Genomic DNA, 115343 nt, shown 5'->3' with positions numbered 1-115343 from the left:
ACCGCGGCAAGCAATCGGCGGTGGTCGATCTCGCCACCAAAGAAGGCTGCGCCGAACTGGAGAAGCTGATCGCCAGCGCCGACGTGCTGATCCAGAACCTCAAGCCCGGCTCGATGGACAAGCTCGGCTTCTCGCGCGAGCGGCTCTTGAAGGACTATCCCAAGCTGATCTCGTGCACGATCACCGGTTATGGCGACGAAGGCCCCTATGCGCACCGCAAGGCTTACGATTTGCTGATCCAGGCCGAGAGCGGGCTGGCCTCGATCACCGGCAATCCCGACGGCGCCTCGCGCGTCGGCATGTCGATCGTGGACGTTGCGACCGGCGCCACCGCGCATGCGGCCATCCTGGAAGCGCTGATCGCGCGCGGCCGCACCGGCAAAGGCTGTGACATCCGCATCTCCATGTTCGACGTGATGGCGGACTGGTGTACCGTGCCGCTGCTCAACGCCGAGGCCGGCAATCCGCCCAAGCGCATGGGCCTGCGCCATCCCTCGATCGCGCCCTACGGCGTATTCACCTCGAAGGACGGCAAGGACATCCTGATCTCGATCCAGAGCGAGCGGGAGTGGAAGACGCTGTGCGCAAAGGTGCTGGATCAGCCGGACCTGCCCGCCGATCCCCGTGTCGCCAACATGGTCGAGCGCGTGCGCAACCGCGACTTCACCGACAAGACCGTCGCCGACATCTTCGGCAGGATGACGCGCGACGAGCTCTTGAAGCGGCTGTCGGATGCCGACATCGCCTTTGCCGAGGTCAACACCATGGCCGACCTCACCAACCACCCGCATCTGCGCCGCATCGAGGTCGATACGCCGAACGGCCGCGTCAGCTATCCCGCGCCGGCGCCGATCATCGTCGGCGAGGCGCGCAGCTATGGTGCCGTGCCCGCGATCGGCGAACGTCGCCAATCCAAGAAATAACAGAGCGAAGCGTCATGACCGAGAAGCTCGACATCGATCACTTGCGGCAATGGATCGGCCGCAGCACGGAGGCCACCGACATCGTCACCGCGCAGCTCGTGATGGGCCTGCGCGCGACGCTGTTCCAGGAGGTCGGCGAGCCCAAAAAGGGCGACGCTGCGCCGTTCACGGTACACTGGTGCCTGGCACAGCCGGTGTTTCCGATGTCGATGCTCGGGCCCGACGGCCATCCCGCGCGCGGCGGCTTCCTGCCGCCGGTGCCGCTGCCGCGCCGGATGTGGGCCGGCGGCGAGATCGAATTTTTACAGCCGCTCTGCGTCGGCGATGAATCGACGCGGACCTCGCGCATCGCCGACGTGCAGGTCAAGACCGGCTCGACCGGCACGCTGTGCTTCGTCTCAGTCGAGCACAGCATCTCTTGCCCACGCGGCATCGCCATCCGCGAGCGGCAGGACATCGTCTATCGCGAGATGACGAGCAGTGCACCCGCCGCCGGCAAGACGCCGCCTCCGCCGCCGAAGGCTCAGCACCGCGAGACGCACGTGTCCGATCCCGTGCTGCTGTTCCGCTATTCCGCGCTGACCTTCAACGGCCACCGCATCCACTACGACCGCGACTACGTCACCAAGGTCGAAGGCTATCCGGGCCTGATCTTCCACGGCCCGTTGCAGGCGGCGCTGATCATCGAGATGGCGGCAAAGCTGCACGGCGGCAAGGCGCCGAAGAAGTTCACCTATCGCGGGCTTCAGCCGCTGTTTGAGGGGACGGAGTTCTCCGTCAATGCCAATGAGACCGAGGCGGGCATGGAGCTGTGGACCGCGAATGCGGAAGGGCAGCCGACGATGAAGGGGACGGCGGCGTGGTGAGCCACTGCTGTCTCCCCGTCGTCATTGCGAGCGCAGCGAAGCAATCCAGAATCCCTCCACGGAGACAGTCTGGATTGCTTCGTCGCAAGGGCTCCTCGCAATGACGGGAAGAGGCTGCTACCTTCAATAAACAACAGGGGACGGAAACCATGGCCAAGAACGGCAAGACCGGCAGCAAGTCCGTCACCGTGAAGCAGGCGACGCTCGACCTGCTGCGCGCCTTCGGGATCGACAGGGTGTTCGGCAACCCTGGTTCAACCGAGCTGCCGTTCCTGAGCGACTGGCCTGATGACATCGACTACGTGCTTGCGCTGCAGGAGGCGAGTGCGGTCGGCATGGCCGACGGGTATGCGCAGGCGACGCGCAATGCCGGCTTCGTCAACCTGCATTCGGCGGCCGGCGTCGGCAACGCGCTCGGCAACATCTACACCGCGCATCGCAACCAGACGCCGCTGGTGATCACCGCGGGCCAGCAGGCGCGCTCGATCCTCCCCTTGCAGGCGTTTCTCTATGCCGAGCGCGCCTCCGAGTTTCCGCGGCCTTACGTCAAATACAGCGTCGAGCCGGCGCGGCCCGAGGATGTGCCGGCCGCGATCGCGCGCGCCTATTACACCGCGATGCAGCCGCCGTGCGGGCCGACCTTCGTGTCGATCCCGATCGACGACTGGGCGCACGCATGCGCGCCGGTCGAGGCGCGCAAGGTCAGCCGCGAGATCGGGCCCGAGCTTGACGCGATGAAGGCGCTGGTCGCAGCGCTCGGCTGTGCAAAACACCCTGCCCTCGTCGCCGGCCCCGGCGTCGACCGCGCCGGCGCGGTCGATCTGATGGTGCGCGTGGCCGAGAAGGCCAAGGCCAGCGTCTGGGTCAGCCCGTTCTCGGCACGCTGCTCGTTCCCCGAGCGGCATCCGCAATTTGCGGGCTTCCTGCACGCATCGCCGGCGCAGCTGTCCGATGCGCTGCGCGAGCACGATCTCGTCGTCGTCATCGGCGCGCCGGTGTTCACCTTCCATGTCGAGGGCCATGCCGCGATCTTCGATGGCGGCGCGACGATTTTTCAGATCACCGACGATCCCGATGCGGCGGCGGTGACGCCGGTCGGCACCAGCATTGTCGCGACGATGAAGCCGGCACTGAGCCTGCTGCTGGATCTGTTGCCCGAGAGCAAGCGCGCCACGCCAAAGGGCCGCATGCTGCCGCCGGCGCCGCAGGCCGCCGATCCGCTGCCGGTCGAATTCCTGCTGCACTCGCTGTCGCAGGCGATGCCTGACGGCGCATCGCTGGTCGAGGAAGTGCCCTCACACCGGCCGGCGATGCAAAAGTTCCTGCCGATGCGGGGCCAGGATTCCTTCTACACCATGGCGAGCGGCGGTCTCGGCTATAGTCTGCCCGCCGCCGTCGGCATGGCGCTGGGCAAGCCGAAACAGCGCACCGTCTGCCTGATCGGCGACGGCTCGGCGATGTATTCGATCCAGGCGCTGTGGACCGCCGCGCAGCGCAAGCTGCCGCTGACCGTGGTCGTCATCAACAATTCCGGCTATGGCGCGATGCGCTCGTTCAGCCAGGTGATGCAGGTCAGGAACGTGCCGGGGCTGGAGCTGCCAGGGATCGATTTCGTGAAGATCGCCGAAGGCATGGGCTGCGATGCGGTGCGGGTGAGCAAGGCGACGGAACTCGGCGAGGCGCTGAAACGCGGGATGGCGTTCGAGGGCACGAGCCTCGTCGAGGTGGTCGTGGATTCGGCGGTGCCGGTGCTGTACGGGCAGAAGCATTGAGTTGTCGTCCCGGCGCAGGCCGGGACCCATGCCCACCGGCAGGAGTTTGGCGATGACTCGTGGTGGGCGGCTTCGCGCTACAACTACTCCCTGGGGTTATGGGTCCCGGCCCCCGTGCGCAATTGCGCACTAGGCCGGGACGACATCGAGTTTGCCGCACCACCACCCGCAACTACGACGCCAAAAATCCGCCATCCGCCGCGAGCACGTGGCCGACGACATAGGACGACGCATCCGACGAAAGCCACACCACGGCTTCCGCGACTTCCTCCGGGCTGCCCATCCGGCGCAGCGGCAGGCCGGCGCCGACCGTTGCGACATCGCCGACGCCGGCGCGCAGCATCATGTCGGTGACGACGCGGCCGGGCGCGACGGCGTTGATGCGGATGCCGCGCGGGGCGTTCTCCATCGCCGCCGAGCGCGTCAGCGAGATCGCGGCGGCTTTCGAGGCCGAATAAAGCGAGAAGCCGGGATTGGGGTTGCGCATGCCGCTGACGGAGGCGTTGACGACGATGCTGCCGCGGCCCTGCGCCAGCATCGCCGGCAATTGATGGCGCAGGCAGAGAAACAACGCACGGACATTGGTATCGAACACGCTGTCGTAGATGTCAGTGCCCTGCTCTTCCAGCGGCGCGCGGCGCTCCTGGAAACCCGCATTGTTGAAGGCGACGTCGAGCCGGCCGCAACGCTCGACCGCCGTGCCGATGAGGTGCGCGACCTCGTCCTCGCGCGTGATGTCGGTCTTGAGCGCGATCGCCTCCGTGTCGAGCGCGCGGCACGCCACGGCAGTCGCCTCGATCTCGGCTTCGCGCCGGCCGGCAATGATGACCGCTTCCGCCCCTTCAGAGGCCATCCTCAGGGCCGTGGCGCGGCCGATGCCGCTGCCGCCGCCGGTGACCAGGCAGACCTTGCCTCTCATCCGCTGACCTGCTGGCAAAGTTCCGGTCATGGCCCACTCCAAAATGCTTGCGCGCGGCGCTGCGCGCATATAGTTGTATGGTACAACTATATGCCGGGAGTCAAGATGGCCGAGCTTTCGCTGATCGACGACATCCGCGCCGCCTCGCGGCTGATGGTGCGCGAGCTCGGCTTCATGGATGCGACGGTGGCGGCCTCGGACTATCCGCCCTCGGCGGTGCACACGATCCTGGAGATCGGCATCCGCGGTCCCATGGCATCGGGCGAGCTCGGCGATTTCCTGCGCCTGGAGAAATCCAGCGTCAGCCGCCTGGTGCGCAAGCTGATCGATTGCGGCGAGTTGCGTGAGACACCTGACGAGCTTGATGCACGCAGCAAGCTGCTGTCGCTGACCGCAAAGGGCCGGCGCACGCTGGAGGCGCTGCATGCGTTCGGCCGACAGCAGGTGAGCGGCGCGCTGGCCGCGCTGACGGCGGCCGAGCAGCGCAAGGTGCGCGAGGGAATGATGCTCTACGCGCGGGCGCTGAGGGAGAGCCGGGTGGAGGAAGTGGCGCGGTCGGCGGCGTGACCCGCTGGATTGTTGAAGCTGCTTCTATACTCTCGGTGTCATCGCCCGGCTTGACCGGGCGATCCAGTACTCCGAGACATCAGTGGTTCAATCGATAGGCCGCGGCGTACTGGATTCCCCGCTTTCGCGGGGAATGACAGCGGTGGGCGCGGCACGAGCCTCCCCTATTTCCCGAACTCCTCCCGCATCTTCGCCTGGATCTTGGCCATGCCGCCGATCCAGCGGTCGTAATTCTCGGTCTTCTTGCGCATGTAGCCGAGCACCTGGGGGTGCGGCAGGATCAGGAAGGTTTCCTGCTCGAGGCCGGCGAGCACGTCAATGGCGACCTGCTCGGGCGTCAGGTCGCCGTCGCCGGATTGCGGGCCCTTCGGGATCGAACGCAGCATGTTGGTGTCGACGCCCTGCGGACAGAGGATCGAGACCTTGATGTTGTCAGCCTTGTGCGAGATCGCGAGGTTCTCGGCAAAGCCCACGGCGGCGTGCTTCGTCGTCGAATAAGCGGGGCTGCCGACCTGCGACAAGAGGCCTGCGGCCGAGATCGTGTTGAGGAAATAGCCGCCGCCACGCGCCTTCATGCGGGGGATGAGATGCCGCGCCGCATAAACATGCGCCATGACATGGATCGCCCAGCTGCGCTGCCAGGGCTCGTCGGAGGCGCCGCCGGCATTGACCGACATCGGATCGAAGCCGCCGCCGATGCCGGCATTGGAGCAGAACAATTCGATCGGGCCGAACTGCCGCTCGGTCTCCTCGATGACGTGGGCGATGTCCTTTTCCTGCGCGACATCGCATTTGAACGCCGCGCCATCGACCATGGCGGCGACAGCCCGCGCGTTGGCGGCGTCCATGTCCGCGACGACGACCTTGGCGGCGCCCGCTTTGTGAAAGGCCTCGCACAGCGCCTTGCCGATACCGTTTGCGCCGCCCGTGACGACCACGACCTTGCCGGTCACCTGCATGCGACGTCTCCTCTGTCTTGTATTGTCTTGTACCGCTTTATACCGCGCCGCTTATTCCGCGTCGCGGGGCCTGCTCAGCTCAACACGAGGTCGAGCACCGCGGTATAATGGCACGCCGCACCGGCCAAGACAAAGCCGTGCCAGATCGCATTCTGGAAGCGCAGCCGCCGCCAGGCATGGAAGATCACGCCAAAGCTGTAGAGCAGGCCGCCCGCAAGGATGAAGCCCAGCACCAGCGCGGGCAGCGCCCTGACCACGGCGTCGTACAGCATCACGCCGCTCCAGCCCATCGCCAGATAGATGCCGACCGAAACGCGGTCGAACCGGCCGGGGTAGAAGAGCTTGAGCACGATGCCGAGGATGGCGACGAACCACACGCCGGCGAGCAGCACCAGCGCGAACACGCTGTCCTTCACCTCCAGGATGAACGGCGTGTAGGTCGCCGCGATCAAGAGATAGATCGCCGAATGATCGAACCGCCGCAGCAACCATTTCGCCGGCGACACCGGCCAGAGATTATAAGTCGCCGACAGCACCAGCATCGACAGCAGGCCGGCGACATAGATCGAGACGCCGACGATGTCGGTCGCGCTGGCATAGACCGCCGTCAGCACCACCAGCACGGTCGCGGCGACGATGCCGGCGAGGACGCCGATTGCGTGGATGACACCGTCGGCGATCAGCTCGGCGCGGTCGTAGTTCCAGCCGATCACGTCGGCCGCGGCGTGGACGGAGGAGGATGCAAACTGTTTCAGCTGGAAGACGGTCATGGCAATCCGCAAAGGCTAAGGCAATGCCCTCTTGTATGGGTGTTTCGGACCCGGCGCGTCGTTCAAACGGCTGATTTGCCGACAAAGGCGGTGGAAGTATGAAAGCTTGAATTTCCTCAGGCAGTTGCCACTTTTGTGACTAGTTCAATTTGCGTATCCCCGCCCGAGCCCTCTCACGTTCATATGGCATTCAGTTTCCAGGATATGGTCGAGGAGGCACGGCTGTCAGCCCGGGCGCTGATCGACTATGGCGAGCATTTTTTCAATCCGACGGTGCGGCTTGGTGTCACCGGCCTGTCGCGCGCCGGTAAGACCGTATTCATCACCGCGCTGATTCATGGGCTGACGCGTGGCGGCCGTTTCCCGGTGTTCGAGGCCTATGCCTCGGGCCGGATCGCGCGGGCGCATCTGGCGCCGCAGCCCGACGATGCCGTGCCACGCTTTGCCTATGAGAACCATCTGCGCGCACTGGTCGAGGAACGGCGCTGGCCGAACTCCACCGTCGACATCAGCGAGCTCAGGCTCGTCATCGACTACCAGCGCCCGAACGGCGCCGACCGCACCTTGACGCTCGACATCGTCGACTATCCCGGCGAATGGCTGCTCGACCTGCCGCTGCTGCAGAAGAGCTATGAGCAATGGTCCGCGGAAAGCCTGGCGCTGTCGCGCGAGGCGCCGCGCGCGCATCTTGCGACCGAATGGCATGCGCATCTCGCAACGCTCAAGCCTGAGGCCCGCGAGGACGAGCAGGCGACGCTCACGGCCGCCAAGCTCTTCACCAATTATTTGCGCGCCTGCCGCGACGAGCGCTTTGCCATGAGCCTGCTGCCGCCGGGGCGCTTCCTGATGCCGGGCAGTCTCGCGGATACGCCGGCGCTGACCTTTGCACCGCTCGACGTGCCCGTGGGCGGACAGGCGCCGGAGGGATCGCTGTGGGCAATGATGGTGCGCCGCTTCGAGGCCTACAAGGACGTCGTGGTGCGGCCCTTCTTTCGCGATCATTTCGCGCGGCTCGATCGTCAGATCGTGCTGGCCGATGCGCTCGCCGCGTTCAACTCGGGCCCCGAGGCGCTGCACGATCTCGAAGCCGCGCTCGCCGGCATTCTGGATTGCTTCAACATCGGCCGCAGCACCCTGCTCTCCAGCCTGTTCCGGCCGCGCATCGACCGCATCCTGTTCGCGGCGACCAAGGCGGACCATCTGCATCATTCCAGCCACGACCGGTTAGAGGCCGTGCTGCGCCGCGCCGTCTCGCGTGCTGTCGCGCGTGCGGAAGATACCGGCGCTGCGATCGACGTCGTCGCGCTCGCCGCCGTCCGCGCTACGCGCGAAGCGCAGGTGGCGCATGGCCACGACAAATTGCCGTCGATCCTGGGCACGCCGACCGCGGGCGAAAGCGCCGGCGGCGAGTTCTTCGACGGCAACACGGAGGTTGCGACCTTTCCCGGCGACCTGCCGCTGGATCCCGAGCCGCTCTTCAACGGCGCGGATGCGTTCCGCGGATTGTCCACGCAAGCCGCCGAAAAGAGCGATTTCCGTTTTCTGCGCTTCCGCCCGCCCAAGCTCGAACGCGAGGGTGCTGACGAGCCCGTGCTGCCACATATCCGCCTCGACCGTGCCTTGCAGTTCCTGATCGGAGACAAGCTGTCATGAACGACCGATCGAAGCCACGGCGGCCGGCGACGTTCCGGCTCGACGATCCCGGTGTCGTCGTCACCGAGGCCGACGAGACCAGCCGGCTCAGCCGCGCCACCATCCAGATCACGCCGGAGCCCGATCCAATGGCGCTGCCGGTGCCGGTTCAAGCCGCTATGCCGGCGCGGCGCGGCTTTCCCTGGGGCACGCTGTTCTGGTCGGGCCTCGCGGGATTGACGCTGCTCGGCACAGGGCTCGGCGTGGTCCGTCTGATCGAGGATCTGTTTGCGCGCAGCGAAAGCCTCGGCTTCGTCGGGCTCGGGTTGGCGCTCGTCACCGCGCTGGCGCTCGCGGTGGTGATCGGGCGCGAGGCGTTCGGGCTGGCGCGCCTCGCGACGATCGAGAAGCTGCATGCGCGCGCCGCCGCGGTGCTGGCGAGCGACGACCGCAAGGAAAGCCGCGTCATCGTGCAGGACCTCCTGAAGATCGCGCACCAGAACCCGCAGCTTGCGCGTGCCCGCGCGACGCTGGAGAGCCATGCCGGCGAGATCATCGACGGCGCCGACATGATCCGCCTCGCCGAGCGCGAGCTGATGTCGCCGCTGGATGCCGAGGCGCGCCGGCTGGTGTCGTCAGCGGCGCAAAAGGTCTCGATCGTCACCGCGGTCTCGCCGCGCGCCGCGATCGACGTGCTGTTCGTGTTCGTGGCCGCACTGCGCCTGATCCGCCAGCTCGCCTATCTCTATGGCGGCCGCCCCGGCGCACTCGGCATGATCCGCCTGCTCCGCCACGTCATCGCCCATCTCGCCATCACCGGCGGCATGGCCGCCAGCGACAGCCTGGTGCAGCAGATGCTCGGCCACGGCATCGCGGCAAAACTGTCGCAGCGGCTGGGCGAAGGCGTGCTGAACGGACTGCTGACGGCGCGGCTGGGATTGGCCGCAATCGACGTGACGAGGCCGCTGCCGTTCGCGGCGCTGCCGCAGCCGAAGCTGTCGGATCTAGCGACGGATCTGCTGCGGAAGAAGGATGGAGAAGAGTAGCGGCTCTCGCTTACCCTCCCCTGGAGGGGGAGGGTCGGCTCATATTGAGCGCAGCGAAATATGAGACGGGGTGGGGTGACGGTCTCTCCACCTCGAACACTGCCTGCTTGGAGAGATCACCCCACCCCGCTCGCGCTACGCGCGATCGACCCTCCCCCTCCAGGGGAGGGTAAGAGAAGGCGCGCTAGGCGGGCGATCGCTTTTCGAACTCGCCCGCCAGCACGCGCCACTGGAAGAGCGGCGAGTCTTTTGGCGGCGAGAGCTCCGGCATCCAGCCGGTGAGCTTTTCGATCACATAGGTGTCCGTCACGACGCCGCGCCAGCGGCGTTCGACTTCGCCGAGTTGCTCGCGCTTGGCGGGGATGTTCTGCCACAGTGACGCGCGGTGATCCGGCTCACGTCCGACATAGATGCCCGCGCGGCCTCTGATCTTGTCCATGCCGGGATCGCGGAAATCCTGGAAGCGGCTGCGCTCGTTGATCTCGATGACGGGCACGCGGCCCCGGAACAGCCAGCGCATCATGGCGTAGGTGCGGTAGTCCGTGGTCGCGATCCAGGTCGCGCCTGTTTCGTCGAGGGCGGCCTGCGCGCGCGCCACGACCTGCTCGTAGCCGGCCTCGGCGCCGATCGGATCGATCTTGCCGAGCAGATTCCAGGGCGCAGCGACATAGTAGAGGAACACGATGACGACGAAGGCGATGCCAGAGACGATCGCCGTCTTCACCCAGAACAGGGTCGACCGGATCATCCGCGCTGACCATTTTTCACGCGGCAGCATCACGAGGTTCACGGCCGCAGCCGCAAAGCCCACCGGCCACATGAACATCGGCCAGGTGTCGCCGACCCGCAGCGTCAGCGATTTCACCAGGAAATAGAGAAACGGCACCAGCACCGCGGTCGACAGCAGGATCGCGACCGGCTCGCGCGTGCGATAGCCGCGCCACGCCGTCATCAGCAGCGCCGACATCACCACCGGCAGCATGACGAAGCCGACGAGGCCGAATTGCAAGCCGATGTAGTCGCCGACCGTCCGCAGCGAGATACCGTAACTGGTTGTGGCGCGGACGCCCTGGAAGCGGATCGAGGCCCAATCGTGCTGCACGTTCCAGATCAGCACCGGCGAGAACACCGCGAGCGCGACCAGCACGGCGAGATAAGGGTAAGGGCTGCGCAGCCAGCGCCCGCGCCAGTCCGGCACCAGCAGAAAAGCGGCAACGGCCGGCGCGAACATGATCACGGTGAATTTCGACAGCATCGCGAGCCCAGCGAACAGGCCGGCCACCAGCCACCAGCGGCCGTCGCCGCTTTGCGAAAGCCGCACCAGGGCCCAGACCATCGCAACCGCGAACGGGATCATGGCGACATCAGGCGCAATCTTGGCCATCAGCAGCCCGTAGTAAAGCGCGGCCTCCGGCATCAGCACGGCGACCACGACCGCACGTGCGTCATGCGTGAGGCGGCGGACGATGTCGGCGAGCAGCAGCTGCGTCACCAGCATCGCGACGATGCCGCCGAAGCGCACCCCGAGCGGGGTGTCGCCGAAGATTGCAGTTCCGAAACGGATCAGCCAGGCGATGCCGGGGGGATGATCGAGGAAGCTGAGCGCGGCCTCCTTCGACCAGGTCCAGTAGTAGGCCTCATCCGTGCGCAGCTCGATCGCGGAGGCATAGACGATGCGGAGCACGGTCATCGCCGCGATGATCAGCACGGCAACAAGGATGAGCCGGCGTTCGGCGCCGTCTGGCTTCACAGAAATGTCGGGCGCGATCGTCACGGCCGCGCTTTTCCCCGACTTGGGAGGGGGAGTCAATGTAGGGCAAGCTCTCGCCCCGAGTCGTCCCGGCCTAGCGCGCAATTGCGCGCGGGGGGCCGGGACCCATAACCCCAGGGAGAAGTTTGGCGAAGACTCGGAGTTGCCAGCCTGCCCGCAATTACTCCCTGTGGTTATGGGTCCCGGATCTGCGCGCGCTTTGGGCGCGCTTGTCCGGGACGACAGCGGAGGGTGACCGCGAAATGGTGGGCACGGCGCGCCAGTGCGCGCCTTTGCCCACCCTACGGTTCTGTAACCTTGCCGCGCATGTGATCGGGCAAGCTGTCCGCGGGCGGAATTAAACGCTAGGCTGGCTGTTCTCCTCCATGAACTGATACAATCGAATCATGGCCACCGCTCCCGTCCACATGCCCGAACTTGTCCGCGCCACCAGCGTGCGGCAGGTGCGGCTCATCTGCGGAATCATCCTGTTCTCTTATGTGGTCAGCCATTTCCTGAACCACGCACTCGGCAACATCTCGGTCGATGCCATGGAGGCCGGGGTCTACTATCACATGCTGTTCTGGCAGTTCCTGCCTGTCGCGATCGTGTTCTACACCGCGGCGCTGACCCATATGGGGCTCGGCATCTACGCGCTGTATCAGCGCCGGCAGTTCCGCTGGAAGACGATCGAGCCGCTGCAGCTCGTGCTGGGACTGAGCATCCCCGCCCTCGTCATGGCGCATGTGATCGGCGTGCGGCTCGGCCAGACGCTGTACGGACACCAGAAGCACTATCCGCAGGAGCTCCATCTGTTCTTCATCGGCGCGCCCGGCCGGCTCTGGCAAATGACGATCCTGCTCCTGATCGCCTGGGTGCACGGCTGCATCGGCATCTATTTCTGGCTTCGCCTGAAGCCGTTCTTCGCGCGCGCCGCGCCCTATCTGCTCGCAGCCGCCGTGCTGATCCCGACTCTGTCGCTGCTCGGAATCTACCAGGGCGGCCGCAGCATCGAGCTCGAGGCCGACGACGGGGAATGGCGCACGCACAATCTCACACGCCGCCAGCTCGGCTCGGTCGCCGAAGCCAATACGCTCGACCGCATCACCGGCGGCCTCACCGCCGGATATTTCGGGTTGCTGGGACTGGCGCTGGCGGCGCGCGGCGTACGGGCCTGGCGCGAGCGGCGCGGCGGCATGATTGCGCTGTCCTACGGCAACGGCAAGACGGTGCGCGTGCCGAAGGGCCTCTCCGTGCTCGAGGCAAGCCTGCGCCACAACGTGCCGCATGCCAGCGTCTGCGGCGGCCGCGCCCGTTGCTCGACCTGCCGCATCCGCGTCATCGGCGACCATGGCGCCCTGCCCCAGCCGTCGCAGCGCGAGGCCTTCGTGCTGGCCCGCGTCGGCACCGCCGATCCCTCGATCCGCCTTGCGTGCCAGCTGCGTCCGGACTGCGACCTCTCCTTCTTCCAGCTCTTCACGCCCCACACGCATGCGGCGGACGGGCAGGCCTCGGCGCCGGCGCGCATCGGCCAGGAGCGCTATCTCGTCAGCCTGTTCGTGGACATGCGCGGCTCGACGCAGCTCGCCGAGAAGCGGTTGCCGTTCGATACCGTCTTCATCGTCAACCGCTTCCTCGGCGCGGTTTCGCAGGCCGTGATCGAGAACGGCGGCCAGCCCAACCAGTTCGTCGGCGACGGCATGCTGGCGCTGTTCGGACTGTCGGCGGATCCGCGAGATGCCTGCCGGCAGGCGCTGAAAGCCGCTGGCAGCATCGCCGCCAATATCGACGAGTTGAATCAGCTCCTCAGCCACGACCTGCGCCAGCCGATCCGCTTCGGCATCGGCATTCACGGCGGCGAGGTCATCATCGGCGACATCGGCTATCGCGATCACATCGTGTTCACGGCCCTCGGCGATGCCGTCAACGTCGCCGCCCGCCTGCAGGACATGACCAAGGCGCTCGCCTGCGAGGCGATCGTCTCCGAGGAAGTGCGCCGCACCGCCGACCTTGCCGACGACGCCCTGCCGCAGCAGGAGGTCGCGATCCGCGGCCGCGACGAGCCGATGGCGGTGCGCGTGGTTGCGGATGCGAGGGAGCTGGCGGTGCTGGTTGATCGCGGCGCGCGGGTGGCGGCGTGATCTTTCTTCACCTCTCCCCGCTTGCGGGGAGAGGTCGGATCGCCCCCCGGCGATGCGAAGCATCGTCCGGCGCGATCCGGATGAGGGGGTACAGGTCTCTCGATGGACCTCACGTGTGGAGAGAGGCCCCTCACCCCAACCCTCTCCCCGTAAGAACGGGGCGAGGGAGCACACCGCCACGGCGGTTACAGCTCACCTCCATCTCACTGCAAACGTAACATCGGCTTGCTGCAACGCAGCGGCATGGACCTGCTGCGAAAGCACGAATTGACTTCGTCCTGTTCGTTGCGACAGATGAGCGCGGGTTTCGCGGTGATGACCGCGGCCCAACGAAAAAGCTCCGGGAGGAGACCACATGTTCGATCGACGCGACCTGCTCAAAGGAGCGGGGCTTACCGCCATTGCGGCCACACTGAATTCCACCAAAGCGCTGGCCCTCGACACCGTCACCCTGCCCTTCGTCAATGGCGAACGGCCGCTGGTAAAATATCCGCAGAAGCGACCGATGATCGGGCTGACCAGCCGCCCGCCGCAGCTCGAGACGCCGTTCGCGGTGTTCAACGATGGGCCGCTCACGCCGAACAACGCCTTCTTCGTGCGCTATCACCTCTCCGACCTGCCCTACAATCTCGATCCCGACAAGTTCACGCTGGAGGTCAAGGGCAAGATCGACAAGCCGCTCAAGCTGTCGCTGAAGGACATCAGGAAGATGAAGGCGACGGAGATCGTCGCCGTCAACCAGTGCTCCGGCAACAGCCGCGGCTTCTTCGAGCCACGCGTCGCCGGCGGCCAGCTCGCCAATGGCGCGATGGGCTGCGCACGCTGGCGCGGCGTCCCGCTCAAGGCCGTGCTGGAGATGGCGGGCGTGCAGAGCGGCGCCAAGCAGGTCACGTTCAACGGCATGGACGGCCCGGTCAGCGACAAGACGCCCGACTTCATCAAGGCGCTCGATCTCGATCACGCTACCGACGGCGAGGTGATGCTCGCCTATGGCATGAACGGCGAGGACCTGCCGTTCCTCAACGGCTTTCCGCTGCGCCTGGTCGTGCCCGGCTATTACGGCACCTACTGGGTCAAGCACCTCAACGAGATCACCGTCATCGACAGCGTCTATGACGGCTTCTGGATGAAGTCGGCCTATCGCATTCCCGATACGCCGAACAACGCGATCGAGCCCGGCACCGCGCCGAAGGCGACGATCCCGATCAACCGCTTCACCATCCGCTCCTTCATCACCAGCATCCCCGATGGCGCTAGGCTGAAGGCGGGAGCTGTGACGCTGCGCGGCATCGCCTTCGACGGCGGCAAGGGCATCAAGGACGTCGAGGTCTCCACCGACGGCGGCAAGACCTGGACGAGCGCGAAGCTCGGTAAGGATCTCGGCAAGTACGCGTTCCGCGAATGGAAGCTGCCGGTGAAGCTCGCGGCCGGCGCCGTTGAGCTCAAGGTGCGCGCCACCGGCAATGGCGGGGAGACCCAGCCGGATACGCCGCGCTGGAACCCGGCGGGCTATTTGCGCAACGTCGTCGAAACCGTCCGCGTCAGCGTGGCCTGAGGGAGGATGATCATGCAGCGCACCGTTCTCCTCGCCGTCACCCTCGCCCTCGCCGCCGGCATCAGTGCCGTGACCGCGGCGCCGCTCAACTACAAGACCCCCGATGAGGTCGCCGCGTTCAAGCCCGGGCCCAATCTCGAGGTGGTGCAGGGCAATTGCTCCGCCTGCCACTCATCCGACTACATCGCCACCCAACCGCCGATGAAGGACAAGAAGGACTTCTGGCAAGCTGAAGTGACCAAGATGATCAAGGTCTATGGCGCACCGATCGACGACGCCGATGTCGGCAAGATCGTCGATTATCTGGCCGCGACTTACTGACGGACCGCATCACGCACTTACCCTCCCCTGGAGGGCCCTCCAGGGGAGGGTAAGGAAGAACGGCCACTTGATCCTTTCCTTCCGCAGCAGATCCGTCGCGTTCCTGCCGATTGACCGCGAAACGGGCAAAACCGGCAAAAACGCCGCGAAGTTGAGCGGAATTCGGCGAAAAGCTGATGTGGTTTGAGCTACCAAGCCCGCCACAATCCGCGTATCCTGTTAGGACCGAACCGGCCGGTTGGCGGGGACTGGCGGTTCGAGATCTTGGAGGAAGACCCGCGGAGAAGTCGTGATGGCTAAAGGTACGGTCAAGTGGTTCAACCCGACGAAGGGTTATGGATTTATCCAGCCTGCGTCGGGAGGCAAGGATGTGTTCGTGCATATCTCGGCAGTGCAGAAAGCCGGTCTGTCGACCCTGAACGAGGGACAGACGGTTGAATACGAAGAGATCGCAAACCGGGGCAAGACCTCCGCAGAGAACCTCAAAGTATAAGCCCGCCAGCGTTTCGCTGCCTCCCGGATCACCTCCGGGAGCGAGGCCAAGAAAATTTCAGAAGACGGTCAGTGCATTCGACGACAAGCGTTGCGATTGCGCAAGGATAGCTATTTTTTCCAGCGAAGACCGCTATTCAACGCCACGGCAATGACAATCGCGACGGCACTTCGCTAACCCACCGGCAACGGTGCGTCGCGCTTGATCTCCTCCATCACCGCATAGGTCCGCGTTTCGCGCACACCCGGCATCGACAGCAGGGTCTCGCCGAGGAAGCGTCGATAGGCGGTCATGTCGGCTAGTCGCGCCTTCACCAGATAGTCGAAGCCGCCGGCAACCATGTGACACTCCAGCACTTCAGGCGCGAGTTTCACCGCGCGCGCAAAGCGCTCGAAATTGTCGGGCGTGGTCTTGTCGAGCAGCACCTCGACGAACACGAGCAAGCCGAGGCCGAGCCGGTGCGGATTGAGGCGCGCACCGTAGCCTTCGACAAAGCCCTCGCGCTGCAGGCGCTTCAGCCGCTCGCCGATCGAGGTCGGCGACAGGCCGATGCGCTCGGCGAGCTCGACATTGGCGATTCGCCCGTCTTCCTGCAAAATCGAGAGGATTTTCCGGTCGATTCGATCGAGTTCCATATTTCGTCTGGCAATTCTGGTGTTGACCTTCATTTCCTAAGGCAAAACGGCTAATTTGTCTATCGAACTGCGGTTACACGGGCTTTATCCTGAGTTTCAGCCACAGGACACGCTATGCCGAACATCCCGCCGCCCTTCACCGCCCCCTACGCCCCTGACGATGCCGAGATCGCCGCGCGCCTCCTGCCGGCCTCGCATCTGGCCCCGCCGCAGGAGGCGCGGATCGACCGCACCGCGACGCGGCTGATCGAGGCGATCCGCAAGCGCGACGATCGGCTCGGCGGCGTCGAGGACATGCTGCGGGAGTTCGCGCTCTCGACCAAGGAGGGCCTCGCGCTGATGGTGCTGGCCGAGGCGCTGCTGCGCGTGCCTGATGCGCGCACCGCCGACCAGTTCATCGAGGACAAGCTCGGCGAGGGCGACTTCATCCATCACGAGACCAAGTCCACGGCGTTCCTGGTCAACGCCTCGGCCTGGGCGCTCGGTCTCTCCGCGCGGGTGATCCAGCCCGGCGAGACGCCCGACGGCACCATCGGCCGTCTGGTGAAGCGGCTCGGCGCGCCGGCGGTGCGCACCGCCACGCGCCAGGCGATGCGGCTGATGGGCAATCATTTCGTGCTGGGCGAGACCATCGAGCAGGCGCTGGAGCGGGGTCAGCCGCGCGCCGGCCAGAAGCCGCGCTATTCCTTCGACATGCTCGGCGAAGGCGCACGCACGGCGGCCGACGCGAAGCGCTATTTCGACGCCTATGCCAGCGCGATCGAGACGATCGGCAAGGCTGCGGGCAACCATCCCCTGCCCGACCGGCCCGGCATCTCGGTCAAGCTCTCGGCGCTGCATCCGCGCTTCGAGGCGATCAGCCGCGACCGCGTGATGCGCGAATTGGTGCCGCAACTGCTGGACCTCGCGCAGCGCGCCAAGGCGCACGACCTGAACTTCACCGTCGATGCCGAGGAGGCCGACCGGCTGGAGTTGTCGCTCGACGTGATCGCGGCAACGCTCGCCGATCCCTCGCTGGCCGGCTGGGACGGGTTTGGCCTCGCGATCCAGGCCTATCAGAAGCGCGCGAGCGCGGTGATCGACTATGTCGATGCGCTGGCCCGCGCGCATGACCGCAAGCTGATGGTGCGGCTGGTCAAGGGCGCCTATTGGGACACCGAGATCAAGCGCGCGCAGGAGCGCGGGCTCGACGGCTATCCCGTGTTCACCCGCAAGTCGATGACGGATCTGAATTACGTCGCCTGCTCCGCGAAGCTTCTGGCCTTGCGGCCGCGCATCTTTCCGCAATTCGCCACCCACAACGCGCTGACGGTCGCGACGGTGCTGGAGCTCGCCGCTGATGGCGGCGGCTTTGAATTTCAGCGCCTGCACGGCATGGGCGAAGCGCTCTACGAGCAGCTTGCCAAGGACCACCCTGATATCGCCTACCGCACCTATGCGCCGGTCGGCAGCCATCGCGACCTGCTCGCCTATCTGGTGCGGCGACTTTTGGAGAACGGCGCCAACTCGTCCTTCGTGGCGCAGGCCGCCGACTATCGCGTGCCGGTCCCCGCGCTGCTGCAGCGGCCGGCGGATGCCATCGTCCGGCCGCAAGCGGCCGCGCATCCCAGGATTCCGCTGCCGGGTGAGCTGTTCGCGCCGGAGCGGCGCAATTCCCGCGGCGTCGAGTTCGGCGCGCGTGCCGCGCTCGATCAGCTGCTGACGGACGTCAAGGCTGGGGCGATCGATCTCAAGCCTATCGCTGATGCAACACTGGATCAGGCCAATGCGGCGGTGGCAGCGGCACGCGCCGGCTTTGCCGCCTGGAGCCGGACGCCTGCGGGCACACGCGCGGCGGCGCTGGAGCAGGCCGCGCATCTCCTGGAAAGCCGCGGCGCTCATTTCATCGCGCTGCTGCAAGCCGAAGGCGGCAAGACCCTCGACGACGCGCTGTCGGAGCTGCGCGAGGCCGCCGACTTCTGCCGCTATTATGCCGCACAGGGCCGAAAACTGTTCGGCGTTGACGCCGCCATGCCGGGCCCGACCGGCGAGAGCAATGCGCTTGGCATGCGCGGCCGCGGCGTCTTCGTCGCGATCTCGCCGTGGAATTTTCCGCTGGCGATCTTCCTCGGCCAGGTCACGGCGGCGCTGATGGCCGGCAACAGCGTGGTGGCAAAACCCGCCGAGCAGACGCCGCGCATCGCACGCGAGGCCATCGCCCTGCTGCACGAGGCCGGCATCCCCGGAAGCGCGCTGCATCTCGTCACCGGCGACGGCCGCATCGGCGCTGCGCTGACCGCGCACCAGGATATCGCCGGTGTCGTCTTCACCGGCTCGACCGAGGTTGCCCGCAGCATCAACCGGACGCTGGCCGCCAAGGACGGGCCGATCGTGCCGCTGATCGCGGAGACCGGCGGCATCAACGCCATGATCGCCGATGCGACCGCGCTGCCCGAGCAGGTCGCCGATGATGTCGTGACCTCCGCATTCCGCTCCGCCGGCCAGCGCTGCTCGGCGCTGCGCCTGCTGTTCGTGCAGGAGGACGTCGCCGATCGCATGATCGAGATGATCGCAGGCGCGGCGCGCGAATTGAAGATCGGCGATCCCACAGATGTCGCGACCCATGTCGGTCCGGTGATCGATCGCGAGGCCAAGCAGCGGCTCGATGCGCATATCGCGCGGATGAAGAGCGAGGCGCGGCTGCACTTCGCAGGCTCCGCGCCGGAGGGCTGCTTCGTCGCCCCGCACATTTTTGAGCTCAGGGATGCCGGCCAGCTCACCGAAGAGGTGTTCGGTCCGATCCTGCATGTGGTGCGTTATCGCGCCGAGAACCTCGAACGCGTGCTGCACGCGATCGCGCGCACCGGCTACGGCCTCACACTCGGCGTCCACTCCCGCATCGACGACACCATCGAAGCCATCATCGACCGCGTCCAGGTCGGCAACATCTATGTCAACCGCAACATGATCGGCGCCGTGGTCGGCGTGCAGCCGTTCGGCGGCAACGGCCTGTCCGGAACCGGCCCCAAGGCCGGCGGCCCGCACTACCTCGCACGCTTTGCGACCGAGCAGACGGTGACAATCAACACCGCGGCAGCCGGCGGCAATGCTGCGTTGTTTGCAGGGGAGGAGTGAGGCCGCTTCTGGAGCCGCCCTCATAACACGCGCAATAACAGTTCCGTCATCCAGAGGTGCGAGTGGCGCGATGCCATGCATCGCGCCGGGAGCCTCGAAGGATGAACGGCCAGGCTGCAGCCGGGCCCTCGCCCTTCGAGGCTCGTCCTGCGGTACACCGCAGGACGAGCACCTCAGGGTGACGGGACATGGTTTCGGGTCCGTGGCGGATGCGCATTGAATGGCGCAATGAGCCCTGCGCCCGGCGCCGTTGCATCCCGGCGAAACATCGGTCTAATGCTTCCAGACTTGGCCCGCACCAATTCCAGCGCGCGGGAAACAACAAGAGCGAGGGAGCAACGCCGCGATGGACAAGGGCATTTTTGCGGGGCTGAAGGTTCTGGACTGCGCGAGCTTCATCGCAGCGCCCGCGGCCGCGACCGTGCTGTCGGATTTCGGCGCCGACGTCATCAAGATCGAGCCGCCCGGCGCCGGGGACCCCTACCGCAATCTGCCCAATCTGCCGGGCTACCCGACCGGCGAGCACAATTTTGCCTGGCTGCTGGAGGCCCGCAACAAGAAGAGCATCGCGCTCGACCTCGCCAAGCCCGAGGCGCAGGCCGTGCTCTACAAGCTGGTGGAAGAGGCCGACGTCTTCATCACCAACATGCCGCCGCCGGTGCGCGCCAAGCTCGGCATCACCTATGATCATCTCGCCCATCTCAACGACCGGCTGATCTACGCCTCCTTCACCGGCTACGGCGAGAAGGGCGAGGAAGCCAACAAGCCCGGCTTCGACAGCAACGCCTATTGGGCGCGCTCCGGCCTGATGGACCTCGTCCGCGCCGACATCGACACCACGCCGGCGCGCTCGGTCGCCGGCATGGGCGACCACCCCTGCGCCATGTCGCTGTACAGCGCGATCGTCACGGCGCTGTATCAGCGCGAGAAGACCGGCAAGGGTTCCCATGTCGCCTCCAATTTGATGGCGAACGGGGTATGGGCGGCGAGCGTGCTGGCGCAGGCAAAACTCTGCGGCGCCAAGTTCGGCGAGCGGCGGCCGCGCGAGCGCGCGCTGAACGCGGTCGCCAACCACTACCAGTGCAGGGACGGTCGCTGGCTGATCCTGTCGCTGCTGAACGAGGAGAAGCAGTTTCCGACGCTGGCCAAATGCCTCGGGCGCGAAGACCTGATCAATGATTCCCGCTTCGCCACCAAGGCCGACCGCCACGCCCGCTCGGTCGAGCTGATCAAGATTTTGGACGAGACCTTCGCCACCAGGGATCTCGCCGAATGGCGCAAGATCCTTGACGGCAACGGCCTCGTCTTCGGCGTCGTCGCCATTCTCGACGACATCCCGAACGACAAGCAGATGCTCGACAACGAGGTGCTGGTGCCGTTCGAGAACGACACCATGCTCACCATCAACAGCCCGATCTGGATCGACGGCGCCAAGAAGGTCCAGCCGCGCAAGCCGCCCGCGGTCGGCGAGCACAGTGACGAGATTTTGCGCGGGGCGGGATACGACGAGGCGACGATCAAGGCGCTGCGGGGCTCGGGGGCGGTGGGCTGAGGCGGCGCCTCGCACTCCACTGTCGTCCCGGGGCGCGCATAGCGCGAACCCGGGATCCATAACCACAGGGAGCGGTTATCGCGCGCGACTGGTCACTCCGAGTCTTCGCCAAACGCCTCCCTGTGGTTATGGGGTCCCGGATCTGCGCTCCGCTTCGCTGCGCTTGCCCGGGACGACGATGAGGAGGTAGCTCGCACGCGCGGATGCATTGCTGGATTGCTTCGCTGCGCTCGCAATGACGACGTGGGACGATCAACGATCGGCAAACACTAGCGCCGCGAGGTCCCATGCCCCTCTACCGCCTGCACTACTTCCCCGAATCCGGCAACAGCTACAAGCTGGCGCTGATGCTGACGCTTTGCGGCGAGACGTTCGAGCCGGTGTGGACCAACTTTGGCGGCAGCGTCACGCGCACCGCGGAATGGCGCAAGGCCGTCAACGAGATGGGTGAGATTCCCGTGCTCGAAGAATCTCACGATTGCGCATCTTGTTGGCTTCGCTGGTGTCCGTCATGGGTCATCCAAATCGCTATCATGTGCTAACGCGTCTTGATGAAGCACATGCCGATGTGGCGCGAGGCCGCAGCAGCCTGACAGGTCAAGCCCGTAGCACAGCTCCATGACGTAAAACTCTCATCCCGCGTTCCCGATCCCGCATTTTGCAGGGAACAATGCGCGCCCCAGCCGTCCTGATATTCGGTGCCGGCGAGCTCGCCGCTACCGCGGGTCTGCGGCCGGCTGGCAAATCCGCGCGAGAAATCAGGGTTTTTTCCCGCGGCGAACGCGGCCAGGATGTCGCGTCGGCGCAGCTGGTCGCCGACAAAATGCGGCGAGGCCGGCACAATGGTCGAGTTGGACGGCCTGTCGGCGAGCCAGTCGACGCCGGGGAAATGGAAACCGCCGATGCCGCGGGTCTGGTGGCAGCCGGCGCAGGTGACGTCGTTGAGGCGACGCTGGAAGCCCGCGACCGAGCGGACGTTCTGCAAGTCCCCGCGCGCGGCAGCCCGCTTCAATGCACCGACCACATCGTTGTCGGTGAAGACCGGATTGTCCTTGCCCTCCCCTTTTCCTTCCCCTTGCATCATGCCGAACTCCGGCTGCAGCGCCGACGCATCGAGACCCGCCGGCGTCGGCACCACCGCAGCCCTCGCCAGAAACTTCTCGGGGATCAGCACCGTGCCGCGATCGAACTCGCGAAGATTTTCCGGCGCGAGCAGCCATTCCTTGAAGTCGCGCCGGAGATCATTGTCCGCAAGGATCCGGTCGCGGTCGATCTGGTTCTCCAGCGTCGATTCCTCGAACGTCTTCGTCGTGGCGTTGTACTTGAAGACCTTCAAGAGATAGTCCGAGCGAAAATCGTGCAGCGCCGATTTCGGTGCGATCGAGATCTGGATGTTGGTTTCGATGCGGTCGAGCATCGCATCGTGAGGATAGAAGCCGGTGCCGATCAGCCCCTGCCAGTCGCCATTGTCGAGCCAGCGCCGCGCGACCTCGGCGCAGGTCACAGGCATGCCGTTCGGCGCGATCTGGCGCTCGTCGCGCGCCTTCAGCACGAGATTGAACGTCATCGGCAGGCGCACCGCCGTCTTAGTCCCGTCCGGCCCTGCATCGAAACGCGTCAGCCGATAGATCAAGCGGATCTCGCCGCAAGACTCCTCCGACACATAGGCGCGGTCCATGCGGTTGACGATGCCGGCCAGCACGAAGCGCGTGTTGGGGGATTTCAGCACGGCCCGGTCGAACAGCTGCACGTCAACGCCTTCGCCGACGCCGATGGTCTCGGTCGGCCAGGCCGCTTTCTGCTGCGCGACGTAGCGGTCGAACTCCGCATCGATCGCAGGCGGAATCTCCTTGAGCTGGGGCAGCCAGGAGAACAGCAGATCGGTCGTCAGCAGAAAATTCGCGCTGCGCTCCGGCCAGAGCAACCGCGAGATCGTCAGCACGTCGTGCTCGTCGAGCTTGCGCAGGACACCAGGGTCGGTGATCGCGGTGCCGCGCGCCAGCTGTGCGTTCTCAGCCGCCGAGAGCGACATGACGCCGCCGAGCAACACGACGACAGCAACGAGAATTCGCAAGGCGCGGCTCATACCTAAGGTAACACCGCGCAAGCGCGCCTATTCAAGCAAAAAGGCGCTTCACAGGGTGGTGAAGCGCCTCTTCGAAAGTCGAATATCGAACGCTCAGCGCGCGACGATCAGGCCCTTGCTGGTGACGACCACCCAGCGGCCGTCCTGGCGGCGGATCGCATCGACGCGGCCGACGCCGGGGATGGGATCGCCGGCATAGACCTCGTAGAGGCCGTCGCGGCCCTCGATCAGCGCGCCGCCATTGGCGACGTCGCGCAGCCGCCAGCCTTCGAGCGTCGGCAGGCGGCCGACCTCGGTCTTGGGCGCGGCAGGCACGGGAGCCGGAGCGGCGGCCGCGGTCGCAACCTGGGCCGGCACAATTGAGCCGGTGGTCTCCTTGGACGCCGCAGCCTGCGCGGGAGCGGCAGGCGATGTGGCGCGGAGCTTGTCGACGGTCTCGGACAGTTTTGCCAGCTTCGCCATCGGCTCGGCCTGCGCCTTCTCGAGCTTGTCGAGACGATCATTGGCCCGGTTGAACTGGCTGAGACCGGTCTTGGAGCTGTGCTCGACATTCGCCTTGAGCGCGACGAGGTCGGCGTCGATCCGCGCGACGGACGCATCCAGCGCGCTGGTGTCGGCGACCTGCACCGGCGCGGCGGCCGGGGCGGCGAAATGCATCATGCCGGCCGTTGCCAGCGCGCCGCTGATCGCACCGACGCCGGCCGCGATCACCACCACGGCGGCCATCGCCGAGAGGCGACGCTTGCTGCCGGTCTCGCGCGGCTCGTCCGCCTTCACATGCGGGGCGAATTCATCGCGCTCCCAGGCGCGGTCGGCAGGCGGCATGACGATGAGCTTGCCGAGCTTCGGCTCGGGCTTGGTCTCGGCCTTCTCAACCTTGGCCTCGAATTTCGGCACCTCGATCCGCGGCGGCTCAACCTTCGGGGCGTCTGCCTTCACCGGATCAGGCTTCGGCGGCGCTTCGTGGTCGGGGGCGATCGAGGGGGCGTCGATACCGGCGGCAGCCTCGACGGCCTGCGGCGCTGCGGCGTCGACAGCACCGGAATCCTGGGCAGCCTGCTCAGCCATTGGTTCGCTCACGGCTCAAATACTCCAGTCTGGATTGACCTTTTGGTAACTTTCATTGTTTGCGAAATCCTTACCTTCGGACCCGCTTACCGAAATTTTAGGAACTTATCCGGGGCTGAATTGGGCCGGGAACGTGGAACCGGTGTGGCGGGCGTGAAACAATTTGTAACCGGGGCAAGATGAACGGCCGCGCAACGACGCTAGGCGTCCTTGTCACTTCCGTCATCCTGAGGCGCGAGGCTTGCGATGCGATGCATCGCAAGAGGAGCCTCGAAGGATGAACGGCCGAGCTGCAGCAGCCGGGCCGTCCTTCGAGGCTCGCTGCGCTCGCACCTCAGGATGACGGTCAGAGAGCGGAGTGCGTGGCACCCGCGCCGTTCACATCACCACCGGCGCATCCGGCAGCTCGTTGGCATTCGGGCCTTGCGGCGGGAAGTGCCTTGCCAGCTCGCGCGACACCGCCGCGATGCCGGCGATCACGCCGCGCTCGAACTGGCCGGACCTGAACTCGGACTCCATGGCACGGCAGATGGCCTCCCAGCCCGCCGCGCCGACCTTCGCGTCGATGCCGCGGTCGGCGATGATCTCGACGTCGCGGTCGGCGAGCAGGAGATAGATCAGGACACCGTTGTTGTGCGCGGTGTCCCAGATGCGCAAATGCGAAAACAGGTCGAGCGCGCGCTCGCGTGCCGGCTGGTTGCGGAACAGGGGACGGCCGTCGAGCGCGCCTTCGACGACGAAGCGGACCTGGCCGGAATGGGTGGTCTCGCCCTGCCGGATGGCCCGCTCGATGCGGTCGAGCGCGGCTTGCGGGAAGATCTGCCTTGCCCGCCAATGGTGCTCCACGAGATGTCTGACAATGCGCTTGATGCTCATGACCGCTACCAGCTCCCCGAGGCGCCGCCGCCGCCGAAACTGCCACCCCCGCCGCTGAAACCACCGCTGTCGCCTGACGATGATCCGCTGCTCCAGCCGCCGGACGAGGAACCGCTCGACCAGGAGCCGCCGCGCGAGCGGCCTGTGCCCGGCGTGATCGCCGAAAACAGATCAGCGACAAATCCGATGATGAAGCCGAGAGCACCGAGCGCGAGGGCGAGCGCGAACGACCCGAGGATGAACCAGGTCAGCGCTGCGATGATGCCTCCGGTCACGAACGATCCGAGCAATCGCCCCAGCATGGCGCGGAAGAACCCTCCCACGCCCACAGAGGCGAACAGCGTGACGATGAAGAGCGGCGCGAGGTCGTCCAGGCTGCCGAAGTTCACGGTGGGAGAAGGAACCGGCAATGGCTCGCCGTCGATCACCCGCATCATGCGTTCGACGCCGTCAGCGATGCCGCCGGCAAAATCGCCGCTCCTGAACTTGGGCGTGATGATCTCGTCGATGATGCGCCGCGAGGTGACGTCGGTCAGCGCGCCTTCGAGGCCGTAGCCGACCTCGATGCGCAGATGCCGGTCGTTCTTGGCAACGATGAGGATCGCACCGTCGTCGATCTTCCTGCGGCCGATCTTCCAGGCCTCGGCGACGCGGATCGAGAACTGCTCGATCGTCTCCGGCTGCGTGGTCGGCACGATCAGCACGGCGATCTGGCTGCCCTTGCGCGTTTCAAAGTCGCGCAGCTTTTGCGACAGCGTGGCGATGTCGCCGCTGGAGAGCGTGCCGGTCTGGTCGACCACGCGGCCGGTGAGCTGGGGAACAGCGACGTCGGCGACGGCGGGGAATGCGAGCGACAGCAGTAGCGCTACGAGAATGGCTGCACGCCACCACACACTCAGTGTCATCGCCCGGCTTGCCGTCTTCGCTGACGCTTCGCCGGCCCAATACCGTGGTGCCCGGCGAAGCCCTAGGCGGAGCCGGGACCGGGCGATCCAGTATTCCAGAGACGCCGGCGAGCTGCAGAGGGGCCGCGGCGTACTGGATTCCCCGCTTTCGCGGGGAATGACGGCGGTGGGTGGGACGCGCATCGGGGCCGAACGCAGCTACTTCGACGGCGCCGGGTTGAAATCGACCTTCGGCGCGGTCGATATCTCCTTTTCGTTCTCGACCGAGAAGTTCGGCTTCTCCTTGTAGCCGAACGTCATCGCGGTGAGGTTGGTCGGGAACGAGCGGATGGTGACGTTATACTCCTGCACCGCCTTGATGTAGCGGTTGCGCGCCACCGTGATGCGGTTCTCGGTGCCCTCCAACTGGGACATCAGGTCCTTGAACAGGGCATCCGATTTCAGCTGCGGGTAGTTCTCGGTGACGACCAGGAGGCGCGACAGCGCGCTGGAGAGCTCGCCCTGGGCGGCCTGGAATTTCTGGAAGGCTGCGGGGTCGTTCAGCACCTCGGGCGTCGCCTGGATGCTGCCGACCTTGGCGCGGGCGTTGGTGACCCCGAGCAATACATCCTTCTCCTGCTGCGCAAATCCCTTCACCGAGTTGACAAGATTGGGGACGAGATCGGCGCGGCGCTGATACTGGTTCACGACCTCGGACCAGTTGGCCTTGATCTGCTCGTCCTCGGTCTGGATCGCGTTGTAGCCGCAATTGGACAGGCTCAGCGAGGCCAGCGCCGCCAGCACGGTCAGGATCTTGCGCATTAAATTTCTCCCGGTGGAATCTGGCGCAAACTACCAGATCGAGCGTGCGGGGCGCCAGCTTGTCGATGTCATTCCGGGGCGCGAAGCGAACTATGGTGCGCAATTGCGCACCTGAGAATCTCGAGATTCCGGGTCTGGTCCTTCGGACCATCCCGGAATGACGGCGGTGGATGACCACACACCAGCCGACTGACGCAAGCCCCTTGCCTATCACCGGCCGACATTGTCAACTCGGGCAAACCAAGAACGTCAATGCCAGGGGAACGTCAAGGAGAACGCCATGAGCTCGTTCGAGACCATCCTCGTGGAGAGACCGGAGCCGGCGATAACGCGGGTCGTGATGAACCGGCCCGAGGCACGCAACGCACAGAACCTGCAAATGACCTACGACCTCAACGCCGCGTTCGATGCGGCGGTCCAAGACGACGCGGTCAGGGTGATCATCCTCGCCGGCAGCGGCCCGCATTTCTCCTCCGGCCACGATCTGCGTCCGGGCGGCAAGAACGCCGCAGGCACCGACTTTCCGCCGATCGGAAATTGGGGCGGTTTTGCGGAGCCCAACGCGCATGGCCGCTTCGCCCGCGAGCAGGAAATCTATCTCCAGATCACCCGGCGCTGGCGCAATCTGGCAAAACCGACCATTGCCGAAGTGCACGGCAAGTGCATCGCGGGGGGCTTGATGCTGGCCTGGGCCTGCGATCTCATCGTCGCCAGCGACGATGCGCAGTTCTGCGATCCCGTCGTCACCATGGGCGTCTGCGGCGTCGAATGGTTCGTGCATCCCTGGGAGCTCGGACCGCGCAAGGCCAAGGAGTTCTTGTTCACGGCCGACAGCTGGAGCGCCGAGGAAGCCCATCAGCTCGGCATGGTCAACCAGGTCGTGCCGCGCGCGGAGCTGTCGGCGCGCGTGCTGGAGCTGGCGCGCCGGATCGCAGCAAAACCGTCCTTCGCATTGAAACTGACCAAGGAGGCGGTGAACCGCTCGGTCGACGTGATGGGCCAGCCCGCCGCGATCGACCAGGCTTTTGCGCTGCATCAGCTCTGTCACGCCCACAATCTCCAGGAGTTCGGCATGATCGTCGATCCATCCGGCCTGCATCCCTCCGTGCGCAAGCCGCCGGCGGCCGCGGAGTAGATGCGATGGACCTGAACCTCAGTGACGAACAGCGGCTGCTGCGGGAGAGCGCGGAACGCTTCGTGGCCGAAAGCTACGATGCCGATCACCGCCGCAAGATGGCGAACGATCCGCTCGGCTACAGCCCGGCAGTCTGGAAGCAGTTTGCCGAGCTCGGCTGGCTGGCGCTGCCGGTCGCGGAAGAGTTCGGCGGGCTCGGCGGCGGCGCCGTCGAGATCGGCATCCTGATGGAAGCCTTTGGTCGCGGGCTGGTGTCCGAGCCATACGTTGCGACCGTCGTCCTCGGAGCCGCCCTGATCGACAGATGCGGCAGCCCAGCGCAGAAACAGGCGAGCCTGCCCAAGGTCGCCGACGGATCATTGAAGCTCGCGTTTGCGCATTCCGAACGCGCGGCACGGTTTGATCTCGCCAAGGTCACGACCACCGCCAACAAGACGGGGCAAGGCTGGCGCCTTGCCGGGAACAAGATTGCCGTGCTCGACGGGCACGCCGCCGATGAGATCATCGTCTCCGCGCTGATCCATGATCATCACGGCCCTTCGGGGCGGATCGGCCTGTTCCTGGTGCCCGCGACGGCACCTGGCCTTATCATCAGCGACTATCCCCGCCTTGGCGGCGGGCACGCCTGCAACATCGAACTATCGGACGTGCATGTGCCTGAAGACGCCCTGCTCGGCGATGGACACGGTGCGCTGCCTGCGATCGAATGGGCCGTCGATCGCGCCATGGCCGCGTTGGGTGCGGAAGCCGTCGGTATCATGCAGACGCTGCTGGACACCACGCTGGAATACACCAAGATCCGCAAACAGTTCGGCCGGCCGCTCTCGGCCAACCAGGTGATCCGCCACCGCCTCGCCGACATGGCGATGCAGGTCGACGAAGCGCGTTCAATGGCGCTGCGGGCTGCATTGAAAGCGGATGCTGCGCCGGTCGAACGGGCGCGCGCCGCTTCAGGCGCGAAGGCGAAGATCGGCAAATGCGCGCGCTTCGTCGGCGAGCAGTCGATCCAGCTTCACGGCGGCATGGGCGTCACCGAGGAGCTCGAGGTCGGCGCCTATTTCAAGCGGCTGGTCGCCTTCGACACGCTGTTCGGCGGCAGCGCGCACCACTATAGCCGCCACGCTCGGCTCGGCCGCACGGCCTGACACTGGGAGAGCCTCATGGACCTCACGTTCAATGCCGAGGAGCGCGCCTTCCAGAGCGAGGTGCGCGGCTTCATCGCAAAAAATCTCACCGAGGAAATGAAGCGCGCGACCGCGCTGACGCCGTCGGTGTTCTCCGACCCCGACATCGGCATGGCCTGGCAGCGCGCGCTGCACAGGCAGGGCTGGGGCGCGCCGGGCTGGCCGGTCGAATATGGCGGGCCAGACTGGACGCCGGCACAGCGCTGGATCTTCGAGACCGAGAGCGCGCGCGCCGGTGTGCCCAACGTCAACGTGATGGGCGTGAAGATGGTCGGGCCCGTCATCATCGGCTTCGGCAACCCCGAGCAGAAGAACTTCTACCTGCCGCGCATTCTCTCCGGCGAGGACTATTGGTGCCAGGGCTATTCCGAGCCGGGCTCAGGCTCCGACCTCTCCTCGCTGAAGACGCGCGCGGTGCGCGACGGCGACGATTACATCATCAACGGCACCAAGATCTGGACCACGCATGCCCATCACGCCAACCGCATGTTCGCGCTGGTGCGCACCAGCGACGGCGAGCGGCAGCAGGACGGCATCAGCTTCATCCTGATCGACATGAAGACGCCCGGCATCACGACCCGCCCCATCCTCACCATCGGCGGCGACCATGAGGTCAACCAGGTGTTCTTCGACGACGTCCGCGTGCCCGTCGCCAATCGCGTCGGCGAGGAGGGCAAGGGCTGGACCTACGGCAAATATCTGCTGGAGTTCGAGCGCGGCTCCGGCATCGCCTCGGCGAAACTGCGCGAGGGACTGAAGGCAATCGCGGACCTTGCCGAGTCGGATTTGACCGGCCGCGCCATCGACACCCCTGACATCGCAGCGCGCATCTCGGAGGTCGAGGTCGACATCGACGCGCTGGAGATGACTGAGCTGCGGGTGCTCTCGGCGCTGCAGACCGGGCAGAATCCCGGTGCGGTGTCGTCGATCCTGAAGCTGCGCAACAGCGAGATCCGCCAGGCCGTGACCCGGCTGGGTGCCGACGTGATCGGCCACGACGCCCTCGCGGTCGAGCCGATGCGTCCGCTCTACAAGCTCAACCACGAGCCGGCGATCCCGGAGGACATGCTGACGGTGGTGCCGGAATATCTCAACGGCCGCGCCTACACGATCTTCGGCGGCACCTCGGAGATCCAGCGCGACATCATCGCGAAGATGATGCTGGGGATTTGAGGCTGGCTTCGTAGCCCGGATGGAGCGCAGCGCAATCCGGGCTACGACTCTCTCCGCCGTCATTGCGAGGAGCCCTTGCGACGAAGCAATCCAGAATCCTTCCGCGGAGGTAGTCTGGATTGCTTCGCTGCGCTCGCAATGACGTCGTGGCAATAGTGCGGGCCCGAATTCGCTTCCGCCTACGCTCTTCGAGCTACGGCGGACAAGTCGCTCCATCCGGGCTACGCACCGTCCCTCCTCTAACCCGCCGCCTTCGCGTCCCGGATCGCCTGCCAGATCTTCTGCGGCGTGAGCGGCGTATTCAGCTGGGTGATGCCGAGCTCGGCGAGCGCGTCCATCACGCCGTTGGTGACGCAGGGAGGACCGCCGATGGCGCCGGATTCGCCGCAGCCCTTGGCGCCGAGCGGATTGGTGCGGCAGGGTGCGGTGTCGTCGAGCGTCACCACGATCGGCGGCACGTCGTCGGCGCGCGGGATGCAGTAATCCTGGTAGCTGGCGGTGAGGAGCTGCCCGTCGGCATCGTAGGAGACGCCCTCATAGAGCGCCTGGCCGATTCCTTGCGCGACGCCGCCATGAATCTGGCCGGTGACCAGCATCGGATTGACGGCGACGCCGACGTCGTCGACGGTGGTGTAGCGCACGACCTTGGACACCCCGGTCTCGGGGTCGATCTCGACCTCGCAGATATGCGTGCCGTTCGGCCAGCTCGGACCATCGACCTCGCCTTCGGAATCGACGCTCAGCTTGGCACCGCTCTCCTTCTCGGCGAGATCGAACAGGCTGATGCGGCGGTCGGTGCCGACCACGGTGAGCATGCCACCCTGGTACTCGATGTCCTCGACCGAGGTCTCCAGCACATTCGCCGCCTTCTCGCGCGCCTTCTGGATCAGATCGTTCGAGGAGACCGCGACCGCGGTGCCGCCGACGAACAGCGAGCGCGAGCCGACGCTGCCAAAACCCATGGCCAGATCAGTGTCGCCCTGGACGACGTCGATCTTGTCGAGGGGAATGCCGAGCGAGTCGGAGATCATCTGGGTGTAGGTGGTCTGCAAGCCCTGCCCCATCGCCATGGTGCCGGAGTGCAGCACGACGCGGCCTTGCGAGGTCGCGTGCAGGCTGACCTTCTCGGTGTGAGCGCGGCCGCCGGTCCATTCGATATAGGAGGTGAGCCCGCGGCCGTAGAGCAGGCCCTTCTTCTTCGCCGCCTTCTTGCGCGCGGCAAAGCCGTCCCAGTCGGCGAGCTTGACGGCCCGATCGAGCATGTGGGCGAAGGCGCCGGAGTCGTAAACCTGGCCCGCCGCGTTCGTGTAAGGCAGCTGCGCCGGCTTGATGTAGTTGGCTTTCCGGATCGCGCGCGGGTCCATGCCGATCTTTCGCGCGGCGGCGTCGAACAGGCGCTCGACGATGAAGACCGCCTCGGGACGGCCCGCGCCGCGATAGGCGCCGACGGGCGCGGTGTGGGTCATCACCGACTGCACCTCGAAATGCACCAGCGGCAGGTCGTAGACACCGGTCTGCACGAAGGGTCCGAGCACCAGCGGAATGATGTTGGCAGCGCCTGAGGAGTACGCGCCGGTGCAGCCGATCGACTTGACGCGATAGGCCAGCACCTTGCCCTTCTCGTCCAGCGCGAACGACGCGGTCGAGGTGAGATCGCGGCCGTGGGTGCCGCCGACGAACTCGTCGGTGCGTTCGCCGCGCCAGCGGATCTTCTTGTTCAGCTTGGTCGCGGCGTAGGCGACGATGCCGTCCTCGGGATAGAGGTTGGTCTTCTGGCCAAAGCCGCCGCCGATGTCGCCGACCAGCACGCGCACGCTGTCCTTGGGACGCTTGAGCACGGCTTCGGCCAGCACGTCACGGGTCGAGGCCGGCGTCTGCGACTGCACGTGCAGGAGGAGACGGCCGGTCTTCTTGTCGATCTCGGCAATGGTGGAGCGCGGCTCCATCGCGGAGGGCACAAGGCGCTGGCTGACGAGATCGAGCTCGACGGTGTGCGCGGCCCTGGCAAAGGCCTCGTCAACCTTGGCGGCATCGCCGTAAGCCATCGCGCCGACTATATTGTCGGGCGCCTCCGGCCACACCACAGGCGCACCGCGCTTCACCGCCTCGACGGGATCGACCACCGCGGGCTGCACGTCGTATTCGACCGCGATCGCCTCAGCCGCGCTCTGGGCCTCGGTGCGCGAGGCCGCCACCACGGCGGCCACGGCCTCGCCGCCGTAGCGCACGATCTCATGGGCGAGCAGGCGGCGCGGCGGCACCGTCATCGGCTTGCCGTCGGGGCGCTTGAAGATGCTCAAAGTCGGAATGGCGCCGATGTCGTCCTTGACGAGGTCGGCACCGGTGTACACCGCGGTGACGCCGGACATCGCGGCCGCGGCGCTGGTGTCGATCGAAACGATCTTGGCGTGCGCGTGCGGCGAGCGCAGCACGTGCAACCACAGCGCGCCGTCTTCCGGCTTGTCGTCGATGAATTGCCCCTTCCCGGTCAGCAGCCGCTGGTCTTCCAAACGCTTGACGGGCTGCCCCGCTCCGAAACGCAAATTGCCGGGAAGAATGTTCATTCCGTGGGGTCCTCAAGGTCTTTTCGAAACTGCGGGCAGCCTTTTAGCGGATCGATCAGGGGCATGCCAGCCGCGGTTTTGGGCGGGATATCCACGGATTCGGCATGCCCCCAAGGCCATCGTCATTCCGGGCGATGCGTAGCATCGAACCCGGAATGACGATCAGTTCAGCTCCCGGAGCGCTGCCTCCACCACCCTGCGCGCATCGGCCGTCAGCGCGGCCTGCGGCGGGACGGGATCGCCGACGTCGTAGCCCTGGATCGAAAGGCCGGCCTTGATGCAGGCGGCGAGGTTGAAGCGGGCGAAGGCCTCGTTGATGCGCCACAGCCGGCGCTGGAGCGCCATGGCCTCGTCCCAGCGGCCGGCCTTGCAGAGGTCATAGAGAGCCACGCTCTGGCGCGGGACGATGCAGGCCGGGCCCGCCATCCAGCCGAGGCCGCCGATCAGCATCACCGCGGCCGGGATATGGGCGGAGGCCGAGAACACGCGCAAGCCATCGCCGCAGCGGTTCATGATCGAGAGCAGCCGGCCGGTATTGGTCGAAGCGTCTTTGATGTAGCCGATGCGCGGATGCTCCGCGAGACGCGCGATGACATCCAGCGTGAGATCGGAGCGCTGGAATTGCGGATTGGTGTAGATAACGACGGGAATGTCCACGGCATCCGCGATGGCGCGGAAGTAGGATTCGACCTGGGCGTCGGCCAGCGGGAAATACGCCTCCAGGATCGCCAGGATGCCGTCGGCGCCGAGTGCCTGATAGGCTTTCGCCTGCGCCACCGCATCCGCCGTCGAGGTGGAGGCGACGCCGGCCACGACCGGCACGCGGCCCTTCGCGGCCTCGATCGTGGTCTGCACGACCGCGCTGCGCTGCGCGGCATTGAGATAGGCGAACTCGCCGGTCGAGCCCAGCGGCGTCAGTCCATGCACGCCGGCGCCGACTAGGTCATCGCAGAGCTTCGCGAGCACGTTCGTCCGCACCGTGCCGTCGGCATCAACGGGCGAGACGAGGTAGGGAAAGACGCCGTGGAATTCGGACATGTCGGGGGCTCCGGAAGCTGGCACCCCAGAGGTATTAGCAACACCCGCCCCGGCGATCAAACCTTGAGCAAGCGTAGCCGCGTGCCCCAGGGATCGATCGCCTCCACGCCGTCGGCAAGCGCCGTGACCTTCACACCGCTCTTGCGCAGGCGCTCTTCCTGGGCGGCGAGCAGCTCCTGCTTCGCCATCACCAGCGAGAACCAGGCGAGACCGGTCGTCGAATTGTCGCGCTGGCCGGCGCCCTGGCTCTGCCAGACATTCATGCCGAGGTGATGGTGATAGCGGCCTGACGACAGGAACGCCGCGCCGTTGCGCTTGCGGGTCGGGTCGAGGCCGACCGTGCCGTGATAGAAGCTCTCGGCCTCGGCGAGATCGCCGACACGCAGATGCATGTGGCCGACACGCATCCCGTCCGGCGCCTTGGCATAGTCAGGAACGCGCGTATTGGTCAGCGACAGCAAATCGGGAATGTTGAGCTCGTCCGTCGCCATCTTCACGCTGCCCTCGCTCCACTGCCATTGCGAGGGATCGCGGTCGGCATAGACCTCGATGCCGTTGCCTTCGGGGTCGTCGAGATAGACGGATTCGCTGACGAGGTGATCGGCAAAGCCCGACAGCGGCACGCGGTGCGAAGCGGCAGCTACCAGCCAGCGCGCGAGGTCCTTGCGGGTCGGCATCAGGAAGGCGGTGTGGTAGAGGCCGGCGGCAGTGCGCGGCTCGATCGCTGCATCGGGACGGGCTTCCAGCACCAGCAGCGTGATGCCGGCCGTGCCGAGCTTCGCACCGGTCGCCGAGCGCTCCATCACGGTGAGCCCGATCACGTCGCGGTAGTAGTCGGCAACCTTGTCGAGATTCTTCACCCGGAGCGTGACCATGCCGACCCGCATCGGCGTGCGGCTCGCATAGGTCGGGCCGCCGCCCTGCGGGTTGCCCTCGGCACGCGCCGCGGCTGCGGCCGCCATCGCGAGCGAGGTGGCGCCGGCGAGTTGAAGCAGGGTGCGGCGGGTGAGATCGATGGTCATCAGTCAGGGCTCGCTGAAATCCGTGAGGCCACAGGGCGCAATTGCCGGATTGCTACACGTTCCCGTGAGGCGCTCCCAATCACATGTTCGTCGGCCGTGGTCCTACGGAGGCCTGTCCTGGTCCTGGCCACCCGGCCAGTTTCGCAATCGCCCGCGGCATCCCAGATTGAGGACAACTTACAGGAGCCCGCCATGACTGATCTTAGTCCCCTGTCCTCACTGTCGTCCGCGCTCGCGGAATTGGTGGCGCGCACCGCGCCGTCCGTCGTCTCTGTGCATTCGCATCGCTCCCGCGCCACCGGTTTTGTCTGGAAGAGCGGCCTGATCGTCACCGCCGACGAGGCACTGGCCGACGAGGGCGAGGTCGAGATCGGCCTCGCCGACGGCAGCCGGGTCGCCGCCACGATCGCCGGCCGCGACCACACCACCGACATTGCGCTGCTGCGCACCGAGGCTGCTGTCGCGCCGATCAAGCTCGCCGCCACGGTCCCGCCGCTCGGCGCGTTGTCGATCGTGGTCGCCACCCATCGCGAGACGCCGAGCGCCGCGCTCGGAATGGTATCGGCATCCGGCAAGGGCTGGCGCTCCCTGCGCGGCGGCGACATCGATGCCCGGATCGAGCTCAACGCCCGCCTCAGCGGCGGCCAGCAGGGTGGTCTCGCGCTCGACGCATCGGGCGACGCCTTCGGCATGGCCGTGCTGGGACCACGGCGGGTGCTCGTCATTCCGACCGCCACGATCGAGCGCGTTGCGCCGCAGCTCGAGGCGCGCGGCCGCATCGCCCGCGGATATCTCGGCCTCGGGCTCCAGCCGGTGCGGCTCGACGGCGGCATCGGCGCGATGGTGATGAATGTTGACAAGGCCGGACCTTCGGCCGCGGCCGGCATCCGCCAGGGCGATGTGATCGTGGCGGTCAACGACCAGAAACTGTCAGGCGTGCGCGCGCTGTCGCGGACGCTGGGACCTGCCAGCGTCGGCACCGTGGTCGATATCGCGGTGCGCCGCGGCGGCGAGCCGGTCAGCTTCAAAGTCACCGTTGGCGAGAGGCCGGAAGCGTGAGCGGAGACAACACGGCCGAGATCGTCCTGTCGCTGGACATCGACGACCCTGCGCTGGCCGATCGCCTGACGGCGCTGCTCGGCAATGTCAGCGGGATTCGCCTCGCCGCGCCCGGCGAGCAGGCCGCCGCGACGGTCGTCGCCCGCGATCCGCGCAGCATGCCCGAGGACATCGCGCTGACGCAGCGCGAGCTCGACGTGCTGGCGCTGATGGCCGAAGGCGCGTCCAACAAGATGATCGCGCGTCAGCTCGGCATCTCCGTGCACACCGTGAAATTCCATGTCGGCTCGCTGCTCGACAAGCTGGATGCCACCGGCCGCACCGATGCAGTGGCGCATGCGGCGCGCCGCGGCGTGATCGAGCTCTGAGCGGCGTGGATCAATCGCGGGCGGCAATCTGCGCCAGCTCGCGCATGCGATCGGTGTCGACGACGCGGCCGTGGCTGATGACGATCCGGGGCGGGGTGTGGAAACGCAGCGCCTCGGCGACGTCGCCCTGCTCGAGCACGACCAGATTGGCAGCGCAGCCGAGCCCGAGACCGTAGCGCTCGAGGTTGATCGCCGTGGCGGCGCGCGTGGTGATCATGTCGTAGAGCGTCTCGAACCCGCTCTGCCCGGTCATCCAGAGCAGATGCGAGGCGAGAAACGCCACCTCCAGCATGTTGTTGCGGCCGAGCGGATAGTAAGCGTCGGAGATATCGTCCTGGCCGAGGCAGACATTGATGTCGGTTGCCAGCAGCTCCTTCACGCGCGCATGCAGCGGGCCGGTGTGGGGATTGCTGACGACGCTGACGCGGGCGCTCCCGAGCAGCGCCATCAATTCACGGAAATAGTTGTCAGGATAGAGCGCCATCGCCCGGCAGTGATGGGCAAGCGCCCGCCCCTCGACGCCGCGGGCGATCACCGCGCGCGCCATCATATCCAGCGTACGCATATCGGCATCGCCGACATCGTCCAGCAACATCGAGACCTCGGCCCCGTGCTCGGCCGCAAGGTCGAAGCAGAACGCGACATGGCGGCGCATGTCCTCCTCGTTGGTCTCGATCCAGGGAATACCGCCGACGACGTCGGCGCCGAGCGCCATCGCCTTGCGCATCAGGTCGTCTGCGCCGGGCTCGCGAAGCAGGCCGTCCTGCGGGAAGGCAACGACCTGGATCTCGACGATGCCGCGAAACTCCTCGCGGACGGCGAGCAGTGCCTTGATGCCTTCGAGCCGGGCCTTGGTATCGACATCGGCGAAGGCGCGAATGTGGAGATTGCCGTGGAGCGCGGCGAGCGCGACCGCGCGCCGCGCGTTCGGGACGATCCAGGACGCGTCGTAATTGTTCTTCACCACCGCGGCGAGCTCGACCGCCTTTGCCGCCTCGCTCATGCCGCCGCCCTGATAGGCCTCCAGTGCCGCCTCCGACATCATCGGCAGGGTCCAGACCTTGCAGAGATGCAGGTGCGGATTGACGAAAGCGGGCGTGACCAGACCGCCTTTGGCATCGACGAAGGATTGGGCGCCGGTCTGCAGCCGGCTGCCGATCGCGGTGATCACGCCATCGGTGATGGCGATGTCGACGATCTCACGGCTGCGCGTGCGGGCGTTGGTGATGACGAGATCTGGCAGGCGAGACATTGCAGGACTTCCACTCGATACCAGTGCGGATCATGCAAGTTGGGTGCCGGTATGCGGAAACCGGAGCTGGATGGTCAGGCCCGGCGCATTGTCATGCAGCGCAATCTCGGCGCCATGAAGGCGCGCGACCGCGGCGACGAGGCTGAGACCGAGGCCGTTGCCCGGCGTGTAGCGGCTCTGCTCGAGCCGGTAAAAGCGCTTGAAGACGTGATCGCGCGCCTCGGTGGGAATGCCGGGTCCGTCGTCGGCGATCGCGATCACCGGGCCGCCATCGGCACTGCGGCAGGTCACCGTTACCTGCCCGCCTTTGCGGCCGTGCTTGATCGCGTTATCGACGAGATTGGCGACGGCATCGAACAGGAGGTCGCGGTCGCCGGTGATCGCCACCTCGCGGTCGCCGTTGAGACTGAGGCGGGTCGCGACCTGCTCGGCGGCGGCGTCGTAGAGCTCGACGACCTCGCCGGCGATTTCAGTCAGGTTCAGCGCGCGAAAGGCGCTCCGGCGCGCGCGGGTCTCGATCTCCGAGATCCGCGTGATGGAGGCGAACATGCCGAGTACGGCATCGAGATCGGCGATGGTATCGCCGATCAGCGCCGCGTCGGCCTCGCCGTTGCGCGGGGCATGATAGGCTTTCTCCAGCCGGCCGCGCATGCGCGTCAGCGGCGTGCGCAAATCGTGGGCGACATTGTCGCTGACCTGCTTGACCTCGCCCATCAGCGTCTCGATGCGGTCGAGCATCTGGTTGAGATTTTCGGCGACGCGGTCCCACTCGTCGTGACTGCCGCGCAGCGGAATGCGCCGGTCGAGGCCCGACAGCATGATGGCACGGCTGGTCGCGTTGATCTCCTCGATCCGGCCGACCGTGCGCCGCGTCACCAGCACCGCCGCAAGTCCGGCGAGGACGAGGAGCAGCACGGCGACCGCGATCATCGCGAGCTCGATCATCCCGGTGAAGCCGTCGTGATCGACGGCAGCGCCGAGCCGGCGCTCCACATAGGCGAGCGTTCCGACATAGACGTAGACCATGATCGCGGCGACGATCAGCCCGAATGCCGCGATCGCGATCAGCGCCAGGCGGAAGGTCGAGGAGCGGAGCGTCTTAGCCAGGAGCACGGAGGCAATATCCGATGCCGCGGATGGTATGGATCAGCGGATAGGCCTGGGCATCGTCGACCTTGCGGCGGACGCGCCCGACATAGACGTCGATGATGTTGGTGGAGGGATCGAAATGCAGGTCCCAGACATGCTGGAGCAGCATCGCGCGGGAGACGACGCGGCCCTCGTTGCGGACCAGATATTCAAGCAGCTGGAATTCCCGCGGCAGCAGCGGAATCTTGCGGCCGCGGCGGCTCGCGCTGCGTGCGATCAGGTCGATGGCGAGGTCGCCGACGCGCAGCAGCGTCTCCTTGGCGATGGTGTCGCTGCGCCGGCCGAGGGCCTCCAGCCGCGCCAGAAGCTCGACGAAGGAGAACGGCTTGACCAGATAGTCGTCGCCGCCGGCGCGCAAGCCCCGGACGCGGTCGTCGACCTCGCCGAGCGCGGAGATGATGAGGAAGGGTGCGGCGATGCCGTCGTCGCGCAATTGGCGCATCACGGTGATGCCGTCGATGTCAGGGAGCATGCGATCGATGGTGATCACGGCATAGTCGCGCGCGGCGCCGTGGCTGAGAGCTTCGCGCCCGGTGGCGGCGAGGTCGACGTCATAGCCCGAGGTCGTCAGCTCCTCGACGAGCTGCCCTGCGGTTTCCGGATCGTCCTCGACGACCAGGATGCGGCGGTGACCTCCGGTCATGCAAAACTCCGCGCGACGATCGCCACCAGACTATCCCGTTCCGGGGCTGAGCGGAACTGCCCGATGGCGATCGCGACAATGGTGCGGTACGGCGATGCGACTACCAATAGTCTCCGCACACATTGACCCATTGCCACCCATAGGGCGTCCAGCTCCTGCGCCAGCAGCCGTCGTCGTAGTAGTTGGCATAGATGAACGGCGCGCCGACGAAGGCGAACCGGTGGAAGTGATGACGGTGGAAGAAGGCATGGCGGCCGATGAAGTGCCTGCCGTGCCAGCCCGTGCCGGCAAACCGCGGTCCAAAGGCGGCGCGGGTCGCCAGCGGAGCAGCGGCAAAGCGGGGTCCGATGGCAGCGCGGGCGGCCATCGGCGAACCGGCGAAGCGGGCACCGCCGAAATGGGCGCCGCCCATCCCGCCCACTCGCGCGCCGCCCATGCCGCCGACATGCATACCGCCGCCCATTCCGCCGACGTGCATGCCGCCACCGCCGAAGTGGCCACCGCCGCCGAAGCCGCCGTGACCTCCGCCACCCATGCCGCCACGCGCGAGCACAGGTGAAGCGAGCGCCATCATCGCGGCGACCGTCGCCGCGGTGAGGCCTTTGAGAAGCCTGCTGTTCATCGAAACGTCCTCCTTGCAGTGCGGCGGTCAGCGTGCCGCACGAGGACGATCAGATGAGGAGAACAGGCAGGCGCCTTCAACTTACAAATGCGCCAGATTCTGACGCGGGTGTTAGGGAGGCGGAGCTCCGCTCTCTTCTCGTCATTGCGAGGAGCCCTTGCGACGAAGCAATCCAGACTGTTTCCGCGGCGGCAGTCTGGATTGCTTCGCTGCGCTCGCAATGACGACGTGGAGATAGCTCTCCCTGCGTCGAGCAGCTTACCTCTCCCCGCAGAAGAGCGGGGAGAGGTTAAGAGGTCACGCCCGCTTGCCGTTGTTCTTCTCGGCCGCGCGGCGCATGGCTTCGGCGAGGGCGCCGCCGCCGGAGGACTCCTGCTTGCGCGGCGCGGACGAGGTCATGCGGCTCGCGTTGCGCGAGCCCGTGTCGCGCTGCATGCCGGGGGCGTCCTTCTTGGCGCCGACCTCGTCGTCGAGCCGCAGCGTCAGCGAGATGCGCTTGCGGGCAACCTCGAAGTCCAGCACCTTCACCTTGACGATGTCACCGGGCTTCACCACCTCGCGCGGATCCTTGATGAAATTCTTCGACATCGCCGAGATGTGGACGAGGCCATCCTGGTGCACGCCGATGTCGACGAAGGCGCCGAAAGCGGCGACGTTGGTCACGGTGCCCTCGAGGATCATGCCCTTTTTGAGATCCTTGATCTCCTCGACGCCCTCCTTGAACACGGCGGCCTTGAACGCCGGTCGCGGGTCGCGGCCGGGCTTTTCCAGCTCGCGCAGGATGTCGGTCACGGTCGGCAGACCGAAGGTCTCGTCGACAAAATCCTTCGGCTTCAGCGTGCGGACGATCTCGCTGCTGCCGATCAGCGTCTTGATGTCGCTCTTGGTCGCTTCGAGAATCCGGCGCACCACCGGATAGGCTTCCGGATGCACGCCGGAGGCATCGAGCGGATCCTCGCCGCCGAGGATGCGCAAAAAGCCCGCGCACTGCTCGAACGCCTTCGGCCCGAGTCGCGGCACCTCCTTGAGCGCCTTGCGCGACTTGAACGGGCCGTTGGCGTCGCGATGCGCGACGATGCTCTGGGCAAGGCCCGAGCCGACGCCCGACACGCGCGCCAGCAGCGGTGCCGAAGCGGTGTTGACGTCGACGCCGACGGCGTTCACGCAATCCTCGACCACGGCATCGAGCGATTTGGCGAGCTTGGCCTGGCCGAGGTCGTGCTGATACTGGCCGACGCCGATCGCCTTCGGCTCGATCTTGACGAGCTCGGCGAGCGGATCCTGCAGGCGCCGCGCAATCGAGACCGCGCCGCGCAGGGTGACGTCGAGGCCGGGCAACTCCTCCGACGCAAAGGCCGAGGCCGAATAGACCGACGCGCCGGCTTCCGACACCACGATCTTGTTCATCTTCAGCTCGGCTAGGCCCTTGACGAGATCGCCGGCGAGCTTGTCGGTCTCGCGCGAGGCGGTACCGTTACCGATCGCGATCAGCTCGACGCGATGCTTCATCGCGAGCCGGCCCAGCGTCGCCAGCGACTCGTTCCACTGCCGCTGCGGCTCATGCGGATAGATCACGGCAGTATCGACCACCTTGCCGGTGGCGTCGGTCACCGCGACCTTGACGCCGGTGCGGTAGCCGGGATCGAGCCCCATGGTGGCGCGGGTGCCGGCCGGCGCGGCCAGCAGCAGGTCGCGCAGGTTCGAGGCGAACACGCGCACGGCCTCGGTCTCGGCCGCATTCCACAGCCGCATGCGCAGGTCGATATTGAGATGCACCTGGATCTTGGTGCGCCAGGCCCAGCGCACGGTGTCGATCAGCCAGCGGTCGCCGGCACGCTTGAGATCGGCGATGCCGAAGCGCTTCATGATCTTCAATTCATAGGCGCTCGGCACGCCCGGCGGCGGCGCTTCGGCCTCGGGCTGGATCTGGAGATCGAGGATCTCCTCCTTCTCGCCGCGGAACATCGCGAGGATGCGGTGCGAGGGCAGCCTGGTCAGCGGCTCCGAGAAATCGAAATAGTCGGCGAACTTTTCGCCCTCGGTCTTCTTGCCGTCGCGCACCTTGGAGGCCATGCGCGCGTTGGTCCACATCTCCTCGCGCAGCGCGCCGATCAGGTCGGCATCCTCGTCGAAGCGTTCGACCAGGATGGCGCGGGCGCCGTCGAGCGCGGCAGCAGCATCGGCAACGCCCTTCTCGGCGTTGATGAAGCCTTCCGCCACGACCTTCGGATCGTTGCCGGGCTCGGCGATGAGCTGATTGGCGAGCGGCTCGAGGCCGGCTTCCTTGGCGATCTCGGCCTTGGTGCGGCGCTTGGGCTTGAACGGCAGATAGATGTCTTCGAGGCGCGCCTTGCTGTCGGCGGCCATGATGGTGGCTTCCAGCGCGGCATCGAGCTTGCCCTGCTCGCGGACCGATTCGAGGATGGCCTTGCGGCGGTCTTCGAGCTCGCGCAGGTAGACCAGGCGCTCCTCCAGGGTGCGCAATTGCGCGTCGTCGAGCGCACCGGTCGCTTCCTTGCGGTAGCGGGCGATGAAGGGAACCGTGGCGCCGCCATCGAGCAGCGTCACCGCCGCCTCGACCTGCTCGGCCCGAACGCCAAGCTCCTGCGCAATTTTCTGGTTGATATTTGCCACGCGAGAATTCCTCTATCCAAGCACGCGACGCAGGGGCGAACCACCGGCCGCGGGACGCCGCTTATGGACCAACCAAGGTTGATTCATCAAGGTGCGGCGCGCAACCGTCGACAGAGGATTTTTTTGCTGGATCGATGCGATCTCGCCACAATCGTGGGGATGCAAGGGTCCCTCCTCTTGCTTCGAGCACGATATTCACTCCGTCGTCCCTGCGTAACGGCGAAGCCGTTATCGCTGGAGGCGCGAGGCATGGGACGCAACGCGTCCCATGGGGAGCCTCGAAGGATGAACGGCCCGGATGCGGCCGGGCCGTCGCCCTTCGAGGCTTGCGCTGCGTCGCTATCGCGCCGCAGCGCGCGCACCTCAGGGTGACGGTGATGGATTGGCTCGCGCTGCCTCCACGCCGTCATTGCGAGCGCAGCGAAGCAATCCAGAATCCCTCTCTGGAAAGACTCTGGATTGCTTCGCTGCGCTCGCAATGACGGAGTATGAGGCAATCGCGTCGCTCTTTCAGCTGGCATTCAACGCGCAGACACGCCTTCGCATCCTCGCGGCGGAATAGGCCCGAGCTTTGCGCTGGTCACGACACCCTCCTCTGTCAGAGGGCGCAGGGAAGACCGGGTGCCGGCCGGGCACCCACGGTCCACTGTGCGAAGGGTGGTACAAAGAATGTGCACAGCGGCATACAGGTGAAGCCAAACAACCGGCCTTCCCTGCGCAGTGGTTTTACGGCTTATGCCGAGCTCTCCCCGGGGAGCGATGCACTATTGCCCCCGTCGCCTTGCCGATAACTGACGCGCGCACCCGGTTGGGCCGCCACATCACAGCAAGACTTGACGCACAGACCCCGGGCGTCAGGACGACACGGTTTTATCGTACGCCGATCACACCGGTCGTATGCGCGAGGGTATTTCGCTCACGGTTGCCCGCCCTGCAAAACCCTTCGCGCCGGTGTAACTGGCGTCCACCACGGCTCACCCCACGTTCGTGACGATCGCGATACGCCCCTCTGACCGGGATGAGGTGGCGGGAGAATGCGATAAATCAGAAATTCTGTAAAGACGAATATTTTCACGCATGCGGATTGACCCGCCAATCGGGTGTTTTGCCCGTGGGGAAACGCAAGATCTTGTTGCCCGGGTGAGCGGAGCGATACCCGGGGCTAACATTCGCGCCGCTCCCGGATGTCGCTTCGCTCATCCGGGCTACAGACCACTTGCACCTTGACACGTGGCCTCGTTCCACGGCTGGTGGGCCCGCCGGGCCACCGAACCAAGGACTACTCATGCGCACCACATCGGTCGGCGTCTTCAAGGTCGCCACCACCGGCCCCGGCGACGTCTCCGGCCTCATGGCCATGATCGGCTCCGGCGCGATCGATCCGAGTGAGATCCTGGCGATCCTCGGCAAGACCGAGGGCAACGGCGGCGTCAACGATTTTACCAGGGAGTACGCCGTCGCCGCGCTGTGCACCGCGCTGGCGCCGCAGCTGGGTCTCACCCCGCATGAGGTTGAGCAGCGCATCGCCTTTGTGATGTCGGGCGGCACCGAAGGCGTGCTGAGCCCACATATCACGGTATTCACGCGCCGCGAGGTCGAACGCCCGGCGGGCCTGACCGGTAAGCGCCTGAGCATCGGCATGGCGCACACGCGCGACTTCCTGCCCGAAGAGCTCGGCCGCTCCGCGCAAATCACGGAGACGGCCAAGGCCGTGAAGGCCGCGATGGCGGATGCCGGCATCCTTGAGCCCGCTGACGTGCATTTCGTGCAGATCAAGTGCCCGCTGCTGACCAGTGAGCGTGTCGCGGCGGCCAACGCGCGCGGCAGCAAGACGGCGACGACCAGCGCCTACAGCTCGATGGCCTATTCGCGCGGTGCCTCCGCGCTGGGGGTTGCAGTCGCACTCGGCGAGATCGGCCCCGACGTCCGCGACGAGGACGTGCTGCGGCGCTACGATCTGTTCTCGAACGTCGCATCCACCTCGTCCGGGATCGAGCTGATGCATAATGTCGTCATCGTGCTCGGCAACTCGGAGTCGTCAGCGAGCGAGTTCGAGATCGGACATGCCGTGATGAACGACGCGATCGATTTTGCCGCGGTGATGTCGGCGCTGACGAGCGTCGGACTTGCCGTCGCGCCGCAAACAACCGCGGGCCGCGCGCTCGTCAACATCTTCGCCAAGGCGGAAGCCTCGCCTGACGGCAGCGTGCGCGGCTTTCGCCACACCATGCTCGAGGATACGGACATCAGCTCGACACGCCACGCCCGCGCCGCGGTCGGCGGCCTGATCGCGGGCCTTGCCGGCACCGGCGCGGTCTACGTGTCCGGCGGCGCCGAGCATCAGGGGCCGGCCGGCGGCGGCCCGGTTGCGGCGATCGCGCGACTGTCGGATTGATAGAGCCGGCATCCCGACCTCTCCGCCCGGCGCAACCCTGCCCCTCGCGCCGGCTCAGTTGATTCACGCGGGCCATTGCGAAAAAGGTGGCGCCGCTACCCAAAGGGGATTTTGACTTCATGACTTTGCCGATGAGCTGGAATGAATGGACGCAGCACGATGGCGTGGCGCTGGCGGCCCGCGTCCGCAAGGGCGAGCTGACGGCGAAGGAATTGGCCCGCCAGGCCGCCGCCGGCGTCGCCAAGGTCAATCCGGCACTGTCGGGCGTGGTCGAGCTGTTCGAGGACGTGATCGCCGATCCCGCCAAGGACGGCGCCAATCTCGCAGGTCCGTTCGCCGGCCTGCCCTTCCTGATGAAGGATCTGGGACCGACCATGAAGGGCCGGCTCCAGGAGATGGGCTCGCTGCTGATGCGCGGCAATCGCGCCGCGGCCGACACGTTCCTCACCGGTAAATTCCGCCAGGCGGGGCTCAACCTGATCGGCCGCACCACGACGCCGGAATTCGGCGTGTGCTCTTCGGCCGACAATCCCGCCGTCTACGTCACCCGCAATCCCTGGAATACCGATTACACCACCTGCGGCTCATCAGCAGGCAGCGCCGCGATGGTCGCCGCGGGCGTGGTGCCGATCGCGCATGCGACCGACGGCGGCGGCTCGATCCGCATTCCCGCCGGCGTCAACGGTAATATCGGACTGAAGGTCTCGCGCGGCGTATTCTCGCTGGCGCCGCATATGTCGGACCTCACCGGCCTCGTCTCGATCCAGGGCTGCCAGTCGCGCTCGGTGCGCGATACCGCCGCTTTCGTCGATCATGCGCGCGGGCCCGCGCCCGGCGAGTTCATGCCGTTCTGGACCACGGCGCAGCCGTATTCGGAAATGATCAAGCGCGATCCCGGCAAGCTGCGCATCGCGCTGTCGCACACATGGGGCGATTACATCGCGACGCCCGAGATCGCCACTGAACTGGAGAAGACCGGCCGTTTCCTCGAAGCCCTCGGCCATCACGTCGACTACGCGCTGCCCGAGCTCGACTTCCGCGCCGCGTTCGCAGCGCAGACCACCTGCTACATCTCGAATTTCGCCGTGGTGATCTCCAACATGCTCGCTGCGCGCGGGTTGGAAAAGCCGCCGGAAGATCTGATCGAGCCCATGAACATCCGGATCTGGGAGGCCGGGCGCCACACCAGCTTCGCCGAGCGAGCGAAGATGCAAGCCGTGTTCAACACGACGTCACGCGGCTTCGGCGCGTTCTTCGAACAATGGGACGTGATCCTGACGCCGATCACGGCACTGCCGACGCCGAAGGTCGGCACCAGGGAATATCTCACCATCTCCGACAATCCCGACGTGCTCGACTGGTTCGGCAACCTCTGGCGCTTCTTCGCCTTCACGCCGCTCGCCAATCTCTGCGGCATGCCCGCAATCTCGATGCCGATGGCAACGCAGGATCACGGCCTGCCGCTCGGCATCCAGGCGATCGCCAAGCAGGCCAATGACGGCCTGTTGCTGCAGCTCGCCGCCCAGATCGAGCGTGCGCTCGACGGCAAGTGGAACGGCGGCAAGAAGCCGAAGGTGCATGTGAGCTGAGGCGAAGCTACTCGCCTTCGACAAGCATCCACGTCCGTGCAGCCATCCTTCCAGATGCCCGCCGTTGGCGGGCCCTCAGGATGAGGTCTCGTTTCGTGGCGAGACCTCCAAAATGTCGATCTCAGTTCTTCACCGCCGGAATATCCTCCGCCGGCTGCTGCTGGCCCTGCTTGTACATCGCCAGCGCCTTGTCGAGCGCTTCGCGCAGCGCCAGCGCCGCGGCGACGCTGCAGCGTAAGTGCGCGGTCTGGACCACGTCGACCCTGACGGCGGCACCGACCGGCATCAACAGGTTCGCGGCGAGCTCGATCTGGATCGCGCCGTTGTGATGGCCGAAGCAGGAGGCGCCGTCGAAATAGATGATCGGCGCCCGCTCCGAGCTGGAGCTCGAAATTGTGACGGGCCCCTGATTGGTGGCGGGCGTTTCGGGGTCGGCCATGGGCGCTCCTTGCAGTTCGTCGACGAACGAAGCGCCCACCATCGGCGCTTCGGCGCGCCCTGTCGAGGCCAATCCGCCCCGTGCGGGGCCCATTCGGGGTTTTGCGCGAGGCCCGACACTGGTCTAGAACGTGCCCATGAGCACCACACCGACCACGCTTGCCTTCGAGGAACTCGCCGAGGCGATCAAGGGGCGACGTTCCGACTACGGCCATATCAGCGGGCTCCAGCTCGACCGCTTCGCGCCCGCCGAGGCCTGGTCGAGCCTGCCCTACCGTCCCGTCTTCGTCGGCGACACCGAGACCGGCGTTCTGCATGGCGGCGTCGTCACTGCGATGCTGGACGAGAGCTGCGGCATGGCGGTGCAACTTGCGCTCGACGGCACGCGCGCGATCGCAACCCTCGATCTGCGCATCGACTACCAGAAGCCGGCGACGCCCGGCCTCGATATCAAGGCGCATTCGGTCTGTTATCGCACCACGCGCTCGATCGCCTTCGTGCGCTCCACCGCCTATCAGGAATCCGAGGACGATCCGGTCGCGACCGCGACGGCCTGCTTCATGATCGGCGCCAACCGCACCAACATGCTCGCCGACCGCCGGATGGATGCACGCAGCATTCCGACGCTGGAGGCGCCGGAGGATCTGGATGGTCCATTTGCGCACAGCCCGTTCGCCCGCGCTCTCGGCATCCGCGTCAACGACGACGGCACGCTGACCATGCCGTTCTCGCCAAAGATCATCGGCAATCCGATCCTGCCCGCGATCCATGGCGGCATGACCGGCGCCTTCCTCGAAACCACGGCGATCATCGGGGTCGCGCGCGAGCTCGGCGCCGCCGCGCCGCCCAAGCCGATCGGACTCACTGTCAACTACCTACGCTCCGGCCGCGCGCTCGATACCTTTGCCAACGTCTCGATCGTGAAGCAGGGCCGCCGCATCGTCGCGTTCGAGGCGCGCGCCTGGCAGGACGATGCGGACAAGCCGATCGCCACCGCCTTCGGCCATTTCATGCTGCGGCCGACGCCGGGAAGTGATGAGGAATAGGCGCATTTTGCTTGACGACCGGGGCCCCCGGCCACAACGATAGCGCGTTTCCCGCGAGAGGTATTGGGTTGCGGCATCCGATCGACATCGTCGCCATGTTCGCTGCGATCTGGCTGCTCGCCGCGATGGTGCTCGACGCGGTGACGCCGAAAGAGCTGACGGCGATCATGATCGCCATCGCCATCGGGCCAGCCATCGTCATCACCGCCGTGTTTTACTATCTGCGCTGCCCGCGCACGGATTTCGCGGTGATCTTCGCGGCACTCTGGCTAATCTCGGACATTGCCATCGCCTTCATCTCGCCAAAGGAGCTGCCGCATTTCCTGATCGCGATCGGCTTCGTCCCGGCCCTGCTCATCGGCATCGTGCTGCAATGGCAGCGCTTCCAGCGACGTCATGAACGGCTGCCGGTGCCGTCGGCGAAGCGGGGCTAGCGCGACAGGAGATTCGTCTTCGCGAGATCGAGCACCTCGTCGCCGCGGCCGTTCATCACGGCGCGCAGCACCCAGAGGCTAAAACCCTTGATCTGCTCGGGCGTGATGGTCGGCGGCATCGACAGCTCCTGCTTGGCGGTGACGACGTCGAGCAGTGCCGGCCCGTTGTGTGCCAGCATCTCCTTCATCGCGCCCGGCAGCTCGCCGGGATCCTCGACGCGCTTCGCAAAGATGCCCATCGCGCGGGCCATCGCCGCGAAATCAGGATTCTCCAGATCGACATTGGTGTCGACGAAGCCGGCCGCCTTCATCTCGAGCGCGACGAAGCCGAGCACGCCATTGTTGAAGACCACGACTTTCACCGGCAGCTTCATCTGCGTCAGCGTGATCAGATCGCCCATCAGCATGGTGAAGCCGCCGTCGCCCGACAGCGAGATCACCTGGCGGCCCGGCTGGGCGGCCTGCGCGCCGATCGCCTGCGGCATGGCATTGGCCATCGAGCCGTGCACGAAGGAGCCGATCAGCCGGCGCCGGCCGTTCATGTCGAGATAGCGCGCGGCCCACACCGTCGGCGTGCCGACATCGGCGGTGAACACGGCATCGTCGGAAGCGTGGTCGCTGATGACCTTCGCCAGATATTGCGGATGGATCGGCTTGCTGCCCGGCGTACCCTTGGCGAGGGAGTCGAGGCCTTCGCGCGCCTTCTTGTAGTGGGCGATGGCATCGTCGAGATGCCGGCGCTGCGTCTTCGCTTTCAGCAGCGGCAGCAGCGCCTCGATCGTCAGCTTGACGTCGCCGACTAGGCCGAGGTCGATCTTGCAGCGCCGCCCGAGATTTTCCGGCCGGATGTCGATCTGTGCGATCTGCGCATCGGTCGGGAAGAATTGCTTGTAGGGAAAATCGGTGCCGAGCATCACCAGCGCGTCGCAGGCATGCATGGCGGCGTAGCCCGAGGAGAAACCGATGAAGCCGGTCATGCCGACGTCGTAAGGATTGTCGTATTCGACGTGCTCCTTGCCGCCGAGCGCGTGCACGATCGGACTCTTCAGCGCTTCGGCCAGCTGCATCAGCGGCGCGTGCGCGCCGGCGCAGCCGCGACCGCAGAACAGCGTGATGCGCTCGGCGCCGTTCAGGAGATCGGCCAGCGCCTTCAGCTCATCTGCCGGTGGCACGACTTTCGGTGCCGCCAGCGCAAGCCCGCGCGCCGTCGAGAGCGCACGCTTCGGCGGACTGCGGAATGCGACATCGCCGGGCATGGCGACTACCGCGACGCCGCGCAGGCCCACCGCGGCGCGGATGGCATTCTCAAGCACGTAGGGAAGCTGGCTCGCGTCCGAGACCAGCTCGCAATAATGGCTGCATTCGAGGAACAGGTTCTGCGGGTGGGTTTCCTGGAAATAGCCGCCGCCGATCTCGGCGGTCGGAATTTGTGCCGCGATCGCCAGCACGGGAACGCGGCTGCGATGCGCGTCGAACAGGCCGTTGATCAGATGTAGATTGCCGGGACCACAGGATCCCGCGCACACCGCAAGGCTTCCGGTCATCTCGGCTTCACCGGCGGCCGCGAAAGCTGCGACCTCCTCGTGACGAACATGGATCCATTCGATGCTGCCGCGGCGACGCAGCGCCTCGGTCAGAGCGTTCAGGCTGTCGCCGACGATGCCATAGATGCGCTTGACGCCGGCCTGTTCGAGCGTTGCCACGAACAGATCGGCCACGTTGTTGATCGCCATGTCGGTCTCCTGCTGCGCCGGTCGCATGTCTACGATGCCAAAGCATCAGCATCGCGACACAATGCGGCACAATAAGCGACGGCAGGATCACGGCTAGTTCATTGCGGCATCAGTCTTTCGCAATCGCCCGATCGTAGGCGGTGATCGTCGCCTTTGCGCGCGCTGCGACATCGGCTGCACTCATGCCGGGCTTGTAGAGGCTGGAGCCGAGCCCGAACGCCGTTACACCACCCTTGATGTACTCGGCAAAGTTCTGGTCGGACACGCCGCCGACGGCGGCGATCATCACGCCGGCCGGCAGCACGGCGCGGATCGCGGCGATGCCGGAGGCGCCGAGCACACTCGCCGGAAAGAATTTCAGGCCTGATGCGCCGGAGCGCGCCGCGAGCAGCGCCTCGGTCGGCGAGAACACGCCCGGCAACGTCACCATGCCGTGCTGGTGCGCGCGTGCCAGCACCTCGGTGTCGACATTCGGCGAGACCATCAGCTTGCCGCCGACATCGTTGAGACGATCCACGTCTGCGGCGGTCAGCACCGTCCCGGCGCCGATCAGCACGCCCGCGGGCGCGAGCTTCACGGCAAGCCCGATCGAGCGGAACGGATCGGGTGAATTCAGGGGGATCTCGATCGCGGTCATGCCGGCCTCGATCAGCACGCCGACGATCGCCTCAGTCTCCTCGGGCTTGACGCCGCGGAGGATCGCGACCAGCGGACGCTGCATCGGCGGAAAGGCAACGCTCATCTCAAAAGTCCTTCTATTTCGTCCAGATCGCGGCGGCCGCCATCGACAGGCCACAGCGGGCCGCTTCATCCGCATCGATCGGCTGCACGGTGACCGACAGCGCATCGAAGGCGTGCCGGTACAGCGTTGCGAGCCGGCCCGACGCAATCAGTGTGACACCCGCTGCCGGCAACGCGCCGGAGAGACCAGCCGCGAGCTCGGTGCCGATCAACGTCCCCGATAGCGTCTCGCGCGCAGCGGCCGGCGTGCCGCCGAACAGCAGCTGCCGCGCGCGCACACCGAAGAGGAGATTGGCGGCGAAGGCCGGTGCTTCATACGCGGCTTTCACAGCCGTCTTGAAGCTCACGACGTCCTCAGCGTCGTCGGCATTGGCAATCGCGAGCGACAAGATCGTCTCGCGCGAGACCACGCTGAAGAGCTCGCCGGTCATGAAGGTGGAGAAGCGCTCGACCGTGCCGTCCTTCACGCGCACCCATTTCGAATGCGTTCCGGGCATGCAGACCAGCGCTTCGCCGGCCGCATCGAGGCCGAGCGCGCCGAGCAACTGCGTTTCCTCGCCGCGCATCACGTCCGGCGCGTTTGCGTCGCGCTGGGCGATGCCAGGCAGGATGCGGATGTCCCGCGCTTCGCCCGGCACGCGCGCGGCCTGCTTGAGGATGGCGGCGAGCGGGGCGGGGGTGTCGACATAGCCGGCTTCGATCCAGCCGGTCTTGGCGCCGGCCATGCCGCAGACGAGAACCGGCAGATGCGCGGGCGCCTCGACGGCGGCAAGATGCGCTTGCAGCACGGCGGCAAAGCCGGTCTTCGCCGCGGCCAGCATGCCCTCGCCGCTGCGGCGCTCCGCCAGCACCTGGCCGGCACGATCGACCAGCCAGAGCCGGAAGCTGCTGGTGCCCCAGTCCACCGCGACATAGGCGGGTTCGATCATCGTATCCTCGTCTCACCGGCAAGACGCCGTCTCGCGACAATGAGACGATGTCCAGCAAATCTGCCCCGGGATATCGGCTATTGCCGCGCCAAACCAGCCTTTTCTCGCAGGTCTGAGGTGCGATGCGCGCTGGCACACCGCTTGCTGAAGCATCTCCACTCACATCCGTGAACCGCGCAGCAAGACGCGTCAACCTCAGGAGAGGAAACCCATGGAGATCGGCTATTTCACGATGCCTTCGCATCCGCCGGAGTGCGGCCTGAAGGAAGGGAACGACTGGGACCTGCAGGTCATGCGCTGGCTCGACGAGCTCGGCTATCAGGAGGCCTGGGTCGGCGAGCACCACACCGCCCCCTGGGAACCCAATCCCACCCCGGACCTCCTGATCGCGCAGGCGTTGATGCAGACCAAGAAGCTTCGCATCGGGCCGGGCGGCTTCCTCTTGCCCTATCATCACCCGGCCGAGCTCGCCAACCGCGTCGCGATGCTCGACCATCTCTCCGAAGGCCGGCTCAATTTCGGTGTCGCGGCTAGCGGCTTGCCGAGCGACTGGGCGATGTTCAACGTCGATGGCATGAGCGGACAGAACCGCGACATGACGCGCGAGGCGCTGGAGATCATCCTGAAGCTGTGGTCCGATCCCGCGCCCTTCACCTACAAGGGCAAGTTCTGGACGGTGACCAAGCCGGACACGATGTTCGACTTCCTCAAGCCCCACATCAAGCCGCTGCAGGCGCCGCATCCGCCGATCGGCGTTGCGGGGCTGTCGAAGAACTCGGACACCTTGAAGCTTGCCGGCGAGCGCGGCTTCATCCCGATGAGCCTCAACCTCAACCCGGCCTATGTCTCCAGCCATTGGGATTCTGTCGAGATCGGTGCGGCCAAGACCGGGCGCAAGCCGAACCGGCAGGACTGGCGGCTGGTGCGCGAGGTGTTCGTCGCCGACACTGATGAGGAGGCCTGGAAGCTCTCGACCGGCGACATGATGGGCCGCATGATGCATGAGTACTTCCTGCCGCTGCTCGGTCATTTCGGTTTCAAGGATTATCTGAAGCACGCCCCTGATGTGCCCGACAGCGACGTCACGGTCGAATATTGCGCCAGGCGGAACTGGATCGTCGGCTCGCCCGCGACCGTCGCCGAGAAGATCGAGAAGATCTACGACGAGGTCGGCGGCTTCGGCGTGCTGCTGGTGTTCGGCTTCGACTACAAGCACAAGGCCGAGGCCTGGCATCACTCGCTCTCGCTGCTCAAGAACGAGGTGATGCCGCGCCTGACGCATCTCGGCTCCGCGCGCAAGGCGGCTTGACCCGAGCTTGATCCGGAAAAGTGCGCAGCGGTTTTCCGAGGAGATCATGCTATACTCCTAGCGCCGGGTGCGGCGCGATCGTGCCGCACCCGCATTCATTTGGGAGATTTTCCGCGTGTCGGTGGACGCAAAGGATTTCAAGCAGGCGATGCGCCAATGCGCCGGCGCTGTGGCGCTGGTCACGGTCGGCGCCGAGCACGGCAAGCGCACAGGGCTCACTGTCACGTCGGCCTGCTCGCTATCGGACTCACCGCCCTCGCTGATCGTCTGCGTCAACCGCAATGCCAGCGCCCATGCGCGCATCCGCGAGGAAGGCGCGTTCGCAATCAACTTCCTGCACGAGGACCACGCGATGCTGGCGCTCACCTTCAGCGGCCAGAAGGGCGTCAATGGCGATGATCGGTTTGCGTTCGGGCAATGGACGCGCGGCGTGACCGGCTCGCCGGTGCTGACGGATGCGGTGGCGGCATTCGACTGCGTGCTGGCGCAGGAGTTCGAGACCAAGACGCATTCGATCTTCGTCGGCGAGGTCCGTGGCGTCTCGCATGCGGATGCGGCCAAGCCGCTGGTCTATCTGCGCGGCAATTTTCACACGCCTCACGAGATTCGCGAGACGGTTGCGCTCGGCGACCTTGATGCGCGGCATCTGAGCTGGACGGATTTTTCCTGATCTAGAATAGATCATATCCTGGCGTGAGGATGCCGGCCGGATCGTGACGGCGCCTGGCTTCGCGCAGCAGTGGCCATCGCGGGCCGAAATGATCCGCCCAATCCTGTGACGACATGCCAAGCGCGCTTACCGGGTACAGCATGCCGCCGGCGCTGCGAATGTGATCGTAAACACAGCGATTGCGCGCGACCTGCCGGTCAGCGTTCTCCTTGTCCGCAGAGGATGGGATGCGGATGAGATTGAACGGAAACACGATGCGTTCGTCGGGTAGCCGAAGCAGGGGCGTGCGGCAGCTGTCCGTGAACATCGGATAGTAAGTGATCCGCCCGAACGGACCGAGATCATCGCTGTTCAACCCGGCAATGACCTCGCTCGCGATCTCGAGCGCGTTGCTGCCGCGCAAATAGCTCAGCAGCCAGGGATGCGGATTGAACCACTGGCCGTTCGATCGCAACAGCTTCTCGAGCTTGGCGAATGCGTTGGCGTCGTCACCGAAGGCAAGGTCCGAGACGGTCTCGTGCTTGTCAGCCAGACCTGCAAGCAGGGTCTTGTCGTCAGGGGCACTGCTGCTGTCGTAGAAGACACCAGCCTCCAGCTGGTAGCGCCAGCCGCCGGCGCCGTCGGGCACGACAGCGCCCTGCAACTGGTCGAAGCGCGCCTCGTCGAGCGCGCGCCGCTGATCCGCGGTCAGTGACGCAAGATCGGGATAGGACAGCAGATAACGCCGGACACGTTCGGGCGCGCGCATCAATCGCAGCGTTGCCCGGGTGATGATCGCACATTGCGCCAGCCCGGCGCGAACGGCGTCGAACAGTTCGGCATGCGCGCTTCGCGAGCAGGTCAGCTCCACGCCTTCGCCGGTGACGATATCGAGTTCCAGAACCTGGTCGGTCTGGAGCCCGTGCCGGGACGACGACCCGCCAATTCCGCCGACGGCAAGCGTGCCGCCAACGGACAGGCCGAGGTAGTTGGTCAGCACCGGTGGCGCGAGCCCTTTGGCCAGCGTTGCCTCCAGCAGCGCGTGCCAGATCGCGCCGGCATCGACCACAACACGGTCGGGCTCGATCCGATGGATCACCGTGAGTGCGCTGAGGTCCATCACGATGCCGTCTCCGGCCATGGCCCGGCCGTAGGTGGCATGCCCCTGCCCGCGCGCGGCAACCTTGAGCCCCTGTTCGCGCGCCCAGCGCAGGATGTCGGCGATCTCGGCACTCGAGCTGGGTTTGCAGACGGCCCGCGGCGGCCTCTGAATGATGTGGCCAAAATCCTGCGCGGCCGCAGCGCAAGACTCCGCGTCATCCGCGAGCAATAGCTTCGGCGGCCGTGGATCACGCGCGCCCGACTGTCCGGCAAGGGAGGCGGATGCCAGCGTCGCGGTCACGCTGACGCCTGCGTGCAAGAGTGTCCGTCGATTGGGTGTCATGGTGCAGTCCTCTGCGCCCTCGCCGGGCGGATGGGCCCCTGCGCTTCAAGCTGCGATCGACTGCTCGCCGGGACAACCGGCGCATCGCGGGATAGACATTTCCGCCAATCGAGAGAATGCGTTCCCGCGTGTCGGCTCAAAGCCGTTCGTGCTTCAATCTCTCTGCCAGCAGGTCAACGAAGAGGTGCGTCTTGGCCGGCGGTATCGCGCTCGGCGGAAACACAGCGCGCACGGGCGTTCGCGGTGCCTCGAACGCCTCCAACACAATTTCGAGCGCGCCCTGATCGACGAGATCGCGTATCTGCCAGAACGGGCCATATCCGACACCGAGGCCATGACGAGCGGCGGCATGCGCAGCCGTCATATTGTCGGTGTGAAAGCGGCCGTTCACCTGCATGGTCACCGCGCTGCCGTCGATCTGAAAGCGCCATGTGTCCACTTCGCCGCGACCGGTCCTGCGCAGGATGCATTGATGCCTGGCGAGATCGTTCGGATGATGCGGGTGGCCATGACGCGCGAAATAGTCGGGCGCGCCGTAGACAACCGTGCGCAGCTCGCCGAGCCGCCGGGTCTTCAGCGACGAGTCCGGCAATTCCCTGATCCGCACGGCGAGATCAAAGCCATCGCCGACGACATCGACCGGCCGGTCGGACATGTTGACGTCGACTTCGATCTGCGGGAAGCGCGCCATGAACTCGGCGATCGCGGGCACCACATGGGTCGATCCGAACAGGACCGGTGCTGCGACCTTGAGCAGTCCCGACGGCTCGACGCGCCGGTTTGCAGCCTCGAGCCGCGCTTCGGTGATTTCCGCAAAGGCCGGCTTGACGCGGCGATAGAACGCCAGTCCCGCTTCGGTCGCCACCGATTGCCGCGTGGTCCGCCGCACCAGTTCCACGCCGACGCTCTGTTCCAGCGCGGCCAGCGCGCGGTTCACCGATTGCAGCGACCGGCCCAATTGCCGCGCGGCGGCGGTCTGGCTGCCGGCCTCGACGACAGCCAGGAAGACTTCGATCTCCTCCATCGCGTGTGCTCCTCTTGCTCCGCCGGAAATGTATGTTCGCGATGGCGCAGTTGCCGCCCTGGCATCGATCCGCGAGAGTCGATCAAGAGTCGGGCAGCGTCCGGGTTCCAGCAGAGACCCGCGAGCTCGCTAGAGCGAGATCTTCAATTGCTTGATCTTGCGATAGAGCGTGGCGCGACTGAGTTTCAGCGCGCGCGCTGCCTCGGTGACGCGGCCACTGTGCTTGCGCAGGGCCTCGACAATGGCCGCGCGCTCGGCCGCTTCGATATCTGGCTCCGCGGCCCGCCCACCAAACGGTGGCAGATCGAGATCGGCATCGGTGATCACGCCGCTCTCCGCCGTGCACCCCGCGAGCCTCAGCACATGGCGGAGCTGGCGCATGTTGCCGGGATAGGGATAGGCCGCGAGCTGCGACCAGGCTTGGTCCGAGAGCCGGCAGTTCGGCGCCTCCTCGCGCGCGATCTGGCGGATGATGTCGTCGCGGTCGGCACGCTCGCGCAACGCAGGCAGGTGCACCTCCATGCCGCGCAGGCGGAAATAGAGGTCGGCGCGGAAGGCGCCCTCTTCCGCCATGCGGCCGAGATCGCGGTGGGTGGCGCTGATCAGGCGAATGTCGACGGCGACAGGCTTGAGCGCGCCGAGCGGCCAGACCTCGCGGTTTTCCAGAACGCGCAGCAGGCGCGTCTGCAGCGCGATCGGCATGTCGCCGATCTCGTCGAGGAACAGCGTGCCGCCGTCGGCCTGCACGATCAGGCCCCTGGAGCCGTCGCGCCGCGCGCCGGTGAAGGCGCCGGCCTCGTAGCCGAACAGCTCGGCATCGATCAGGCTTTCCGGCATCGCTGCGCAGTTCAGCGCGACATAATTGTTGCGCGCGCGGCTGCTGGCGGCGTGGATGGCCCGCGCGAACACGTCCTTGCCGACACCGGTCTCGCCGTGCAGCAGCACCGGCAGATTGTGATCGCCGATGCTTCGGAGCCGCTTTACGCTTCTGATCAGGCCGGGATCGCGGCCGGCGAGCCGATGCAGCGCATCGAAACGGTCGGCGGGTACATCGCGGCGCGGCGCATGCGACTTTACGCGCAGCGGCGGCGCGACATGGCCCTGGCCCAGCGGACTGCCGTCGGCGCGGCGCAGCTCGACCATCTCATCCGCACCGCGCGCGGCATGATGATCGAACTTGATGTAGCGCGACAGATCGATGCCGGAGGCGATCAGGCCATCGGTGAGGCCGAGCAGCGCACGCGCCGAGCGGCAGGCGCCGACGATGCGGCGATCGTCGTCATAGGCGATGAGGCCGCGGCCGCCGTCACCGGGCACGGTCGCAATCCAGGCATTACGGAAATGGCCGCGGAAGATCGCGCCCTCCATCCGTCGCGTCGCCTCCATCGTCACCGCCAGCGCAAGCTGATGCGCGGTGCGCTCGATATCCTCGCGGCAGGAGGTGATGTTGACGGCACCGGCGAGCCGCCCGGCCTGGTCGAACAACGGCGCTACCGCACAGGAGAACATGTGCCACTGCGCACGGAAATGCTCGTCGCGATGCACCAGGATCGGCTTCTCCTCGGCAAGGGCAGTGCCGAGCCCATTGGTGCCCTCAAAGGTCTCGGCGAAGTTCGAGCCGGTGTAGATCTTCCAGTCCAGAAACATCTTCGCGTCGGCTTCGCCCGGCAGGCGGCTGAACAGCATGGTCGCGTTCGCATCCGCGAGATTGACGCAATAGCCGGCGTCGCGCAGCACGCGAGCGAGATCGTCGAGCTCGGGCGTGGCGAGCCTGATCGTCTCCTCCATGGGCTCGGCGACGTGGCGGATCTCGACCTCGGTCAGCGTCTGCGGCGGGCCCTGGCGGGCGGGATCGAGCTTGTGGCTGATCAGGCAGCGCCGCCAGGAATTGGCAATCCGCGAAGAGGCGTCGACGTCGGCCAAGCGGTCAGTAACCTGATTGGCGACGGACAAGACACGGGCGACATGGTTCGAGGCCGAAAGGCTGGCCATCGCGGACGTCTCCACCCTGTATTATTGTGCAAAGTCTGGCACCACAGGCGGGGATGTCAATCGGGAACCGGAACGCAGCTATTGCTGCACCGCCCTCACCACGTGTCGATACAGGGCCGCTTCTTCGCCGTCCGCGCAGGCGGCTTCGGCACGGACCGCAGGCCCGCCATGATCCAGCGCCGCGTCTCGGCGGGATCGATGACGTTATCGATCTCGAACACCGAGGCGATCGAGACCGCCTTGCCGTTGGCATAGAGCTCGGCGACCTTGTTGCGATAATAGGTCTCGCGCTCCTCGGGGTCGGCAATCGCCTCCATCTCCTTGCGGAAGCCGAGCCGGACATAGCCCTCCAGGCCCATGCCGCCGAACTCGCCGGTCGGCCAGGCCGCGGTGAAGAACGAGGCGTGGAAACCGCCGCCGATCATCGACTGCGCGCCCAGGCCATAGCCCTTGCGCAGCACGATGCCGAACAGCGGCACGGTGAGGCTCGCGCCGGTCACGAACATCCGCGAGACGTGGCGCACGATCGCGGTCTTCTCGGCCTCCGGACCGACCATGAAGCCGGGCGTGTCGCAGAGCGAGACGACGGGTAAGTCGAAAGCATCGCAGAGCTGGAGGAAGCGCGCGGCCTTGTCGCCGGCATCGGCATCGATGGCGCCGCCGAGATGGCGCGGGTTGTTGGCAATCAGGCCGAACGGTTTTCCTTCGATGCGGATCAGCGCCGTGATCATGCCGACGCCGTAGTCGCGGCGCAGCTCCAGCACGCTGTCCTTGTCTGCGACGAGATCGATCACGCTGCGGATGTCGTAGACGCGCAGGCGATTCTCGGGAATGGCGCGACGGAGCAGGCGCTGGTCGGCGGCTTCCCACTCCGTGACCGCGCCCTGGAAGTAGGACAGGTACTTCTGCGCGACGCGCGTCGCTTCCTCCTCGTCCTCGACCAGGATGTCGATGACGCCGTTCGGCGACTGGAACGAGACAGGGCCGACCTCGGCCGGGTGATAGACACCGAGCCCGCCGCCCTCGATCATGGCGGGGCCGCCCATGCCGATCGAGGCATTCTTGGTGGCGATGATGACGTCACAACAACCGAGCATCGCCGCGTTGCCAGCAAAGCAATAGCCGGAGACGACACCGATCACAGGCACGAGGCCGGAGAGCCTTGCGAATTGCACGAAGGACGGGCCGTCGAGGCCGGTCATGCCGAGCCGGTCGGTATCGCCGGGCCGGCCGCCGCCGCCCTCGGCGTAAAACACCAGCGGCACGCGCCAGTCTTCCGCCAGCGTCAGCATGCGGTCGATCTTCTTGTGGTTCATGTGGCCCTGCGTGCCCGCGAGCACGGTGTAGTCATAGGCCACGACAATGCAGCGCGCGCCTTCGGGTCCGAATTTCTCGGCATTGACGGTGGCGACGCCCATGACGAGGCCGTCGGCCGGCGTATTCTTGATGAGATCGTCGAGCTTGCGCCGGCGCCGCTGCGCCGCGATCGCGAGGCTGCCGTATTCCATGAACGAGCCGTCGTCGACGAGCTGGGCGACATTCTCGCGGGCGGTGCGCTGGTTGGTGTTGCGGCGGCGTTCGACCGAGGCAGGGCGATTTTCGTCGAGCGTGTTGGCCTGGCGCGCGATCAGCTCGGCAAGATCGGGACGGATGTGGTCGAGATCGACATCGGCCTCCGCCGCCGTGCTGTCGGCCGCGACGTCGAGCGGCTCCAGATACATGATCGGCTCGCCATGCATCAGCGTGACGCCGTCGCCGGCAACGAGCTTCATGACGCGGCCGCCCTGCTCGGCCATCACCAGATGCTCCATCTTCATGGATTCGATCACGGCGAGCTGCTGGCCGGGGCGGACGATCTCGCCTTGCTTCACCTGGATCGTGACGATCGTCCCCTGCAGGGGCGCCGCCACCATCACCGCACCTTCGGGCACGATCTGCGCGACATGCGCTTCCACGCCGTGACCGGAGTGCTCGGTCGCCGCAAAGTTGAGCGGCCTGGCCGCGCCGTCGGCGGCCTCGACGAGCTTTGCGATATTGCGATCGATGAAGTCGGTCGCAATACGGTTCGTCCTGAAATCGGGATGCGCCAGCACGGCCTGCAGGAATGCGACGTTGGTGACGACGCCGTCGATGCGGAACTCGCGCAGGGCGCGCGAGGCTTTGGCGACAACATCGTGCCAGGCCTCACCCGGTGTATGGACGATGACCTTTGCGAGCAGCGAGTCGAAGGCGGCGCTGGTCTTGTAGCCGGCATAGCCAAAGCTATCGACGCGCACGCCCGGCCCCGACGGCGGCTCGAACACGGCGAGCACGCCGCCGGTCGGATGGGTCGCGCCCGTCTCGTCCAGCGTTTCCATGTTGACCCGGAGCTGCATGGCATAGCCGCGCGGCCTCGGGATCGATGCTTGCGCGAGGTCGAGGGAAGCCAGCGACGCTCCTGCGGCGACCGCGAGCTGGGCGCGGACGAGGTCGAGGCCGAGCACCTCTTCCGTGACGGTGTGCTCGACCTGGAGCCGCGGGTTGGCCTCGATGAAGGCAAAGCTGTCCTCGGCCGTGCCGTCGACCAGGAATTCGAATGTGCCGAGATTGTCGTAAGACGCGGCCGTCGCCAGTTGCTTCGCCGCCTCGATGATGCGGCCGCGCAGGGGATCACTCAGCGACGGGCTGGGCGCGACCTCGACCAGCTTCTGGTGCCGGCGCTGGATGGTGCATTCGCGTTCCCAGAGATGGGAGATCGCGCCATGGCGGTCGCCGATGATCTGAACCTCGATGTGGCGCGCCTGCCGGATCAGCCGCTCGGCATAGACGCCGTCGAAGCCGAACGCGGCCTTGGCCTCGGACTGGCAGCGCGCATAGGCTTCCGCGAGATCGGACGCGTTCTCCACGACGCGCATGCCGCGGCCACCGCCGCCGGCCATGGCCTTGATCACGATCGCCGCATTGCTGCCGAGCGAAGCGAAGAACGCCGTGATCTCCTCGAGGCTCGACGGCCCGCTGGTGCCGGCGATGATCGGCACGCCGCAACGCTTTGCCAGTTGCCGGGCCGCGACCTTGTCGCCGAACAGTTCGAGCGCCGTCGCCTTCGGCCCGACGAAGACAATGCCGGTGTCAGCGCAGGCCTTTGCGAATGCCGCATTCTCGCTCAGGAACCCATAGCCGGGATGCACGGCATCGCAGCCGGCCGCCCTCGCCGCCTTCACCACGGCTTCGATGTCGAGATAGGCCCGCGCGCCGCGGCCGGGAATTTCGACCGCCTCGTCGGCAACACGGACATGCAACGACAGCGCGTCGTCGGCCGAGTGGATCGCGACCGTCGCGATGCCGGCGTCAGCCGCTGCGCGCGCGATGCGGATGGCGATCTCGCCGCGGTTGGCGATCAGAAGCTTTTTTAACGACATCGTCTCTCTCATTCAGACAGCAGCAGGAAGATTTGGATTGAGGTCCTGCTTCTTCACCTTGCCCGTCGCCGTCAGCGGCAGGGCTTCGATAATACGCACTTCCGGGACCTTGTAGACGGCCATGCGCTCGGCGCACCAGGCGCGCAGATCTTCCGCGGAGATGGTGCCGACCGCCTCCGGCTTGAGCTGGATATAGGCGACCGGCACCTGGCCCTTGTCCGGATCGTCGCGTCCGACCACGCCCGAGCCCAGCACCTTCGGATGCTGGCCGAGCAGCGCCTCGATCTCCGGCGGGAATACGCTCATGCCCTTGACCTTGAGCATTTCCTTGCGGCGGCCGAGGAAGTGCAGAAAACCATCCCTGTCGATGGTGCCGATGTCGCCGGTGCGCAGCCAGCCGTCGATCAGCGACTCCGCGGTCGCCTCGGGCTTGTTCCAGTAGCTCTTGAGCAGCGACGGTGTCCGCACGCGGATCTCGCCTTCGGCGCCGAGCGGCAACAGCGCGCCGGTTTCGAAATCGGTGATCTTGAACTCGGCGCCGGGGACCGGCAGGCCGACGAAGATCGGCTGGTTGTTGAGATCGAAATCGTCGTCCTGGAATCCTGATGTGAAGGTGTTGGAGGTGTGGGTCTCGGTCATGCCCCAGGCCGCCTCCATCAGGATCGTGCCGGTGAGGTCCTTCCAGCGCCTGCGGTAGTCGGCGTTGAGCTTCTTGACGAAGGAGACGACGCGCACCTGCTTCAGGGACGACAGGTCGAACTCGCTCCAGCGCGGGTGGTCCATCAACTCGACTGCGCCGTCCACCGGCATCGCCGTGATCGAGACCTTGTACTTGTCGATCGCGGCCATGGCGCCGACGGCATCCCAGCGCGCGAGCAGGACCAGTGTCCCGCCGGAGAACAGCGGGAAGATCAGGCCAAAGTTCTCGCCTGCAATCCAGAATTCGGGGAAGAACGACAGGAACACGCTGTTCTCGTCCGACTGCACCGAGATGCCGTAATTGGCGGCGGCCGTATAGACCATGTCGCGATGGGTATGAACGCAGCCCTTGGGCATGCCGGTGGTGCCGCCGGTGTAGTTGAGCGCGGCGATATCATCGAGGCCGGGAGGCGGTAGCGGCGTGGGCGCCGACATCGCGGCGAGCGCGGGCAATAGATCGGTCGCGCCCGCGATCGCGATACGCGGCGCGCGGATCGAATCCGGCGTTGGGAACGCGGGCGCAGCCGGCACCACATCGGCAAAGCTGGTGACGATGATCTCGCGCAGCCGCACCTCGCCCTTCACCTGCTCGACCACGGGGATGAGCTGGTCCAGCGCCACGATCACTTCGGCCTGAGTATCGTTGAGTTCGTAGGACAATTCGAACGCGCGCGACAGCGGGCTGACGGGGACGTGGACCGCGCCGAGCTTCAGGATGCCGAAGAACACGATGTGGAATTGCGGGCAGTTCGGCAGAAAGACGGCGACGCGATCGCCCTTGCGCACGCCCTTCGCCTGCAACAGCGCCGCAAAGCGATCGCTCTGCCGATCGAGATCGGCATAGGTCGTGACGTGCCCGTAGAAGATGACTGCGGGGCGATCGGGACTGCGCTTCGCCCAGGCGCGCAGATATTCCGTCAGGGGGACTTCGCCGTGCAGATAGTTCGGCGAGCGCGGCATGCCCTTCGGCCAGGCCTTGTCCCACAGGCCCCGCAAGGTGGCGAGGTAGTCCTTCTCGTCGAGGCCTGCACTCATGGCGTCTTTCCCGTGCTGCTTTTCTTTTCGCGACGGCATGCAACGTGCCGTCGCTCGACCTCGTTACAGGTCGAGCACGACAGAGTTCATGTCAAGGAAAACAGTTTTCCGTGGCACGGCCGATGCCGCGACGCGGAAAAATCACGCTACGCCGTGACGAGACGAATGATCCGCCGCACGGCAGCCGGGATCGGCGCGACGACGGGCACGGTGAACATCGGCTGAAGCGCCCGCGCCGCTTCACCGAGCGGCCCGCCGCCGATGACGACCGCCTCCGCTCCATCCTGGGCAATGCAGGCCTCGACCGCGGCGGCAAGAGCCGCGCGCAACAGCAATGGATCACGCATGAGATCCTGAGGATCGCCGTCAGCAAAGCGCGTGCCGGTGTAGAGCGATCGCAACCCCAGCGTATCAGGCAATGCATCGATCTTCGCTTTCAGCAGCGGCGTCGTGGTCGCCACACCGAACCTGCGACCGTTCTCTCCAGCTTCCAGCATCGCGGATTCGCCGATGCCCACGGCAAGCGGCTTCATCGCGGCCTTGATCCCGGCGAGACCGGGATCGCCGAATGCTGCGACGATAATGCCGTCGCACTCACAGCTGTTGGCCCGCGCGATCTCCTCGACCTCCGGCGCAGCCGCCGCCAGCGCATCCGCCGAGACGATCATCGTCGGCGCACGCGTTGCCGTGGCGCCGACAATGTCGAAACCGTCGCCGGCAGCGGACCTGGCAATCGCCACCATCATCGCGGTGGTTGCCTCATTGCTGTTCGGATTGATCAGGAGGATGCGCCGGCCGGCCATGCTATCCGCCCGCCCGCACTCGCGCGCCGATCTCCTGGAAGATCGCGGTGAGCTCGTCGACCTCGTCCTCGCCTTCCTTCGGCCGGATCCGCTGCTCCATCTCCTCGATGTGATGGCGCATGGCGTGAATCGCGCCGGCCCTGTCGCGGGCGAGGATCAACGCGCCGATGTCGGGATGGGCATCGGGCGAGCAATCAGGCTCGCCCGGTTGCTCGAAGGTCGCGATCGCCAGCGACGTCCGCAGCATCAGCTCGCGCGACATCTCCAGCAGCACACGGTTGCCCGCGAGCTTGGCGACCAGAATGTGGAATTCCGCCGTCAGCGACAGCGAGGCCCAGCGGTCGTTGCGATCGTGGCGCGCCTCGCGCTCCATATGCGCCTTCAGCTCGGCCTTGCCGGCTTTGTCCAGCCGGTCGATCGCGGCGCTCACAGTCGCGGTCTCGATGATGCGGCGCGCCGCAAAGATATCCTGCGCCTCCTCCCAGCTCGGCCGGTACACGAAGGCGCCGCGGTTGGGGATCTGCATCACCACCTTGCGCGAGGCGAGATGGGACAGCGCCTGGCGGATGTGAATCCGCGTGGTGCCGAACGCCGAGGCGAGCTTGTCCTCGCCGAGCTTGGCGCCCGGCTTGAGCCGCTTCTGGCTGATCGCGGTCAGGATACCCTGGACCACTGGATCGTCGTCGATGCTGCGCGGATCGACGGCCTCCGGCTCCCTGTGTTTCGGCTCGGAGCGCTTCGGCCTGCGCTTGAGGGGACGGGTTCGCTTCATGCGTCGTGTTTACAGGATTCTGAACGGCTGCCGCAGCCCATTTTTTCTACAAACCATCCCCTCTAATGTTCACAATATAGGCGATAAATTGGCGCCAATCTTTGGCGCCAAAAGATTGTCGCAACGCTCCCAAGGCATTAGCAGGCGAACCGCGCTGGCACGACGATTGCTAACTCCCCTCACGCAGAACAACGTGAAGGATGGAGCTGGCGTTGAGTGACGTGCGCGGACATTCGCTCGATCTGAAGGGCATCGGCCACACCTTCGGCGCGACCGTTGCGCTGGACGAGATCGATCTCACTGTTGCAGCCGGTGAGTTAATCGCCCTCCTCGGTCCGTCCGGCTGCGGCAAGACCACGATGCTCCAGATCATCGCGGGCTTCCTGCGTCCGTCCCGGGGCGAGGTGCGCTTCGACGGCGCGCGGGTCGAGCACATCCCCGCCAATCGCCGCCGCATCGGCATGGTGTTCCAGAACTATGCGCTATTTCCGCATCTGACCGTATTCGAGAACGTCGCCTACGGACTGCGCGCACGCAAGAGGCCGAACGCGGAGGTCGCGGCCAAGGTCGAGCAGATGCTCAGCCTCGCCCAGATGGCGGCGTTTGCGCGGAGGCTTCCGGGAGAGCTCTCGGGCGGACAACAGCAGCGCGTCGCGCTGGCGCGTGCCCTGGCGATCGATCCGGGCCTCGTCCTGCTCGACGAGCCGTTCTCGGCGCTCGACAAGAATCTGCGCCTCGACATGCAGATCGAGATCAAGACCCTTCTGAAGACGTTTGGCGTCACCTCCATCATCGTCACGCACGATCAGGAAGAGGCGCTGTCGATGGCCGACCGCATCGTCGTCCTCAACAAGGGGCGCATCGAGCAGATCGACAGCCCGGATGCGCTGTACGACCGTCCGGCGAGCCTCTTCATCTCGAGCTTCATCGGCCACACCAATCTGCTGCGCGGCACCGTTACCGAGACCGATCGCGTGCTGCTAGACGCCGGACCGGAGATCGACCTCGGGCGCTCGGCGCTGCGCCGGCGCGGCACGCCGGTGACGATCTCGGTCCGGCCTGAAAACATCGCGTTCGGCGCCGAACGGCCCGGCGCCATTCCCGTCACGATCCGCGCCACCGTGCCTCTCGGCGCGGTCAGCGTCACCGAGGGCGTCACCGCGAGCGGCGAGCCCGTGAAGATCAGCCAGGCGCGTGCCGCGGGTATCGCGAAGGCACAAGCCGGAGAAACGGCGTGGCTCGCGATCTCCGATGTCTCGCGCGTCAGCATTTTCAGCACGCCGATCGACGACGTCTCAAAACATCAGCAAAGGAGTGTTTGACATGAGCCTATCCAGGAGATCGCTGCTCGCCTCGGGTTCGGCCGCGCTTGCGGCGGCTAGCCTCGGATGGCCGACATCATCGCGCGCTGCCACCTCGATCGTGGCGACGACCTATCCCGGCAGCTTCGACGAAGCCTTCCGCTCGGTGGTCGGGCCGGCCTTCAAGAAGTCCAGCGACGGCGGTGTCACCTTCACGCCGCTGCTCGGCGTCGACCAGATCGGCAAGATCCAGGCTTCGCGCAACGCCCCGCCGTTCGACGTGGTGCTGTTCGACGAGGGACCGCTGATCCCGGCGATAGCGAGTGGCGTGCTGGAGAGATTTCCGGTCGAGCAATCGAAGTCGTTTGCCGACATTCCAAGCGCATTCCGCCATCCTGACGGTTACGCGCCTGTCATCACCTGTCAGTTGATCGGCATTGCCTACAATCCGAAGAAGATCACGACGCCGCCGACCTCGTGGGAGGATCTCTGGAAGCCGGAATACAAGGGCCGCGTCGGCATCACCGGGCTCGGCTCCAGCCTCGGCACCGCCTTCATGGTCGAGATCGCAAAGCTGAACGGCGGCTCCGAGACCAATATCGAGCCGGCCTTCGAGGCCATGAAGAAGCTGCTGCCCAACGTCGGCGCGATCGCGGCCTCGCCGGGCGCGCTGGCGGCACTGTTCCAGCAGGGCGAGATCGATATCGCCTTCAACTTCTGGAATAACGTCGCGCTGCTCGCCGCCAAGGGCGTCGACATCGCCTTCGCCAAGCCGAAATCCGGCGCGGTCGTGATCCGCACCAGTGCGCAGATCGTGAAGAACAACCAGGATCCGAAGGCGGTGCTCGACTATCTCGATACGGTGATGTCGGTCGAGACGCAGAAGGGCCTGGAGGCGGCGCCCTGGATGATGATGCCGACCAACGGCAAGGTGGCGCTGACCGGCGCCAACCTTACCGTCGCCAAGAGCGTCGACGACCTCGTCGCCAACAACGTGCTGCTCGACTGGACCAAGTTCCAGCCGCTGCGCGGCGAATGGATCACGCGCTTCAGCAAGGAAGTGAAGATCTGAATGACGCCGGCAAGCACGAGCGCATCGAGACAGTTGCTGCCAGTGGTCCCACTGGCGGCGCTGTTCTTCGCAGCCTTCGTGCTGCCGCTGGTCGCGCTCGTCGCGATCAGCCTGTTTCGCACACCCCAATTCGCAGAATTGTCGCTGGCGCAATATCTGCGTTTCCTTTCCGATCCCTTCAGCATCAAGGTGCTGACGGATACGCTTTGGCTGGGGGCGGAGGTTGCACTGGCGACGCTGATCCTCGCCTACCCGCTCGCGCTGGTTTACGTCGCGAGCGGTCCGTTCATGCGAACCCTGATCACCTTCCTGATCATGCTGCCGCTCTTGACCAGTACGGTGGTGCGAACCTTTGCCTGGATCGTCATCCTCGGCCGCGACGGCATCGTCAATTCGGCGATGCTGTCGCTGGGGCTCTGGCAGGCCCCGGCTCGGCTGCTCTACACCTGGGAGGGCATGGTACTGGCCCTGACGCAGATCCAGCTCCCCCTGATGGCGCTGCCTGTCATCAACAGCCTGCTGCGGCTCGACGGCAACCTGACGCGCGCGGCGGAAGGGCTCGGCGCGAGCCGCGCCCGCATCTTCATCACCGTCATCCTGCCGCTGACGCTGCCGGGCGCCATCGCCGGCTGGCTGCTCGTCTTCGCCGCCGCTGCGACCGCTTTCATCACCCAGACCCTGGTCGGCGGCGGCCGCATCATCCTGATGCCGTCCTACATCTACCAGCAGGCGGTCGGTGTGCAAGACTGGCCGTTCTCGGCAGCGCTGTCGCTGATCTTCACGCTCGCCGTGACCGGCATCGTCTTTGCCATCGGCGCACTCTCCCGCCGCTACGTGCGAGGCGTCGATGCAGCGTAGTCTCGTCGACCGGATCTACTCCACCGTCGTCGGCGCAATCACCGGCTTCGGCATGCTGTTGCTGCTGGCGCCGACGCTGGTGGTTCTGGTCATTTCCTTCACCGGCGGCATCACGCTAAAGTTTCCGCCACCGAACTGGTCGCTGCGCTGGTATGTCGAGCTACTGCAATCGCAGGAGATCATCGAGCCTGCATTGACGAGCCTGAAAGTCGCAGCGGCGGCGACGATCCTTTCCGCGGTGCTGGGCGGCGCGGCGGCGCTCGGGCTGGCGCGCAGCCGGTTGAAGATCGCGCGCGTGCTGGATGCGCTGTTCATGTCGCCGATGGTGCTGCCCGCGATGGCCTTCGGCCTGTCGCTGCTGCTGGTCTTCAACCTGCTCGGCATCCGCCTGTCGGCGGCGACGCTGGTGCTCGGTCACACCATCATTTGCGTGCCGTTCGTGATCCGGATGGTCGGTGCGTCGGTGCAGCAGCTCAATCCGGTGCTGATCACCTGCTCGCTCAGCCTTGGCGCCAGCCGCTGGTACACTTTCCGGCGCGTCACGCTGCCGCTGATCCGCCGCGGCATTGTCGCGAGCTGTTTTGTCGCGTTCCTGACCTCATTCGACAATGTTCCGGTGTCGCTGTTTCTCGCCGATGCGCGTACCGAGGTGCTGCCGATCAAGCTCTGGGCGATCCTCGAAGGCAGCCTCGACGTGCGCGTCGCTGCCGTCTCCGGCGTCATCGTGCTGCTGACGCTGGCCGGTCTCGTCTGCGCCGAAATCTTCGGCGGCGTCAGCCGCCAGATCGGGAGCCGCTGACCATGCCGATCGAACGCGATCTTCGCGGATATGGAAGGGCCCGACCCGACATCGTCTGGCCCAACGGCGCCCGCGTTGCGGTGTCGCTGGTGGTAAATTTCGAGGAGGGTGCCGAGCTCGCGGTCGAGCAGGGCGATGCCGAGACCGAGCGCTATGGCGAGGTCGCCTCGACATCGCCGCCGGGCGTGCGCGATCTCGTGCAGGAGCAGGTGTTCGACTATGGCATGCGCGCCGGCCTGTGGCGCTTCCTCGATGCCTTCACTGACGCCAAAGTCCGTTCCACCTTCATGATGTGCGGCCGCGCGGTCGAGCGCGTGCCGGACCTTGCCCGCGCCGTGGTCGAGGTCGGGCACGAGCCGGCGGTGCATGGCTGGCGCTGGCTGCCGCACACGCTCTATGGCGATGCCGAGACCGAACGTCGCGACATCGAGAGGACGCGCGACGTCATCGTCCGCGCGACCGGCGTCACGCCGGTCGGCTTCATGTCACGCGGCAGCCAGAGCGCCTGGACGCGCGATCTCCTGACCGAGCTCGGCTTCGCCTACGATTCCAACGCACTCGACGACGATCTGCCCTATTGCAGCCGGTCGCCGCGGGGATCGATGCTGGTCCTGCCCTACGGCTTCGACACCAACGACATGAAGTTCTTCCATCCGAACGGTTTCGTACAGCCGGAGGATTTTTCGAACTATGTCAGCACTGCGCTCGCGACGCTGGTCGAGGAGGCCGAGCGCGGCCGTTCGGCGATGCTGTCGATCGGCTTTCACCTGCGCATTTGCGGCCGACCCGCGCGCTTCCGCGCGGTGAAAAGCATTCTCGCGGAGCTGGCGCGGCTGGATGGCCGGGTCTGGGTCGCAGCGCGCGCCGACATCGCGGCGCACTTTCGCGATGTCGCAGAAGGACAGTCGCGCTAGGCCGCGCGCACGCCCGCAACGAAGGCGCTGACCTCGTCCTGGAGCGATTGCAGCTTCTGGGTCAGGCGGCCGCTCGATTGCAGCACGAAGCCGGCGGCCTGGCCGGTCTCCGCGGTCGCGCCGGTGACGCCGGAGATATTCTGCCCCGAAATTCCGCGGGAGAGCTGCCAACATGCTCTTCCGAGATACGAATTCTTCCAATCTAGAACGCCTCGACATCGCCTCTCCGAGCATTGACTTGGAGAGGTCTCTGGCAGAACGATCGGCGCAGATCATCCGCGCCAGCTCTGGCGTGAGCGCAGCCAAAGGCCAGAGGCTCCATGCATCAATCGACATACGCCAAGCCCCTCGAGCTGCCCGCACTGACCGCAGCGGAGCGGCTCTTCGTCTGGGGATTTCGTGCCAAGGCGCGCAGCGGCAGCGCCGTTCCGACGGCGGCCGACATCCAGCAGGTGTACGACCACTTTCGCGTCGGCGACGCCGTGCCGTCGCTGGAATCCATCATCGAGATCTTCGCCTGCACCGCGCATACGGCGATCGAGGTGCACTGCCCCACATGTCCGCGCATGTCGGAGAGCGAGTGCGGGATCTTGCGGGCGATCGCCGCCGCGCAGAAGGAGCGCGACGATGTCGCACGCGAGCAGTTCGAGTGCTGGCTGCCGCCAGTCGGCGCGGATTGGGCGCTGGCGCCGGTGCGGGGACTGGCGACGATCTTCCGCATGGCCGGCCTCATCCTGCCTGACCGGCACGTCTCGTCACGCGCCCATGACCGGATGATGGCGATGAAGAGCTGGTTCGTGGGCAGCCCCACATTGCATTGACGAGATCGTTCATGATGCAGGCCATTTGCGATTCTGCACCGGATCCGGACGCCGGCCAGCCGCGGCTCTGTCCGCCCCAGGCCGCGCTTGCGGCGCGTCCCTGCGTCGAAAGCTACGATGATTTCTGCCGCGTCGCGCTGTCGCTGCTCCGCTTCATTGGAGCGGCCTATGCGACCGGCGCATCGGATTGCTGGGAAGCGGCCTATCGCTATGCCGACGAGGCACCTGGCATTGCCGACAGTCCGCTGCTGGTGGCGCGCGCGGCCGCGCTGGTCAGGATCGTGCGCAGCGGCCGGCCATGCGAACTCTGCTTCATGCCGCCGTCCTGCCGGCGCCTGTCGAAGGACGAGACGGAGTTGATGCGATTGCTGGCGATCGCGCGCAGCAAGCAGCCTGAACTCGGATCGGTCGTCTGCCAGTTCGTCGGCAACGAGAACGAGATTGCGACGACGCGGGCGGTCAACGCGCTAGCCTGCTGCTGACACCTAACCTCTCTTGTCGAGCACGAGATCGATGGTGTGGCTTGCGATCTTGCGCAGCTGGGCTTCGTCGCCGTAGGCGCGCTCGAGCACGGCAAGGCCGCGCGTCACCGTGATAATGTGCAACGCTGCGACTGTGGGATTGCCGTTGAACTCGCCACGCCTGGCGCCCGCCGACAACGTGTCCTGAACCAGCGCGGTGATGCGGGAGACGAGACCAGCAAAGGCCTGGCGCGCCTGTTCATCCAGCCCTTCGCCTTCCGCCGCGCCGAGCTCCATCAGGCCGCGCGTGGTCGGACATCCCCGCGGCGGCGAGCCGGAACGGAAATTGGTGATGGTGAGGTCGAAGAACGCGGTGAGGCGCTTGCGCAAAGACCCCGTGCCGAGCGCCTTTTGCAGGGCGAGCAGATAGTCGCCCGCGTAGCGCTCATAGGCCTGCAGGAACAACGCTTCCTTGCTGCCGAAGGCGTTGTAGAGGCTGCCGCGCTGCACGCCGGCGTCGCGCGCGATGTCCGACAGCGAGGTGCCGCGCACACCCTTGCGCCAGAACTGGTCGAACGCGATGCGCAGGACATCGTCATGGTCGAACTCGCGCGGCCTCAAATGTTGCTCCTCCAAAGGTATTTGACACAACGTCAAGAACATGCTTTCTGGACACCGCGTCAAAAACAAATTGGGATTGATATCCCGTTTCGTCAATAAGCCGACGGCCGGCGCGGATGATGCGCCCGACCGATCAGGCCCGCATGCAGAGGGACGTACGATGCCTCTCCTCCACATCTCGATGCGCGCCGGAAAGCCGGAAGCCTACCGCCAGGCCATCCTCGACAGTCTCTACCGCGCCATGCGCGAGGCGCTGAACGTGCCAGAGGGCGACGAGTTCATGACCATCAGCGAGCTTTCGCCCGCAAACTTCCGCTGCGGCAATGCCTACGGCGTCACGCGCAGCGAGGACGCCGTGCTGATCCAGATCACCGTGTTCGCCTCGCGCACCCCCGAGCAGAAGAAGGCGCTGTACCGGCGGATCGCCGAGCTGCTCGGCGAGAGCCCGGGCATCCGGCCCGAGGACGTGTTCGTCAACGTGCTCGACGCCCCCAGGGAAAACTGGTCGGTGGGGCACGGCATCGCGCAATTCGCCTGAAGCGGCCGGGCGCGGAATCGCCGGCGCCCTCTTGAGAATTGCCGGCCGGAAGGGTCTGATAGGCTGGGGAGCAAGCCTCCGCCGAGCCGAACCCGGGACCTGAACGGCATGACCATGTCGGTCGAGCAATTGTGGAGCCTGCCGGAAACCGCGCTGATCGGCGCCTATGCCGAGGCGCGGCGCCGCTATGCCGAGAAGAAGTTCGAGCGCGACACCCAGCGGGCGCGGCTGGAATGGATGCGGGCCAAGCTGTTCGTCAACACGCAGGGCAACGTGACCGAGCGCAAGATGGCGGTCGACGTCTCCGAGGAGCTGGCGCGCAAGGGCCAGGAGGTGCGCGAGATGACGCGCGATCTCGACATGCTGAAGATCGACGTGGACGTGATCGACACCATGATCCGGCTGCGCGGCGCGCACGGCGGGCCTCCGGTTCACACCGAGGAGGCGGCCGAGAAACCGGCCGAGCCGGAGGGAGAGTGAAATGGCCACCTTCCGCGGAAGCTGCCTGTGCGGCGAGGTCGCGTTCGAGGTGGAGGGACCGTTCGATCGTTTCCTCAACTGCCATTGCTCGCGCTGCCGGAAGGCGACCGGGACCGCGCATGCCTGCGAGGTGATCGTGAAAGCAGAGGCGCTGCGCTGGCTGCGCGGGGAAACGTCCGTCACGCGTTTCGATCTGCCCAACGCGCGGAGCTTTGCGACCGCGTTCTGCAGGATGTGCGGCAGCCCGATGCCGCATTTGACCCGCAGCGGGCGCGAGGCGATTGTCCATGCCGGCGCGTTCGACGAGCCGCTTGAGACGACACCCGACCGGCATGTGCAGTGGGCCTCACGCGCAGCGTGGTATGTGCACGGCGACGGATTGCCGGTGGAGGACTGAGATTCAGCTTCCCGCATGCGCCCCGTGGTGACGGTGATAGGCACTCGGCGAGGGCCAGATCCAGCCCTTCAGTGCCGTTCGATCCGGCTCGAAGATTTCGATCTTGAGCGGATGGCACGCCGCGGCATCGCTGGAATGGGTTGCGCTGCAGTCTCCACCAGGACAGGCTGACAATGCGCCGAGCAGATCGATCTCCGCGAAAAACTCGATAAAGTCGCCGGGGCGGACCGGGCTTGCCTTCATGAAATATTGATGGGTGTCCTTGGTGAAGCCGGTGCACATGAAGACGTTGAGCACGTCGTGGACATGATGCTCCACCGCATGCGGCTCCATCTTCAGTTCGGTCGCCAGCGCCCGCGACAGGGTTGGAGTGGCAACAGAAATCGTAAACCGTGCCGTTCAACAGGAGATTTGTATAGGGATCGCAGCGCGTACCGATCACATCGTGAATGCCGGCGCCGTCCGCGTCGAAGCCGTACCAGCCGAGGGTATCGTGACTGATGGTCGCCATCGGCCGAAGATAGGGCATATTGCTCCAGAGCCGGTCACCGATGCCGACATGCGTGCCATGGAGCGCCCGCGTCTTGCCGCTGAAGAAGCGCTCGGAGAGATCGTCCGCGTTCCAGAGATTGAGGTCGCCGACCTGAGGGCCTTCGACGCTAATGATGCGGAAGAACTGGCCGCGCGCCACGCGAAAGGCACGGGCATCGCGTGGCGGCACGATGAGCTCGTGCGTCTTGACCGCCGCACGGCGGGCTGCTTCGAGCGTGGCCATATCCGGCCCGGGCATCGTCCCGGCCGGATAGACGATGGCCGGCTTGGCGGCGCGGCGCGAGGCGGCATCAGCGGGGGCGGGTGGGATAGTTGGGGGCATTGTTCAGTCTCGGATCGACGCAGCAAGAGAAGGGGCGGTGACTGACGGCGGAAGCGGTTGACCCTATCGCCTCGCCTCAGCCGACGGCAACACACCCCTCCAAGATCCCGTCGAGCTCGGCCTGCGAGAGCACGCCGAGCTCGGCGATGAAGACGATCCGTGTCCGCGGCACGCCTGGCGGCGGCGCCTCGCCCGGCGCCAGCGTGGCGCGGCCGCCGGCGAACTGGAACACCATCTGGCGTCCGGGCTGCTCGGCGGTCTCGAACAGGCCTTTTGCGCGGGCGAGCCTTGGCGCGAGGCGGCTGATGGCCTGCTGCAAGCGCGGCAGCGAGATCGGGTGATCGGAGGTCCAGCTCAGCGTCTCGAAGCGTTCCTCTGCCGGCCGCTTCGGTCCCGGCTCGCGTGGCGCGGGCGCGCGGTCGGCGGCTGCGGGGAATAGCAGCGCGGACGGAATCTCGCCGTGGTTCGCCTCGACCACGACCGCAGGGACGCGCAGCGCGCGGATGGCTTCGCGCATCCGCGCAGCCGCGCCCTCATCCGCCAGATCCAGCTTGCTCAGCGCCACGATATCGGCGACGCGCAACTGCGACCGCAGCAGCGCGTCATCCAGGGCCGATGGCGGTGTCCCCGCGTCGATCACGCAGAGCACCGTTTCCAGCGGCGCCTCGCGCAGGATCACCGGGTCCATCAGATTGCGTACGATGTCGGCGGGATCGGCGACGCCGCTGGTCTCGATGACGATGTACTCAGGCTTGGGATCACGCCGCAACAGCGTCGAGAGCGTGCGCAGGAGATCGCCTTCGAGCGAGCAGCAGATGCAGCCATTGGCAAGGCTGACCACGCCGTCGCTCGCGCCCGCGATCAGCTCCGCATCGATGTTGATGGCGCCGAAATCGTTGACCACGGCGGCGATGCGTCGCCCGCCCGCATGGGCCAGCAGATGATTGACGACCGTGGTCTTGCCGGCCCCGAGGAAACCCGTCACCAGGAGAACCGGGACCGGCATGGCTCAGCTCGCCACGACGGGGCGCCGCACGGGCTTTCCGGGCCGCGCAGTCACATCGAGAATGCCGTCGCTGATCAGCGGCTGACCGCTGACAATCAGATGCCGCACGCCTTCCGACGGACGGTTCATCGCGGTGAAGGTCGCACGGTCCGAGAGCTTCTCGTAGTCGAACACGACGATGTCGGCATCGGCATCCTCAGTGAGCCTGCCCTTGGCGCGCATCGCGGGCGTGCTCTGCGACAGGATTTCCGCGGGAATCAGCGCGCATTTGCGCACGCCTTCGAGCAGCGACACGGCTTTGCGCTCGCGCACCCATTCGCGGATGAATTTCGTGAAGCAGCCGGCCGAGCGCGGATGCGAGGTCGCATCATCAGGCAGCGGCCAGGCATCGCCGGTGTAGGTAGTGCCGTCGGACAGCGTCCAGGGCATCGCGTCGGAGGCAATCGCGCCGCCGGGATAGAGCACCGACATGTCGAGCAGATCGCGGTGATGCGCATTGTTCTCGGTGTCGAGGATGTGCCAGAGCACCAGCGAGGACGGCTCCTCGGCCTGCGCCTTGAGCAGCTCCTCGCGGTCGTGGAAGCGGTAGCCGTCGGTCACGCGCTGCACGGAATCGTAGCCGGTGCCGTTGCGCTCGACGAATTGGGGATCGCTGAAGAACGCGGCGGCCAGCACGGTCGAGCCGGTGCCGTAAGGATAGGCCTCGACCGTGATCGGCAGGCCCTGTCCTTGCGCCTTCTCGACCAGCACGCGGCAGCGCTCGATGTCGGTCTTGCTCGACGAATTGAAATGGCAGATGTGCATGTGCGCGCCGGTGGCGCCGGCGTAGCCGATCAGGCGGATATAGGCTTCCACCGCGCTTTCGGGGTCGATGCGCGACATGAAGGCGACATGCGTGAAGGTCGGCACGTCCTGCTTCGCGGCAAGCTGGCAGACTGCGGTCAGCTCCTGCACGCCGGCGCCCGGCGCATAGGCGTTGAGGATGCCGATGCCGATGCCGCCTTCGTTCAGGCCGCGGGTGAGGCGCTCGAGGATGCCTGATACCTCCGCATCGGTTGCGACGTTGTCCATCCAGCGGCGATCGCGCATGGCATTGCCGAACGCCTCCAGCGAGCTCTCCGCATTGGAGCCCGTCATCGCGCCGATGCGCGCGAAGGCCCAGTTGGTGGCAGCGCCGTAATTCAGCACGCGGCCCTTCCGGGCCTGGCGCTCATACCAGGACCCGACCGGCAGCACGCCGGCCTCCAGATCGAGCGTCGTCGTCACGCCGTCGAAGGCCTGCATGCGGTCAGCCGGGAGCGACTGGCCATGCGCGTGCAGATCGATGAAGCCGGGCGCGACCACCAGGCCAGTGGCGTCGATCACCCGCTCAGCGCCGCCGAGTCCCGTGCCGACAGCGGCGATCTTGCCGTCCACCACCGCCACATCACCGATGGCATCCATCCTGCTCGCGGGATCCACCACCCGGCCGCCGCTGATCACCAAACCGCCCATCTCGTCACTCCGAAAAGCTATTGCAAAAACCTCCAAAGGCCCGGCAGCAGCTCCGGAGGCACGTCGGCGCGCATAGTGCAGATTCTGGGGAGAACGACCACCACCACTGATGCCGATGCTGCATGCTTGCACGTGAGGCCGATGAACGCAGGACGTGTATCGGGACCGGAGCGCAACGACGCCGCGGCGTCAAATTCGCCGGTCCAATCGGCATGGGCGCGCGTTCTCGCGGCTTGATTTGCCCGAGCTATGCTTCGCTTCACACCCTCACAGAAGAAAGGGCGCAGGGAAGACCGGGCGCCAGCTGGCACCCATAAGACCCCTGCGCCGAACGAATGCACACGCAATGCACAGGGGAGACACAGGGCAGCCGAAACCAGGCCTTCCCTGCGCGATGGTCTGACGGCCTATGCCGCGCTCTCCCGGGAGCCGAGTTCCTTCTGGCCTCCCTCGCCTCTGCGAAAGTCACGGCAGCGCGCCGGTTGACGCGATGACGCCTTCGCCAAGGCTTGACCGTAGCAACGACGGCCAGGACCACACGGTTTCGCCGTACGCGGACACTCCCGCTTCGCCAAGCGGCTTCGCAGGACGCGCCTGCTTCGCCCGAGGCATCACGGGACTTGAGCGCCGTCCGTCTTCGCGGTCCGCACCATGCTCACGAGGTTCATCTCGCCCTGCACGCGCAATACCCGCCTTTAACGCCGCCCGCGACCACCGCACCCCAGCCCGCGCTCGAAACGACGTACGACCGCCCCTTTGGTGGGCTGGGATGCGCGACACATACGACAAATCCGAATTTCGGTAAAATGGAATATTTTTGAAGGGGGGTTGACAGCGGGTTGGGTTGTTTTGCCCGACGGCTCGATTATCTCCAGATCAAACTGTATTGCAAAATGCACTACAAGCCTATTGGTTGCTGTGGAGGTTCACCATGGCGCGAAGCGTTGAACGCAAGGAGCATCCGCTCTCGATGCGGCTGCCGGAAACCGACATTGCCATCATCGACCGGGCGGCGGCGCTGCGCGGGCGCTCACGCACGGACTTCGTGCGTGACGCGGCAGTGCGTGCGGCTGAGGACGTGCTGATGGAGACGGCGCCCATTCGCATGAGCCCGTCCGGCTTCAAGGCGTTCATGGCAACTAGGACCGGCTGCCCCGGTGCCGGAAATAGTCGAACTCTTCCAGCGCGCGGCGCCATGGGCGAGCAAGGCGTCTTCAAGCGAAGTGGACGCCGGCTCGCGTAAACAAGACGTATCAAATCGAGAAAGCCGCCCGCGCAAGAGGCGCTGAGACTTGGCAATCTCCACCCCTGAACCGCTGACGTCAGAGCACCATCTCGACGAGTTCTCTTGCGGCAAGCCATCGCTCGACCGATGGCTGAAGACGCGAGCGCTGTCCAACCAGGAGAAGGGCTTTACCGCCGTCATGGTGGTTCACGAGATGAACCGGGTGGTCGGCTATTATGGTCTCGCGCCAACGCCAATCATCCCCTCGTCTCTGCCGCGGTCCATACGGACCGGGCAGCCGCCCGACCCTGTGCCCTGTCTGCTGCTGGGACAGCTCGCGACCGATGAGAACTGGATCGGCCAGGGAATCGGCACCGGCCTGGTCAAGCATGCGCTCCAGCGCTGCGTCACGGCCGCAGGCCTGATCGGAGGACGCGCGCTGATCGTGAATGCGGTCGATGCCGGAGCAGCTGCGTTCTGGAAGCGGCGAGGATTCCTTGCCTCAAAGGACGATCCGCTCGTTCTCTTCAGGTCGATCGCCGACATTGCGGCATCGCTTCATTAGAAACTTTTCTCAGGCCATCCCCTGTGTGGGTTATAGTGCACCGCAATCACGAAACCGACATCGATAGCCGAAGAGTAAGCGCATTGTCAGCGTAACCCGCCGAGCTATGATAGTCGTCTACTGTCTTAGACTTCAATGGAAAGTCGTGTTGCCCCCCAATGCCCGTGAAGTTCGACGACGTTTGCACAGCCTTCGAGTTCGCCAACACCAACGGCGGCGTGTCGGAGTTTCGTGCCTTCGTGTGCAGACAGACCGGAAAGATCTACTACCAGACTGGCGACCTCGACTCGGAAGATTCCGAAGACGAGCTGCCGGATGACATAGAGGATGGAACCAAATACATCCCGCTCCCGGACAAGCGCGACCTCGATCTCGGCAAGCCCCTGGTGCTCGCTTTCGCCCGCGAGTTCCTGCCGGACGATTACGACGACGTCCGTTATTTCTTCAGCAAAAGGGGCGCTTATCCGAAATTCAGAGCGCTGCTCGCCAGACGAGGCGCGATCGATCGCTGGCATGCCTACGAGAATGAGGCGACAGAGTGCGCGTTGCGCGAGTGGTGCGCGCTGCATGAGATCGACATCGTCGACTGATCTGGCGCTCTTTCGGACGCCACGACTTTGAACCACCGCGAAGCGGCTCTGCCGTCTTCTCGCCCCCATTGTCATTCAGTGAACTAGGCGGGGCGGCGTTACGGTGGCCAAGTTCCCTGGGGTTCCGTGTGATCGTCCGACGTCTTCTGCAGCGCGACTGCCGTCATTCTGTTTCGCGCCGCGCTCTCCTCGGCGGGCTTGTGTCGGCAGGCAGTGCCCTCGCGCTCGGCGGATGCGCAGGCCTCGGTGCGACCGGCGCGCGCTTCGACGCGTCGTCCCTCTCCGTTGACCCCACGTTGCTGGTCACCACCACGCGCAAGCCTGTCAACGGCGGCCGCACCAAACCCTGGTTTGGGCCGGAGCGCGCGACGAGCATGACGGTCGCGCGGGCCAGGCTGGTGGCCCCGGACGAGAGCCGTCTTTCTCTCGCCTCGGTTGGGCTCGGCGATTGGCGTCTTGATCGGATCGAACCGGTGTCGGCCGACGCCGGCGATCTCGCCGCGCAGGCCGGCGGAGGCGACGTGCTGATCTATGTGCACGGCTTCAAGCAGACATTCGAGACGGCGGTACTGGATGCCGCCCATCTCTCCGACGGGATCAAGTTCCGCGGCCGCACCATGGCATTCTCCTGGCCCTCCAAGGCAGGATTCTTCGACTATGCCTATGACCGCGACAGCGCGATGTGGTCTCGCGACGATTTCGAGCGCGTGCTCTCTGCGCTCGTGTCGGCGCCGGGCGGCGGCCGCGTGCACATCGTTGCGCACAGCATGGGAACCATGCTGACCCTCGAAAGCCTGCGTCAGCTCTATGCGCGATACGGCGACACGGTTACGAGCAGGATCGGCGCGGTGGTGTTTGCCGCGCCCGATATCGACATGGACGTGTTCTCATCGGCGATCCAGCGTATCGGTCCGCTGGCCGGCAAGATCACCGTGATCGCCGCGACGAATGATCGTGCACTAGCGCTGTCGGGCCAGATCGCAGGTGGCATGACCAGGGTCGGCGCCGCAGAGAAGGCCGCCATCGCGCGGCTCGGCGTGCGTGTGGTCGATGCTTCCCAGGAAGGCTGGGGCATCATCAACCACGATCTGTTTCTGTCGAATGCGGAAGTGCAGCGGGTGATCCGCCGCTCGATCGACGGCACGACGGCGTAAGAGAGCGCCCGCGGGGTTGTTGTTTGAGCATGATCTTTTCGGAAAACCGCTGCACACTTTTCCGGATCATGCTCTACGCGATCAAACGCTGCACCAGTGCCGACTCGCTCGAGTACGTCAGGAGCGCCTCGTGAGTCGCCCGGGTAATCCCAACATAGGTCAGCCGGACACATTCCTCGACGGTCTCGCCGTGGCGGCCTAGCAAGCCCAAGCCGGCAATAGCGACGCAGGGAAACTCCAGCCCTTTCGCGGTGTGCATGCTCAAAAACCGCACGGCCACCCGCTTGATCGAAACTCTGTTGCGATTGTCCCTGGCCATATCGATCGGCACATCATGCCTGGCGAGTATCTGCGCGACCCGCCCGCCGATCCAGTGCTCGGGGTAGAGACACGCCATCTGCGACCACTCGTATCCGGCCTTTTTCCGGTCGAGAAACCACTCGGCGACGCAGTGAGCTTCCGCGTCGATGCTCACGCACCGCCGCACGGCCGGCTCCACGCCCTGCCGGCCCGCATCTTCGGGCAACAGGACGGCGTGCTCATCGTCTGCCGTGATGCCCGGAGCGCCAATGACGTCTGCAGCGAAGCGCCGCGCGAAGGCAACGATTTGCGCAGTGTTGCGGTAGTTGACTTTCAAGACGGTCGTTCTGCCCTTGGCCTCAATTCCGAGCTGGCTCCATACCGGGCGTTCACGCCCCTTGTAGATGGCCTGGATGTCGTCGTAGACGACCATGAGCGCCTTCGTGCGCGGGTTCACCATCTTGGCCGCGAGCGCGAGCCATTGCGGCTCGAAGTCGTGTGCCTCGTCGATCAGGACAGCGTCGTACTGCTCCGTTGGGATATGGCCTTGATCCACCGCCTTCATGACTTCTGAAACGCTCGCAGCCAGTCGCTGTGCGTAGTCCGGATAGTCTCGCTCGGATGGGGCGGAGATCCCATAAGTCCGCAGCATCCGGTAACACCAGGAATGAAAGGTGAGGACCTGAACGCGGTCCTCCACGCCCCTGCTCTGCATGGCATCCTCAAGTCGCCCGGCGATGCCATTGGCGTAACACAGGATGAGCACCGGCTTTGCCGCCGCTCGTGCCAGATACTCGGCTCGAAAGGCAAGGATCAGGGTCTTGCCCGATCCGGCGACGCCGCGAATGATTCGATGCCCCTCTCCCAGACTGCGCGCGAACTGCTCCTGATGCAGGTCCATGACCGCAAGTGTCCGGTCCGAAGGATCGGCCCCGGGCGCGTCGTCCAGAGGCAGGGCGATCTGTCGTATGCGGATTTCCGGAAAGAGCAGCGCCCGCAGGCGGTCGAACTGCGGCATGGACAGCGGCTCTCCGGGACGCGGATGAACCATGTGCCACAATCTGGTCCGGAATTCTTCGGGATCCGCGCCCTCCGTCATTTCATCCTTGAAAAGACATAGGTGCTCGGCCAGCACCTCCTTGAGATTGGTCTGATCGAACTGCTTGCGCGTGATGTTCGTGAATACGGCCCCGAAGCCGAAGGGAACGATGGGCCGGCCCACGAGGCGATGACCAGGCGGAAACAACAGCTGCCCATCGCGCTCCAGCGTGCGCACGACCTCGAACGTATACCTGCGAGCCTGCTCGAGGGGATTGCTCTCCCGTACGACACCGCGACTTGTCAGCAACTCGACCTTTGTCTTGTCCGCCGAAACAATCGTCTCCAGGCGCCAGTCTTTCACCTCGAGCACCAGCAGGCCGTTCGCGGGGTGAACGATAATGAAATCCGGATGCCGGTTGAGAGGGCCAACAGGGAGATTGTGCCAAACGACGGCGTTCTCTTCGAGGAAGTCCTTGAGTCGTTCCGCGAGTCGCAACTCCCCACGAGTGTCGAAGCGCGCGAAGCCCAGGCTGGGGACCAGGATTGCCATGTTACGACCGCGAGCGCCGTTGCGGACCACCTGTGAGGCTACGTGCGTAGCAGAGCGGTCTCTCCAGGCTCACATGGTTGCCTAGAGCGCGCAGGTTTTCAATGGCTTAGGATTTGTCTGGCGCACCACTCGGAACAAGATCGCGAGCCCTATGTTATTGAGATTGCTATATAACTTCGACGAGGCCTGATGTGCCCGAACGGAGCGCAGCCAGAGCCGGGTCAAAGAGGAGGCGCATGGCGGCATCCGCATACTCTCCACCGCCGGACAGTACGATGACTCGACGATCTCGCCACAAGTTGGTCAACGACGATGAATTGCAGCTTGCGGATGGAAGCCCTATGTTGAGTCTATAGTCAGGCAGCCGCCCATCGTATGGCGAGAGTCTGCAGGGTCGACCTCACGATGGATGGTTTCCGTTCAGCATCGGAGGTGATGCCATGACCATTGCTCCCACGCTCCAGAAATACCTAGCCGCTGAGAACATCCAGTACGAGGTGATCCCGCACGAACTCAGCATGACGTCCGCTCGAACCGCCGAGGCATGCCATATCTCGGGCGACCGCCTCGCCAAGGGCATCGTGTTGCGGCGCGACGGCGGATACATGCTGGCCATCTTGCCCGCATCGCATCACCTCCGCCTGTCGGACCTGAGGACAAGCCTCGGCGACAATGTCCACATGGCCGATGAAACCGAGATCAATCGGCTGTTCAGCGACTGTGCACACGGTGCAGTTCCTGCCGTCGGCAAATGCTACGGACTGGATATCATCGTCGACGACAGCATCGAGGCACAGCCGGACATCTATATGGAAGCCGGCGATCATGAGACGCTGCTTCATATGGGTCGCGCGCAGTTCGCACGCCTGACGGCCAGTGCACCGCACGGGCGCTTCAGCGCGCATGACTGATGATTTTGGACACCGCCCATTGTCCTTGCGATCCTGGGCGGGAACTCTGGCCACGAGGTCGCCGTCATACTGTTCAGCAAGGTGGCGGCGAGAGTGTCTTCGCTTGTCTGGTCGGAGTTCGGAAGATGGAGGTGCCGCTGCATTGCATCAACGCACTTGAAACCCACGAACGGAGGCTCGCCATGAAAGTCAAAGACGTGATGCACAAGGGTGTCGACTGGGTCAGCCCCGACACCCCAATTACCGAGCTTGCCAAACTGATGCGGGCGCATGATATCGGCTGCATTCCGATTGGCGAGGATGACAAGCTGGTCGGAATGGTGACCGACCGCGATATCGTCTGCAAAGGGCTCGCGAGCCGCAGCTTCGATGCCGGCCGCGCGACGGCGCGCGACGTGATGACCGAGGGCATCCATTGCTGCCGCGAGGACGATGACCTCGCCAAGGCGATGCATCATATGGAGAAGCTGCAGGTCCGCAGGCTGCCGGTGATCAACAAGAGCAAGCGGATGGTCGGCATCATCAGCCTGGGTGACGTCGGCCATTCCACGTCGGGTGATATGCTCACCGAGACCGTCAGGAGCGTTTCGGCGCATCACTGAGATACGGCCAGGGCATATGGCCAGGGCTCCTCTCGCGATGGCCGCTCGAGCAGCGTTGAGGGGAGCCCGAGCCACGCGCTCGTCATGCAACCATCGCGCGGCGCAGAAGCGACGGCGCGAGATGGTGTATTTTGCGCCGGAGTGAATGCAAGGCGGGTTCACTCAATCACTTCATCAGCGGCGCCGCTGCGACGCGCGGCCGGACGGGGACGCCGTCGTATGGTGTCGAAGATCGAGGAATATCGCGGATTTGGCGCGCCACCCAGAACAAAACTGCGAACTCTTATGTTGTTGAGATCGCTTTGTAATGTAAATCCGCGGTGTCAAAAGACAGCTTGCGCAGATAGTCTGGTGGCGGCAGCTTGTCTCAGACACACGCGTCCATAGGCCTTACGCAGTGCCGCGAGGGAGTTTGTGCATGTCAGCAGAGATGCCGAACGTACGGCATGTGCAAGCTTATTGCAGTCTGTGCATAGCCCGCTGCGGTACCGTCGCGACGGTAACGAATGGCAGATTCACGCGTCTGGACCCCGATCCGAGCCACCCCACCGGCGCGGCAATTTGTGCCAAGGGCCGAGCGGCTCCCGAACTGGTCTATCACAAGGACAGGCTGAAGCGACCGCTGCGTCGAACACGGCCGAAAGGCGACGCCGATCCGGGCTGGCAGGAAATATCATGGGATGCGGCGCTCGATCAGATCGCCGCGGCCATGCGGCGCATCGCCGAGCAGCATGGACCTGAAGCGGTAGCCTTCAGTCAATCATCGCCTTCGACAACCGCAATCGCGGATTCCGCTGCTTTCGTCGTCAGGCTGATGAATGCGTTCGGCACGCCGAACCAGGTGTCGGCGCTGGAGCTGTGCGGCTGGGGACGCAGCTATGCGACACGCTACGTCTTCGGCGTCGGCAGTGTTGCGACCGGAAGTGCTGGCGGCGCGATGGCCGACATTGCCGAATCCGGCTGCCTTATCCTGTGGGGCTACAATCCATCGTTTACGCGCATTACACATGCGACCGCGACGGTCGCCGGCCTGAAACGCGGAATGAGGTTGATCGTGATCGATCCGCGCAACGCCGGGCTTGCCAACAAAGCCGATGTCTGGCTGCGGGTGCGCCCGGGATCCGACGGCGCGCTCGCGCTGGGTCTGGCCAACATCATGATCGAGCGCGGATGGTACGACGAGGCATTCGTCCGCACGTGGAGCAACGGCCCCCTTCTGGTGCGCTCCGATACCGACAGGTTGCTCAGAACGGAAGACCTCCTTTCCGGCAGCGGCTCGGGACAATTTGTCGCCTGGGATTCCGAATCCAGCCGCGCCGTCAGCTATGATCCGGCGACCGGCTGCTACGAGGCATCCGCTGACCATCTTGCCTTGCGCGGCGAATACACTGTCGCAACCGGAGACGGTCCGATCTCCTGCCGGCCCGTCTTCGACCGCTACGCAGCGCTATGCAGCAAGTATTCGCCCGAAATGATTGAAGCGACATGCTGGATTCCTCCTGGCCAGTTGGAGGAAGCTGCCCGCATCATCTGGCACTCCCGGCCCGTCTCATATTATGCCTGGAGCGGGCACGAGCATCATGCCAACAGCACGGACACGGCGCGGGCGATGGCCATGCTCTATGCTCTGACCGGCAGTTTCGATGTGGCCGGGGGCAATGTGCTGCTCCCCTCAGTGCCGGCCGGGTCGATCAGTGGAGAGAACTTGCCGGCGGCAAAGCGGCTTGCTCCCGCAATCGGGGTCGCCGAGCGACCGCTCGGACCTGCGCGCTGGAACTATGTCTCCCCGCGGGACTTTTACCGAGCCGTTCTGGAAGACACGCCATATCCAGTCCGCGGACTCATCGGGTTCGGCGCAAATCTGCTGCTCGCTCACGGCGATCCCGCTAGTGGACGCGCTGCGCTGGCCGCGCTCGATTTCTATGCCCATGCCGATCTGTTCATGACGCCGACGGCAGCGCTTGCGGATGTCGTGCTGCCTGTCGCGTCCTGCTTCGAACGCGAAGCTCTCAAGATCGGCTTCGAAATCAGCGCGGAGGCGCAATCGCACGTTCAGCTCAGACAGGCCATCGTCGCGCCGCCCGGCGAGGCACGGTCCGATACCGATATCGTCCTCGGCCTTGCCGCGCGTCTCGGTCTTGGCGAGCATTTCTGGAACGGCGATGTCGACGCCGCTTACCGTCAGCAGCTTGGTCCGAGCGGCATCCCCCTGGAGCAGCTTCGAGCGCAGCCTGCCGGATTACGGAAACCGCTGACGACGCAGCACACCAAGTACGCCGCGCGCGATGACAAGGGAAACCCGCGCGGATTCCCGACGCCGTCGCGGAAGGTCGAATTCTGGTCGGAAACCTTCCTTGATCACGGCTATCCGGCCATGCCGGATTTTGTCGAACCACCCATGAGCCCGGTCGCCCGCCCCGACCTGGCTACGTCCTTCCCTTTGATCCTGACATGCGCGAAACCCAGTCTTTTTTGCCAGACGCAGCATCGTGCGCTGCCGGGCCTGCGCAAGCGCGCATTGGATCCGGAGATCGAGCTGAATCCCGCGACGGCCTCGGCACGCGGCATCAGGAATGGAGATTGGGTTGATGTGCGCACTCCCGCCGGCAGAATGCGCGCCCGCGCGCGCTTCAGTGAAAAGCTCGATCCGCGCGTCGTCGTGGGCGAGCATGGCTGGTGGCAAGGTTGCGAGGAACTGGGAGTTGGCGATTGCGATCCGTTCGGTCCGAACGGCACAAACTTCAACCTGACCGTCGACGCCAGCGTTCGCGACCCCGTCAGCGGCACGCCATCCCATCGATCCAACCTTTGCGAAGTCCGGCCGGTGCGGGAATCTCGTGCAGAAGAGCGTTAGGCCGACGCGAGCGATCAGTCATCGCGCGACGCTGAAGCCCGGGTCACGTGGGCTATGTCGCAGAATAGCGAGGAATATCGCGGATTTGGCGCGCCACTCGGAACAAAACTGCGAACTCTTATGTGATTGACGTTCCAGTGGTATTCGACAAGACGCATCGATCGAGATTCGATCACCGCGCGTCCGCAAGGGCCCGCGGCTCGACGAGCAGGCCCTGTCGTTCGTAACGGCAGCGAGTTCTGCTGAAGCGTACGACCACGGCATATCGGGTACTGTTCGCCTTCACGCGCCGCGTGAGCAGGGCATCGCCTGCCGGCAGAAATTCGAGATCATCGAGGCCAACGCAATGCAGACACGCCGGGCCGGGAGGCTCCATCATCAGGAGATTACCGGTGCCGCCGCAGCGATGGCATGTCCACTCCATGTTCAGCGGCTGGATGACCACCAGTTCCGGGCCGCGGCTTGCCTTCTCCACCAAGCGTTCGCGCTTCGCCTCGGAGAGTTGCGGCGACACCCAATGTGTCCGATATGACGCCTCGATCCCAGGATCTCCGCTTCGACTGAAGCGCAGCTCCCGGCGTTGCGGCGTACGATCAACATAGGCTGTGGGGCTTGCGATCAGTCCTGTCGCGGTCGCCCAGGACTGGAATAGCTGCATGGCTTCCGGGATACGCGGCGGATCGATTTGGACAACTTCCTCCAGGCAGGCGACCTGCCCGCGCTGCCAGCGCTCGACCGCTCCGGGATCAAGCCACCCGATCCCGATGAGGATGTCGGTGGCGCTCACAAATTGCCGGGCGGCCAGCGCCCTTTCGGCTGCTATGGCGACGCGATCGCCAAGTGGAACCCGCTTCTTCCGGCTCATTGTAACTCTCGGTACACCTTCCAATCGACGCCGGACCGACCCGCTAGTCTCGAGGGGGCGGATCAGTTTCGCAAGATTTCAACCCTTTCCGGTCCAGATGCGGCCCGTCAGTTGAACAAATTCCTCGGATCGCAGCCGGCACTGTCGATAATGGACACTGCTGTTTCGCGAATCAATGCGCATCGCTAACGGTGGCGAAAGCTGGCGACCCAACTCGGGAGAGTTTCATGGCACTTCCCCTCGCCCAACAGCAGTCGATCTTTGCCTTGGGCGCCGACATGCCTTCGACGCGCGAGGACATCCTTGCCCGCTACCTACACCTTCGGGAAATCTCCAAGAAGGTGCACGAGGAAGTCCTCAAGTGTATATCCACCGATGCCTTACTGAATCACGCACGCAGGCTCGGATTGGCACAAGGAAAGACGTTGCTCCTCGAAGACATGGACGAGATGTACTACGTCTACGATCTTGCTGTTTATACCGCACCGGCGGATCGTTCGCGGGCGATCGATCGCTACGCGAAGTCAGCCAGGTTCGAGGCGCAGTCCGACGAAGGGGTGATGCTGGACGCAATGCGTCGGTCGCAGTTCGCGATACTCTTGATCGAGCAGCGTCACGACGAGGTGGGCCTGATCGCCACCGACGTTATTCGCAACTCGAAAGTATGGCTGGTCGACGTCGGGCTCGAAAGTTCGATGGACGATGGAGAACTGATCGCCACGAGGCTCCTTACTCCTGGGACGTTCTCGATGACTGCCGGCGTCATGGTCCCGTTTGAAATTGAAATGCTCGATCCGGTTTGCAGGCTGCTGCCGCAGCACCTGGGCAACAGCAAGCTGAGCCGGATAGCCGACGACAGGCGCTTGGCCGAAGCCGTCTACAAGGTGGCGCTCGCGGGTAGCGTCATGGATCGCATGGCCTATCTTGATATCCCCGATCGGCTCTGACCTCGGATCGGCGGATCCGCGAACCGGTGAGCACCCAACGCCAAAGGGCGAGCGATCAAGTATTGCGCTGAGGAGGATGCCTTCTCAGCGCAGCGAATGGACGACTGAAAGGGAGCGGCCCGCGCCTTAGTGCAGATCGTACAAGACCGCGGAACATCGCAGCATGGCGCTCCGCTCAGAATAAAATCGCGAACTCTTATGTCATTGAAATCGCGATATGATCTTGAGCAGAGCCCAATCGTGGCGCCGCGTTCGTGATGGGGTGGGCACTATTGGCCGACGGGACGTCGGTTCATTTCCTCCAAGAGCTCGCGCATTGCGTCGAACTGCGTGCCAAAGCCTTTCCAATCGCCGGAGCGCAATCGTTCAACGGCCTGATTGTAGCGATCGAGCGCCTCCCTTGCCTGACTTGTCGACGGGCCTGTAACAGGCATTTCCCCATTTGTGCTCGAGACCGGCCGCGCCCCGCCAGGCTCGATGAACAACGCGGACAAGGCCTCGCCGAGCGTCTCCTTCATCACCACATGTTCACCATAGGCTGCGATCACACGCTTTAGTTCTGGCAGGTGTCCGTGCTCCGCTCGCAAATAGAGCGGCGATACATATAGGATCGAGTTCTCGATCGGGATCACAAGCAAGTTCGCGCCGCGTATCACCCGCGAACCCATCTGATTCCACAGCGTGATTTGCTGCGATATCTCGGTACTCTGGTTGATCCGCGCCTCGATCTGGAACGGCCCGTAGACGAGCTTCTCCTTGGGAAATTCGTAGACGATCAGCTTGCCGTAGTCGGGCGCGTCACAGCGCGCCGCGAGCCACGCGATCATATTGTCGCGGCGGCTGGGCACCATGGGAAGCATGAGGAAGAACTCCGCCTGCGGCTCTCCGGGCAGCCGCATGACGATGTAGTACGGGGCCATCGTTGCAATGCCGCCGCCGCCTGGCTGGCGCGGGAATTGCCACAGATCCTCGCGGTTATAGAAAACGTCGGCGGCCTCCATATGGTAGGTCTGATAGAGCCGCGCCTGGATCAGGAACAGGTCCTCCGGATATCGAATGTGCTTCTGCAAGTCCGGAGGCATCGCCTCGAACGACTTGAACAAGCTCGGAAAGATACGCTGATAAGTCGCCGCGACCGGGTCGCCGGTGTCAATGAGGTAAAAATCGACGGTCCCATTATAGGCATCGATGATGACCTTCACTGAATTGCGAATGTAGTTGAGATCGAAATCCTGCGCTGGCTGCGAAGAGGGGAAATAGGAACTCACCGTGTAGGCGTCCTGCATCCAGAACATCCGCCCATTGCTGATGACCAGATAAGGATCGTGATCGAGCCTGAGGAACGGAGCGATCGTTTGTACCCTTTCCCCGATATTGCGGCGGATCATGATCCGACTGTCGGCGGTGATGTAGCTTGACAGCAGCAGGTTCGGGTCATTGAAATAGTAGGCAAACAGGCCTCTCCACACCGCCGCTCCTATCGGAATGCCACCCGTGCCGTCATAAGCCGCGTAGACATTGTCTTTTCCCTTCGGATAGTCGAACTCAGCTGTGCTCCCCTTGACGATGACGTAGTTGTTGCTCTGTTCGCTGTAGTAGATGCGCGGCTCGTGGATTTTGGGGCCTCCATCCGCAACGGGCGGGATATCCCGCAAATAGAGGAGCGGCAGTCCTTCAGTGCTCTTGCGCGTGACCGGGCTCATCACCGCACCATTGCCATGAGTAAACAGCACGTGGCGGTTGACCCATGTCTGGGCGTTCGGCGGCAGCAGGGAGGGCCGCAGTTCGCGTGCCGAGAGCATCACACTTTGGTAGGAGCCGTCGAGCCAGTAGCGATCTACGTCAAGATCATGGAATTTGTAGTAAGTGCGGATCTCTTGCAGCTGCGCGTAGGTGTCCGACAGAGGCAGCCAGTCCCACAGCCTGATATTATCGATTGTCGCCTTGTTGGCGTCGAGCGTCTTGGAGGTAAGCTTCTGTTCGGCCGCAAAGGGCCTGGCTGCGATCTTGTCCAGATTGTAGGCCTGCCGGGTGAGCGCAATGTTGCGCTCGATGTAGGGCTTCTCCAGATCCAACTCGCTTGGTTTGACGAAGAATTGCCAGACCAGAATGGGGACTACGCCGGACAGCACGAAAGTGCCGATGGCGACGAGCAGGAACGCGGCGACAGGAAGCCGGTAGCTGCGCGTCCGCAAGTTCGCCCACGTGGCGAGAGCCGCGACGATCGAAAGTCCGATCATCAGCCACAGGGCCGGCAGCCCCACATGGACATCGGTGTAGCTTGCGCCGACGACCACGCCGTTGTCGCCGTAGAGCAGCAGATAGCGATCGAGACTATAGGACCAGGCCTTCACCGCGAAGAAAAGACCGAGCAGCGCCGAGCCGTGGCCAATCGCTGTCGGCGACATTGAACGGTGTCGAGAGTCGTATTCGATATCGCCGTGAGCCCAGTAGATCGTTCCGGCGACAAGCACACTCAGAGCGAGCGTGAGCATCATCCAGTTCTTGATCAGGATATAGGCGGGCAACGAGAACAGATAGAAGCCGATATCCTTGCTGTAGAGCGGCTCGTCAGCGCCATATGGCACCTGATAGAGAAACTGCAGGAAGGTGCCCCAGTTGCCCACTTCGGCCGCTGCGACGAGAAGGGCGAGCAGAACAGCCCCGCCTGCGATAATCGAGCGCCACGGCAAGCGATCGCGCCACTGTGCAAGCGGATCCGGCGGCGCGCTGCCCGCGGCCTGCCACACCGCAGCCGCCGCAAGCTGTGTCGACCGCTTGCCGGCGACACGCAGCGCGAGCCACCCGTTCACCCAAAGTACGAGAGCAGTTGCTGTCCAGATCGCGACAAAGACGGCGGCTTTGGCGCCGATCGTCATCCAGAAGACCTGCAGATAGCCGACCGACGAAAACCATAGCCAGTCGACCAGGAAATCGCTCGCGAGCCCGAGCAGGATCAGGCAAATCGTAGTGACGACAGCCGCAACGGTCAGCCCGACCACGCCACTTAGCCGTGGTGCCTTGCGTTGGGGTCCGGCAATCCGGATCGTCATGCGCCTGATCATAGCGGAAATGACGGGCGTCCGCCGCTTGATTCGGGCCGGCATTGCACCCACGGCGAGGGACGCACATGGGCGAAGCCCCGGCGCGCGCGGAACAGTGCATAGCGGAAAGCTCGGCGATGCTGCCGACTCAATCAGTCAGCCATCGCCCGAGATAGTGCTGCGGCTGCGGAGCCGTATCGTACAATGTGGTGGTAGAGCGCAGATTTGGCGCTCCCTAGGGGAATCGAACCCCTGTTTCAGCCTTGAGAGGGCCGCGTCCTAACCGCTAGACGAAGGGAGCGTGAGGGACAGGACATAGCCGCGAATTTTGCCGACGGCAAGGTGGGATTCACGGGTTTCAGATGGCCTTTTCAACCGCCGTCCTGGCCTGGTGCGCAATTGCGCACGGGAGCCAGGACCCATTGCCCCGAATGGTGATGGTTAAGGCACTTCGGAGTCACGATCTCGTTCACGCAACCGGATTCGGTGGCTATGGGTCCTGGCCTTCGCCAGGACGACGCCGGGGTTTTAGCGAATATCCGGGCCCCCCTCACGGCTCGTTGGCGAATTTCAACTTCCCGGCCGGCTTCAACGTGTGGACATCAAAAGTGCGAATCTCGATGACCCCGCCCACATCGAGCGTGACCACGAGGCGGTCGCCGGCGACCCCGGTCGAGACGATTTTGGCCCCCTTGGGCAGGGTGGCGATGACGTCGCCGGCCGCTTCGACCGCCCTTCCCTCCGACTTGAAAAGGCGGTAGCCCACCGCGATCAGAACGGCGCAGATCGCCAGCGCCGTGGTCAACCCCGCGATCAGCATCATCCGCCGCACCCGCGCGAACAGCGCGGCCTGCTCGGGGGTCGGTTCGGGAACAGCGGTATCAGACGTCGTCATGGAAAACTCTGGGTCAGCGCAAAGGTTGGAGGTTGTCGTCGCCGGCGACGAGGGCTCGCCCCGGCTCGACCGCGTGCTGGCGGCGCACCTCACCGACCTGTCGCGATCGCGGCTGAAAGCCCTGATTTTGGCGGGCGCGGTGAGCCTGAAGGCCGCCGCGGTCCGCGACCCCGCTTATCACGTCGCATCCGGCGATACGATCACAATCGACGTGCCGGAGGCCGCGCCGGCCGAGCCGAAGGGCGAGGAGATCGCCCTCGATATCGTGTTCGAGGACGACGACATCATCGTCATCAACAAGCCCAAGGGCCTGGTCGTCCACCCCGCGGCCGGCCACGAAACCGGCACGCTCGTGAACGCGCTGATCGCTCATTGCGGCGCTTCGCTGTCCGGCATCGGCGGGGTGCGCCGGCCCGGCATCGTGCACCGGCTGGACAAGGACACCACAGGGCTGATGGTGGTCGCCAAGAACGACCTCGCCCATGCCTCGCTGTCCGCGCAGTTCGCCGATCACGGCCGCACCGGCGAGATGCGGCGCGGCTACATGGCCTTTGCCTGGGGGGTGCCGAACCGGCATCGCGGCACCGTCGATGCGCCGATCGATCGCCACCCGCATGCGCGCGAGAAGATGGCGGTGCGCCAGGGCGGCCGCGATGCAGTGACGCATTGGGAGATCCTGGAGAGCTTTGCGGGGCGCGACGGCAAGCCGGTCGCCGCCCTGCTCGCCTGCGAGCTCGAGACCGGGCGCACCCACCAGATCCGCGTCCACCTCGCCCATATCGGCCATCCCCTGATGGGCGATGCTGTCTATGGCCCGCATTTCAAGACCAAGGCGAACCAGCTCGGGCCGAAATCGCAGGCCGCCTTGACCGCGCTCGGACGGCAGGCCCTGCATGCCTATTTGCTGGTATTAGAGCATCCGAGGACCGGAGAATTACTCCACTGGGAGGCGCCCCTGCCGGAGGATTTGCTTCTCCTTCAGGGTGTCCTGAAAGCGGCGCTATGACGCAGGCCTTTTTGGAAAAGTGTTACATTACAAAAAGTTATAGCTGCCACACGGGGACGTGACGTCAGCAATCCTTCCCTTTTTGACCCCCTATGGGGTATATTGCGCTTGCGTTGGAAATGACCAACGGAACATCGCAGCTACGGCCGGCTTTAACACAGCGGTCGTCTGCCTGGCCCGCCGCTATCGGGGGCCTGAACCTTTGGAGGGCTTCCCTATGGCCCGTACCGCTGCTCTGCCGGTCCTCAATGGAGAATCCGGCTTATCCCGTTACCTCGCCGAGATCCGCAAGTTCCCGATGCTGGAACCCCAGCAGGAATACATGCTCGCCAAGCGTTGGCGGGAGCATGATGATCGCGACGCGGCACATCAACTCGTCACCAGCCATCTCCGCCTCGTGGCCAAGATCGCCATGGGCTATCGCGGCTACGGCCTGCCGATCTCCGAGGTCGTCTCGGAAGGCAATGTCGGCCTGATGCAGGCGGTGAAGCGTTTCGAACCCGAGAAGGGGTTCCGTCTCGCCACCTATGCCATGTGGTGGATCAAGGCGTCGATTCAAGAGTACATCCTGCGTTCCTGGTCGCTCGTGAAGATGGGCACCACCGCGAACCAGAAGAAGCTGTTCTTCAACCTGCGCAAGGCGAAGAGCAAGATCAACGCGCTGGACGAGGGCGATCTCCGCCCCGACCAGGTGAAGATCATTGCCAAGCGCCTCGGCGTCACCGATCAGGACGTGATCGACATGAACCGCCGCCTCGGTGGCGACGCGTCGCTCAACGCGCCGATCCGTGACGACGGCGAAGCCGGCGAATGGCAGGACTGGCTGGTCGACAACACGCCCAACCAGGAAGCCATGATGGCGGAGCACGAGGAGTATGATCACCGCCGTGACGCGCTGAACGGCGCCATGGGTGTGCTCAACCCGCGCGAACGCCGCATCTTCGAGGCTCGCCGCCTCGCCGATGAGCCGATGACGCTGGAAGACCTTGCCGCCGAGTTCGGCGTGTCGCGCGAGCGCGTCCGCCAGATCGAGGTCCGCGCCTTCGAGAAGGTGCAGTCCGCGGTCAAGGGCACGATCGCAAGGCAGGAACAGGCCGCGCTGGAAGCCGCGCACTAAGCGCGAGGCTTGCGCGGCAAGAGATTGGCGGATCGAAAGACAGAAAGCCGGCGGCAACGCCGGCTTTTTTGTTTGGGTGTTTGAAAGCGGCAACACCCTCGGTGTCATGCCCCGGCTTGACCGGGGCATCCAGTACACCGCGGCGTCAATTGTGAGAGCAAGCTCTCCAACGCAAGACTCTGGAATACTGGATCGCCCGGTCAAGCCGGGCGATGACAGCAGTGAATACCGCCGGCGTCTCGTCGCGCAGCAGTCGTTGCACCCTTGAACCGCGCCTGCGGGTCGACCGACCAAAAAACATCGAACCGCAACCACCGAGCGAACGGACACACCCCGTGTCGATCATCCTGCAATCCACCGTCGGCGGCTTCGAAGCCCAGTTCATGCGCAAGCTGCCGCAGGTCGAGCAGGCGATGCGCGAGCACGGGCTCGAGCCGTCCGAGTTCGTGATCTCCAAGGATTATGCGTCGACCGCGACAGTACCGTTCGTCGGGCCGTTCTTCTACGATTACAGCGTGTTCTTCGGCGACGACAAATTCACCGTCACCGAGCCGAACGACATGGTGTTCCTGGACTACTTCTTCAAACGCGTGCTGGCCGTGGACGAACCGCCGGAGCTGCCACGGCGGCCGGGTCTGATCCGGCGGCTGTTCGGTTGGATGGCGCAGCCGGTGTGATCTCCCGGTGTCATTCCGGGGCGCGCGAAGCACGAGCCCGGAATCCATTCATCGACCAACTCTGACGCAGGATGGATTCCGGGCTCGCGACTACGTCGCGCCCCGGAATGACGACTGGGGCCTACTCCCCCCAAATCCTCGCCAGCGTCGCGAGCCAGCAGCCTTCGCAATAGCGCGCGTCCTTGTAGTCGATCCAGTTGTGCGCATAGACGCGCTCGAGCGGGATGTCGTAGCGCGCACGCAGCACCTTCACGAGGATCCTCCACGCCGCGACCTGCGCCTCTGTTGGTCCGGTCGCGACATCCGGATAGTTGCCGGCGAACTCAACGCCGATCGAATTGTCGCGAACGACCTGGCGATAGGTCGGCCTGTTGTCGATGTACTTGTTGTCGTTGCGGTTGGCGCCGTCGCCGTGGGTCGGCACCAGGTTCTCGGCGACGGCCCAGTAGACCGTGCCGTCGGTCTCCACCCATACCGTGACGCCGCGGCGCGTCGGATTCCTCGATTGCTCCGCGGCGCCGCCGCGCGCCGAACCCGCCGGCCCCTCGGTCTGGTGCACGATGATGTTGCGCCACGGATGGGCGCTGCGGACTTCGCCCCACGGCGCGAGCCAGACCAGCTTCAGGCCGGGAATGTCGGGCGTGCCGGAGAGGCGCGCGATCCTCGCGAGCTCGGCATCGGTTGCGGCGGCTGGCGTGATCAGAAGTGCGGCGAGAATGGCCGCGAGCAGGCGAGACATCATCATGCGGATCCAACAACGGACCCAAATCCTAGTGCATGATCCGGAAAAGTGCGAAGCGGTTTTCCGAAAAGATCATGCGCAAACAACAACCTAAAGCGCGATGACGATTCATCCAAATCTCCTCGCGCTTTAGCAGGCTTTACGCGAATGTGCGCTTGGTCTCGGCGGGCGCGATCGCCTCCGGCGAGAGCGGCGGGGCCGGATCGTAGACCGCAAAATCGTTCTTGCCGTTCTTCTTGGCGGCATAGAGGGCGTGGTCGGCGTGCGCGATGAGGCGGTCCGGGAATTGGCCGATGCCGCGATCCCACTCGGCGACGCCGATCGAGATCGCGATCGGGATCGCGATCGGGATCTCCTTGGCCGTGCAGGCTGCGGCATCCTGGCGGCAGACCTCGAGCACACGGCGGGCGATCGCGGCCGCCTCGCGCAGGGACGATGACGGCAGCACGATGCAGAACTCGTCGCCGCCGGTGCGGGCGAGCATGTCGCCGGGCCGCAACCGTGTCTGCGCCATCAAGGTGAAGTGCCGCAGGCAATCGTCGCCCGCGGCGTGGCCGTAGGTGTCGTTGATGGTCTTGAAGCCGTCGAGGTCGATCACCAGCAGCGAGAACGGCTCGCCGCTGCGTTCCGAACGGGCGCATTCCTCGGACAGACGCTGCAGCAGATGGCGCCGGTTGGCGACGCCGGTGAGATCGTCGAGCAGCGCGAGGTCGGCGACCTCGCCCCGCAGCCGGTCCATCGCCATCAGCAGGAAGCCGAAATTGAGCGTCATCGACAGGAACAGCAGCCCCAGCACCATGACGGCATGGTTCTGACCGGCCGCGACGGCCGAGAAATCATAGCCGAGCAGGTTGCCGACCGTACGCACCAGGAAGATCGCGATAATGATCACGATGACGATACCTGACAGCTTGGCGCCCGGGCTGACACGCCCCACGGGCGGCGACAACAGCAGATGCAGCGCCAATACCAGCGGCAGAGCCTGGCCGATCGTGTAGCTGAGCATGCGCAGCTGCATGTGGTCGAAACCGACCTTGAAGAGCACGACGCCGGCGAGGCTCAGGGCGCCTGTCCCGCCCATGAGGCGCCATGACACCGGCCGATCATAGAAGCGCTGAATACCCATGGCGGCAAAGCAGCTCGCCGCAATGATGCCGGCCGCGCCAAGCAGAAGCGGCACGGGAGAAGATACAAACAGACGCGCCAGCGCCGTCATTGCGCCAGCCGCGCCGACAAAGGCTGATGCCATCCAGAACCGCGCAGCCGCGAATTTCGGATAGGAGCGCGTCACATAGGCCCAGATCAGGCCGAGCGCGAGGAAGTTGACGACGAAGACCGTCCAGAGTGTCGGTACGTTCAGCATGGCGCGTGCGGCACGCGCAGCGCCCCGTCCCCCATTCCTGGCAGCCGTCCGTCCATGACCCATCCCCGTCTTCTTGCGGGGAATGATGCGTGGGCTGCGCTTAACGGAGTCTCACTGCGATCCTTCAAAGCGCGCCTTTGGTTTTGGATTCATGAACGGCGCGGCCGCGTTGTCGGATCGTTAGGCATGTCGCCGCCGTCCCGCGCGGCCTTGTCGCGACGCGCTCGATGCGGATTCGCGGGCAAAAATCACCCGAAAATGCATCTGAGCTGTGGATAACGCGATGACACGGATGTGACAGCACAGGGCAGAGCCCTGCGAATCTGCTGAGTTTATGGTCGAGGATATTGCGAGGCTGGCCCTCCGCCGAGCATCCCTCGTGTCGCGTTCCACCATTAAACCCTAAGAGGATACTATGGCTAAGAAAGCGAAGAAGGCGGCGAAGAAGAAGGCGAAAAAGGCCAAGAAGGCGAAGAAGAAGTAACGCGGCTTCTTTTTCTTTGCCCGGGTGGAGCCTCGCTCCGCCCGGGCATCGGGTGGAAGAGTTTGAAGGTGGCGGGCGCAAGGCCCGCTTTTTTATTGCCTTGCTCCGCACTCAGCTAGCGCGTCTCCCTCTCCCCGTTCTTACGGGGCCGCGACGAGCTTCGCTCGCGCTGAGAGGGCGGGGTGAGGGGCCTCTCTCCATACGCGCGATTGTCGATGGATCTGTACCCCCTCACCCGGATCGCAAGAGCGATCCGACCTCTCCCCGCAAGCGGGGAGAGGTGAAGGAAGGAAGCGGGGAGAGGTGAAGGAGAAGCCTACCGCTCCGCGAACGCCAGCTTGGCGCCGAGGGCGGCGAAGCCCGCCGCGAAGCTGCGGCGCAGCCAGGCCATCACGGCGGGGCGGGAGATGACGCGCTCGCGCACCGAGGCCGCACACAGGCCATAGACGGCGAACACCACAAAGGTCATCGCCATGAAGGCACCGCTCAACTCGAGCATCCGCGCCAGCACATGAGCCTCGTCCGCCGCGACGAACTGCGGCAGGAAGGCGAGGAAGAAGATCGACAGTTTTGGATTGAGGATGTTGATCAGGAAGCCGGTGACGACGACCCGGCCGCTCGACCGCTCGCGGATCTCGCCGTCGACCGCGAGCGCGCCGGTTTCGCGCAGCGCCTGCCAGGACATGTAGAGCAGATAGAGCACGCCGCCCCATTTCAGCGCGGCAAAGGCGAGCGCGCTGGTGTGGAGCACGGCGGCAAGCCCGAGCATCGCAGCACACATGTGCGGCACGATCCCGAGCGTGCAGCCGAAGGCGGCAGCGAGGCTGGCACGCGAGCCGCGCGTCAGTGCCGCCGCCAGCGTGTAAAGCACGCCGGTACCGGGCGAGGCGACCACGATCAGCGAGGTGAGCAGGAAGGACCAGGACATGGACCAACGCTATCACCCCGCCTCGCGGCAGGAAAGTCAGGCGGCGCGATCGGCCGTCAGGACATTTGCGCGATCTCGGCCTCGCGCAGCACATCGAGCGGCGCCCACGGCTTGGCCCAGAATTTCGCGCCTTCGGGCAAGGGCTGCTTCAAGGGGCGACCGGAGGTGACGACGACGTCGAGCTTCGGATTGCGCTCCTTGGCGACGTAAGCAAGCTCGACGCCGTTCATCCGGCCCGCAAGCTGCACATCGGTCAGCATCAGGCATAGCGCGCCGGCGCTCTTCTCCAGCACGCGTTCGGCCGCCTCGGCGCTTTCGCACTGAATGACCTGATAGCCGCTCTCTTCCAGCAGAAGGCACAACATCTCCCGCTGCATGACGTCGTCTTCAACGATCAGCGCCGTTGCGCGGAATGGCTGTGCCTGTCCCATCGGCCGCTCCCAGTGATCGATTGCCTAACCTATGTTAAAAACCAAGTGCGGGTACGGTTCGGTTTCATTTCAAAAAAATGTAAACCGCGGTTCCATGACCGGAGACTTGACGCGGCCACCACCCCCTCAGTCGTCGTCATGGCGAAAGCCAGGACCCATAACCACCGAATTCAGTTTGGCGAAGACCGGCAGTTTGCTCAGCCAATGCAGGTGACTGAGAGCCGTCGTAGCAATTACTCCCTGGGGTAATGCGGTCCTGGCTTTCGCCAGGGCGATGGTGGAGGGAAATCGCGCGGCACCCCTCCGCTGTCATTCCCCGCCACCGGGTCTCGCCTCCGGCGAGCCCGATGACAGGCTCCGGCGGGGAATCCAGTACGCAGCAGCCTCTCGGCTCAATCACTGCCGTCTCTGGAATACTGGATCGCCCGGTCGAGCCGGGCGATGACACCACGTGTGGTGCGCGAGCACTCCGCTTCTCTACAGCGGATCCCCCCTCACTGCCCCGCCAGCCGATCGGCGAAATACCCGATGGTCTTGCGGTAGACCACCGCCCTGTTCCACTCGCGCATCGCCTCGAAATTGGCGGTGCCTTCGCCGTAGGGCTGGCCCATCTTGAAGCCGTTGGTGTGCAGGAGGTTCGCGGTCGAGGCGAGCACGTCGGGCACGCTGTGGCGGAGGTCGACATGGCCGTCGCCGTCGAAATCGACGCCGTACTTGATGTAGGACGACGGCAGAAACTGGGTCTGGCCGATCTCGCCGGCATAGGCGCCGATCAGGTCGCGCAGCGGCAGGTCGCCGCGCTGCACGATCTTGAGCGCTGCGAGAAGTTCGCCCTGGAACAGGTCGGTGCGGCGGCAGTCATGCGCGAGGGTTGCCAGCGTGCGGATCACCGGCAGCTTGCCGATGTCGCCCTTGCCGAAATCGCTCTCCAGCCCCCAGATCGCGACCAGGATATAGCGCGGCACGCCGAACTGCTGCTCGATGCGCGAGAGCAGCGCGGCGTGGCGCTGCAGCAGCGCCCTGCCGCCATTGATGCGGCCCGGGCCGACGCGGGTGGAGACATACTGCTCAAAACTCTTGTTGAAGGTGTAGCGCTGGCGCCGGTCGAAGGCGAGCACGGCGCCGTCCTGGGTGATGCCGCTGAACGCCGCACTGGTCACGTTTCCCGAGACACCGGCTGACTGCGCTTCCGAGGCCATGGTGGCGATGAAGCTGTTGAAGTCGCCGCCGCAGCGCGCGGCCTGCGCCGAGCCGCCAGCCAGACCAATGAAGCAGGCAACGGCCAGAGCGTATCTCAACATGTCGAGCGATCCCCCAGAAATTCCTAAAGCATGATCCGGAAAAGTGCGAAGCGGTTTTCCGGAAAGATCATGCGTAAACAACGACCTAAAGCGCGATGACGATTCATCCAAATCTCATCGCGCTTTAGTGCGAAGCAGCGCGATCATGCCCGGGAAAGCCGCCATCGTCAAAGCGGCCCGCTTGATCCGTATCAACGTGTCTGATGCCCTGCTTTCTAGACTGGCAAGGAGAGCCGCCCGAGAGAAGTGCCCAGGAGAAATGCCAATGACCGGAATTACCTTGACCGCCGAGCAGATCCGCAATGCACCCTCCCCGGTGCGGCAATGGATCGAGCAGGAGGTGATCAGTTCGCTCGGCCTTGCGCCGCGGACGCAAGCGGCCGCGCCGCCGCAGGCCGCCCATCTTGTCGCCTGCAGCGTGGAGGACATGGCCGGCGTGCTCGAGCACATCCGCGGCGTGTTTCCCGCCGTGAACGTGCTGTTCGAGCTCGGGCGTCCCGGCATCAGTTTCGGCCAGCCCGCGGTGATGACGTTCCGACTGATGGACATCCTGCATCACGCCCGCCTGCAGGACATCGGCCAGGTCATGACGTGCCTGGAGATGCTCAACCAGGCGCTGACCGAAGTGAGGAAAGACCCCTCGGTGCGGTTCTGCGGCTTCGACAATGAGGGCCACTGCCTGATCGCGCCGCAGACGCAGGTGAGCATCGCCACGCTGTGGCAGACCATGATGGAGCGCCAGCAGGCGGCGCAGGCACGCGAGACCGGCAGCCGGGTGGCACCGGCGGCGTGAGAGGGACAACATCGTGGTGCAAGAGACATGATGCGCATCATGGCTCGCAACTTCGTCGCACTCCGGAATGACGGATGAGAGAACTGCCTTTATGATGCGGGCGCTGGTGTAGGAGGCAATAAGCCATGCCTGACAATCATCAACCTCAAGCAACCCGCCTTCTTCGCATCCCGCTGTTCCGCCTGCTCGCCATCAACCTCGCGATCGGCGCCTGCGCAGCAGTGCTGCTCGTCGGCGGGCTGCTCTGGCTCAACCCCGGCCATCTGCGCGAGCTGATCTTCGCCGACCGCACACCCGGCATCGCGCTCGTTCTGCTGCTCGCCTCCTTCCTCATCACCTTCGGTTCCGCGGCGATGGGCAGCGCGATCATGGCGCAGGGACGTAAAGAGGATGACGGCAAGCGCGGCGGCGGAAATGGATCGCGGCTCGCCGTTCAGGAAGTGACGCAACGTCCGCGCACGCGTTGAGATACCCACCGCAGCGATGGAACTCGTCTTTGCGCAGGGGAACTGTTCTGCACGCCAACGGGAAGACGTTGCAGCCGGACGCATTTCTCTACAACGTGCGCAACGCTCGCTGCATTGCGAGAGCAGCAATATGAACAAAGTGCTTCGATGATCCAAACATTTGCTTCGATGTGCATGGGAATTCGACGTCACGATCACCGCATATCTGCTGCGCTCGCTGCGACACCGACGCTCTCACGATTTGCCTTGCCACGGCATGACGCAATCTATAATCTTCTATTCTAGGTTGTTGCCCTGCCAGCCCCGGGCGACGCTGAAGACTAAAAATAGACGGCGGGCTTTGCGGCCCGCCGTTTATTGAGGGTTCGCACCGGACCTTCGAAAAGCGCATGGCGCTTTCCTCCTGCAAACAGCTTCCCTCCTGCAAAAAGATGGCGCCGATCGATGGCGCGGAGCCCTCCGCAAGACCACGGCTGCATGCTGATAACAGCGAAAGCCATTTGACTGCGGCGTCCTGATCGACGACAAGCCGCCATGGCCAAGAAACCCGGAACCAATCCCAAAGGCGAGTTCGCCTTCTTCAACGTCGTCTACGAGGACGGCTCCCAGCGCTCCAACCGCCGCGTGCCCGCCGAGCTGCTCGGCGGCCTCGACGGCGACGAACCCGCGCGCAGCTTCATCATGGAGCAGGACCGCGAGATCGCGGAGAAGTCGGGCCGGCCGGCGCTGGAGATCAAGCAGATCGAGCGGGTGGGGGCGAAGAAGAAGTAGACCTCCAGCTTCTCCACGTCATTGCGAGCGCAGCGAAGCAATCCAGAAATCCCTCCGCGGAAAGACTCTGGATTGCTTCGCTGCGCTCGCAATGACGAGCAAAACAAAAAACGGCGGGCCAACGCCCGCCGTTTTGCTTTGGATCGCGGTCTACGATCAATTATCCAGGAACGACCGCAGCTTCCTCGACCGGCTCGGATGCTTCAGCTTGCGCAGCGCCTTGGCTTCGATCTGGCGGATGCGCTCGCGCGTCACCGAGAACTGCTGGCCGACTTCTTCCAGCGTGTGGTCGGTGTTCATGCCGATGCCGAAGCGCATGCGCAGGACGCGCTCTTCGCGCGGCGTCAGTGACGCCAGCACGCGCGTAGTGGTCTCGCGCAGGTTCGACTGGATCGCGGCGTCGATCGGCAGGATCGCGTTCTTGTCCTCGATGAAATCGCCGAGGTGTGAATCCTCTTCGTCACCGACGGGCGTCTCGAGCGAGAGCGGCTCCTTGGCGATCTTGAGGACTTTTCGCACCTTCTCCAGCGGCATGCCGAGCTTCTCGGCGAGCTCTTCCGGGGTCGGCTCTCGGCCGATCTCGTTGAGCATCTGGCGGGAGGTGCGCACGATCTTGTTGATCGTCTCAATCATGTGCACGGGGATGCGGATGGTGCGCGCCTGGTCGGCGATCGAGCGGGTGATCGCCTGCCGGATCCACCACGTGGCGTAGGTCGAGAACTTGTAGCCGCGGCGGTACTCGAACTTGTCGACCGCCTTCATCAGGCCGATGTTGCCTTCCTGGATCAGGTCGAGGAACTGCAGGCCGCGGTTGGTGTACTTTTTCGCAATCGAGATCACGAGACGGAGGTTGGCTTCCACCATCTCCTTCTTGGCCTGGCGTGCCTCGCGCTCGCCCTTCTGCACGGAGTGCACGATCTTGCGGAACTCGACGATCTCGAGGCCGGTGAGGGCAGCCAGCTGATGCACCTCGTGGCGAAGGTCCTTGATACGGTCCTTCTCGTGATGGACGAAGTTCTTCCAGCCCTTGGCCGACAGCTTCGAAACACGATTGAGCCAGCGCGGGTCCAATTCAGAACCGGTGTAGTTGCGCAAAAAGTCTTCGCGCGCGACGCCATGGCTGTCGGCAAGGCGCATCAGGCGGCCCTCGTGCGAGACGAGGCGCTTGTTGATGTCGTAGAGCTGCTCGACGAGTGAATCGATACGCGCCTGGTTGAGGCGCAGCGACTTCACCTCGACGATGATCTCGTCCTTGAGCTTGCGGTACTTGCGCTCCTGGTGCGGCGACAGCGAGGGCCCGTGCGAGGTGCTCTCGAGCTGGTTCTGGATGTCCTGCTCCTGGAGCTTGCGCAGCTTCTTGTAGCTCTCGGCGATCTTGTCGAAGATCTCGACGACCTTGGGCTTGAGCTCGGCCTCGATCGCCGCGAGCGACATCTGGTTCTCGAACTCGTCGTCCTCGTCCATGTCGGCTTCGGCGGCGGCCTCGCCCGGATCCTTCTCGGCTTCGCCATTGCCGGCGGCGGGCGCGGCGCGGAACGGGGTCGGCGACGGGGGAGCTGCGGGCGGGGCGACATGCGCGGGTGCAGCGCCGGTCGCGGCTGCGGCCTCGCCGCCCTCGGCCGAGGCTTCGCCGTTCTCGCCGGCGGGGCCGCCGATCATCGCGGTGTTCATGCCGCCCTTGGCCTCGGGACCGGCATAGGTCGCTTCGAGATCGATGATGTCGCGGAGGAAGATCTTGCCTTCGTTGAGCTCGTCGCGCCAGATGATGATGGCCTGGAAGGTCAGCGGGCTTTCGCAGAGGCCTGCGATCATCGCCTCGCGGCCGGCCTCGATACGCTTGGCAATCGCGATTTCGCCTTCGCGGGAGAGCAGCTCGACCGTGCCCATCTCGCGCAGATACATGCGCACGGGATCGTCGGTGCGCTCGCCCGGCTCGCTCTTCTTGACCTCGGTGACGGCCTTCTGGGTGACCTCGACGAGCTCGTTGTCGGTCTCGTCCTCGCCGCCCTCGTCCTTGTCCTCCTCGCCTTCGCTGTCGTCGGCCTCGGTGACGTTGATGCCCATGTCCGAGAGCATCGACATGATGTCCTCGATCTGTTCGGGCGAGGTCTGGTCGGACGGCAAGACTTCGTTGAGCTGATCGAAGGTCACGAAGCCGCGCTTCTTGGCCTGCTTGATCATCTTCTTCACTGCCGCATCGGACAGGTCGAGCAAGGGAGAGGGCGCGTCCTGGGAATCTTTCTCGGGAGCATCCGCTGCCTTGTCGTCTTTTTCCTTGTCCTTCGCCTGCAGCGTCTTTGCCTTGGTGGCCATCCATTGCTCCTAAACGCGCTTCATGCGAGACGATCGCCGCGCCCGCGTGAATTCACTTGAACCTGTTTGCTCGACGCTCTCGCTTCGGCAGCTCTCGACACGGAAAGGGCGGCGCGCATGTCTCTCGCCACCCCCAACTCTCTCTCGCCGGATTTGCCTAACGCTTCGTGAGCCTCTTTGTCGCGGCGGATGCAGGTGCAGTGCCAACAGCTAATGCGCGGATTCATTCCTGACGCGTCTGTTCTGCCTGCGGCCGCCTCTGGGCCAAAGTGCTACAAGACCGTTAAGCCTCGATTAACCCTGTTTTTGCCGCCAAACCTTGGATTTGGCGAGTCTTTTAGCGGTTGCGGCCCCGGCCGTCCGCATGATTCTTTCATCACACGCTCTTCTGGAACCGACCCGACAGCTCGCCAAAACCCTCGATCAGGGCCTCGGTACCGTCGACTTCTCCTATCCGAGCCTTGACGTCACGCAGCCATGCCAAATTGGCCTCGCTGGGGTCCTCCCCCAAGGCCAGCTCGGCGTCTTTCAGCTCTCTAAGTAGTGAATGCCATTGCCGATGCAAGGCAACCAGCTGATGCCAGGTGGCAAGAACGTCGTCCCGCGCCGCCCCCTCGCGGGCGCCCCACACCGCTGCGGTGGTGATCGCCCGCTCAACCCTTTGAAGTAACGGGGTAAATCCGCTTTTCTCGAGGTCGGAGCGCATCTTCTCGGCCTGCTCCTCGGGGTCCGGAGAATGATGATGATCGTTGGCGAAGGCGGCGATAACGCCGGCCCGGAGCTTGTGGGCCTCGGAATGCGCCAGCTCCAGGGCCGCGACCTCCTCGAGGTGGTCGTGCAGCAGCCAGGGGTGGTTGATCAGGATTTGCAGGATCAGGGCCTCCCGGCGGGAAATGGCGCTGCGCTGGCCCTTCATGATCGGGCTGGCCGCGAGCTGGGGACTCGCCGCCTGGTAGGGGCCGGAGGGCAGCAGGGTCGGTCCCGGCGGGCCGCGGCGGCCGCCGCCAAATCCTCCACCGAATCCTTGGGCCCCGAATCGATTCGCCTGCCCCCCGCGGGGCTGGAACGGCCGGCCGCCGCCGGGGCGAAAATTGCCGCGGCCGCCAAAGCCGCCGCGCCCGCCTTCGGGAGCGAAGGTGCGCTGCAGCCGCTCGACGAATTCGTCGCGGTAATAGCGCCGCACCACCTCGTCGCGGATGCCGTTCGTGAGCTCCTTGATGCGCGCCTCCAGCGCGGCGCGGCGCTCGGGCGTGGCGAAGTTGCCGCCTTCGAGCTCGCGCGACCAGATCATGTCGGCGAGCGGACGCGCCGCCGCGATCACCTCCTCGATCGCGCCGCGGCCACCGGAGCGCACGAGATCGTCGGGGTCCTGCCCTTCCGGCAGCAGCGCAAAACGAAGACTCTTTCCGGGCGCGAGGAAAGGCAGCGCGAGATCGGCGGCGCGATACGCCGCCTTCTGTCCGGCGCGGTCGCCGTCGAAGCAGAGGATCGGTTCGTCCGCCATCTTCCAGAGCAGCGCGAGCTGGCTTTCGGTCAGCGCCGTGCCGAGCGGCGCGACGCTGCCGGCAAAGCCCGCGGTGACCATGGCGATGACGTCGACATAGCCTTCGACCACGATCAGCGATGCGCCGTCATGGGTGGCTTTACGCGCGGTCTGGTGGTTGTAGAGATTGTCGCCCTTGTGGAAGAGCGGCGTCTCCGGCGAGTTCAGATATTTTGCCGGAACGTCCTTCTCCAGCGCGCGCCCGCCGAAGGCGATGACGCGGCCGCGCAAGTCCGTGATCGGAAACATCACGCGGTCGCGGAAGCGGTCGTAAGGAACGGGAATGTCGTTGCCGGCGACGAGCAGCCCGGTCTCGACCATGTCGTCGACGGAGATTCCGAGCTTGCCGAGATGCTCCTTCAGCGCGAAGCGATCGGGCGGGGCGTAGCCGAGGCGGAACTGCAATTGCGTCGCCGGCGAGATGGCGCGGTCGGCGAGATAGCCGCGCGCTTTCGCGCCCAGGCGCGAGGCCAGCGTCTCCGCGAAAAACTTGGCGGCGAGATCCATGACGTCATGCAGCGAGCGCCGCCGCTGCTCCTGCCGCGCCGCATCCGGCGTCACCGCCGGCAGCGGCAGGCCCGCCATGCCCGCCAATCGCTCGACGGCCTCTGCGAACGGCAGGCCGTCGGTCTCCATCACGAAGGTGATGATGTCGCCGTGCTTGCCGGAGGAGAAGTCGTGGTAAAAACCCTTCTGGTCGTTGACGTAGAAGGACGGCGTCTTCTCCTGCTGGAACGGCGACAGCCCCTTCCACTCCCGCCCCGCCTTCTTCAGCTTGACGCGCTTGCCCACGACCTCGGAGACCGAAAGCCGGGCACGAAGCTCGTCGAGGAATTGGGGCGTGAAGCGCATGGGATCTGTGTAGCGCGAACCGGGGTGAGTCGGGCGAAGGATCAGGGATATAGGTGCGGGGTCGCCAAAGGCCAGGTTTGTCGGGCTTATCCGGGTTATTCGACCTATGCACAGGGCCTCTCACCGTAACCCTGAGGTGGCCGCTTCTTCAGCGGCCCTCGAAGAGCGACGGCCCGGCTGCATCCGGGCCGATTCATCCTTCGAGGCTCCCATGCGGCGCGGCGCGCCGTATGGGAGCGCCTCAGGATGACGGCACCAACATCCCGAAATGACAGCGGAAAGGCTTGAACCGCGCCCGGTTCCACGCTTCCATACCCCCATGTTCAGGACCTTTCGAGGCGGCCACAGCGGGGGCTGGCGCGTCACCTCGATTTCAGCGGTGACGGGCGAGCCCCTGCCGTTCATGCCGGCGCTGTCGGTGACTGACAGCGACGCGGTCTCGTTGCCGCTGGTGCCCTCGCGCAATGCCTGGCGGCTGGTCGGCGTTGCCAGCAGCTTGCGCTACACCGAGCGGCCCGAGAAGGAGCAGCTCGGCGCGGTGCAGGCCGTACTCGGCCGGGTGGAGGCCACCAGCGCCGCGCTGATCCCGATCCGCAAGTCGCAGGCCTGGTGGGACCTGGCGCAGGAAGAGCGTCGCAAGATCTTCGAGGACCGGTCGCACCACATCGCCAGCAGTCTTCGTTTCCTGCCGGCGATCGCGCGCCAGCTCTATCACTGCCGCGACCTCGGCGAGCCCTTCGACTTCCTGACCTGGTTCGAATTCGCCCCCGCCGATGCCTCGCTATTCGAGGAGCTGGTGGCAATGCTCAGGCAGACCGAGGAATGGAGCTATGTCGAGCGCGAGGTCGACGTGCGCGTGGTGAAGGAAGTGCTGTCGGCTTAGTGGGACGAATCGCGGGCCACAATGACGGTCCGCTCCCTCGCCCCGTTCTTACGGGGAGAGGGTGGGGTGAGGGGCTTCTCTCCATGCGCGAGATCATCGAGAGACCTGTACCCCCTCACCCGGATTGCATCTGCGATGCAATCCGACCTCTCCCCGCAAGCGGGAAGAGGTGAAGCATCCGCGATCAGTGGTCGAGGAAGCGCCCCGACTCGATGCGGGGCAGATCGGTGACGGGCCAGTTGTAGACATAGGTCCAGGCCTTTCCGGATGTGCCGTCCGGCAGCGTCACGTCGATCAGCTCGCGCAGATATTCGGTCGGCTCGGGAAAGCCTTCGCCGCAGGCTTCATACATGTCGAGCTCGCGCAGCAGCTCGTCGGCGACGCGCAGCTGGAAGAGCTCGCCATGGACGAGGTCGGACGCAGCGTCCGACAGCAGCAATCCCGGATAATGCTTGATGAGGAACAGCCGGCCGCGGCAGGTCGCTTCACCGACGAAGTCCGCGTGCTGCGAAAGCAGCCGCGCCATCGGATGATCGAAGCCGCGCATCAGGGTGCCGTAGACGAAGAGACGGTTGGAGGTCATGGGGGGTCTATAGCTGCGATTGATACGGAGCGACAGCGCTACAAGCACGCCGTCGTCCTGGCGAAAGCCAGGACCCATAACCACCGAATGCGGGAATGGGCAACCTGATGGCGACAGCGTCGCGCCACACTAACAGTCGGGGTAATGGGTCCTGGCTTTCGCCAGGACGACGATGAGGAGGTATTGCGCCCAACTTCATCACAAACGCGTTGCGCCGCCTGACCCCGCCTTCACCACAGCCGCGCCGACCACCTCCTCGCTCACCACCTCGAACTTCTTCAGCTCCATCCGGCCAAAGCTCGTCGACAGCGCGACGTCGGCAGCGTCGCGCCCCGTTGCCATCAGGATGCGGCCGATGCGCGGGGTGTTGTGGCGGGCGTCGAAGGTGAACCATCGGCCCGAGAGCCAGACCTGAAACCAGCCGGAGAAATCCATCGGGAACGGCTCGGGCGGGATGCCGATGTCGCCCATGTAGCCGGTGCAGTAGCGCGCGGGGATGCCCATGCAGCGGCAGAGCGCGACGGCCAGATGCGCGAAGTCGCGGCAGACGCCGGTCTTCTGCTCGTAGACGTCGTGCGCCGACTTCATGTGATGGGCGTGCTCATAGCCGAAGGTGACATGCTGATGCACGAACGCGGTGATGGCAGAGACGCGCTGCCAGCCCGGCTCGGTCTTGCCGAACAGCGACCAGGCGATGTCGGTGAGCTTGTCGGTCTCGCAATAGCGGCTCGGCATCAGATAGAGCAGCAGCTCGTTCGGCAATTGCTCGATCGGGATCTGCTGCGCGGCCGGCATCACCTCGTCGGGCAGGCCGCTGTCGCGCACCAGCGCGCTGCCCTTCAGCGTCACGCCACCGGCCGGTGCCATGAGGCGGCCGCACACATTGCCGAAGACGTCGTGATAGAAGCGGATCGGAACGTCGGGCTCGGCGACCACCGTCTCCCGGCCGATGATGTCGGCCTGTCGCGACAGGTGGATGTTCAGCATGATCACCATCGGTGTCGGCTGCACCGCCGCGTAGGTGATCTCGAAGCCGACCCTGATCTCCATCTACGAAACCTCTGTCTCCATCTCTGCGTCGCTGTCCTGGTCGTCCGAGACCACCTTGATGTTCACTTCCATGACATCGAAGGCCTCTTCGGAGCCGATATAGACGCCGTGCAGCGGGATCGCCTGGCGCGGGTCGCGGGCGACCGCGACGCGGATGAGATCGCGAGTCCCGACAATGCCGTTGGTCGGATCGAACTCGATCCATCCGGCGCTCGGCAGATAGACCTGCACCCAGGCATGGGTCGAGCCGCCGCCGACGTGGCGCTGCGCGATGTCCTCGGGGACGAAGATATAGCCGGAGACGAAGCGCGCGGCGATGCCGAGCTGGCGCAGCGCCTCGATCATGAACAGCGCATAGTCCCGGCAGGTTCCGGTACCCGACTGCAAGGTGTCGAGCGGATGCTGGGTGCCGGGCTCGTGACGCTTGCGATAGTTGAACTGCTTGCGGATCGCATGCGTGATGCCGCTCAGGATCTTGAAGGTCGGCGTCGGCGCCTCCTCGTCGAGGAAGCCGCGCGCCCATTCCGCGATCTCGCCGTCGGGATCGGCATATTGCGGCGTGATGTACTGGACGAGATCGGCGAACTCTTCGTCGTCATAGACGAACGGATAGAAATAGGCGGCATCGTCCGCGGTCAGCGCGAACTCGTCGACCGGATTGTGCTCGACCGTGACATGCCAGTCGAAGGTCAGATGGTCCGCGCGCTCGTCGAAACTCGCGATCGCGACCGAGTTGCCGAACACATCGTGGATCCAGCGCAGCGACATCGGCTCGGGCGAGATCTCGAGCCTGGAATCGAGCACGCGCAGATCATGCCCGTCGCGCGGACGCAGCATGATGCGGTGTTCGCCGAACGCCACGGGGCGGTTGTAGCGATATTCGGTCTTGTGATGAATCGTGAGCAGCGGCATCGTCCGGCAATCATGGTGATTTTGGGCGGACCAATCTATACCGATTCCTGCCCAATTTTCGGGGTGACTGCTTTTTCCATAGGCAATCTGGATGGCTTTAGACACAGCCGGCGCGGCCGATCAACTGCTCAGCGAGGGTGACATTCCGCCAGTGCATGAGGTGAATGCAGAAGGCACATCGCCCTTCCTGCTCACCTCGGATCACCACGGACGCGTATTGCCGCGCGCGCTCGGCGATCTCGGCATCCCCGAGAGCGAGCTTGTCAGGCACATCGGCTGGGACATCGGCATTGCCGGCGTCGCCGAGCGCCTCGCCGAGATGCTCGATGCGCACCTGATCGCGCAGCGCTATTCGCGGCTCGTGATCGACTGCAACCGTCCTCCCGGCGCGGCAAGCTCGATCCCCGTGATATCAGAGGCGACCACGATCCCACGCAACGAGGCAATCTCCGACGCCGAGCGCGCCGCGCGCCGGCGCGAGATCTTCGAGCCCTATCATCATCGTATCGACGCCACGATCGGCCGGCGCCTGCACGACAAGCGGCCGACGGTGCTGGTGTCGCTGCACAGCTTCACGCCGGTTTATGCCGGCGTCGCGCGGCCCTGGCACATCGGCGCGCTGTACAATCGCGACACCGTGCTGCCGCAGCTCTTGGTGAAACATCTTCGCAGCCAGGGGGATCTCGTCGTCGGCAACAACGAGCCCTATGCCGTGAGCGACCTCACCGACTACACCATCCCCGTCCACGGCGAAGCCCGTGGCCTCGTCAACACCGGCATCGAGATCCGCCAGGACCTGATCGCGGACCAGTCCGGCCAGCAGCAATGGGCCGAGCGGCTGGCAAGGGTCTTTGCGGAGATCGAGGTGGAGCTGCGGGCGGCGCTGTTGGTGTAGCCAGCCAGGCCGACGGTGCGCTCCCTCGCCCCGCTTGCGGGGCCGCGACGAGCCTCGCTCGCGCTGAGAGGGTTGGGGTGAGGGGGAGTCTCCGCGGAGACGGTGACAGTTGGATTCGTGGAGAGTCCCCCTCACCCGAATTCGAGCTACGCTCGAATTCGACCTCTCCCCGCAAGCGGGGCGAGGTGAAGGTCAACCGCCGCGCGTTGCGACGAACAGCGCCAGCGCGGCGAAGATCGCGGCGATGCCCCACAGCACGTAGGCCATGCGGCCATCGCCGCGGGCATCTAACGTGGCTTCGGCCGGGTTGTCGGGATTGACGCGGACCTCGACGGTCGCGCCGTCCTGGTAGCGCGAAATCAGCTTCTTCAGCATCTCGTCGGAGGCAGCAGGCGTTTCCGCCGCGACGCGCGCGCATTCATTGGTGTAGCTGATGTTCTGATAGCGATAGGTGTAGGTCACGCGCTTGCCGAACATCTCGAGGCCACGCGCCTCGCCGGGCTCGCTGGCCTCGTGATACTCCTCGATGCCCGACAGCTTGATCGAGCCCGGCACGACCGGCCAGCGCGTCGCCATCGACGCCTGCCGCTGCACGGCCCACGCCATCAGCGCAATGACGAGGCCGAACGCACCGAAGGCGACGACGAGGCCCGCAAGATCGGGCCGGCCAATGTGATGGGCGAGATATTGGTAGCTCTGGTTGAGGCCGAACACCGAGCCGAAGATGATGGCGATCACGATCGCCGAGCCGATGCCGAGGCAGCCCCATAGCCCCTTGGGCAGATCGCGCTCCAGCACGGCCTGATCCGGATGGCGCGGATTGTAGTAGACAGTGACGATGCTGCCGGCCGGATATTTCGCCAGCTTCTCGGCGACCTGGAAATTGCCGAGGTCCTCGCCGATCGAGATGCGGTTACCGCGCAGCTTGCGACCGCCGACCGAATATTCGTAGGTGACGTTGGCGAAGTTGCGGCTCTCGGTGCGATAGCCATCCTCGCGCTCGTCATCGGACACCTTGACGTCGCGCACCTCGGCGACCGAGGTGACGACCTTGCCCGCGGCTTGCGGCCAGCTCCGCGCCTCGCGCGCCTGCCAGGTCTTGACGATGGCGGCAATCAGGATGAGCGCGAGCGGCGCAATCAGCATCGCGTAAACGAGCGGAGGCAAATTCGGCACGGTCAAAATCCCTGGTCAGCGGCAATGCTTCCTTGGACGCACCGCCACCGCCAGAGGTTCAACCGGTGTCAGCTCATTTGGCCCTTGTCAGCGCCAGCCAGATACCGCCGCCGATCATGAAGCCGCCGGAGATGCGCGACATCAGCCGCGTGCGGCGGGCCGAGAAGAATTTTCGGGCGCGGCCCGCTGCGATGGCGTAGAGCGCATCCGTCATCACGGCGGTGACCATGAAGGTGGCGCCCAGCAGCGCGACTTGCGGAAAGTGCGGCTGGCTCATGTCCATGAACTGCGGGATGAAGGCGCCGAAGAACACCAGCACTTTCGGATTCGACAGCAGCACCAGGAAGCCTTGCAGGAAAAACCCGCCGCGCGGCGGCGGAGGCGGTGCATCGAGATCGACGCCCTCGACCGGCGCCCAGATCAGCCTGATGCCGAGCCAGACCAGATAGGCCGCGCCGGCAAAGCGCACCCAGTCGAACCAGTAGCCCATGGTCGCCATCAGCGAGGTCAGGCCGATCGCGACGATGCCGATGACGATGGCGAGGCCCGCTTGCGCGCCGGCAACGTTGGTCAGCGCCGCACGCGTGCCATGGCGCAGGCCATTGGCGATGACCAGGGTGACGATCGGACCCGGCAGCAACGCCAGCGCAATGCAGGCGGCGACGAAGGCGAGATAGGCTTGCATGGACATCATGAGGAAGACTCGGCTGAGGACGGATTGGGGGTATTAATGCATGACGGAGGCGGGAACGGAAGTAAGATGAACGCGGGGCGCGCGCCAACCAGCGCTGTCATACCCCGCGAGCGTCTCTGGAATACTGGATCCCCCGCCTTCGCGGGGGATGGCGGCGGAGAATGCGGAAGCGGGCGCACCAACATCACCTTCCATCGAGCGCAGCCGCCATCCATTGCTTCATCTCCTCCGTTTCCAGGAACGCCAGTGCCGCGCTCTGCACGGCGTTCGCCTCGCCCGGGCCTTGCGCCACTGCGACGAGCAAATCGCAGCGGCGCGACAGCGCGAGGCCGGTGGCGGCGTGGCGGGCGCCGTCGGGCATGTCGAGGCCGTAGTGCCTGATACGGCCCTGCATGGCGGCGACGCCGATGAGGTGACCCGGCGCTGCGGGGACAAAGCGCGGACTGATCAGGTCGAGGTCGGTGACGCGGTCGACCTCGTCGTCGTCGGCGACACCGGTGTCGCAATTGCAGAAGCCGCGCTTGGCGCGGATGTAGAGCTCGGCACCATCGCATCCATCAGCGATACAGCGGAACGCGCGGCCTGCGGGCCAGCCATCGCGGGGAAACGGCCAGGCGATCTCCTGCCAACGTCCTGCGCGCTCCGTCTCATCCGCTCGCGCTCCGGACAGCGCGCCAAGCGCGATCACGGCCGCGACAACCATCGCGCGCCGCATCGTCAGTTCCTCGGCAGCCCGGCCACAGCGCGCGCGGGACCCGTCAGTTCGAGAATGTGCAGGCCGGTATTGGCGCGGTCGACGATGTAGATGTAGCCGCGATCATCCGTCTCGACATTGTTGGTCTGGATCGCGACCTTGCAGCGCTCGCCGCCTTCGACCGGAATGCAGCGCTTGTCAGTCGCGCTCGTGATCGCCGGAACGAAATAGCCGACTTCCTTCGGATGGTAGGGATCGCGGATATCGAGCGCGCGTACGCCGGCATTGAAGAAGGCGATGAAGGCCATCTTCTTGTAATAGACCGGCGCCATGCTCTCGTTCGACGAATGCGAGCCGAACCGGCCGCCGCGCTGGCAGAACTGCCCGCTCGCCTCCGGCACGGTGTAGCTCGAGATCATCATCGGCCGCGTCTCGGTGGTGACATCGGCGAACCACACCATCTGCCGCGCCTCGCCGCATTCGTTGAGGATCGCCTCGTCCACGATCATGACGATGTCGCGCGTCTTGCCGTCCTTGTCCTCGGCGAATTCCGCAACAGGCATGTCGAGCATCGGGAACGTCGTATGCGCGCCGTTGAAGGCGGACATCGGCATGCGCGCAATCTCGGGAAAGCGGAGATTGTCCGGCGTCGGCTCCATCGGCCCGGTCAGGAGCTTCTCGCGATCGACGATCTGCAAAATGCCGCCCTTGTTGGTGCCGTAGCCGAAATAGACGCGGTTGCCGTTAGGTCCGGTCGAGATCGGTCCATGCAGCTCGGTCGGAACCGCGCCGGTCGAACCCGGCTCCTGGCCCGGCAGGCCGAAGTCGCGGATCTTCTGCGGATGCGCGGGATCGGAGAGGTCATAGACCTGCGTCATGCGGCGCGTGCGCCAGTCCGGCGCACCCGAGACCAGAAAGGCGATGCCGGTGTCGCATTCCCACCAGCTCTTGTGCGTGTCCTTCAGGCCGGCGATGCGCGCGATAAGCACGGGGCTGGCAGGGTCGGTGACGTTCCAGATCTCATGCGCCTCGCTGCCGAAGGTGCGCAGCATGTAGACCGCGTTCGGATCGCCCTTCGGCAAGGTCTTGCCGTCACAGATCCGCACCATCTGCGCGCCGCCGGATTCGTACTTGCCCTCCTGCCCCGGCAGGTGCCGCAGATACTTTGGACGCGCGGGATCGGTGACGTCGACGATCGAGGTTCCGTTGGGCTCCGCCTGCCCCGTCATCGGATTGACCGGCGCGGGCGCATCGTCGGTGCCGCCGTGATGGCCGATATAGGCGATCCAGCGATCGCCCTGATGATGGATGGTCGGCTGATAGGCGCTGCGCGCCTGGAGGTCGTTGGTGCCGACCAGCTTCATGTTGGAAGCTTCGGGCGGCGCGCCGATGGTCTGCTTCTGGGCGTAGGCGGCGGTGCTGCAGGCGAAAAGGACGAGGCCTGCGGCAGTCAAGACGCGACGGA

At 65.2% G+C, this 115343-nt stretch carries 98 protein-coding genes, 1 tRNA gene and 3 pseudogenes (2 of these 102 cut by a window edge); 50 read left to right on the top strand and 52 right to left on the bottom strand.

Features of this window, described 5'->3' with window-relative positions; translation table 11 throughout:
• From GGD63_RS27895 to mdlC, 3 genes are all read left to right on the top strand, one after another.
• Positions 1-923, top strand: the 3' portion of a protein-coding gene (locus GGD63_RS27895) for a CaiB/BaiF CoA-transferase family protein (protein WP_183246602.1). 181 nt of this gene lie to the left of the window's left edge; 923 of the gene's 1104 nt are visible here — the last part of the coding sequence; its start codon lies off the left edge, out of view; the stop codon is at positions 921-923.
• A 14-nt stretch (positions 924-937) separates the two neighbouring features.
• The gene (locus GGD63_RS27890; RefSeq protein ID WP_183246601.1) at positions 938-1789 is read left to right on the top strand and encodes a MaoC family dehydratase N-terminal domain-containing protein; all 852 of its coding nucleotides are present in this window, start codon (positions 938-940) and stop codon (positions 1787-1789) included.
• 149 nt (positions 1790-1938) lie between these two features.
• The gene (gene mdlC / locus GGD63_RS27885) at positions 1939-3561 is read left to right on the top strand and encodes a benzoylformate decarboxylase (RefSeq protein ID WP_183246599.1); all 1623 of its coding nucleotides are present in this window, start codon (positions 1939-1941) and stop codon (positions 3559-3561) included.
• A gap of 172 nt (positions 3562-3733) precedes the next feature.
• Here the strand turns inward: mdlC and GGD63_RS27880 are convergent, their stop codons facing one another.
• Entirely contained in the window at positions 3734-4510 is a 777-nt protein-coding gene (locus GGD63_RS27880; RefSeq protein ID WP_183246597.1) for an SDR family NAD(P)-dependent oxidoreductase, read from the bottom strand.
• Between the two features lie 75 nt (positions 4511-4585).
• Here GGD63_RS27880 and GGD63_RS27875 point away from each other — a divergent pair, with 75 nt between their 5' ends.
• A complete protein-coding gene (locus GGD63_RS27875) occupies positions 4586-5047 on the top strand; it encodes a MarR family winged helix-turn-helix transcriptional regulator (protein ID WP_183246595.1) in 462 nt (153 codons plus the stop codon).
• Positions 5048-5211: 164 nt separating this feature from the next.
• Here GGD63_RS27875 and GGD63_RS27870 read toward each other — a convergent pair whose 3' ends face one another.
• Complete coding sequence (locus tag GGD63_RS27870) at positions 5212-6006, bottom strand: SDR family oxidoreductase (RefSeq protein ID WP_183246593.1); 795 nt, start codon at positions 6004-6006, stop codon at positions 5212-5214.
• 74 nt (positions 6007-6080) lie between these two features.
• The gene (gene trhA / locus GGD63_RS27865) at positions 6081-6776 is read right to left on the bottom strand and encodes a PAQR family membrane homeostasis protein TrhA (RefSeq protein WP_183246591.1); all 696 of its coding nucleotides are present in this window, start codon (positions 6774-6776) and stop codon (positions 6081-6083) included.
• 183 nt (positions 6777-6959) lie between these two features.
• Between trhA and GGD63_RS27860 the strand changes: the two genes are divergently transcribed.
• Both GGD63_RS27860 and GGD63_RS27855 read left to right on the top strand, forming a co-directional pair.
• Complete coding sequence (locus GGD63_RS27860) at positions 6960-8429, top strand: YcjX family protein (protein ID WP_183246589.1); 1470 nt, start codon at positions 6960-6962, stop codon at positions 8427-8429.
• Positions 8426-9454, top strand: coding sequence for a YcjF family protein (locus GGD63_RS27855; protein ID WP_183246587.1), 1029 nt, complete (start codon positions 8426-8428; stop codon positions 9452-9454). Before GGD63_RS27860 ends, GGD63_RS27855 begins: the two co-directional genes overlap by 4 nt.
• A gap of 184 nt (positions 9455-9638) precedes the next feature.
• Here the strand turns inward: GGD63_RS27855 and GGD63_RS27850 are convergent, their stop codons facing one another.
• Positions 9639-11144, bottom strand: a complete 1506-nt coding sequence (locus GGD63_RS27850) for a glycosyltransferase family 39 protein (RefSeq protein WP_210315999.1) — start codon at positions 11142-11144, stop codon at positions 9639-9641.
• Between the two features lie 467 nt (positions 11145-11611).
• Here GGD63_RS27850 and GGD63_RS27845 point away from each other — a divergent pair, with 467 nt between their 5' ends.
• From GGD63_RS27845 to GGD63_RS27830, 4 genes are all read left to right on the top strand, one after another.
• The gene (locus tag GGD63_RS27845; RefSeq protein WP_183246585.1) at positions 11612-13345 is read left to right on the top strand and encodes an adenylate/guanylate cyclase domain-containing protein; all 1734 of its coding nucleotides are present in this window, start codon (positions 11612-11614) and stop codon (positions 13343-13345) included.
• 355 nt (positions 13346-13700) lie between these two features.
• Positions 13701-14900 (top strand): molybdopterin-dependent oxidoreductase, encoded by a 1200-nt coding sequence (locus tag GGD63_RS27840; RefSeq protein ID WP_183246583.1) that lies wholly within the window; start codon positions 13701-13703, stop codon positions 14898-14900.
• Between the two features lie 12 nt (positions 14901-14912).
• Complete coding sequence (locus tag GGD63_RS27835; protein WP_183246581.1) at positions 14913-15221, top strand: cytochrome c; 309 nt, start codon at positions 14913-14915, stop codon at positions 15219-15221.
• 292 nt (positions 15222-15513) lie between these two features.
• The gene (locus GGD63_RS27830; RefSeq protein WP_008563500.1) at positions 15514-15714 is read left to right on the top strand and encodes a cold-shock protein; all 201 of its coding nucleotides are present in this window, start codon (positions 15514-15516) and stop codon (positions 15712-15714) included.
• Between the two features lie 173 nt (positions 15715-15887).
• Here GGD63_RS27830 and GGD63_RS27825 read toward each other — a convergent pair whose 3' ends face one another.
• Positions 15888-16349 (bottom strand): Lrp/AsnC ligand binding domain-containing protein, encoded by a 462-nt coding sequence (locus GGD63_RS27825; RefSeq protein ID WP_018643717.1) that lies wholly within the window; start codon positions 16347-16349, stop codon positions 15888-15890.
• A gap of 114 nt (positions 16350-16463) precedes the next feature.
• On the opposite strand from GGD63_RS27825, the gene putA reads away from it, so the two are divergent.
• The 3 genes and pseudogenes from putA to GGD63_RS27810 form a co-directional block, all read left to right on the top strand.
• Entirely contained in the window at positions 16464-19463 is a 3000-nt protein-coding gene (gene putA / locus GGD63_RS27820) for a bifunctional proline dehydrogenase/L-glutamate gamma-semialdehyde dehydrogenase PutA (RefSeq protein WP_183246579.1), read from the top strand.
• Between the two features lie 346 nt (positions 19464-19809).
• A complete protein-coding gene (locus GGD63_RS27815) occupies positions 19810-21015 on the top strand; it encodes a CaiB/BaiF CoA-transferase family protein (protein WP_183246577.1) in 1206 nt (401 codons plus the stop codon).
• Positions 21016-21302: 287 nt separating this feature from the next.
• Positions 21303-21482, top strand: a pseudogene (locus GGD63_RS27810) (glutathione S-transferase); the annotation flags it as partial.
• 71 nt (positions 21483-21553) lie between these two features.
• Here the strand turns inward: GGD63_RS27810 and GGD63_RS27805 are convergent.
• The 5 genes from GGD63_RS27805 to GGD63_RS27785 form a co-directional block, all read right to left on the bottom strand.
• The gene (locus tag GGD63_RS27805; RefSeq protein ID WP_183246575.1) at positions 21554-23101 is read right to left on the bottom strand and encodes a hypothetical protein; all 1548 of its coding nucleotides are present in this window, start codon (positions 23099-23101) and stop codon (positions 21554-21556) included.
• 93 nt (positions 23102-23194) lie between these two features.
• A complete protein-coding gene (locus GGD63_RS27800; protein WP_183246572.1) occupies positions 23195-24169 on the bottom strand; it encodes a hypothetical protein in 975 nt (324 codons plus the stop codon).
• A 378-nt stretch (positions 24170-24547) separates the two neighbouring features.
• Positions 24548-25045 carry a TPM domain-containing protein gene (locus tag GGD63_RS27795; protein ID WP_183246570.1) on the bottom strand — a complete coding sequence of 166 codons (498 nt, stop codon included), beginning with the start codon at positions 25043-25045 and terminating at the stop codon, positions 24548-24550.
• Positions 25046-25050: 5 nt separating this feature from the next.
• Complete coding sequence (locus tag GGD63_RS27790; protein WP_183246568.1) at positions 25051-25950, bottom strand: YgcG family protein; 900 nt, start codon at positions 25948-25950, stop codon at positions 25051-25053.
• Positions 25951-26148: 198 nt separating this feature from the next.
• Positions 26149-26751, bottom strand: coding sequence for a LemA family protein (locus tag GGD63_RS27785; protein WP_183246566.1), 603 nt, complete (start codon positions 26749-26751; stop codon positions 26149-26151).
• A 280-nt stretch (positions 26752-27031) separates the two neighbouring features.
• Between GGD63_RS27785 and GGD63_RS27780 the strand changes: the two genes are divergently transcribed.
• From GGD63_RS27780 to GGD63_RS27770, 3 genes are read left to right on the top strand one after another with little or no spacing between them, the layout of a single operon-like run.
• Positions 27032-27886 carry an enoyl-CoA hydratase gene (locus GGD63_RS27780; protein ID WP_183246562.1) on the top strand — a complete coding sequence of 285 codons (855 nt, stop codon included), beginning with the start codon at positions 27032-27034 and terminating at the stop codon, positions 27884-27886.
• Positions 27887-27891: 5 nt separating this feature from the next.
• The gene (locus GGD63_RS27775; protein WP_183246560.1) at positions 27892-29031 is read left to right on the top strand and encodes an acyl-CoA dehydrogenase family protein; all 1140 of its coding nucleotides are present in this window, start codon (positions 27892-27894) and stop codon (positions 29029-29031) included.
• A gap of 15 nt (positions 29032-29046) precedes the next feature.
• Positions 29047-30243 (top strand): acyl-CoA dehydrogenase family protein, encoded by a 1197-nt coding sequence (locus GGD63_RS27770; protein WP_183246558.1) that lies wholly within the window; start codon positions 29047-29049, stop codon positions 30241-30243.
• Between the two features lie 239 nt (positions 30244-30482).
• On the opposite strand, the gene GGD63_RS27765 is transcribed toward GGD63_RS27770, so the two are convergent.
• The 3 genes from GGD63_RS27765 to GGD63_RS27755 all read right to left on the bottom strand — a co-directional run bounded on the left by GGD63_RS27765 (position 30483) and on the right by GGD63_RS27755 (position 34867).
• A complete protein-coding gene (locus GGD63_RS27765; protein WP_183246556.1) occupies positions 30483-32807 on the bottom strand; it encodes a xanthine dehydrogenase family protein molybdopterin-binding subunit in 2325 nt (774 codons plus the stop codon).
• Positions 32808-32969: 162 nt separating this feature from the next.
• The gene (locus tag GGD63_RS27760; protein ID WP_183246554.1) at positions 32970-33845 is read right to left on the bottom strand and encodes a dihydrodipicolinate synthase family protein; all 876 of its coding nucleotides are present in this window, start codon (positions 33843-33845) and stop codon (positions 32970-32972) included.
• 56 nt (positions 33846-33901) lie between these two features.
• Complete coding sequence (locus GGD63_RS27755; RefSeq protein WP_183246553.1) at positions 33902-34867, bottom strand: VOC family protein; 966 nt, start codon at positions 34865-34867, stop codon at positions 33902-33904.
• 192 nt (positions 34868-35059) lie between these two features.
• Between GGD63_RS27755 and GGD63_RS27750 the strand changes: the two genes are divergently transcribed.
• Together GGD63_RS27750 and GGD63_RS27745 are read left to right on the top strand one after the other, a co-directional pair.
• The gene (locus GGD63_RS27750) at positions 35060-35926 is read left to right on the top strand and encodes a S1C family serine protease (protein WP_183246551.1); all 867 of its coding nucleotides are present in this window, start codon (positions 35060-35062) and stop codon (positions 35924-35926) included.
• Positions 35923-36294, top strand: coding sequence for a response regulator transcription factor (locus tag GGD63_RS27745; protein ID WP_183246549.1), 372 nt, complete (start codon positions 35923-35925; stop codon positions 36292-36294). The genes GGD63_RS27750 and GGD63_RS27745 overlap by 4 nt, the downstream gene beginning before the upstream one ends.
• A gap of 10 nt (positions 36295-36304) precedes the next feature.
• On the opposite strand, the gene GGD63_RS27740 is transcribed toward GGD63_RS27745, so the two are convergent.
• The 5 genes from GGD63_RS27740 to GGD63_RS27720 all read right to left on the bottom strand — a co-directional run bounded on the left by GGD63_RS27740 (position 36305) and on the right by GGD63_RS27720 (position 42594).
• Positions 36305-37546 carry an amidohydrolase family protein gene (locus GGD63_RS27740; RefSeq protein ID WP_183246547.1) on the bottom strand — a complete coding sequence of 414 codons (1242 nt, stop codon included), beginning with the start codon at positions 37544-37546 and terminating at the stop codon, positions 36305-36307.
• A 30-nt stretch (positions 37547-37576) separates the two neighbouring features.
• Positions 37577-38659, bottom strand: coding sequence for a HAMP domain-containing sensor histidine kinase (locus GGD63_RS27735; RefSeq protein WP_183246545.1), 1083 nt, complete (start codon positions 38657-38659; stop codon positions 37577-37579).
• A complete protein-coding gene (locus GGD63_RS27730) occupies positions 38646-39338 on the bottom strand; it encodes a response regulator transcription factor (RefSeq protein WP_183246543.1) in 693 nt (230 codons plus the stop codon). Before GGD63_RS27730 ends, GGD63_RS27735 begins: the two co-directional genes overlap by 14 nt.
• Before the next feature lie 100 nt (positions 39339-39438).
• Positions 39439-39960, bottom strand: coding sequence for a hypothetical protein (locus GGD63_RS27725; protein ID WP_183246541.1), 522 nt, complete (start codon positions 39958-39960; stop codon positions 39439-39441).
• A 297-nt stretch (positions 39961-40257) separates the two neighbouring features.
• Positions 40258-42594 carry a Tex family protein gene (locus tag GGD63_RS27720; RefSeq protein WP_183246539.1) on the bottom strand — a complete coding sequence of 779 codons (2337 nt, stop codon included), beginning with the start codon at positions 42592-42594 and terminating at the stop codon, positions 40258-40260.
• Between the two features lie 1285 nt (positions 42595-43879).
• Here GGD63_RS27720 and GGD63_RS27715 point away from each other — a divergent pair.
• Positions 43880-44989: a ring-opening amidohydrolase gene (locus GGD63_RS27715; protein ID WP_183246537.1), complete on the top strand. Its 1110-nt coding sequence runs from the start codon at positions 43880-43882 to the stop codon at positions 44987-44989.
• A gap of 119 nt (positions 44990-45108) precedes the next feature.
• On the top strand, positions 45109-46578 hold the full coding sequence (locus GGD63_RS27710) for an amidase (protein WP_183246535.1): 1470 nt from the start codon (positions 45109-45111) through the stop codon (positions 46576-46578).
• Between the two features lie 121 nt (positions 46579-46699).
• Here GGD63_RS27710 and GGD63_RS27705 read toward each other — a convergent pair whose 3' ends face one another.
• Positions 46700-47017: a hypothetical protein gene (locus tag GGD63_RS27705; RefSeq protein WP_183246533.1), complete on the bottom strand. Its 318-nt coding sequence runs from the start codon at positions 47015-47017 to the stop codon at positions 46700-46702.
• A 136-nt stretch (positions 47018-47153) separates the two neighbouring features.
• Here GGD63_RS27705 and GGD63_RS27700 point away from each other — a divergent pair, with 136 nt between their 5' ends.
• Both GGD63_RS27700 and GGD63_RS27695 read left to right on the top strand, forming a co-directional pair.
• Positions 47154-48062 carry a PaaI family thioesterase gene (locus GGD63_RS27700; RefSeq protein WP_183246531.1) on the top strand — a complete coding sequence of 303 codons (909 nt, stop codon included), beginning with the start codon at positions 47154-47156 and terminating at the stop codon, positions 48060-48062.
• Between the two features lie 68 nt (positions 48063-48130).
• Positions 48131-48496: a hypothetical protein gene (locus GGD63_RS27695; protein WP_183246528.1), complete on the top strand. Its 366-nt coding sequence runs from the start codon at positions 48131-48133 to the stop codon at positions 48494-48496.
• On the opposite strand, the gene poxB is transcribed toward GGD63_RS27695, so the two are convergent.
• From poxB to GGD63_RS27680, 3 genes are all read right to left on the bottom strand, one after another.
• The gene (poxB, locus tag GGD63_RS27690) at positions 48493-50229 is read right to left on the bottom strand and encodes a ubiquinone-dependent pyruvate dehydrogenase (protein WP_183246525.1); all 1737 of its coding nucleotides are present in this window, start codon (positions 50227-50229) and stop codon (positions 48493-48495) included. The two genes, GGD63_RS27695 and poxB, sit on opposite strands and share 4 nt — an antisense overlap.
• Positions 50230-50338: 109 nt before the next feature.
• Complete coding sequence (locus GGD63_RS27685) at positions 50339-50971, bottom strand: 2-dehydro-3-deoxy-6-phosphogalactonate aldolase (RefSeq protein WP_183246524.1); 633 nt, start codon at positions 50969-50971, stop codon at positions 50339-50341.
• A 13-nt stretch (positions 50972-50984) separates the two neighbouring features.
• Complete coding sequence (locus tag GGD63_RS27680) at positions 50985-51899, bottom strand: 2-dehydro-3-deoxygalactonokinase (protein ID WP_183246522.1); 915 nt, start codon at positions 51897-51899, stop codon at positions 50985-50987.
• Positions 51900-52110: 211 nt separating this feature from the next.
• On the opposite strand from GGD63_RS27680, the gene GGD63_RS27675 reads away from it, so the two are divergent.
• A complete protein-coding gene (locus tag GGD63_RS27675; protein ID WP_183246520.1) occupies positions 52111-53208 on the top strand; it encodes an LLM class flavin-dependent oxidoreductase in 1098 nt (365 codons plus the stop codon).
• A 115-nt stretch (positions 53209-53323) separates the two neighbouring features.
• Positions 53324-53878, top strand: coding sequence for a flavin reductase family protein (locus GGD63_RS27670; protein WP_183246518.1), 555 nt, complete (start codon positions 53324-53326; stop codon positions 53876-53878).
• A 1-nt stretch (position 53879) separates the two neighbouring features.
• On the opposite strand, the gene GGD63_RS27665 is transcribed toward GGD63_RS27670, so the two are convergent.
• From GGD63_RS27665 to GGD63_RS27635, 7 genes are all read right to left on the bottom strand, one after another.
• On the bottom strand, positions 53880-55301 hold the full coding sequence (locus tag GGD63_RS27665) for an FAD-binding protein (protein WP_183246516.1): 1422 nt from the start codon (positions 55299-55301) through the stop codon (positions 53880-53882).
• Positions 55302-55437: 136 nt separating this feature from the next.
• Entirely contained in the window at positions 55438-56325 is an 888-nt protein-coding gene (locus tag GGD63_RS27660) for a LysR family transcriptional regulator (protein ID WP_183246514.1), read from the bottom strand.
• A gap of 129 nt (positions 56326-56454) precedes the next feature.
• Complete coding sequence (locus GGD63_RS27655) at positions 56455-58317, bottom strand: sigma-54-dependent Fis family transcriptional regulator (RefSeq protein WP_183246512.1); 1863 nt, start codon at positions 58315-58317, stop codon at positions 56455-56457.
• Positions 58318-58412: 95 nt separating this feature from the next.
• Positions 58413-61715, bottom strand: coding sequence for a carboxyl transferase domain-containing protein (locus GGD63_RS27650; RefSeq protein WP_183246510.1), 3303 nt, complete (start codon positions 61713-61715; stop codon positions 58413-58415).
• A 12-nt stretch (positions 61716-61727) separates the two neighbouring features.
• Entirely contained in the window at positions 61728-63449 is a 1722-nt protein-coding gene (locus GGD63_RS27645; protein WP_183246508.1) for an AMP-binding protein, read from the bottom strand.
• Between the two features lie 146 nt (positions 63450-63595).
• Complete coding sequence (locus tag GGD63_RS27640; protein WP_183246506.1) at positions 63596-64252, bottom strand: aspartate/glutamate racemase family protein; 657 nt, start codon at positions 64250-64252, stop codon at positions 63596-63598.
• 1 nt (position 64253) lies between these two features.
• On the bottom strand, positions 64254-65024 hold the full coding sequence (locus GGD63_RS27635) for a GntR family transcriptional regulator (RefSeq protein WP_183246504.1): 771 nt from the start codon (positions 65022-65024) through the stop codon (positions 64254-64256).
• Positions 65025-65224: 200 nt separating this feature from the next.
• On the opposite strand from GGD63_RS27635, the gene GGD63_RS27630 reads away from it, so the two are divergent.
• The 7 genes from GGD63_RS27630 to GGD63_RS27600 all read left to right on the top strand — a co-directional run bounded on the left by GGD63_RS27630 (position 65225) and on the right by GGD63_RS27600 (position 71271).
• On the top strand, positions 65225-66346 hold the full coding sequence (locus tag GGD63_RS27630) for an ABC transporter ATP-binding protein (protein ID WP_183246502.1): 1122 nt from the start codon (positions 65225-65227) through the stop codon (positions 66344-66346).
• 1 nt (position 66347) lies between these two features.
• Positions 66348-67397: an extracellular solute-binding protein gene (locus tag GGD63_RS27625; RefSeq protein WP_183246501.1), complete on the top strand. Its 1050-nt coding sequence runs from the start codon at positions 66348-66350 to the stop codon at positions 67395-67397.
• The gene (locus tag GGD63_RS27620; protein ID WP_183246499.1) at positions 67398-68255 is read left to right on the top strand and encodes an ABC transporter permease; all 858 of its coding nucleotides are present in this window, start codon (positions 67398-67400) and stop codon (positions 68253-68255) included.
• Positions 68245-69054, top strand: a complete 810-nt coding sequence (locus GGD63_RS27615; protein ID WP_183246497.1) for an ABC transporter permease — start codon at positions 68245-68247, stop codon at positions 69052-69054. Before GGD63_RS27620 ends, GGD63_RS27615 begins: the two co-directional genes overlap by 11 nt.
• Positions 69055-69056: 2 nt before the next feature.
• Positions 69057-69968, top strand: a complete 912-nt coding sequence (locus GGD63_RS27610) for a polysaccharide deacetylase family protein (RefSeq protein ID WP_183246495.1) — start codon at positions 69057-69059, stop codon at positions 69966-69968.
• Positions 69969-70288: 320 nt separating this feature from the next.
• Positions 70289-70789 carry a hypothetical protein gene (locus tag GGD63_RS27605; protein ID WP_183246493.1) on the top strand — a complete coding sequence of 167 codons (501 nt, stop codon included), beginning with the start codon at positions 70289-70291 and terminating at the stop codon, positions 70787-70789.
• An 11-nt stretch (positions 70790-70800) separates the two neighbouring features.
• On the top strand, positions 70801-71271 hold the full coding sequence (locus tag GGD63_RS27600; protein ID WP_183246491.1) for a hypothetical protein: 471 nt from the start codon (positions 70801-70803) through the stop codon (positions 71269-71271).
• A 3-nt stretch (positions 71272-71274) separates the two neighbouring features.
• Here GGD63_RS27600 and GGD63_RS27595 read toward each other — a convergent pair whose 3' ends face one another.
• Positions 71275-71871 (bottom strand): TetR/AcrR family transcriptional regulator, encoded by a 597-nt coding sequence (locus tag GGD63_RS27595; protein WP_183246489.1) that lies wholly within the window; start codon positions 71869-71871, stop codon positions 71275-71277.
• A 160-nt stretch (positions 71872-72031) separates the two neighbouring features.
• Here GGD63_RS27595 and GGD63_RS27590 point away from each other — a divergent pair, with 160 nt between their 5' ends.
• The 3 genes from GGD63_RS27590 to GGD63_RS27580 all read left to right on the top strand — a co-directional run bounded on the left by GGD63_RS27590 (position 72032) and on the right by GGD63_RS27580 (position 73286).
• Entirely contained in the window at positions 72032-72409 is a 378-nt protein-coding gene (locus GGD63_RS27590) for a tautomerase family protein (RefSeq protein WP_183246487.1), read from the top strand.
• Positions 72410-72517: 108 nt separating this feature from the next.
• The gene (locus tag GGD63_RS27585; protein WP_183246485.1) at positions 72518-72889 is read left to right on the top strand and encodes a hypothetical protein; all 372 of its coding nucleotides are present in this window, start codon (positions 72518-72520) and stop codon (positions 72887-72889) included.
• Between the two features lies 1 nt (position 72890).
• A complete protein-coding gene (locus GGD63_RS27580) occupies positions 72891-73286 on the top strand; it encodes a GFA family protein (RefSeq protein ID WP_183246483.1) in 396 nt (131 codons plus the stop codon).
• Positions 73287-73289: 3 nt separating this feature from the next.
• Here GGD63_RS27580 and GGD63_RS27575 read toward each other — a convergent pair.
• The 3 genes and pseudogenes from GGD63_RS27575 to GGD63_RS27565 all read right to left on the bottom strand — a co-directional run bounded on the left by GGD63_RS27575 (position 73290) and on the right by GGD63_RS27565 (position 76660).
• Positions 73290-74160: pseudogene (locus GGD63_RS27575) on the bottom strand (urea carboxylase-associated family protein).
• A 76-nt stretch (positions 74161-74236) separates the two neighbouring features.
• On the bottom strand, positions 74237-75166 hold the full coding sequence (locus GGD63_RS27570) for a GTP-binding protein (RefSeq protein ID WP_183246481.1): 930 nt from the start codon (positions 75164-75166) through the stop codon (positions 74237-74239).
• A 3-nt stretch (positions 75167-75169) separates the two neighbouring features.
• Positions 75170-76660, bottom strand: coding sequence for an amidohydrolase family protein (locus tag GGD63_RS27565; protein WP_210315990.1), 1491 nt, complete (start codon positions 76658-76660; stop codon positions 75170-75172).
• A gap of 931 nt (positions 76661-77591) precedes the next feature.
• Between GGD63_RS27565 and GGD63_RS27560 the strand changes: the two are divergent.
• The 4 genes and pseudogenes from GGD63_RS27560 to GGD63_RS27545 all read left to right on the top strand — a co-directional run bounded on the left by GGD63_RS27560 (position 77592) and on the right by GGD63_RS27545 (position 80194).
• Positions 77592-77949: pseudogene (locus GGD63_RS27560) on the top strand (DUF1778 domain-containing protein).
• Between the two features lie 3 nt (positions 77950-77952).
• Positions 77953-78450: a GNAT family N-acetyltransferase gene (locus GGD63_RS27555; protein WP_183246479.1), complete on the top strand. Its 498-nt coding sequence runs from the start codon at positions 77953-77955 to the stop codon at positions 78448-78450.
• 158 nt (positions 78451-78608) lie between these two features.
• On the top strand, positions 78609-79040 hold the full coding sequence (locus tag GGD63_RS27550) for a hypothetical protein (RefSeq protein ID WP_183246477.1): 432 nt from the start codon (positions 78609-78611) through the stop codon (positions 79038-79040).
• Positions 79041-79168: 128 nt separating this feature from the next.
• A complete protein-coding gene (locus GGD63_RS27545) occupies positions 79169-80194 on the top strand; it encodes an alpha/beta hydrolase (RefSeq protein WP_183246475.1) in 1026 nt (341 codons plus the stop codon).
• A gap of 73 nt (positions 80195-80267) precedes the next feature.
• Here the strand turns inward: GGD63_RS27545 and GGD63_RS27540 are convergent, their stop codons facing one another.
• Entirely contained in the window at positions 80268-82085 is a 1818-nt protein-coding gene (locus GGD63_RS27540; RefSeq protein WP_183246472.1) for a DEAD/DEAH box helicase, read from the bottom strand.
• A 440-nt stretch (positions 82086-82525) separates the two neighbouring features.
• On the opposite strand from GGD63_RS27540, the gene GGD63_RS27535 reads away from it, so the two are divergent.
• The 3 genes from GGD63_RS27535 (at position 82526) to GGD63_RS27525 (ending at position 86452) form a co-directional block, all read left to right on the top strand.
• Positions 82526-82996: an aminoacyl-tRNA deacylase gene (locus GGD63_RS27535; protein WP_183246470.1), complete on the top strand. Its 471-nt coding sequence runs from the start codon at positions 82526-82528 to the stop codon at positions 82994-82996.
• A gap of 182 nt (positions 82997-83178) precedes the next feature.
• The gene (locus GGD63_RS27530; protein ID WP_183246468.1) at positions 83179-83598 is read left to right on the top strand and encodes a CBS domain-containing protein; all 420 of its coding nucleotides are present in this window, start codon (positions 83179-83181) and stop codon (positions 83596-83598) included.
• Positions 83599-84016: 418 nt separating this feature from the next.
• Positions 84017-86452 (top strand): molybdopterin-dependent oxidoreductase, encoded by a 2436-nt coding sequence (locus GGD63_RS27525; RefSeq protein ID WP_183246466.1) that lies wholly within the window; start codon positions 84017-84019, stop codon positions 86450-86452.
• Between the two features lie 172 nt (positions 86453-86624).
• On the opposite strand, the gene GGD63_RS27520 is transcribed toward GGD63_RS27525, so the two are convergent.
• Complete coding sequence (locus tag GGD63_RS27520; protein ID WP_183246464.1) at positions 86625-87317, bottom strand: hypothetical protein; 693 nt, start codon at positions 87315-87317, stop codon at positions 86625-86627.
• Between the two features lie 227 nt (positions 87318-87544).
• On the opposite strand from GGD63_RS27520, the gene GGD63_RS27515 reads away from it, so the two are divergent.
• Positions 87545-88264 (top strand): hypothetical protein, encoded by a 720-nt coding sequence (locus tag GGD63_RS27515; protein WP_183246462.1) that lies wholly within the window; start codon positions 87545-87547, stop codon positions 88262-88264.
• A 269-nt stretch (positions 88265-88533) separates the two neighbouring features.
• Here GGD63_RS27515 and GGD63_RS27510 read toward each other — a convergent pair whose 3' ends face one another.
• The 3 genes from GGD63_RS27510 to GGD63_RS27500 all read right to left on the bottom strand — a co-directional run bounded on the left by GGD63_RS27510 (position 88534) and on the right by GGD63_RS27500 (position 92203).
• Entirely contained in the window at positions 88534-91317 is a 2784-nt protein-coding gene (locus tag GGD63_RS27510; protein ID WP_183246460.1) for a UPF0182 family protein, read from the bottom strand.
• Positions 91318-91534: 217 nt separating this feature from the next.
• A tRNA-Glu gene (locus GGD63_RS27505) sits at positions 91535-91609 on the bottom strand.
• Between the two features lie 249 nt (positions 91610-91858).
• The gene (locus tag GGD63_RS27500) at positions 91859-92203 is read right to left on the bottom strand and encodes a hypothetical protein (protein WP_183246457.1); all 345 of its coding nucleotides are present in this window, start codon (positions 92201-92203) and stop codon (positions 91859-91861) included.
• On the opposite strand from GGD63_RS27500, the gene GGD63_RS27495 reads away from it, so the two are divergent.
• The 3 genes from GGD63_RS27495 (at position 92202) to GGD63_RS27485 (ending at position 95003) form a co-directional block, all read left to right on the top strand.
• Positions 92202-93209, top strand: coding sequence for an RluA family pseudouridine synthase (locus GGD63_RS27495; RefSeq protein ID WP_183246456.1), 1008 nt, complete (start codon positions 92202-92204; stop codon positions 93207-93209). The genes GGD63_RS27500 and GGD63_RS27495 overlap by 2 nt on opposite strands.
• A gap of 217 nt (positions 93210-93426) precedes the next feature.
• A complete protein-coding gene (gene rpoH / locus GGD63_RS27490; RefSeq protein WP_128968255.1) occupies positions 93427-94326 on the top strand; it encodes an RNA polymerase sigma factor RpoH in 900 nt (299 codons plus the stop codon).
• 335 nt (positions 94327-94661) lie between these two features.
• Positions 94662-95003, top strand: coding sequence for a hypothetical protein (locus tag GGD63_RS27485; protein ID WP_183246454.1), 342 nt, complete (start codon positions 94662-94664; stop codon positions 95001-95003).
• Between the two features lie 121 nt (positions 95004-95124).
• Here the strand turns inward: GGD63_RS27485 and GGD63_RS27480 are convergent, their stop codons facing one another.
• The 5 genes from GGD63_RS27480 to GGD63_RS27460 form a co-directional block, all read right to left on the bottom strand.
• Positions 95125-95748, bottom strand: coding sequence for an N-acetylmuramoyl-L-alanine amidase (locus GGD63_RS27480; protein WP_183246452.1), 624 nt, complete (start codon positions 95746-95748; stop codon positions 95125-95127).
• A 136-nt stretch (positions 95749-95884) separates the two neighbouring features.
• The gene (locus GGD63_RS27475; RefSeq protein ID WP_183246450.1) at positions 95885-97108 is read right to left on the bottom strand and encodes a GGDEF domain-containing protein; all 1224 of its coding nucleotides are present in this window, start codon (positions 97106-97108) and stop codon (positions 95885-95887) included.
• Between the two features lie 800 nt (positions 97109-97908).
• Positions 97909-98520, bottom strand: a complete 612-nt coding sequence (locus GGD63_RS27470) for a LysE family translocator (RefSeq protein WP_183246448.1) — start codon at positions 98518-98520, stop codon at positions 97909-97911.
• A gap of 56 nt (positions 98521-98576) precedes the next feature.
• Complete coding sequence (locus tag GGD63_RS27465) at positions 98577-98951, bottom strand: response regulator (RefSeq protein WP_183246446.1); 375 nt, start codon at positions 98949-98951, stop codon at positions 98577-98579.
• A 494-nt stretch (positions 98952-99445) separates the two neighbouring features.
• Complete coding sequence (locus GGD63_RS27460; protein WP_183246444.1) at positions 99446-100252, bottom strand: lytic murein transglycosylase; 807 nt, start codon at positions 100250-100252, stop codon at positions 99446-99448.
• 265 nt (positions 100253-100517) lie between these two features.
• Here GGD63_RS27460 and GGD63_RS27455 point away from each other — a divergent pair, with 265 nt between their 5' ends.
• The 3 genes from GGD63_RS27455 to GGD63_RS27445 all read left to right on the top strand — a co-directional run bounded on the left by GGD63_RS27455 (position 100518) and on the right by GGD63_RS27445 (position 102283).
• Positions 100518-101045, top strand: coding sequence for a hypothetical protein (locus tag GGD63_RS27455; RefSeq protein WP_183246441.1), 528 nt, complete (start codon positions 100518-100520; stop codon positions 101043-101045).
• Positions 101046-101170: 125 nt separating this feature from the next.
• Positions 101171-101512, top strand: coding sequence for a hypothetical protein (locus GGD63_RS27450; protein ID WP_183246439.1), 342 nt, complete (start codon positions 101171-101173; stop codon positions 101510-101512).
• A gap of 534 nt (positions 101513-102046) precedes the next feature.
• Positions 102047-102283 carry a hypothetical protein gene (locus tag GGD63_RS27445; RefSeq protein WP_183246437.1) on the top strand — a complete coding sequence of 79 codons (237 nt, stop codon included), beginning with the start codon at positions 102047-102049 and terminating at the stop codon, positions 102281-102283.
• Between the two features lie 156 nt (positions 102284-102439).
• On the opposite strand, the gene rpoD is transcribed toward GGD63_RS27445, so the two are convergent.
• Both rpoD and dnaG read right to left on the bottom strand, forming a co-directional pair.
• Complete coding sequence (gene rpoD / locus GGD63_RS27440; RefSeq protein WP_183246435.1) at positions 102440-104596, bottom strand: RNA polymerase sigma factor RpoD; 2157 nt, start codon at positions 104594-104596, stop codon at positions 102440-102442.
• Between the two features lie 376 nt (positions 104597-104972).
• Positions 104973-106991: a DNA primase gene (gene dnaG / locus GGD63_RS27435; protein ID WP_183246433.1), complete on the bottom strand. Its 2019-nt coding sequence runs from the start codon at positions 106989-106991 to the stop codon at positions 104973-104975.
• Between the two features lie 319 nt (positions 106992-107310).
• Here dnaG and GGD63_RS27430 point away from each other — a divergent pair, with 319 nt between their 5' ends.
• Positions 107311-107874, top strand: a complete 564-nt coding sequence (locus GGD63_RS27430; protein ID WP_183246430.1) for a chlorite dismutase family protein — start codon at positions 107311-107313, stop codon at positions 107872-107874.
• Positions 107875-108058: 184 nt separating this feature from the next.
• Here the strand turns inward: GGD63_RS27430 and GGD63_RS27425 are convergent, their stop codons facing one another.
• The 3 genes from GGD63_RS27425 to GGD63_RS27415 all read right to left on the bottom strand — a co-directional run bounded on the left by GGD63_RS27425 (position 108059) and on the right by GGD63_RS27415 (position 110419).
• Complete coding sequence (locus tag GGD63_RS27425; protein WP_183246428.1) at positions 108059-108457, bottom strand: gamma-glutamylcyclotransferase; 399 nt, start codon at positions 108455-108457, stop codon at positions 108059-108061.
• A 198-nt stretch (positions 108458-108655) separates the two neighbouring features.
• Positions 108656-109507 carry a transglutaminase family protein gene (locus GGD63_RS27420; protein WP_183246427.1) on the bottom strand — a complete coding sequence of 284 codons (852 nt, stop codon included), beginning with the start codon at positions 109505-109507 and terminating at the stop codon, positions 108656-108658.
• Positions 109508-110419: a transglutaminase family protein gene (locus GGD63_RS27415; RefSeq protein ID WP_183246425.1), complete on the bottom strand. Its 912-nt coding sequence runs from the start codon at positions 110417-110419 to the stop codon at positions 109508-109510.
• Between the two features lie 91 nt (positions 110420-110510).
• On the opposite strand from GGD63_RS27415, the gene GGD63_RS27410 reads away from it, so the two are divergent.
• On the top strand, positions 110511-111314 hold the full coding sequence (locus tag GGD63_RS27410) for an N-formylglutamate amidohydrolase (protein WP_183246423.1): 804 nt from the start codon (positions 110511-110513) through the stop codon (positions 111312-111314).
• A 192-nt stretch (positions 111315-111506) separates the two neighbouring features.
• Here GGD63_RS27410 and GGD63_RS27405 read toward each other — a convergent pair whose 3' ends face one another.
• From GGD63_RS27405 to GGD63_RS27390, 4 genes are all read right to left on the bottom strand, one after another.
• Entirely contained in the window at positions 111507-112490 is a 984-nt protein-coding gene (locus GGD63_RS27405) for a DUF3592 domain-containing protein (protein WP_183246421.1), read from the bottom strand.
• A gap of 73 nt (positions 112491-112563) precedes the next feature.
• Positions 112564-113184, bottom strand: coding sequence for a LysE family translocator (locus tag GGD63_RS27400; RefSeq protein WP_183246419.1), 621 nt, complete (start codon positions 113182-113184; stop codon positions 112564-112566).
• A 184-nt stretch (positions 113185-113368) separates the two neighbouring features.
• On the bottom strand, positions 113369-113899 hold the full coding sequence (locus tag GGD63_RS27395; RefSeq protein ID WP_183246417.1) for a hypothetical protein: 531 nt from the start codon (positions 113897-113899) through the stop codon (positions 113369-113371).
• A 2-nt stretch (positions 113900-113901) separates the two neighbouring features.
• Positions 113902-115343 carry the 3' portion of an LVIVD repeat-containing protein gene (locus GGD63_RS27390; RefSeq protein ID WP_183246415.1) on the bottom strand. It continues 4 nt past the right edge of the window, so 1442 of the gene's 1446 nt are visible here — the last part of the coding sequence; its start codon lies off the right edge, out of view; its stop codon occupies positions 113902-113904.

It is taken from the genome of Bradyrhizobium sp. cir1, assembly GCF_014198245.1.
Classification (GTDB): domain Bacteria; phylum Pseudomonadota; class Alphaproteobacteria; order Rhizobiales; family Xanthobacteraceae; genus Bradyrhizobium.
The sequence above is the reverse complement of the archived record's forward strand: the minus strand, read 5'-3'. Positions and strand labels throughout refer to the sequence as shown.

Bases quoted from the DNA above. Each gene is read 5' to 3' on its own strand.
- GGD63_RS27890 (WP_183246601.1), top strand. From the start codon at position 938: ATGACCGAGAAGCTCGACATCGATCACTTGCGGCAATGGATCGGCCGC.
- mdlC (WP_183246599.1), top strand. From the start codon at position 1,939: ATGGCCAAGAACGGCAAGACCGGCAGCAAGTCCGTCACCGTGAAGCAG.
- GGD63_RS27880 (WP_183246597.1), bottom strand. From the start codon at position 4,510: ATGACCGGAACTTTGCCAGCAGGTCAGCGGATGAGAGGCAAGGTCTGC.
- GGD63_RS27875 (WP_183246595.1), top strand. From the start codon at position 4,586: ATGGCCGAGCTTTCGCTGATCGACGACATCCGCGCCGCCTCGCGGCTG.
- GGD63_RS27870 (WP_183246593.1), bottom strand. From the start codon at position 6,006: ATGCAGGTGACCGGCAAGGTCGTGGTCGTCACGGGCGGCGCAAACGGT.
- trhA (WP_183246591.1), bottom strand. From the start codon at position 6,776: ATGACCGTCTTCCAGCTGAAACAGTTTGCATCCTCCTCCGTCCACGCC.
- GGD63_RS27860 (WP_183246589.1), top strand. From the start codon at position 6,960: ATGGCATTCAGTTTCCAGGATATGGTCGAGGAGGCACGGCTGTCAGCC.
- GGD63_RS27855 (WP_183246587.1), top strand. From the start codon at position 8,426: ATGAACGACCGATCGAAGCCACGGCGGCCGGCGACGTTCCGGCTCGAC.
- GGD63_RS27850 (WP_210315999.1), bottom strand. From the start codon at position 11,144: ATGACCGTGCTCCGCATCGTCTATGCCTCCGCGATCGAGCTGCGCACG.
- GGD63_RS27845 (WP_183246585.1), top strand. From the start codon at position 11,612: ATGGCCACCGCTCCCGTCCACATGCCCGAACTTGTCCGCGCCACCAGC.
- GGD63_RS27840 (WP_183246583.1), top strand. From the start codon at position 13,701: ATGTTCGATCGACGCGACCTGCTCAAAGGAGCGGGGCTTACCGCCATT.
- GGD63_RS27835 (WP_183246581.1), top strand. From the start codon at position 14,913: ATGCAGCGCACCGTTCTCCTCGCCGTCACCCTCGCCCTCGCCGCCGGC.
- GGD63_RS27830 (WP_008563500.1), top strand. From the start codon at position 15,514: ATGGCTAAAGGTACGGTCAAGTGGTTCAACCCGACGAAGGGTTATGGA.
- GGD63_RS27825 (WP_018643717.1), bottom strand. From the start codon at position 16,349: ATGGAACTCGATCGAATCGACCGGAAAATCCTCTCGATTTTGCAGGAA.
- putA (WP_183246579.1), top strand. From the start codon at position 16,464: ATGCCGAACATCCCGCCGCCCTTCACCGCCCCCTACGCCCCTGACGAT.
- GGD63_RS27815 (WP_183246577.1), top strand. From the start codon at position 19,810: ATGGACAAGGGCATTTTTGCGGGGCTGAAGGTTCTGGACTGCGCGAGC.
- GGD63_RS27805 (WP_183246575.1), bottom strand. From the start codon at position 23,101: ATGAGCCGCGCCTTGCGAATTCTCGTTGCTGTCGTCGTGTTGCTCGGC.
- GGD63_RS27800 (WP_183246572.1), bottom strand. From the start codon at position 24,169: ATGGCTGAGCAGGCTGCCCAGGATTCCGGTGCTGTCGACGCCGCAGCG.
- GGD63_RS27795 (WP_183246570.1), bottom strand. From the start codon at position 25,045: ATGAGCATCAAGCGCATTGTCAGACATCTCGTGGAGCACCATTGGCGG.
- GGD63_RS27790 (WP_183246568.1), bottom strand. From the start codon at position 25,950: ATGACACTGAGTGTGTGGTGGCGTGCAGCCATTCTCGTAGCGCTACTG.
- GGD63_RS27785 (WP_183246566.1), bottom strand. From the start codon at position 26,751: ATGCGCAAGATCCTGACCGTGCTGGCGGCGCTGGCCTCGCTGAGCCTG.
- GGD63_RS27780 (WP_183246562.1), top strand. From the start codon at position 27,032: ATGAGCTCGTTCGAGACCATCCTCGTGGAGAGACCGGAGCCGGCGATA.
- GGD63_RS27775 (WP_183246560.1), top strand. From the start codon at position 27,892: ATGGACCTGAACCTCAGTGACGAACAGCGGCTGCTGCGGGAGAGCGCG.
- GGD63_RS27770 (WP_183246558.1), top strand. From the start codon at position 29,047: ATGGACCTCACGTTCAATGCCGAGGAGCGCGCCTTCCAGAGCGAGGTG.
- GGD63_RS27765 (WP_183246556.1), bottom strand. From the start codon at position 32,807: ATGAACATTCTTCCCGGCAATTTGCGTTTCGGAGCGGGGCAGCCCGTC.
- GGD63_RS27760 (WP_183246554.1), bottom strand. From the start codon at position 33,845: ATGTCCGAATTCCACGGCGTCTTTCCCTACCTCGTCTCGCCCGTTGAT.
- GGD63_RS27755 (WP_183246553.1), bottom strand. From the start codon at position 34,867: ATGACCATCGATCTCACCCGCCGCACCCTGCTTCAACTCGCCGGCGCC.
- GGD63_RS27750 (WP_183246551.1), top strand. From the start codon at position 35,060: ATGACTGATCTTAGTCCCCTGTCCTCACTGTCGTCCGCGCTCGCGGAA.
- GGD63_RS27740 (WP_183246547.1), bottom strand. From the start codon at position 37,546: ATGTCTCGCCTGCCAGATCTCGTCATCACCAACGCCCGCACGCGCAGC.
- GGD63_RS27730 (WP_183246543.1), bottom strand. From the start codon at position 39,338: ATGACCGGAGGTCACCGCCGCATCCTGGTCGTCGAGGACGATCCGGAA.
- GGD63_RS27725 (WP_183246541.1), bottom strand. From the start codon at position 39,960: ATGAACAGCAGGCTTCTCAAAGGCCTCACCGCGGCGACGGTCGCCGCG.
- GGD63_RS27715 (WP_183246537.1), top strand. From the start codon at position 43,880: ATGCGCACCACATCGGTCGGCGTCTTCAAGGTCGCCACCACCGGCCCC.
- GGD63_RS27710 (WP_183246535.1), top strand. From the start codon at position 45,109: ATGACTTTGCCGATGAGCTGGAATGAATGGACGCAGCACGATGGCGTG.
- GGD63_RS27705 (WP_183246533.1), bottom strand. From the start codon at position 47,017: ATGGCCGACCCCGAAACGCCCGCCACCAATCAGGGGCCCGTCACAATT.
- GGD63_RS27700 (WP_183246531.1), top strand. From the start codon at position 47,154: ATGAGCACCACACCGACCACGCTTGCCTTCGAGGAACTCGCCGAGGCG.
- poxB (WP_183246525.1), bottom strand. From the start codon at position 50,229: ATGGCGATCAACAACGTGGCCGATCTGTTCGTGGCAACGCTCGAACAG.
- GGD63_RS27685 (WP_183246524.1), bottom strand. From the start codon at position 50,971: ATGAGCGTTGCCTTTCCGCCGATGCAGCGTCCGCTGGTCGCGATCCTC.
- GGD63_RS27680 (WP_183246522.1), bottom strand. From the start codon at position 51,899: ATGATCGAACCCGCCTATGTCGCGGTGGACTGGGGCACCAGCAGCTTC.
- GGD63_RS27675 (WP_183246520.1), top strand. From the start codon at position 52,111: ATGGAGATCGGCTATTTCACGATGCCTTCGCATCCGCCGGAGTGCGGC.
- GGD63_RS27665 (WP_183246516.1), bottom strand. From the start codon at position 55,301: ATGACACCCAATCGACGGACACTCTTGCACGCAGGCGTCAGCGTGACC.
- GGD63_RS27660 (WP_183246514.1), bottom strand. From the start codon at position 56,325: ATGGAGGAGATCGAAGTCTTCCTGGCTGTCGTCGAGGCCGGCAGCCAG.
- GGD63_RS27655 (WP_183246512.1), bottom strand. From the start codon at position 58,317: ATGGCCAGCCTTTCGGCCTCGAACCATGTCGCCCGTGTCTTGTCCGTC.
- GGD63_RS27650 (WP_183246510.1), bottom strand. From the start codon at position 61,715: ATGTCGTTAAAAAAGCTTCTGATCGCCAACCGCGGCGAGATCGCCATC.
- GGD63_RS27645 (WP_183246508.1), bottom strand. From the start codon at position 63,449: ATGAGTGCAGGCCTCGACGAGAAGGACTACCTCGCCACCTTGCGGGGC.
- GGD63_RS27640 (WP_183246506.1), bottom strand. From the start codon at position 64,252: ATGGCCGGCCGGCGCATCCTCCTGATCAATCCGAACAGCAATGAGGCA.
- GGD63_RS27635 (WP_183246504.1), bottom strand. From the start codon at position 65,024: ATGAAGCGAACCCGTCCCCTCAAGCGCAGGCCGAAGCGCTCCGAGCCG.
- GGD63_RS27630 (WP_183246502.1), top strand. From the start codon at position 65,225: ATGGAGCTGGCGTTGAGTGACGTGCGCGGACATTCGCTCGATCTGAAG.
- GGD63_RS27625 (WP_183246501.1), top strand. From the start codon at position 66,348: ATGAGCCTATCCAGGAGATCGCTGCTCGCCTCGGGTTCGGCCGCGCTT.
- GGD63_RS27620 (WP_183246499.1), top strand. From the start codon at position 67,398: ATGACGCCGGCAAGCACGAGCGCATCGAGACAGTTGCTGCCAGTGGTC.
- GGD63_RS27615 (WP_183246497.1), top strand. From the start codon at position 68,245: ATGCAGCGTAGTCTCGTCGACCGGATCTACTCCACCGTCGTCGGCGCA.
- GGD63_RS27610 (WP_183246495.1), top strand. From the start codon at position 69,057: ATGCCGATCGAACGCGATCTTCGCGGATATGGAAGGGCCCGACCCGAC.
- GGD63_RS27605 (WP_183246493.1), top strand. From the start codon at position 70,289: ATGCATCAATCGACATACGCCAAGCCCCTCGAGCTGCCCGCACTGACC.
- GGD63_RS27600 (WP_183246491.1), top strand. From the start codon at position 70,801: ATGATGCAGGCCATTTGCGATTCTGCACCGGATCCGGACGCCGGCCAG.
- GGD63_RS27590 (WP_183246487.1), top strand. From the start codon at position 72,032: ATGCCTCTCCTCCACATCTCGATGCGCGCCGGAAAGCCGGAAGCCTAC.
- GGD63_RS27585 (WP_183246485.1), top strand. From the start codon at position 72,518: ATGACCATGTCGGTCGAGCAATTGTGGAGCCTGCCGGAAACCGCGCTG.
- GGD63_RS27580 (WP_183246483.1), top strand. From the start codon at position 72,891: ATGGCCACCTTCCGCGGAAGCTGCCTGTGCGGCGAGGTCGCGTTCGAG.
- GGD63_RS27570 (WP_183246481.1), bottom strand. From the start codon at position 75,166: ATGCCGGTCCCGGTTCTCCTGGTGACGGGTTTCCTCGGGGCCGGCAAG.
- GGD63_RS27565 (WP_210315990.1), bottom strand. From the start codon at position 76,660: ATGGGCGGTTTGGTGATCAGCGGCGGCCGGGTGGTGGATCCCGCGAGC.
- GGD63_RS27550 (WP_183246477.1), top strand. From the start codon at position 78,609: ATGCCCGTGAAGTTCGACGACGTTTGCACAGCCTTCGAGTTCGCCAAC.
- GGD63_RS27540 (WP_183246472.1), bottom strand. From the start codon at position 82,085: ATGGCAATCCTGGTCCCCAGCCTGGGCTTCGCGCGCTTCGACACTCGT.
- GGD63_RS27535 (WP_183246470.1), top strand. From the start codon at position 82,526: ATGACCATTGCTCCCACGCTCCAGAAATACCTAGCCGCTGAGAACATC.
- GGD63_RS27530 (WP_183246468.1), top strand. From the start codon at position 83,179: ATGAAAGTCAAAGACGTGATGCACAAGGGTGTCGACTGGGTCAGCCCC.
- GGD63_RS27525 (WP_183246466.1), top strand. From the start codon at position 84,017: ATGTCAGCAGAGATGCCGAACGTACGGCATGTGCAAGCTTATTGCAGT.
- GGD63_RS27520 (WP_183246464.1), bottom strand. From the start codon at position 87,317: ATGAGCCGGAAGAAGCGGGTTCCACTTGGCGATCGCGTCGCCATAGCA.
- GGD63_RS27515 (WP_183246462.1), top strand. From the start codon at position 87,545: ATGGCACTTCCCCTCGCCCAACAGCAGTCGATCTTTGCCTTGGGCGCC.
- GGD63_RS27510 (WP_183246460.1), bottom strand. From the start codon at position 91,317: ATGACGATCCGGATTGCCGGACCCCAACGCAAGGCACCACGGCTAAGT.
- GGD63_RS27495 (WP_183246456.1), top strand. From the start codon at position 92,202: ATGGAAAACTCTGGGTCAGCGCAAAGGTTGGAGGTTGTCGTCGCCGGC.
- GGD63_RS27500 (WP_183246457.1), bottom strand. From the start codon at position 92,203: ATGACGACGTCTGATACCGCTGTTCCCGAACCGACCCCCGAGCAGGCC.
- rpoH (WP_128968255.1), top strand. From the start codon at position 93,427: ATGGCCCGTACCGCTGCTCTGCCGGTCCTCAATGGAGAATCCGGCTTA.
- GGD63_RS27480 (WP_183246452.1), bottom strand. From the start codon at position 95,748: ATGATGATGTCTCGCCTGCTCGCGGCCATTCTCGCCGCACTTCTGATC.
- GGD63_RS27475 (WP_183246450.1), bottom strand. From the start codon at position 97,108: ATGCTGAACGTACCGACACTCTGGACGGTCTTCGTCGTCAACTTCCTC.
- GGD63_RS27470 (WP_183246448.1), bottom strand. From the start codon at position 98,520: ATGTCCTGGTCCTTCCTGCTCACCTCGCTGATCGTGGTCGCCTCGCCC.
- GGD63_RS27465 (WP_183246446.1), bottom strand. From the start codon at position 98,951: ATGGGACAGGCACAGCCATTCCGCGCAACGGCGCTGATCGTTGAAGAC.
- GGD63_RS27460 (WP_183246444.1), bottom strand. From the start codon at position 100,252: ATGTTGAGATACGCTCTGGCCGTTGCCTGCTTCATTGGTCTGGCTGGC.
- GGD63_RS27455 (WP_183246441.1), top strand. From the start codon at position 100,518: ATGACCGGAATTACCTTGACCGCCGAGCAGATCCGCAATGCACCCTCC.
- GGD63_RS27450 (WP_183246439.1), top strand. From the start codon at position 101,171: ATGCCTGACAATCATCAACCTCAAGCAACCCGCCTTCTTCGCATCCCG.
- GGD63_RS27445 (WP_183246437.1), top strand. From the start codon at position 102,047: ATGGCCAAGAAACCCGGAACCAATCCCAAAGGCGAGTTCGCCTTCTTC.
- rpoD (WP_183246435.1), bottom strand. From the start codon at position 104,596: ATGGCCACCAAGGCAAAGACGCTGCAGGCGAAGGACAAGGAAAAAGAC.
- dnaG (WP_183246433.1), bottom strand. From the start codon at position 106,991: ATGCGCTTCACGCCCCAATTCCTCGACGAGCTTCGTGCCCGGCTTTCG.
- GGD63_RS27430 (WP_183246430.1), top strand. From the start codon at position 107,311: ATGTTCAGGACCTTTCGAGGCGGCCACAGCGGGGGCTGGCGCGTCACC.
- GGD63_RS27425 (WP_183246428.1), bottom strand. From the start codon at position 108,457: ATGACCTCCAACCGTCTCTTCGTCTACGGCACCCTGATGCGCGGCTTC.
- GGD63_RS27420 (WP_183246427.1), bottom strand. From the start codon at position 109,507: ATGGAGATCAGGGTCGGCTTCGAGATCACCTACGCGGCGGTGCAGCCG.
- GGD63_RS27415 (WP_183246425.1), bottom strand. From the start codon at position 110,419: ATGCCGCTGCTCACGATTCATCACAAGACCGAATATCGCTACAACCGC.
- GGD63_RS27410 (WP_183246423.1), top strand. From the start codon at position 110,511: ATGGCTTTAGACACAGCCGGCGCGGCCGATCAACTGCTCAGCGAGGGT.
- GGD63_RS27400 (WP_183246419.1), bottom strand. From the start codon at position 113,184: ATGATGTCCATGCAAGCCTATCTCGCCTTCGTCGCCGCCTGCATTGCG.
- GGD63_RS27395 (WP_183246417.1), bottom strand. From the start codon at position 113,899: ATGCGGCGCGCGATGGTTGTCGCGGCCGTGATCGCGCTTGGCGCGCTG.